The 85913-nt window shown below is 60.7% G+C and carries 85 protein-coding genes, 2 tRNA genes, 1 pseudogene and 1 riboswitch (1 of these 89 cut by a window edge); of the genes and pseudogenes, 38 read left to right on the top strand and 50 right to left on the bottom strand.

Going from position 1 to position 85913, the window contains the following annotated elements:
• The 14 genes and pseudogenes from ACFIQF_RS13030 to ACFIQF_RS12965 form a co-directional block, all read left to right on the top strand.
• A pseudogene (locus tag ACFIQF_RS13030) lies at positions 1-312 on the top strand (hypothetical protein); the annotation flags it as partial.
• A 36-nt stretch (positions 313-348) separates the two neighbouring features.
• Complete coding sequence (locus ACFIQF_RS13025; RefSeq protein WP_393943409.1) at positions 349-1059, top strand: HNH endonuclease signature motif containing protein; 711 nt, start codon at positions 349-351, stop codon at positions 1057-1059.
• Complete coding sequence (locus ACFIQF_RS13020) at positions 1041-1418, top strand: hypothetical protein (RefSeq protein ID WP_393943407.1); 378 nt, start codon at positions 1041-1043, stop codon at positions 1416-1418. Before ACFIQF_RS13025 ends, ACFIQF_RS13020 begins: the two co-directional genes overlap by 19 nt.
• 582 nt (positions 1419-2000) lie before the next feature.
• The gene (locus ACFIQF_RS13015; RefSeq protein WP_393943405.1) at positions 2001-2405 is read left to right on the top strand and encodes a FaeA/PapI family transcriptional regulator; all 405 of its coding nucleotides are present in this window, start codon (positions 2001-2003) and stop codon (positions 2403-2405) included.
• Positions 2406-2449: 44 nt separating this feature from the next.
• On the top strand, positions 2450-3715 hold the full coding sequence (locus tag ACFIQF_RS13010) for a hypothetical protein (RefSeq protein ID WP_393943403.1): 1266 nt from the start codon (positions 2450-2452) through the stop codon (positions 3713-3715).
• Positions 3712-4137, top strand: a complete 426-nt coding sequence (locus ACFIQF_RS13005) for a hypothetical protein (RefSeq protein WP_393943401.1) — start codon at positions 3712-3714, stop codon at positions 4135-4137. The genes ACFIQF_RS13010 and ACFIQF_RS13005 overlap by 4 nt, the downstream gene beginning before the upstream one ends.
• Positions 4137-4304 (top strand): hypothetical protein, encoded by a 168-nt coding sequence (locus ACFIQF_RS13000; protein ID WP_393943399.1) that lies wholly within the window; start codon positions 4137-4139, stop codon positions 4302-4304. Before ACFIQF_RS13005 ends, ACFIQF_RS13000 begins: the two co-directional genes overlap by 1 nt.
• The gene (locus ACFIQF_RS12995; protein WP_393943397.1) at positions 4301-4501 is read left to right on the top strand and encodes a hypothetical protein; all 201 of its coding nucleotides are present in this window, start codon (positions 4301-4303) and stop codon (positions 4499-4501) included. Before ACFIQF_RS13000 ends, ACFIQF_RS12995 begins: the two co-directional genes overlap by 4 nt.
• A gap of 4 nt (positions 4502-4505) precedes the next feature.
• A complete protein-coding gene (locus ACFIQF_RS12990; protein WP_393943395.1) occupies positions 4506-4856 on the top strand; it encodes a hypothetical protein in 351 nt (116 codons plus the stop codon).
• Positions 4853-5053 carry a hypothetical protein gene (locus ACFIQF_RS12985; RefSeq protein ID WP_393943394.1) on the top strand — a complete coding sequence of 67 codons (201 nt, stop codon included), beginning with the start codon at positions 4853-4855 and terminating at the stop codon, positions 5051-5053. Before ACFIQF_RS12990 ends, ACFIQF_RS12985 begins: the two co-directional genes overlap by 4 nt.
• Positions 5050-5772 (top strand): hypothetical protein, encoded by a 723-nt coding sequence (locus ACFIQF_RS12980; protein ID WP_393943392.1) that lies wholly within the window; start codon positions 5050-5052, stop codon positions 5770-5772. Before ACFIQF_RS12985 ends, ACFIQF_RS12980 begins: the two co-directional genes overlap by 4 nt.
• An 89-nt stretch (positions 5773-5861) precedes the next feature.
• Complete coding sequence (locus ACFIQF_RS12975; RefSeq protein WP_393943390.1) at positions 5862-6293, top strand: hypothetical protein; 432 nt, start codon at positions 5862-5864, stop codon at positions 6291-6293.
• A gap of 51 nt (positions 6294-6344) precedes the next feature.
• Complete coding sequence (locus ACFIQF_RS12970; protein WP_393943388.1) at positions 6345-6551, top strand: DUF4224 domain-containing protein; 207 nt, start codon at positions 6345-6347, stop codon at positions 6549-6551.
• A gap of 8 nt (positions 6552-6559) precedes the next feature.
• Positions 6560-7585, top strand: coding sequence for an integrase (locus ACFIQF_RS12965; RefSeq protein ID WP_393943386.1), 1026 nt, complete (start codon positions 6560-6562; stop codon positions 7583-7585).
• 342 nt (positions 7586-7927) lie between these two features.
• On the opposite strand, the gene ACFIQF_RS12960 is transcribed toward ACFIQF_RS12965, so the two are convergent.
• Positions 7928-8293, bottom strand: coding sequence for a MarR family winged helix-turn-helix transcriptional regulator (locus ACFIQF_RS12960; RefSeq protein WP_393943385.1), 366 nt, complete (start codon positions 8291-8293; stop codon positions 7928-7930).
• Between the two features lie 782 nt (positions 8294-9075).
• On the opposite strand from ACFIQF_RS12960, the gene ACFIQF_RS12955 reads away from it, so the two are divergent.
• Both ACFIQF_RS12955 and ACFIQF_RS12950 read left to right on the top strand, forming a co-directional pair.
• A complete protein-coding gene (locus tag ACFIQF_RS12955) occupies positions 9076-10425 on the top strand; it encodes a tyrosine-type recombinase/integrase (protein WP_393943383.1) in 1350 nt (449 codons plus the stop codon).
• Between the two features lie 528 nt (positions 10426-10953).
• Positions 10954-11625, top strand: coding sequence for a hypothetical protein (locus ACFIQF_RS12950; RefSeq protein ID WP_393943382.1), 672 nt, complete (start codon positions 10954-10956; stop codon positions 11623-11625).
• A 7-nt stretch (positions 11626-11632) separates the two neighbouring features.
• Here ACFIQF_RS12950 and ACFIQF_RS12945 read toward each other — a convergent pair whose 3' ends face one another.
• Positions 11633-11845, bottom strand: a complete 213-nt coding sequence (locus ACFIQF_RS12945; protein ID WP_393943381.1) for a hypothetical protein — start codon at positions 11843-11845, stop codon at positions 11633-11635.
• Between the two features lie 59 nt (positions 11846-11904).
• On the opposite strand from ACFIQF_RS12945, the gene ACFIQF_RS12940 reads away from it, so the two are divergent.
• The gene (locus ACFIQF_RS12940) at positions 11905-12465 is read left to right on the top strand and encodes a DUF4124 domain-containing protein (RefSeq protein WP_393943379.1); all 561 of its coding nucleotides are present in this window, start codon (positions 11905-11907) and stop codon (positions 12463-12465) included.
• A 101-nt stretch (positions 12466-12566) separates the two neighbouring features.
• Here the strand turns inward: ACFIQF_RS12940 and ACFIQF_RS12935 are convergent, their stop codons facing one another.
• From ACFIQF_RS12935 to ACFIQF_RS12910, 6 genes are all read right to left on the bottom strand, one after another.
• A complete protein-coding gene (locus ACFIQF_RS12935; RefSeq protein WP_393943378.1) occupies positions 12567-14405 on the bottom strand; it encodes a DUF927 domain-containing protein in 1839 nt (612 codons plus the stop codon).
• Positions 14406-14511: 106 nt separating this feature from the next.
• A complete protein-coding gene (locus ACFIQF_RS12930; protein ID WP_393943376.1) occupies positions 14512-15447 on the bottom strand; it encodes a toprim domain-containing protein in 936 nt (311 codons plus the stop codon).
• Entirely contained in the window at positions 15437-15853 is a 417-nt protein-coding gene (locus ACFIQF_RS12925; RefSeq protein ID WP_393943375.1) for a hypothetical protein, read from the bottom strand. Before ACFIQF_RS12925 ends, ACFIQF_RS12930 begins: the two co-directional genes overlap by 11 nt.
• A gap of 2 nt (positions 15854-15855) precedes the next feature.
• Positions 15856-16485: a hypothetical protein gene (locus ACFIQF_RS12920; protein ID WP_393943373.1), complete on the bottom strand. Its 630-nt coding sequence runs from the start codon at positions 16483-16485 to the stop codon at positions 15856-15858.
• On the bottom strand, positions 16469-16750 hold the full coding sequence (locus ACFIQF_RS12915) for a helix-turn-helix domain-containing protein (protein ID WP_393943371.1): 282 nt from the start codon (positions 16748-16750) through the stop codon (positions 16469-16471). The genes ACFIQF_RS12920 and ACFIQF_RS12915 overlap by 17 nt, the downstream gene beginning before the upstream one ends.
• On the bottom strand, positions 16743-17573 hold the full coding sequence (locus tag ACFIQF_RS12910) for a phage antirepressor KilAC domain-containing protein (protein WP_393943369.1): 831 nt from the start codon (positions 17571-17573) through the stop codon (positions 16743-16745). The genes ACFIQF_RS12915 and ACFIQF_RS12910 overlap by 8 nt, the downstream gene beginning before the upstream one ends.
• A gap of 763 nt (positions 17574-18336) precedes the next feature.
• Here ACFIQF_RS12910 and ACFIQF_RS12905 point away from each other — a divergent pair.
• From ACFIQF_RS12905 to ACFIQF_RS12885, 5 genes are read left to right on the top strand one after another with little or no spacing between them, the layout of a single operon-like run.
• On the top strand, positions 18337-18543 hold the full coding sequence (locus tag ACFIQF_RS12905) for a helix-turn-helix transcriptional regulator (RefSeq protein ID WP_393943368.1): 207 nt from the start codon (positions 18337-18339) through the stop codon (positions 18541-18543).
• A gap of 1 nt (position 18544) precedes the next feature.
• Complete coding sequence (locus tag ACFIQF_RS12900; protein WP_393943367.1) at positions 18545-19087, top strand: hypothetical protein; 543 nt, start codon at positions 18545-18547, stop codon at positions 19085-19087.
• On the top strand, positions 19087-20496 hold the full coding sequence (locus tag ACFIQF_RS12895) for a hypothetical protein (RefSeq protein WP_393943365.1): 1410 nt from the start codon (positions 19087-19089) through the stop codon (positions 20494-20496). Before ACFIQF_RS12900 ends, ACFIQF_RS12895 begins: the two co-directional genes overlap by 1 nt.
• A complete protein-coding gene (locus ACFIQF_RS12890) occupies positions 20486-22615 on the top strand; it encodes a hypothetical protein (RefSeq protein ID WP_393943364.1) in 2130 nt (709 codons plus the stop codon). Before ACFIQF_RS12895 ends, ACFIQF_RS12890 begins: the two co-directional genes overlap by 11 nt.
• 2 nt (positions 22616-22617) lie before the next feature.
• Positions 22618-23106, top strand: coding sequence for a hypothetical protein (locus tag ACFIQF_RS12885; protein ID WP_393943363.1), 489 nt, complete (start codon positions 22618-22620; stop codon positions 23104-23106).
• Here ACFIQF_RS12885 and ACFIQF_RS12880 read toward each other — a convergent pair.
• From ACFIQF_RS12880 to ACFIQF_RS12845, 8 genes are all read right to left on the bottom strand, one after another.
• Positions 23103-23372, bottom strand: coding sequence for a hypothetical protein (locus tag ACFIQF_RS12880; RefSeq protein ID WP_393943362.1), 270 nt, complete (start codon positions 23370-23372; stop codon positions 23103-23105). The two genes, ACFIQF_RS12885 and ACFIQF_RS12880, sit on opposite strands and share 4 nt — an antisense overlap.
• Before the next feature lie 272 nt (positions 23373-23644).
• Positions 23645-23720, bottom strand: a tRNA-His gene (locus ACFIQF_RS12875).
• A 62-nt stretch (positions 23721-23782) separates the two neighbouring features.
• Entirely contained in the window at positions 23783-25696 is a 1914-nt protein-coding gene (locus ACFIQF_RS12870; RefSeq protein ID WP_393943361.1) for a SurA N-terminal domain-containing protein, read from the bottom strand.
• A 481-nt stretch (positions 25697-26177) separates the two neighbouring features.
• Positions 26178-26253 (bottom strand) — tRNA-Val (locus tag ACFIQF_RS12865).
• Positions 26254-26268: 15 nt separating this feature from the next.
• A complete protein-coding gene (locus tag ACFIQF_RS12860; protein WP_021026954.1) occupies positions 26269-26541 on the bottom strand; it encodes an HU family DNA-binding protein in 273 nt (90 codons plus the stop codon).
• A gap of 305 nt (positions 26542-26846) precedes the next feature.
• Positions 26847-27413, bottom strand: a complete 567-nt coding sequence (gene pgsA / locus ACFIQF_RS12855) for a CDP-diacylglycerol--glycerol-3-phosphate 3-phosphatidyltransferase (RefSeq protein ID WP_393943358.1) — start codon at positions 27411-27413, stop codon at positions 26847-26849.
• A 145-nt stretch (positions 27414-27558) separates the two neighbouring features.
• Positions 27559-29541, bottom strand: a complete 1983-nt coding sequence (uvrC, locus tag ACFIQF_RS12850) for an excinuclease ABC subunit UvrC (protein WP_393943356.1) — start codon at positions 29539-29541, stop codon at positions 27559-27561.
• 100 nt (positions 29542-29641) lie between these two features.
• A complete protein-coding gene (locus ACFIQF_RS12845) occupies positions 29642-30856 on the bottom strand; it encodes a CaiB/BaiF CoA transferase family protein (RefSeq protein ID WP_393943355.1) in 1215 nt (404 codons plus the stop codon).
• 115 nt (positions 30857-30971) lie between these two features.
• Between ACFIQF_RS12845 and earP the strand changes: the two genes are divergently transcribed.
• From earP to ACFIQF_RS12820, 5 genes are all read left to right on the top strand, one after another.
• The gene (gene earP, locus ACFIQF_RS12840) at positions 30972-32111 is read left to right on the top strand and encodes an elongation factor P maturation arginine rhamnosyltransferase EarP (protein WP_393943354.1); all 1140 of its coding nucleotides are present in this window, start codon (positions 30972-30974) and stop codon (positions 32109-32111) included.
• Between the two features lie 169 nt (positions 32112-32280).
• A complete protein-coding gene (gene efp, locus ACFIQF_RS12835; RefSeq protein ID WP_393943353.1) occupies positions 32281-32835 on the top strand; it encodes an elongation factor P in 555 nt (184 codons plus the stop codon).
• 228 nt (positions 32836-33063) lie between these two features.
• A complete protein-coding gene (locus ACFIQF_RS12830) occupies positions 33064-33687 on the top strand; it encodes a DUF2239 family protein (RefSeq protein ID WP_393943352.1) in 624 nt (207 codons plus the stop codon).
• A 135-nt stretch (positions 33688-33822) separates the two neighbouring features.
• A complete protein-coding gene (locus tag ACFIQF_RS12825; protein ID WP_393943350.1) occupies positions 33823-35265 on the top strand; it encodes an MATE family efflux transporter in 1443 nt (480 codons plus the stop codon).
• Positions 35266-35374: 109 nt separating this feature from the next.
• The gene (locus tag ACFIQF_RS12820; RefSeq protein ID WP_393943415.1) at positions 35375-36196 is read left to right on the top strand and encodes a PPK2 family polyphosphate kinase; all 822 of its coding nucleotides are present in this window, start codon (positions 35375-35377) and stop codon (positions 36194-36196) included.
• 87 nt (positions 36197-36283) lie between these two features.
• Here the strand turns inward: ACFIQF_RS12820 and rimO are convergent, their stop codons facing one another.
• Together rimO and phaR are read right to left on the bottom strand one after the other, a co-directional pair.
• Entirely contained in the window at positions 36284-37699 is a 1416-nt protein-coding gene (gene rimO, locus ACFIQF_RS12815; RefSeq protein WP_393943348.1) for a 30S ribosomal protein S12 methylthiotransferase RimO, read from the bottom strand.
• 170 nt (positions 37700-37869) lie between these two features.
• On the bottom strand, positions 37870-38424 hold the full coding sequence (gene phaR, locus ACFIQF_RS12810; protein ID WP_393943347.1) for a polyhydroxyalkanoate synthesis repressor PhaR: 555 nt from the start codon (positions 38422-38424) through the stop codon (positions 37870-37872).
• A gap of 521 nt (positions 38425-38945) precedes the next feature.
• On the opposite strand from phaR, the gene ACFIQF_RS12805 reads away from it, so the two are divergent.
• Positions 38946-41096, top strand: coding sequence for a putative bifunctional diguanylate cyclase/phosphodiesterase (locus tag ACFIQF_RS12805; protein ID WP_393943345.1), 2151 nt, complete (start codon positions 38946-38948; stop codon positions 41094-41096).
• Between the two features lie 16 nt (positions 41097-41112).
• Here the strand turns inward: ACFIQF_RS12805 and ACFIQF_RS12800 are convergent, their stop codons facing one another.
• The 8 genes from ACFIQF_RS12800 to ACFIQF_RS12765 form a co-directional block, all read right to left on the bottom strand.
• Entirely contained in the window at positions 41113-41517 is a 405-nt protein-coding gene (locus ACFIQF_RS12800; RefSeq protein WP_393943344.1) for a DUF4124 domain-containing protein, read from the bottom strand.
• Between the two features lie 49 nt (positions 41518-41566).
• The gene (locus ACFIQF_RS12795; protein WP_393943342.1) at positions 41567-41998 is read right to left on the bottom strand and encodes a type IV pilin protein; all 432 of its coding nucleotides are present in this window, start codon (positions 41996-41998) and stop codon (positions 41567-41569) included.
• A 13-nt stretch (positions 41999-42011) separates the two neighbouring features.
• Positions 42012-45566, bottom strand: a complete 3555-nt coding sequence (locus tag ACFIQF_RS12790; protein ID WP_393943340.1) for a pilus assembly protein — start codon at positions 45564-45566, stop codon at positions 42012-42014.
• A 108-nt stretch (positions 45567-45674) separates the two neighbouring features.
• A complete protein-coding gene (locus ACFIQF_RS12785) occupies positions 45675-46466 on the bottom strand; it encodes a pilus assembly PilX family protein (RefSeq protein WP_393943339.1) in 792 nt (263 codons plus the stop codon).
• Entirely contained in the window at positions 46463-47326 is an 864-nt protein-coding gene (locus tag ACFIQF_RS12780; protein WP_393943337.1) for a PilW family protein, read from the bottom strand. The genes ACFIQF_RS12785 and ACFIQF_RS12780 overlap by 4 nt, the downstream gene beginning before the upstream one ends.
• A gap of 37 nt (positions 47327-47363) precedes the next feature.
• Positions 47364-48074 (bottom strand): type IV pilus modification protein PilV, encoded by a 711-nt coding sequence (gene pilV, locus ACFIQF_RS12775; protein ID WP_393943335.1) that lies wholly within the window; start codon positions 48072-48074, stop codon positions 47364-47366.
• 18 nt (positions 48075-48092) lie between these two features.
• A complete protein-coding gene (locus tag ACFIQF_RS12770) occupies positions 48093-48656 on the bottom strand; it encodes a GspH/FimT family pseudopilin (protein ID WP_393943334.1) in 564 nt (187 codons plus the stop codon).
• A gap of 351 nt (positions 48657-49007) precedes the next feature.
• Positions 49008-49670: a LysE/ArgO family amino acid transporter gene (locus tag ACFIQF_RS12765; protein WP_393943332.1), complete on the bottom strand. Its 663-nt coding sequence runs from the start codon at positions 49668-49670 to the stop codon at positions 49008-49010.
• A 71-nt stretch (positions 49671-49741) separates the two neighbouring features.
• Here ACFIQF_RS12765 and ACFIQF_RS12760 point away from each other — a divergent pair, with 71 nt between their 5' ends.
• The 5 genes from ACFIQF_RS12760 to ACFIQF_RS12740 all read left to right on the top strand — a co-directional run bounded on the left by ACFIQF_RS12760 (position 49742) and on the right by ACFIQF_RS12740 (position 55936).
• Complete coding sequence (locus ACFIQF_RS12760) at positions 49742-50644, top strand: HTH-type transcriptional regulator ArgP (RefSeq protein ID WP_393943329.1); 903 nt, start codon at positions 49742-49744, stop codon at positions 50642-50644.
• Positions 50645-50738: 94 nt separating this feature from the next.
• Positions 50739-51905 (top strand): M28 family peptidase, encoded by a 1167-nt coding sequence (locus tag ACFIQF_RS12755; protein WP_393943327.1) that lies wholly within the window; start codon positions 50739-50741, stop codon positions 51903-51905.
• A 70-nt stretch (positions 51906-51975) separates the two neighbouring features.
• Positions 51976-52968 carry an ABC transporter ATP-binding protein gene (locus ACFIQF_RS12750; protein ID WP_393943325.1) on the top strand — a complete coding sequence of 331 codons (993 nt, stop codon included), beginning with the start codon at positions 51976-51978 and terminating at the stop codon, positions 52966-52968.
• Complete coding sequence (locus ACFIQF_RS12745) at positions 52965-54323, top strand: ABC transporter permease (protein WP_393943324.1); 1359 nt, start codon at positions 52965-52967, stop codon at positions 54321-54323. Before ACFIQF_RS12750 ends, ACFIQF_RS12745 begins: the two co-directional genes overlap by 4 nt.
• Positions 54324-54423: 100 nt before the next feature.
• A riboswitch (glycine riboswitch) is annotated at positions 54424-54520 on the top strand.
• Between the two features lie 159 nt (positions 54521-54679).
• Positions 54680-55936: a D-amino acid dehydrogenase gene (locus ACFIQF_RS12740; RefSeq protein WP_393943323.1), complete on the top strand. Its 1257-nt coding sequence runs from the start codon at positions 54680-54682 to the stop codon at positions 55934-55936.
• A gap of 73 nt (positions 55937-56009) precedes the next feature.
• Here the strand turns inward: ACFIQF_RS12740 and ACFIQF_RS12735 are convergent, their stop codons facing one another.
• Complete coding sequence (locus ACFIQF_RS12735; RefSeq protein WP_393943321.1) at positions 56010-56729, bottom strand: LrgB family protein; 720 nt, start codon at positions 56727-56729, stop codon at positions 56010-56012.
• Entirely contained in the window at positions 56729-57238 is a 510-nt protein-coding gene (locus ACFIQF_RS12730) for a CidA/LrgA family protein (protein ID WP_393943319.1), read from the bottom strand. Before ACFIQF_RS12730 ends, ACFIQF_RS12735 begins: the two co-directional genes overlap by 1 nt.
• A 161-nt stretch (positions 57239-57399) precedes the next feature.
• On the opposite strand from ACFIQF_RS12730, the gene ACFIQF_RS12725 reads away from it, so the two are divergent.
• Positions 57400-58323, top strand: a complete 924-nt coding sequence (locus ACFIQF_RS12725) for a LysR substrate-binding domain-containing protein (protein ID WP_393943317.1) — start codon at positions 57400-57402, stop codon at positions 58321-58323.
• A gap of 27 nt (positions 58324-58350) precedes the next feature.
• Here the strand turns inward: ACFIQF_RS12725 and ACFIQF_RS12720 are convergent, their stop codons facing one another.
• A complete protein-coding gene (locus ACFIQF_RS12720; protein WP_393943315.1) occupies positions 58351-58905 on the bottom strand; it encodes a DUF2721 domain-containing protein in 555 nt (184 codons plus the stop codon).
• 52 nt (positions 58906-58957) lie between these two features.
• On the opposite strand from ACFIQF_RS12720, the gene ACFIQF_RS12715 reads away from it, so the two are divergent.
• Positions 58958-59131 carry a hypothetical protein gene (locus tag ACFIQF_RS12715; protein ID WP_393943313.1) on the top strand — a complete coding sequence of 58 codons (174 nt, stop codon included), beginning with the start codon at positions 58958-58960 and terminating at the stop codon, positions 59129-59131.
• Positions 59132-59259: 128 nt separating this feature from the next.
• Entirely contained in the window at positions 59260-60663 is a 1404-nt protein-coding gene (locus ACFIQF_RS12710; RefSeq protein WP_393943311.1) for an RtcB family protein, read from the top strand.
• Between the two features lie 65 nt (positions 60664-60728).
• Here the strand turns inward: ACFIQF_RS12710 and ACFIQF_RS12705 are convergent, their stop codons facing one another.
• The 8 genes from ACFIQF_RS12705 to ACFIQF_RS12670 form a co-directional block, all read right to left on the bottom strand.
• The gene (locus ACFIQF_RS12705) at positions 60729-62201 is read right to left on the bottom strand and encodes an aldehyde dehydrogenase (RefSeq protein WP_393943413.1); all 1473 of its coding nucleotides are present in this window, start codon (positions 62199-62201) and stop codon (positions 60729-60731) included.
• 50 nt (positions 62202-62251) lie between these two features.
• A complete protein-coding gene (locus tag ACFIQF_RS12700) occupies positions 62252-63745 on the bottom strand; it encodes a sugar ABC transporter ATP-binding protein (protein WP_393943309.1) in 1494 nt (497 codons plus the stop codon).
• Positions 63742-64797: a strictosidine synthase gene (locus tag ACFIQF_RS12695; protein ID WP_393943307.1), complete on the bottom strand. Its 1056-nt coding sequence runs from the start codon at positions 64795-64797 to the stop codon at positions 63742-63744. Before ACFIQF_RS12695 ends, ACFIQF_RS12700 begins: the two co-directional genes overlap by 4 nt.
• Positions 64794-66908 carry an ABC transporter permease gene (locus ACFIQF_RS12690; RefSeq protein WP_393943306.1) on the bottom strand — a complete coding sequence of 705 codons (2115 nt, stop codon included), beginning with the start codon at positions 66906-66908 and terminating at the stop codon, positions 64794-64796. Before ACFIQF_RS12690 ends, ACFIQF_RS12695 begins: the two co-directional genes overlap by 4 nt.
• 113 nt (positions 66909-67021) lie before the next feature.
• Positions 67022-68050: a sugar ABC transporter substrate-binding protein gene (locus ACFIQF_RS12685; RefSeq protein ID WP_393943304.1), complete on the bottom strand. Its 1029-nt coding sequence runs from the start codon at positions 68048-68050 to the stop codon at positions 67022-67024.
• 52 nt (positions 68051-68102) lie between these two features.
• On the bottom strand, positions 68103-69110 hold the full coding sequence (locus tag ACFIQF_RS12680) for an ABC transporter permease (RefSeq protein ID WP_393943302.1): 1008 nt from the start codon (positions 69108-69110) through the stop codon (positions 68103-68105).
• A gap of 329 nt (positions 69111-69439) precedes the next feature.
• Positions 69440-69661: a SlyX family protein gene (locus ACFIQF_RS12675; RefSeq protein WP_393943300.1), complete on the bottom strand. Its 222-nt coding sequence runs from the start codon at positions 69659-69661 to the stop codon at positions 69440-69442.
• 106 nt (positions 69662-69767) lie between these two features.
• Positions 69768-70964 carry an aminotransferase-like domain-containing protein gene (locus ACFIQF_RS12670; protein WP_393943298.1) on the bottom strand — a complete coding sequence of 399 codons (1197 nt, stop codon included), beginning with the start codon at positions 70962-70964 and terminating at the stop codon, positions 69768-69770.
• Between the two features lie 220 nt (positions 70965-71184).
• Between ACFIQF_RS12670 and ACFIQF_RS12665 the strand changes: the two genes are divergently transcribed.
• On the top strand, positions 71185-72201 hold the full coding sequence (locus ACFIQF_RS12665; protein WP_393943296.1) for an Lnb N-terminal periplasmic domain-containing protein: 1017 nt from the start codon (positions 71185-71187) through the stop codon (positions 72199-72201).
• 16 nt (positions 72202-72217) lie between these two features.
• Here ACFIQF_RS12665 and ACFIQF_RS12660 read toward each other — a convergent pair whose 3' ends face one another.
• Entirely contained in the window at positions 72218-73666 is a 1449-nt protein-coding gene (locus tag ACFIQF_RS12660; RefSeq protein WP_393943294.1) for an amidase, read from the bottom strand.
• Positions 73667-73785: 119 nt separating this feature from the next.
• Here ACFIQF_RS12660 and nth point away from each other — a divergent pair, with 119 nt between their 5' ends.
• Positions 73786-74439 (top strand): endonuclease III, encoded by a 654-nt coding sequence (nth, locus tag ACFIQF_RS12655; RefSeq protein ID WP_393943292.1) that lies wholly within the window; start codon positions 73786-73788, stop codon positions 74437-74439.
• Positions 74440-74461: 22 nt separating this feature from the next.
• Here the strand turns inward: nth and cobT are convergent, their stop codons facing one another.
• The 12 genes from cobT to ACFIQF_RS12595 form a co-directional block, all read right to left on the bottom strand.
• Positions 74462-75577 carry a nicotinate-nucleotide--dimethylbenzimidazole phosphoribosyltransferase gene (gene cobT / locus ACFIQF_RS12650; RefSeq protein WP_393943291.1) on the bottom strand — a complete coding sequence of 372 codons (1116 nt, stop codon included), beginning with the start codon at positions 75575-75577 and terminating at the stop codon, positions 74462-74464.
• A gap of 549 nt (positions 75578-76126) precedes the next feature.
• Entirely contained in the window at positions 76127-76561 is a 435-nt protein-coding gene (locus ACFIQF_RS12645) for a hypothetical protein (protein WP_393943290.1), read from the bottom strand.
• Between the two features lie 154 nt (positions 76562-76715).
• Entirely contained in the window at positions 76716-78224 is a 1509-nt protein-coding gene (locus tag ACFIQF_RS12640) for a cobyric acid synthase (RefSeq protein WP_393943288.1), read from the bottom strand.
• Positions 78225-78227: 3 nt separating this feature from the next.
• Positions 78228-79271, bottom strand: a complete 1044-nt coding sequence (locus ACFIQF_RS12635) for an aminotransferase class I/II-fold pyridoxal phosphate-dependent enzyme (protein ID WP_393943286.1) — start codon at positions 79269-79271, stop codon at positions 78228-78230.
• On the bottom strand, positions 79264-80349 hold the full coding sequence (cbiB, locus tag ACFIQF_RS12630) for an adenosylcobinamide-phosphate synthase CbiB (RefSeq protein ID WP_393943285.1): 1086 nt from the start codon (positions 80347-80349) through the stop codon (positions 79264-79266). The genes ACFIQF_RS12635 and cbiB overlap by 8 nt, the downstream gene beginning before the upstream one ends.
• Complete coding sequence (gene bluB / locus ACFIQF_RS12625; RefSeq protein ID WP_393943283.1) at positions 80346-81056, bottom strand: 5,6-dimethylbenzimidazole synthase; 711 nt, start codon at positions 81054-81056, stop codon at positions 80346-80348. Before bluB ends, cbiB begins: the two co-directional genes overlap by 4 nt.
• A gap of 70 nt (positions 81057-81126) precedes the next feature.
• Positions 81127-82056: a hypothetical protein gene (locus ACFIQF_RS12620; RefSeq protein ID WP_393943281.1), complete on the bottom strand. Its 930-nt coding sequence runs from the start codon at positions 82054-82056 to the stop codon at positions 81127-81129.
• Entirely contained in the window at positions 82053-82907 is an 855-nt protein-coding gene (locus ACFIQF_RS12615) for a hypothetical protein (RefSeq protein WP_393943280.1), read from the bottom strand. The genes ACFIQF_RS12620 and ACFIQF_RS12615 overlap by 4 nt, the downstream gene beginning before the upstream one ends.
• Positions 82904-83806: an ATP-binding cassette domain-containing protein gene (locus ACFIQF_RS12610; protein WP_393943278.1), complete on the bottom strand. Its 903-nt coding sequence runs from the start codon at positions 83804-83806 to the stop codon at positions 82904-82906. The genes ACFIQF_RS12615 and ACFIQF_RS12610 overlap by 4 nt, the downstream gene beginning before the upstream one ends.
• 235 nt (positions 83807-84041) lie before the next feature.
• A complete protein-coding gene (locus ACFIQF_RS12605; RefSeq protein WP_393943276.1) occupies positions 84042-84524 on the bottom strand; it encodes a hypothetical protein in 483 nt (160 codons plus the stop codon).
• A 126-nt stretch (positions 84525-84650) separates the two neighbouring features.
• Positions 84651-85220, bottom strand: a complete 570-nt coding sequence (cobO, locus tag ACFIQF_RS12600; RefSeq protein ID WP_393943274.1) for a cob(I)yrinic acid a,c-diamide adenosyltransferase — start codon at positions 85218-85220, stop codon at positions 84651-84653.
• A gap of 35 nt (positions 85221-85255) precedes the next feature.
• Positions 85256-85913, bottom strand: the 3' portion of a protein-coding gene (locus ACFIQF_RS12595) for an ABC transporter ATP-binding protein (protein WP_393943272.1). The gene runs 161 nt beyond the window's last position; the window shows 658 of its 819 coding nt (coding positions 162-819); the start codon falls outside the window, past its right edge — the gene reads right to left on this strand; the stop codon is at positions 85256-85258.

The following is an 85913-nucleotide window of genomic DNA, read 5'->3' as shown; positions in this document are numbered from 1 at the left end:
AAGCAGGCGGAATCGCTCGCGCCACATCTGACAAAGGGCAAGCAAGTCTCGTTGATCGTCCGCGATCTGCACATTGCGACGTTCGCCAAGAGCGATGGCAGCGAGGGATACTCGCTTGAAGGTGTTGCGGACTTTGATGACTTTGCACGCAGTCCACGCCAGGACGATGCCCCTCAGGCGCGCACTGCTCCAGCACCCCGCCCAGCACCGGCACCAGCGCCGCGCCAGGGTGGCGGCGGGTTTGAGGACTTAAGTGATGACATTCCGTTCATCGACCCCATGAAGCGCCAAGGCTTCCACGCAGTGATCTAACCCCAAGACCGCCCTAGAGGCGGTTTTCTTTTGCCCATGTCACGACTCTGGACCGAAACACAGATTGCCCAACTTGTGGCCCTATACCCTGATATGACTGCCGCAAATGTCGCGGTGAAGATCGGTCGATCCGAGCGATCTGTACACCAAAAGGCTGGTGCGCTTGGATTATCGAAGTCTCAAGCCTTCCTTGATAGCAGCCGCTCGGGGCGAATCCTGCAAGGCAAGAAAGACCCGCGACTGAAGGCCACCCAGTTTAAAAGTGGCGCAGCCCCATGGAACAAAGGAATTCCGGGATCAACTGGCCTTCACGAAAACTGTCGCAAGTCGCAATTCAAGAAGGGGCAAATGGCCGGAGCGGCCCAGGCCAAATACGTTCCGATTGGCTCGCTACGGGTCACGCGTGATGGGATTTTGGAGCGCAAGGTGACCGATGACCCGAGCCTTGTTCCTACCCGCAGATGGGTTGCTGTTCATAGGCTTGTCTGGATCAGGGAAATGGGACCAATCCCAGAGGGTCACATCGTCATCTTCAAGCCTGGTTGCAAAACCACGGCAGAGGGAGAAATCACAGCAGACCGACTTGAATGCATTTCGCGAGCAGAGAACGCCAAGCGAAACCATCCGATCAATAAATCACCAGAGCTTGCAAAGCTGACACAGCTTAAGGGCGCGATCACCCGACAAGTTAACCGCATCAGCAAAGAGGCCAAAGAAAGAGAGATGGCATGCACTGGGAAAAGTTAGATGCACTGCCGCAAGGCTGGAGGATTGACAAAACCGTCGGCAGCCCATTGCACGGGTACGTGTTTGCCACCAACGGAAAAAGTGTAGTCAACGGTCAGCAGCGCGCCCTAGTACGAGCGCACCCAGCCCCCATCGCAGATCCTGCGCCACCGTTCCATTTTGAACCGCCAGCGCCTAAGCCAACCGATCGCGCAGAGTTTCCGGCCAAGACCTTAAATGAACTCGCCAGAAAGCGGCTCGAGCTTCGCCTGATGGCAGACATTCGTTTTGATATGGCGGTCTGCGACATAGAAGGCTGGCCAAAGGATGAATACCTAAAAGAACTGCTCGAACTAATCAAAACACTCACCACCAAGTAATCAAAAAGATGACATCACCACACATTACAGACGTTCGCCAACACCTTTTAGCCACGCTCGCTGACCTACGCAGCCGCGATAACCCAATGGATGTAGAGCGTGCCCGAGCAGTCTCACAAGTGGCGGCAGTGCTTGTTGAGAGCGCAAAAGTAGAAGTTGATTACATCAAGGCAGTAAAGGCGGATCACAGTGGATTCTTGGAGCCAGCTCCACAAGACCCCAGATTGCCACTGCCCTCATCTGAACCAACTGCCCACAATCCTTTTCCGGCATCAGTACGGCATGTCTGCCAATAGCCTATGCCAGCAGACAACACCATCAACCAAGCGCCCAGCGCTAAGCATAGCAACGGGGATGCGCCCTACCCGTGCAAGGACGCTAAGCAAGCGCCTGGTGCTACCTGGGCCATCTCCTACGGCTACTGCCGCCACTCGCTTGACCAGCTTGCAGGGGTCAACGACAAGCGCTGTCCAGCTGATTGCCAGCACAAAGCGCCGTTACCTGTGGCGCACCAATTCTTGAAGATTTACAACGCAAGCGGCAATGCACAGGCCGCAGCGTACAGCCGGAGGGCAAGAGAGGATGCGGACAAGAACAACCTTCAAGCCCAATCCTGATTCCATTCTCTCAAAGCTACGCGCCCACATTAACGATCTTGGATCGCGGAGATTTAGTACAGCGCAGATTGCTAAAGCGATGGGCTTGCAACTCTCTACTGCACGCTATTACCTGTGGATGCTGCACAAGAAGAAGCTGATTCACGTAGCGAGCTGGAAGAAGCCCAGCCCCAGCGGCGGCGCAAGACAGCCAATCTACAAATCAGGCCAAGGCGAGGATGCCAAGCGCCCGCCGCCAGACCCAGACAGACAGCGAGAAACGCGGCGCTTACGAATGCTCATGAAGCGGGAAGCCGCGAAGAAATCCAAAGAGCGGGCGTCAATCCGGCGTATTCCGGTTTCAGTTTTCGATCTAGCCCAACACCTCTAACCAAGCCCCGCAATGCGGGGTTTTCTATTTCCTGGAGTCCACCCATGGCTGACAACAACTCACCACCACCCCTCATGACAGATAAAGAGCTGCTGATGGAAGGTGGCGCATACAGCGAGATCATGGCCGCCGCATTCGAGTATGCAGACGCTTACTGCTCATCGGGAGATGAACCACGTCGATATAAAGCTGCCATAGACAACCTGCGTAAGACAGTTCGCGCAGAGATAGCGCGGTTTTCTCGCGGAAATTACAAAGCACCACAGCCCCAGGTGGAGCCAGCGAGTCATGTGATCAATGACGACGTGCTCAACCTCGTTAGTCTGGCGCTGCGCAAAGCATGGCAACTCGGTCAAACCTATTGGCAACAAGCCGATAGTGAATTCATCAGTCAGCAGAATAAGTCTGATGCAACACGGGCCAAGTTTCAAGCGTTGATTGATGAAACCCGAGCAGCCCTTGCCACCACCCAGCCAGCGGCAACAGTCAACCAACAGTTGACAGCTGACCGGACAGCCCCTGCGGGGGAGTATCCAGCGCTGCCATTGGCGGAGTACAAAAGCTGGGCTAATGGTGGGTTGTTACGCAATGACGGCTACACAGCCGAGCAAATGCGCGCCTACGCAGACGCCACCCACGCCATGCGGGCGGGGGAGCAAGAGCCGGTGGTTTGGCCCAAAGATGCGAATGATGTACGCGCATTCTTTAGCTCCGATTTCATCGCTGCCCAATTCGCATCTGAGGATCAAGCGCCCTGCGATGAAGACAGATACACCATAAGCGCACACGACTTCTTGAGCGCAGTGAACTGGTGGGCAGACTTTCCGCATGTTCCGCGAGACACCTCCCATGTAGCCACGTCCGAGCATCAAAAGCCGCTGTTCTACACAGCTTTTGGCAGCAACGGCATGGCACTGCCCAGCTATGCGGGCTACTCTGAATTCGTGGTTATTGCCAACGTCCTGGCCGTCGCCAAAAACGAAGGCTTCAAGGGTACTGGCAAAGAGCGCATGAAAGAGTTGGGCTGGACTGTTCGCCCTGTATTCGCATCCCCTGTAGCCACACAGGGGGAGCAGGCCATCCGCGATGCAGCGTTTGAAGCCGTGCGCAAGAAGCTCTGCAAGCTTCAACGCTACTCCTTTCACCTTGATGCCTGCGGAAATATTCGCAGAGTCTCCGAGTTCACTGGTAACTGGATCGAGTTCGACGCCGCGCATGCGCTGTTTGATCCGGTTGCTGTTGACGCAGCCATCGACGCCGCCCTATCCGCCACCACGCCACCAGTGGCGACTACCAAGGATGACGAATGAGCCAGTACCTTATCGCCCACATTGGGCACACCACCAAATACTGCGAGCACATCACCTGGTGGAAGCCGGATAGCCAAGGCTACTGCTTCGGCCTGGAGAAAGCTGGCATATACAGCGAAGCCGAGGCGCGAGGCATTTGCGACAGGAGCGGCCTTTGCATCGCAGTTCCGCCGGCAGAAGCACGCCGACTGTCCCGGTCCACTCCTTTCTATCGCGGCCCTGGCGGGATGCTCGCGCCACTCTATGACGGCATGCCACTGGAGGTTGTGCCCAACAGCCCTGCTGCTTGGCGAGCGCTGGCTATGGCCGCCCTGCAATGTGAAGGCAAGCCGGACAAGCCGACGCCAATCACTGCTGCGCGCTCACGGGCCATCTACTTGCCAGCTGACCTGATCGCGCCACCAGTGGCGAAGGAGGGGTGATGCGCCAGTTCGCTGAATTTATCGGGTGGGCCTTTCTGGTCCTGCTGGCTATGGGGGCCTTGCTCCCCGGCTTCGCTGTTCACTTGTTTGCAGGCAGCGAAGGCAAGGCACTGGAGTGGCATAAGGAAGCAGCCGCAGCCATCCAAGAAGCCAAGGAGGCCCCATGACCGACAAGACAGCATACGAAAAATGGACCGAAGCCTGTGCCGCACGATTCATCGAATGTGGCATTGACGCTCCTTTTGCCAAAGAAATCTCTGAAACCTTGGCAGAGACGCAAAAGGAATGGAACGGGGATGACTTGGCCGAGTGGGATGCACCAAGAGAGGCGGCCAACGACGAAATGAGCTACTGGGGGGACTGAAAGCATGACAACCAAAACAACCGGCGCAGAATTTCTGCGCTTCTATAACGATTCCGAGTTCTGGCCCGATGGAGTCTGGCACGAGGATGAAGTAGTCACAGTGGATGGCGCTGAGTGGCTGCGCGAACTCAGCGCGATACCCGATGGTGCTGTCGTCGCCGTCTCCCACGGGGCCGTGTTCAGCGATGGCGACTCAGCTGCGCCATGGGGCGATGGTGATGGCCCGAGTTTCGAGACGCATTTCAAGCGCTGGCGAAAGAAGCAAGCGACCGCAGTCGGCACATTCGAATGCCCGAAGGACAAGCTGCAAGCAGTCAAAGCGGCGATCAAAGCCGCAGGAGGAAAGCCAGCATGACCCAAGAAAACGACATTGTTCAAGTTAACCCTGAGCGCGAGGTCTTCGGCGGCTGCATGGTCGTCGTCACCGAGGTTAAGTCGTGGGGCATACAGGGCTACGTCCAGTCAGCGGGAGTCCCTGGGCAGCAATTTGTCCGGCTCAAGAGCGATGAGTATGAGCCTACGGGCGGAAAGGCAGTATGGGTGCGAGCATGACCACACCAGACAACGCAATGATTGACCCCATGCCAGAGCTAGACATAGACACAGCGGGCCATACTGGAATACGCATCCGAGGTTATTCCGTGGAGCGAGTGAAGGCCCTACTCGACCGCATCGCCTCCCTAGAGGCTGAGCTGATCTCCCAAACCAACCGCGCCGCAGCAGCTGAGCAGCAAGTCACCGACCTCACCCAGCGCCTGGACACAGCCAACTCCCTGAATACTGAGGCGCGCAACCAGTTGGCTGAGCTGACAGCAACATATGAAGCCAAGTTCAATGGTCTACAGGAGGCCATGAATAACCTTGATACGGTTTCATCGGGTCGCACAGAATTGAATCAGCGGCTGGCCCAGCTATCAGCGCGGCAGGCTGTGCCGGATGGGTGGCGCCTGGTGCCAGTGGAGCCGTCGGAGAAGATGATCAAAGCAGGCAACACAAAAACATGGGTGCTTCCCTGCAATGACTGCTGGTCGGAAATGCTCTCAGCCGCCCCTCCCCCACCTGAGCGGGAGCCGCTGAGCGCTGACGATTTGCGAGAGCCGAAAAACGGTAAAGCGTGGCGTGTCGAGTGGTGGAATGAATCACTGCGAATGATGCTGCCATCACAAATGCGGCTTGATCGCGTACAGGCATTCAAGACTGGAACGCTGGTGCTCACACTAAAAAAGAGCGTAAATGCCCACGGAATAGGAGCCACCAATGAGACCAACTAGGCGTCAAATCCGCCGCGCCAAGAAAGAACGCGAGCAAGACAAATGGAACCAGCCCCGCAATAGCGGGGTTTCTCATTTTGGAGATTGATATGAAAGTTCAAGCACAGATCACCTGCGACTTCGATGTCGCCGCCATTAAGGTTTCAGCCAAAGTTCGCTATTGGGAAGACGCGAAAGTTGGTGATGCTCAAGATGAAGACGGAACAAAGATCCCACTTCGTAACGGCGACTACTGGGAGCCCATCATCGATTTGGACACAGGCCGAATTCGCAATTGGCCAGAGGGCGTGGAGGCCGATGTTCACTACAAGGTCTGCGATGCTGGCTACTACGAATTACTGGACTCACAAGGACGGTCTGTAGCATTCATCGACGGCTACGTCCCCTACATCCTCTCGCCCGCCGGTTCTGGCTATGGCGACTACATCATCATGGAGATTGGCGGAGATGGCGTGATAGCCGATTGGCGCGCCGACATTGAACCAGATGAATGGAAATGGCAAACAGCCAACATCGACTGAGACACGCCAGCCCCGCTCTTGATGCGGGGTTCTTTTTTTGGAGGAGTGGAGATGGCTGGATACCTGACAGCCAAGGAGCTGCGAGAACTGACGGACTACAGAAACCGTCAGCCGCAGATGGACTGGCTGAAAAGCAAGGGCTTGCCTTTCAGATTTGATGATGGCAGGCTGATTGTTATGCGCGAGCATATCGAGCAATGGATTCTGGGCAAGCGACCCGGCAAAGCCGGTGGCGTCAATCTAGGGGCCATCAAATAGGAGCAACGATGCCAATACGAACCAAATTCCCGCGATTGCACGCGCTCTCCCGGAAGAACAAGAACGGGAAGGTTCGCGTGTACTACTACTATTACCGCCGCGACCTGGGCAAACCTGACATTGCTCTTGGCTCAGATTATGAGGTTGCCCTTGCAAAGTGGCGAGAAATCGGAGACACGGGAGAGATTCGAACGGGAATGATTGGTGAGGCCATCAACCGCTGGGAAGAGACGGAGCTGCCCAAGTACGACAGCCAAGAGACGCGCAAAGGTTATGCAAAAAACCTTCGGCAGTTACGGCCTGTATTTGAGCAGGCGGCGTGGGATGAAGTGGATTTACCCACTCTGCGGAGATACCTTGATCTGCGCACCGCGAAGACTCAGGGGAACCGGGAAATGTCCCTGCTGTCCATCATCTGGCACAAGGCGCTTTTGTGGGGCATGACCAAGTCCCCGTGGCCCGCAGAAGGAGTGAAAAACTGGAAGAACGAGGAAAGTGCTCGAGAGTTTGAAGTGACGCCCGAGCTATTCCAGGCGGTCTACAGCCTTGGCGACCAAGTGTTGCAGGATGCAATGGATATTGCTTCCGCCACAGGGCTCCGGCTGACGGATGTGTGTTATATCCGCATGCCTGCGAACGGGATGCTAACGAATCGCGCAAGCAAGACCACTAAAGGCGGGCAGTTTGCAGTTGCCGATTCAGCGGTATTGAGTCGCATCAACGAGCGCAGATCGTCGTACCCGTCGCAGTGTGTCATGTTCTTGGCGACACCACAGGGCATGCCTGTGTCACTCAGAATGCTGCGCGATAGATGGGATGAGGCCCGGGAAAGCGCAGCACTTGTAGCTGAAAAAAGCGGCAACCCAGACTTCGCGGCAGCCATCCGGGCGATGTATTTGCGCGACATGCGGAGCTTCGCAAGCAACCTTGCTGACACCCTGGAAGATGCGACAAAGCTCCTGCAACACAGTAGCCCTAAGGTGACAAAACGGCACTACCGCACGCGGCCAGATCAGCTAAAAGCGGTGCGCTAAAAACGTTCGGGGAAAACTCAGGCTCTCTGTAGAGATTTTGCAATTTTCCACGAACGAATCGCCTTGAAACCCGCATGAATACTGAATTCGTGATGGGACTCAAAATCCCCCGCCGCAAGGCGTGCCGGTTCGATTCCGGCCCCGGGCACCAACCTGAAAGCCGTTAAGTTTAAACAACTTAGCGGCTTTTTCTTTGGCCAGATGGATGCCGGAGAACTGCAGAAATTCCATACCAGAGGGGCTTGCGCACTACTAAAAACTATAGCAAGTACCATTTTAGCGGCGGGCAAAGCCCTTGCTTGCCTTGCAGCCGAGCGCGATCACGGCCTGGCGCCGCAGCCATCAGTCCCCATGCCGCGCCAGCCCCATCAAATTGCGCTTGACCTTGTGCAAAAGGGCTTCCAGGTGTTGGCGCTCCTCGGGCGCCAGGCCGGCCAGAATGCGTTCGCTCATGGCGTGGCTATGGGCTTGCATTTGTTCTACCCGCAGCGCCCCGGCGCTGGTCAGGTACACACGCTTGGCGCGGCGGTCTTGCCGGTCGGCCGCTCGGCGCACCCAGGCTGCTTCTTCCAAATGGTCCAGCAAAGCGCCTAGCGCGGCCTTGCCCAGTTTCAGCGCATGCGCCAGATCGCTTTGAATCAGACCGTCGTGCTTGGCCACATAAGCCAGCACCGACCATTGCGAGCGCGTGATGTGCAGCGGACGCATATATTCATCAAACACCGTCCGCCGCATGCGCGATACATCGTGCAGCAAAAAGCCCAAGCGCTCGTCTCAATTCACTGGCTCTGCAGGGCCAGCCGCAGCCCGTGCTTCGCACTTCTCAACCGGCCCTTGGCTGGCCAGCATTACATACATTTCTGCCTCTTCGACCCGGATAGTCATCGATCGGTTTGCTCCTACCGCGCCTTGCCTTGCGCAAGCTCTACCGCCATTGTCTGCACGGCCTGGGCCACACAAAAAAGTTGAAAGCCAGGCTGTTATTCATTCCTACAGATTGCTTATCGGCGCATATTATCGACTGTAGAAGAGCAGCGTTTGATCTGGATCGCAAGAGCACCAGTCAAAGCCATGGCCGCCGGGCAACATACCCCCCCCCCCCCCCCCGCCCGCGGAGAACGCCGCCACAAGGCGCCTGAGAACCACCCGGGGCGGCGCTCCTGCCACCCATATCTGAATCAGCAAGCTCCGCACTTTGCACCGCAGCCTGCAAAAAGCGCGCAGGATTTGACAAAAGAAAAACCCCACCGTCTTGCGACAGCGGGGTTTTCTGATTTTATTTGGGGTGGCTGATGGGGCTCGAACCCACGACAACAGGAATCACAATCCTGTCAAATTAGTGTTTGCCTTTGTAGACTTCAGTAGATACAATCCATATAAATCAACACACTATATTAAATTTACCTGGGCAAAATAGTACCCGTGTGTTGATAGATATTTCACAAAATATCGCTTCTCAGTCTGTAAAAAGTCTGTAAATCAACATCCATATGGCACGCCCTAGTAAAACTGCACTCATCGACTACTCCAAGTCGCACGCACTAACCCATGGCCTGCTCGAACGGGCCGCATGCCCACCTGATCGACCTTTTGTTTTGGTAAAGGATGCCGAAAACAAAGGTCTACGCTTGCGCGTCACCAAAGCTGGCGGCAAGCACTGGCAGTTTGAAACCCGCATGAAAGGCAGCCTGATTACCAAGGCACTTGGGGAGTGGCCAGCAGTTGGAATTGCCAATGCACAAGCGGCCGCCCGCACACTACGCAACCAAACAGAACAAGGGATCGATCCGCGCGAAGTCCAGCGCCAGCAAGATGCGGAAAAAGCTGCAACTCTGGCCCTAGCCGCTGCCCAAGAGGTCACAGTGGGCGAAGCATGGAGCGCCTATATAGCTGACAGGCGTCCGTACTGGGGAGAGCTACACCTGCGGGACCATCTCGAAATGGTTTCGCCGGGCGGCGAACCCAAAAAGCGCGGCAAAGGACTCACTGAGCCTGGGCCACTGGCGCACTTTTGCCCACTCAGGTTGGTGGATGTGACTGCCGAGCACATTCAAGCCTGGGCAGATGACGAATCGAATGCGCGACCAACGCGCGCGCGACTTGCATTGCGTCTGTTCCATGCATTTTTGAACTGGTGCAAGGAGCATCAACAGTTCCAAGCCATTACGCCGGAGAAGAACCCAGCAGCCAATCGCCGCGCCCGCGAAAAGCTGGGTACACCAGAGGCAAAGAAGGACGCATTGCTCAAAGAACAGCTAGCAGCCTGGTTTGTCGCCGTGCAAGGGTTGCAGAGCCAAGTCATTGCAGCCTACCTGCAGGTCCTGCTCCTAACCGGCGCCCGGCCAAATGAATTACTGATTTTGCAGTGGCCAGATATCAACACACAGTGGCGCGGCCTGACGCTGCGAGATAAGGACGAAAGCAAAGGCGGGAAAGATGGAATGCGGACAATCCCGCTTACACCGTACGTTGAATATCTACTTCTAAGTCTCCCTCGCCGCAACAGGTGGGTGTTCAGCAGCGATGTGACCGACTTGCCGATCAGCCCGCCGAATCGCCGCTTGGCCGACGCTTGCGCCGTTTGCGGAATTGGGCATATCACCCTCCATGGCCTGCGCCGTAGCTTTGGCTCGTTATCCGAATGGCTCGAATTGCCTGCTGGCGCAATTGCACAAATCCAAGGGCACAAACCCAGTGGCACCGCTGAAAAGCACTATCGCGTGCGCCCACTCGACCTTTTGCGACTCCACCATGAGCGCCTGGAAGCATGGATCTTGGAGCAGGCAGGTATTCAGTTCGACTCCAACGATGCGCCGAGTCAGCTGAGGGCGGTGAAGTAAAACAGGAATGCTAGAGACCACTCAAGAATCAATACGTAGGCGACTAGTATTTTGAGGTGTAGCAGGTGTTATTGTGTAGCACGCCAAGCAATTCATTGATTTCAAATGATTTTTCTATGCGAGCATCTGTTACACCAAGAATATGAGAGGTGTATCAGGTGTAACGCCTTATGTTCCCTCGCATTGTCGCTTTTAAATTTATAGCAAATACGGTTTGCAATTGCTGTACCGATATGAGGTTTTGTGAGGTTTCAGGGGCGCCACACGACCTAAGGTTTCATTAGGTTGCTACGCCGTGCAACGGAGGTGCGCCTTCAATTCCGTTGCTTCTTAGTGCCGTAAGCCAGCGCTGGCGGACAAGGCAACTGCCTCGACCCATGCTCGGTGATGTTGTCGATGACGTAAGCAGCCTTGCTATATTCCGTCAGCTCTCAATGTGCAAGCCGTTTATCATCGACGCGCAGAGTTGCAAAAATAGCCAATCTCTCTCTGTATGCAAAAATCTCCAGATATAAGGGAGAAAGAGACATGAGGGTTTTTGCTAAAGCTGCGCTGCTCGCTTGCCTGCTTGCCGCCTCGCAAGCCCAGGCCGCGAACTATGGTACCTGCCTGATCGACAACCTGAAAGGCGTGAAGAACGCCCAAGCCACCAATGCTGCACTCAAGATGTGCAAGCAGAAATACCCCGACCAGTATTACGAGGTACAGCGCGGATCGGAGCGCAGCACCTTCGGGTACTCCACCCCTGAGCAGTGCGTGCTCGGCTCAGCCCGTGACATTACCTCAACTCAGGCTGCGAACCTTGTGCGCCAGGCATGCGACTGCCTCTACACGCCGCCCCGCGATAAGTACGACATGTGCCAGCGCTTCCAGCTGCCGGCCGATCTGGCATCGCTCTACGACCTGCGCACGCCTCAGATGCAACTCAAGGTAGAAACGCACTACCGCAAATTGTTCGCTATCCATCCCAATGCCTACGACATCATGAGCAGCGAAGTATTCTGGCCGTGGGTACAAGCCAGTCAGGACCGCGCTCGCACCTTGCTGCAAGGCGACGTTGAGCAAGTATCAACCCTGTTCGACCAATACAAGCAAGAGCGCGTGAAGGCGGGGCTGCTCTTTACGTCCAACGAGAGCGCAAGAGGCCCCGGCAATTTCGACCCATCACGCGCAGTGCCGGTAGAGTCGTTCAAGCGATGATTGAGGCTTATGCCGCTGACCAGCCGGTGCCGTTCCAGGTGCGATGCTTGCCGCTTTGCGGGTCAACATAAACCTGCCCCTTGACGAACTGCTGCGGCTTGGCCTGCGCTTGCTGCTGCCCACCCAGATACTGCTGCGTGACGGTATCGAACACCTGAGTAGGCTCGCGCACGGTCTGCCCATCCACCACCGAAGAGCCACCACCCACGCCTATGTGCAAACCGCATTTCCAAGCAATGCTGTACCATTGAATGAAACATTTTGATACAGGAGGCTGCCATGCGTGCATTGCTGATTGCGTTTTCGATACTGGCTGGTGGACTGTCGAGTGCGAACGCTCAGATTTATCAGTGCAAAGACGAGAAAGGGCAGCTATTGCTTTCGGACCGCCCTTGTGCCTCGGGCAAGCTCCTGAGCCGCCAAAGAACAGCGGAAGAAAACATGCAAGACGACATTCGTGCCTACCAGGCCACCATAGAAAAGGAAGAAAGGCGCGCCAAGGAGAACGCCCGGAACATGGCTAGACAGGAGCAACAACAGCGCGAGATGCGGGCATATCGAGCACCGCAGGTGTCTGGGCTGGAGAATTACAAGGGCTATGAAGAGCGGCTCGCGGAGCGCAATGCCAGCGTTAAGCCAACCCTGACTCCTTATCACGAAGCAAAGCGGCAGAGGCGAATGCGCGATTCGTCTGGCGACGACACATTTATCACTCATTGCTCAGGGAATGTTTGTTTTGACCAAAGAGGCAACACGTTCACGCATGCAGGCGGAAACACCGTGGTTGGTCCGGATGGCCAAGTCTGCGCGGGGAGTGGCACAGCGTGGGGTTGCAACTAGCCGCTGCGAGCAGGCCCAAAAGAGAAACCCGCCAGTTGGCGGGTGCGGAGGTTGATGGCTCGATCAGCTACGGCGCTGGCGCCCCCTTACCGATCAATCAATCATTTTGGACTTTCGCTGGCGATGAGCGCCTCTGGCTTTACAACGTAGACGCGAACGTTGCGTCCCTGGACGCGCTTGGCATGCGCTGATTTGCCATCTCGTCCTGGTGGTGCCATGAGGCCAGATGCTTGCATCACTCGCACAGCGCGATGAAAGTCGAAGCCCTTGAGCGCATCACGCATGCCCTCTGTGGTGAACCAATACTCGATGCCTTCAGAAGTGCTATTCCACCATCCTGTACGGTCGCGCACCATGACCATGCGATGCTCGTCGAAAGGGCCGTTCACATCGGAAAAGCGGCTGTCGCCATGGCGGTCGATGAAGTCCAAAACAGCTTGCTCAATCTGGCTGCTCTCCGCATTGCCAGTGACATCGCCGCGCATAGACAGCCAAGCACCCAAACCGACAGCGGCGGCTTTGGTTGCCTCGCCTTCGTCCCAGCCAGTAATACCGTAGGCGGTTGCCAGCTCTCCGGCCAGCGCCAGCACGGCAAGGCGCGCTGCAGCTCGTGCCGGTTGGCCGTCGCCGGTGTGCATATTGGCCGTCAGATGGCTTTTCAGCTCTTCCAGGCGGGCGGTCAGGTCACTGGTGTCGCGGGTCAGCTTTTCCAGAAACTCACGGCCGGCAGTGCCATGGCTTTTGGCTGCAGAGCGCTTAATTGCATCGGAGAACGCTGGGCCGCTGGCGTGCTGGTGCAAGTTGTCCCATGCGCCGAACTTGCGCTGCACTGGGATGTCGAGAAGGCGCACGGACTGCCCAGCTTTGGGGCGCTGGCCGGCTTCTGCCATGGTCGAGGCAATGCTGCGTTCGCCGTTGCTAAGCAGGCTGGTCCGCCAGCGATAAACCGGGCGTGCTGCGCCTGCACGACTTGCACGTTGCTTGCCGCGGCCGTTGCCGACCATGTAGACGATTTGCCCAACATCTCGGGGATCGCACTCGCTGATTTCGTCCAATGCCAGCAAGCTGTCATTGAACATGGCAGCAGCGCCTTCCAAGCCGTTGCTGGTGGCGCGCCAGCTGCGCCGGAAGCTATCGCCACCCCAAACGCTGGCGCCAGCATGGAGCGCGGTGCTCTTGCCAGTCGAGCTATCACCGATCAGATGAATGCCGCCCGATTCGACGCCAACGCGAGCCAGGACCGGACCGGCGAAAGCGGCGCTGATGGCGAGGACCAACACGGGGTTGCCAATGGCCAGTGAGGCGATGCCTTCACGCCAGGTATCGAGAGTGCCACGCTGCGTGTATTCGTCTGCCGCGAAGCCTTCGCTTTGGTAGACCACACGAGACGCATTCGGCCCAATCACGCAGTCTGGCAGTGCATAGGCGTTGAATTGCCCTCCAACCCAACCTGTTTGCAAAACCGCCTCCATCTTGCGCTTTGGTACTTCGCTTTGCAGATATGTGGCCAGCAGGTGGCGGCCTGCATAGCCTGGGTCGATATGTACACCTTGAGCAAGCAGTACGCCTCGCAGATCAGCTGCATCGCTTTTGAGCATGGACATGGGCATAGACCAGGTGCGCCAGCTGCCCAAGGTATTGCGAAAGCGCAGCAGGCGACCAAAGTTGCCTTCTGAGCTATCGAAGGTGATGGCATCAACGTGCAACGGGCTGCTCACCCATTGCTGCGTCAGCGTTGGCGATGCGTCACCGCGGCCAGGCTTCACACTGAAGAACCACACGCCCTCGCGGTACTTACTGCCATCCGGCGCTTGATACGGGTCATCCAGTACTACAAAGCGCGGGCGCTCAGTCTCACCGGGGATCGGGTTATTGGTGTTAGGCATGTTAAGTTTTGTTATGGTTCCGAGCGGGTTCTCGGGCTTGCGACGCACCAGCACACGACTGCCCACGCGCTCCCACAGCTCTGCGAGCGTCTGGGCTACATTCACCTGGTCTTGATCGAGCTGGACTGCGGCCGCAGCAGCTACGGCAGTGGCCTCTTGGTTACTGGTCTTCATGGTTCAAGCCCTCCAAAACCTCGGCAAAGCACGCGCGCACCGCGCCAGCGCCAGCCAGAGAATGCAAATCGTTGAAGTCGGTCGCCTTGCGTGGGCGCTCGGCCGGGAACTGCGGGGCAACCACCTGCGCACCAACAGACAAGGCAGCCGCACGGGCAGCAGTCAGGCCGGGATTGCCCTCGACGCGGTAGTCATCGTCTGCAGCCAGCACCAGCGCGGCGCCGGGACACTTGCGGTGCAAGGCTTGGACCACTGGCAGCAAATTGCCTGCGAAAAAGGCAACTGCCACGGGCAACCCGGTTGCCTCATGGATGGAGGAACCGGTTGCCCAGCCCTCACAGATGGCAATCGCCGATGCCTGGGTAAAGTCCCCAATCGGGCAAAAGCTGCCCTGCAAGCGGCCGCCAGGCAGAAAGCGCTTAACGCCATCTTGAGCAATGGTTTGCAGGCTGGTCAATTGGCCGTCAGCGCCGTAGGCGGGCACCATCAACCAACCCAGATCGGCACGCAAGCCATACGGCTTCACGCCTTTGGACAACAGGTAGCTGTGCGTTGAGCTTGCAGGCTTTCCCGCATTCCACATTGCACTCGCGGTAGCTGCGGCGCGCTGCTGGCGCATGCGCAGATCAGCATCGCGCTGGGCCTTGGCGTCTTTGATGCGCTGGCGCATCGTTTCGCGCTCGGCCTGGCTGAGTGCATTTGCGTGCTTGTCAGTCCAGGTTTGGACCAGTCCCGTGCGCCAGCAGCCAAACACACCCGCCGGAAAGTTGTCGCCGTGGAGGCAATACCAGCCCGCATTGTCAGAGCGCCGGCCAGTAGGCGAGAAACGGTGCAGTTGGCCGTCTGCGTGGATGGTGTCAGGCGGCACGACACCAGCAGCCTCCATCGCAGCAGCGAAGCGGTCAAAAATGCTAGTGCTCATTGCTACCTCCTACGATCTGCTGCAGGACTACCAGATCTTCGCCATCGTCCAAAACGCCGCCCATTGCGGCTGTGTTCAAAGCTGCGATGCGACGCAGCAGCGTGTGAACTGCGCAGTTTTCCGGCTGGTTAGGCACCAGCTTCAGCAGTGTTTCTGCCAGCGTTTCAACCTGCATAAGTGCTTGCATCACCACCTGATGGCGTTGTGCTTGGTCGTTGTTTGGCCTGGGAAGGCAGGGCTTTTCTTCTTCGGGGCAAGCTTGGCAAGCCATGCGGCGAGCGGTGTAGCCCGCGATAACCTGCTGGTCGAAGTAGTCTTCAGCCTTTGGCAGCGGGAAGTTATCACGGCAGTTTTGGCAAGGCTTCGCCTGCATTGCCATGCGGGCAATGTTCTTTTGGCTATTCATGATTACGCCTCCAGGCTGATGGAAAGACGACGAAGTGCAGACAGCGCTTGCACAGCTTTGCGCCGGGCCGCAGCGGTGTTGGGCTGAGGCTGGCGCAGATAGAACACGGCCATATTCAGCGCGTTATGCGCATCGGCGTGCAGTTGGATGAGAGCGGCTTCGCTCGTTGTGGGCTGAGGTTGCGCGGCCTGGCGGCTGGCCTGCTGGGTGATAGCGGTCATGGTCTTGGCTCCTGCTGGAGAATCAAGGAAATCCACCGTTTGCCTTACGACGGGCAGCGGGTGGGTGGGATGTTCGTAACACGCCAGCAGACGTGCGGCAGTCTTTACAGATATGCCCATCCCACCCGAAACCATGAAGAGCGATGCGAGCGGAAGCATCAACTCCAAGAATTTGGGCGTGACAAAACCCCGCTTGTAGGTGGGGGCTGCGACCTCTGCTGGTTTGGTGTTACGACACACCGGGCCTTTCGGCTTGCCGGCATTATGCAATGGGACCGCAGCGTAAAGCAAGCCCAGTAGGCATGCCAATGCGCCTGCAACAGCCATTGCGATAGAATAAAAACCAGAGCCGCAAAGCGCTTTGGTGTTCGCCCCCGCGACCCAAGGCGTTTTTTTATTCGTGGTCAGCATGAGATGCCTCCTTTACTGGTGCGGCGACCAGGGTGTACATAGCGATGCCCTTGTGTGGATAGCCATCTGCATCGGTGATTTGGACAAGGGAAGTCGCGATTTCGTAGCCGCGGCGGCGCAGTTCCAAAATGCGGGCGGGCGCTTGGTAGAGGCCGATGCGGCGCAGATCGTAAGAAGTCTTAGGGCCGGTCATCAATGCAGCGATGGCGCGCGCACGCTGAGCCTCGGCAACAGTGGACTTGAGGTGGAGCTGCTTTTTAGACATAGCCCACCTCCTTGTTCTGCGCCAGCAATGCCTGGTGCTTGCCCCACTCGCCGGCAATCCAGGTTACGCCTGCAGCGGTGAATTTGGCTTGGTTAAAGGCGTGGGACGTTTCGCCGTGATCTGCCACGCCAGCCTTGATGTCAAAGCGGCCAGCATCGAGGTGGCATGCATACGGCACCCACTCGCCGTTAAGCACGTACATCACGCGTGCGTCTTCGAGGAACCGGCGGAAGATGCGCTCCTTGACCTTCAGCAGCTTGCAGACCTCGCGGAAGCCCTTGCTGCCAGTGCTGGCCTGCACGTACTTGTCCACAAAGTCCAACTTGGGCGCCGCGAGTGCCAGCGCCTCGGCCTGCGCTTTGTTCACCAGTGCCAGTTGCTCGCGCTGCTCGAATTGCTCAGCCCATGCGCGCGCAGCGACAGCCGGGTTGGAGAAGTCCGGCAACGCTGGCACGGCTTGGGGCAACTGTTGCTCCATTTCCGTCAGGTGATCGTAGATCCGGGACTGCACGAAATAGCCGAAGGTCATGGCCAGCAAAACGGCTTCACGCTTCGGGAAGCGGTAGCCGGGGGACTGGCGCTTTGCGCCGTTGCCGACCGGGGTATCGAACATGCAGGAGAATTTCCCGGCATGCTCCTTGCCCAGTACTTCGGGCACTTTCTTCAGAAAGTCGTAGTGCTCCAGCTTGGCAAACCCTGGCGACGGGAAGCGGGCGCCTGCAGCGTGAGCGCGCTCTTGGCGGCAAGCGTTGACAAAGCCAACCAGCTCCAGGCTGGACATGGTCATTTCGCCGATGTGGACGGTGCTGTTGAGGGCAAGCATTAGGCCGTCTCCACACCCAGCAGGCGCTTGATTTCGGCAACAGGCCAGGCGAGGCGACCATTTACGCGAATGGGGCGGATCGGGCCGTCCTCACGGCAAGCCCAGGCCCTCATTGTTTGCTCTGCACGATTCACATAGAAAGCAGCTTGGCCTGTGTCTACATGAGTGCGAACCACTTGTGCGAGTGGCGGATAGTGCTTGGCTGACATCTAAGTCTCTCCAAATAGAGAGGGGGCCAAGCTGCGCCGAAGAAACGAAAAAGCGCAGGACTTTGCACCCCTCGAACGTCATACGTTTCGGAAGGTTGCAAAGCACTCCTGCGCTAAGCTGAATCAAGAATAGCACCGCGAAATAGAAGCAGCGCATCGCCTAAAAAAAAATGTGTTTCCTCGTGTTAATCGAAGCTGTGTTAATTACCAGTCACCACGCGTTTATCTCATTCACTGGTGCATTTGCCAGCTGACAGCCGTCGACGAATATCGGCGTCACCTTCGGGCTGGTAATGGCGCCAGCGCGTAACGAAACCATTGCGTCCGCAGATTGGACACTGGCGCGAGCAATGTGTGCGCGTGAAAGGCGCGTACGCACGCGTGCATGGCGGAACGGGCGAGCAGCGAATCTACCCGAGAAGTAGGCGCGACCTCCAGGCCGCGCGCCGATACCGCTCTGCCAAGAGACGGCCGTACCAGGAGCGCCGCTAGCGCCAGCGCACTCCCCCCCATAGGGTTAAGACAGTTCCGGCCAGTTGCAGACACTTGTAGCCATGAAGTCACCACCCGCTACGCTGCTGCGCACATCGGCTGTCTCGCAGCGCTACAGCCTCTCGCCGCGCACGATTTATCGCTACACGCGCGTGGAGGCCGAATTTCCTCAGCCCATCCGCGTCAACTCTCGCACGTTGCTTTATAGCGCCGCCGAACTCGACGCATTTTTTCAGGCGCGCCGCGCCACAACCCACGGAGAAAAATAGCATGAACGATTACTCTTATCCTCTCGGAATTTCGTCAGGCGTCGCCATTGTCGAGCCCAGGCCAAAGCCCGTCTCCGACTTGGCAAGCCGCTTCTTTAATTGGACCACGGCAGAGTTTGATCAAATCCAGAGCGTTCCGACCTCTGCAGTTAGCGCCTCGCCCGACATTCAACGCATCAAGCGCCAGATTCAAAGCCGGAAGATTGAATTGCGACGCGAAGCCGAAGACGAGCTCAAAGCCTTGCTGAGCCGCCTGCAGAAAGAGGCTAAAGCACTTAAGGACGGTGCAGTTGGGCAGTTGCTTAAGGGCGCGGTGTCCAAACACGGTGGCTTGTCTGCTGCAAATGAATCTATCGCCCGCTTGCGCGAAATCGAGAGTCTTGAGCAATTGGTTGTTGCAGCTCTCGAAGCCCTACCTGAAGAAATTGAGGCTTGCGAAAGTTTTGATTCGGGCCTTTATAGCCTGTGTGACTCGATGGCTAACGCTGTCCTTTTGGGCAAAGCCCGATACTTGGACAATCAGCGCAATGAAGGGGGTGCCTAATGTCCTCTCTCGATCCGCGCGACCCTCTGGCCTCTTCAGCTTCTAATCCGCTGGTTAACTGGGACCGCACCGGCATGACCAATGCCGATGTGGCCAAGGCCAACCCCAATGGCCGTGTCACCATGCAGCGCCAAGCCGATGGCACCATGTCTTTCAGCGGCGGCAATGTGTCCGGCCCCGTCTCCTATGCTGATGCCTCTGGCAAGGCAGCACCTGGTGCCGGTATCAATGGCCAAGGGTTTAGCAAGGTGCTCACTGCGCCAGCCGGCAACATGGTGGCCACCGATGGCAATGGCAGCTTTGCCTTTTCCAACGAGCTGGTCAACGGTCGCTCTGGCGCTGCTGGCCAGCCTGCCGACACGGCCGCTGCTGCCGGTCAGGCCCGCGCTACTGCCGCTGGCTCGCCTGCACCGCAAGCAGGCTGGAGCGGTGTTATCGGTGGCAGTGCTCTGGGCTTTGACCCTGCGGCGCGCAATGCTGAGTTTGAGCGCAACAAACTGATGGCGGCCATCATGGACAAAGGCACCAAGCGCTCGCAGCGCCAAGCACTGACCAACATGGCGCAGATCGCCTCGGCCGATGCCAACAGCGCAGCACGCCTGGCGTCCGAAGAAGCACGCGCCACCGCGGCCAATGAGACGGCACTGCAGGCCACTGGCATGCGCGAACGGGGCGAGGACTCCCGCCTTGCCGCGCGCAATGCAATTGCCGCCAGTGTGTTTGCAGTTCAGTCTGCTCACAAGGAAACTGAGTTCGATATTGAACGAAAGCGCCTACAGATTGAGGCGTCGAAGGCCGGAAACGTGGGCATCCCATCGGGGTATCGCGCGACGGCTGACGGCAACTTGGCCTATATCGCTGGCGGACCAGCCGACCCTAATGCGCCGAAGTCTTCGACGTTGAACGACACACAGTCCAAAGCTTTGATGTTTGGCACTCGTATGCAGCAGTCCGGGCAAGCAATGGACAAGCTTGCGGCTGGTGGCGTTAGCCAGCCAGGCTACATCAAACGCCTGGCCGATACCGTGGGGGCTGGCGCTTTGGCCAACTGGACGCAATCGCCCGAGCAGCAACAGGTTGAGCAGTCTCAGCGCGATTTTGTTAATGCCGTACTGCGCCGCGAATCTGGTGCTGCGATCAGTGCATCTGAGTTTGACAACGCTCGCAAGCAGTATTTCACACAGCCCGGTGACTCGCCGCAGGTGAGCGAACAAAAGCGCAAAAACCGCGAACTGGCTACCCGAGGCATGTTGGCCGAAGTCCCCAATCAACAGGCTCGGGTGAGCCAGGTGCTTTCTGCTGCCGGTGCTGGCGCCCAACCCAAGGAGCGCACCGTGACACGCACAGGAACTATCAATGGCCGCAAGGTCAACCAATACGACGATGGGAGTATCGACTATGCCAATTGATGCCAGCCAAGTGAAATGGGACATTCCCGCCGCAGCTAGCAACGGCCCTTCCATCGACCCTGCTAGCGTCGCGTGGGACACATCTTCGGCGCCGCCATCGGGCCCAGTTAACAGCCTGGTTACCAACTCGGTTAACACGGAAAGTTCGCCTGGCCTCACTCAGCAACTTACTGAGGGCGGCAAAGCGATTGCACGCCAAGCTGGCTTGACTCTGCGCCATGGCGCCGAGGGTGTTGCGCAGGCGGCCGAAGTGGTGACTGAGCCTCTGCGCCATCTGGTGACTGATCCAGTGATGCGCGCTGCGGGCCTGCCTGAGGGGCAGCCAATCAGCAAAGCAGTTGGCCTGATGGGCGATAGTTTGGGTTTGCCCAAGCCGGCCAATGAGACCGAGCGGGTTGTGGGGGAAGCCGCCAAATTCATGGCAGGTAGCGCAGGTATGGTTGGCGCGGCTGGCCGAGTAGCCCAAGCTGCAGCCCCTGGCATTACCCAATCTGCTGCTCAAATTATGGCGAACAACCCCGGCGCTCAGATCGCTGCTGGAGGTGGTGCCGGCGCTGGCGCTGGTCTGGCTAAAGAAAACGGTGGCAATGAGTGGATGCAGTTGGGCGCAGGTTTGGCCGGCGGTCTCGGTGTTGGCGGCATGGTTCAGGCAGCCAGCTCGGGTATTCGTTCCGCAAGCCGTGTAATTCCAATTCGCACTGAAAAGATGGAGCAACAAATTCAGGGCGCGTTGAGCAAGGCTGGAGTAGATTGGCAAGAAGTACCAGAGGGCATCCGCCAAGGGCTGCGCGCAGAAGCCCAGCGAGCGTTGCAAAATGGTGATTCGCTTGATGCTGCTGCAGTCTCGCGGCTGCTGGACTTTAAGCGGGTTGGTGCAACGCCAACGGGCGGCATGCTGACCCTTGACCCCGTGCAAATTACGCGCGAACAGAACCTTGCACGTATGGGGGCGAACTCCGGCGACACAGGTCTGCAGGGGTTGGCGAAGGTACACAACGAGAATAACCGTGCGTTGATCGAGTCATTGAATCGCCTGGGCGCCGCTCAAGCAGATGACGCATTTGCAGCTGGAAACCGTGCCATGGGCACATTGCAGCGTGGCTTGGATAACGACAAGGCTGGAATCAATGCGCTCTACAGCCAGGCGCGTGATAGCGCTGGACGCAGTGTTTCCCTAGACGGTCACACATTCACCAGCCAAGCCAGCAAGCTGCTGGACGATAACTTGCTGGGCGGCGCTCTGCCACCCAGCGTGCAGACGCACCTGAACCGTATTGCCATAGGCGAAGTTCCGTTTGATGTGAACTATGCCGAACAGCTCAAGACCGCTATCGGTAAGCTGCAGCGTGCTAGCAATGATGGGCAGCAGCGCATGGCGCTTGGTGTTGTCCGTCAGGCATTGGATGACACCCCCATACTCAGTAGCCAGCCTGGGCAAGCTGCAAGCATTGGCGAGCAAGCCATGCAGGCGTTTGACCGTGCACGACTAGCAAACCGAGGCATGATGCAGCGCGTTGAAAAGATTCCTGGCTTGCGCGCTGTGTATGAGGGCAAAGCCGCGCCAGACGACTTCGTTCAGCAATTCGTAATCAGCCGCAGTGCCAAAGCTTCTGACACGGGTCGCCTCGCGGCAGAACTCAATCGCGTGGACGCACAGGCGATGGAGGTGGTGCGAGGCAGTATTGCGCAGCACCTCAAGACCGCGGCCATTGGTGCTGCATCAGACGAAACCGGCAAGTTCAGCGCCAGCGGGTACAACCGCGCGCTGTTGGCCCTGGGCCAACGGAAGCTGGCGCAGTTCTTTAGCAAAGACGAGATTGAGCAGCTCCGAGCGCTGGGGCGGGTGTCGCAATACACAACAGTGCAACCAGTCGGCAGCGCGGTGAACAACAGTAACTCCGGCGCCCTACTTGCCGGCCGGGGCGTGGATCTGCTAAACGGTCTGGCCGACAAGCTGCCACTGATGGGCATTGGTCCAACGGTCTCAGGGCTGACGCGGAATGTCCAGCAGCGACAGGCGCTTGATATTGGGCGTGCGCTTAGCCGGAAAACATCGCAAGAGGGCGCCAAGCGGGCGCCAGCAGTCACTTTTGGCGCCTTGATGGCAGCGGAGGAATAAGCATGTTGGCATCTGAAGCAACCAGCACCGAGCGTGTCTACGATGCAATCGTAGAGTTGTATAACCTTGGGCAGCGTTCGACACGCCACACGGTACAAGAGTTGACGGGCCTGCCGTTGACCAAGGTCGATGACCGCATCAAAGCCCTTGCTGAGCGCGAGCGAATCAAGCGCTTCCTCAAGGGCGAATATGTACCGGTCGAGGTGCACCCGCCAGCCCGAGCCATTAGCAAGACGATTTTGGCTGGCGGCCTGGTAAAGGTCGAAATTGGGGACGAAGTCCTGACGCTGACGCCAACCGAAGATCGCATGCTGGCCACTCTTATGGCTGGCGCCGCAACGCAAGCCGGCCAGATTGAGACCAATCGCGCAGTTAGTGAGATGGCATCCACGATGCTCGCCAAAGTAGAGGCCCTGGAGAAGCGTCTCCTGACAGCACCTTCTGGCATCAAAGCTGCTTGCGGCCAAGGTTACAGGGAAGGTTACGGCTAAAGGTAGCGCTTGAGCTGCGACCTTAGCTCCCAGTCGATGATCTCGGTCAGCATCCATTTGCCATCATTGCCAGGGCGCGGCATGGTGTGATCTCGTGCCAAGAAGGCGGCCAGCGTGTTGCGGTGAATGCCCAGGCGGTCAGCAAACTGCTGACGGTTCAGGCGCCCGCCATGTTGCACGCTAAGCGCTTTGACAGCGTGGGTGAGGATGTCCAGCTGTTCCCTCAATTCGGCGAGCAGCTTGGCTATGGAGTCATCGTCAGGCATGGGCACACCTCCAGGTGTTACACCATAGGCGTGTGGTGTGGCACGGTGTATCACCGTAACACACTGACTTTAAAAGGAATTACACCTGCCACACCCGTAACACCTGAAAAAAGCAAAGTCTGGACAAATATGCTGGAGCGACCGTTCCCCAGCAGACTGGAAACGGCCCAATCGATCACAAAACTTTGTACCGCAGTCTGCAAACAGTCTGTAAGAGCTGAAAAACAAAAAACCCCGCTATCTTTTAAATAGCAGGGTTTCTTTATTTTATATGGGGTGGCTGATGGGGCTCGAACCCACGACAACAGGAATCACAATCCTGGACTCTACCAACTGAGCTACAGCCACCGTGTTGGTGAAGCCATGATTATAGCTACAAATTTACAGGCTCTTGGTTAATTCGCCTATTTTTATGAAGTTTGTCCTGCTTGGGGGCGGGACACCTTCATCTGGACCTTGAAACGCTCCTTGAGCAAATCGTAGTAGGCCATGGTTTCGGCGTAGGTTTGCAGGCGTTCCAGCTCTTGCTTTTGGGCCAGGCGGGCTTCTGCCGTATCTTCGGCACGCGGCACCAGCTTGTTGATACGCACCACGGCGTAGCCGTCCTTGCCCAGGTCGACCCCGGTCCAGCTGGCGGCGTCACCCACCTTGGCCTGCATGGCAGCGTTGATCAGAGCAGCAGGCTGACCCTTCACATCCTGACGCGAGACCACGATGGGTGCGGCCAAGCTGGCACCCGCAGCGTCCGCCTTCCAGGCTGCCAGCTTGGCTTCGCCTTCTTTGCGTGCCAGTTCGGCAGATTGCTGTGCGATGTAGAGTTCGCTGGCCTTGGCTTTAACTTCTTCGAAAGGCAGGATACGCGCATCCTGGTGGGTCACGACGCGGCCCGACACCAGGGTGCTGGGCGCCACTTCGATGGATTCGGTGTTGCGCTTGTTTTGCAATGCATCGCTGGAGAACAGGGCTTCCAGGAAAGTCTGGTTGGCCAGGGCACCGGTGGCGCCAGCTGCCGGCTTGCGGGTGATGTGCTCGGCCTTCTGGATCTTCAGGCCCAGCTTGTCCGCCACGGGTTGCAGGCTGTCGGATTGCTCGAACACCATGTTCGAGAAGGTTTCAGCGGCTTCAGCGTACTTTTTCTGCACTTGTTGCGAGCGTACTTCTTCTTCGATCTTGGCGCGCAGTTCTTCAAACGTCGGGGTGCGGGGGGTTTTGACTTCGCCCATCTTGATGATGTGGTAGCCGTATTCGGTGGTGACCAAGCCACTGATTTCACCGGACTTCAAAGCAAAGGCGGCTTCTTCGAAAGGCTGAACCATGTCGCCCTTTTTGAACAGCGGCAACTCGCCGCCGTTGACTGCCGAGCTGGTGTCTTGCGAATTCTTCTTGGCGATCTCGGCAAACTGCGCCGGGTTGGCCTTGACTTCGGCCAGCAGCGCTTCGGCACGTTGCTTGGCTTTTTCACGATCGGCCGCCGACATGGACTGTGGCGCGTTGATCAGGATGTGGCTGGCACGGCGCTGCTCCTGGTCCATGAAGCGGTTCAGGTTCTCTTTGTAGTAGGTGCGCAGGTCTTCTTCGTTCGGCTGGATCATGCCTTTGACAGCATCGGCATTGAGCACGACGTATTCGATGCTCGATTGCTCTTGCTGGCGGAACATTTCCTGGTTGGCCTTGTAGAAGGTTTCCAGATCGGCATCGCTGGGCTTGACCTGGGCCACAAAGCTCTTGGCATCAAACTTGGCAACCTGGATTTCGCGCTGTTGGTAGAGCGCGTTCATGGCCGATTGGGCTTGGCCATCGGTAACAAACGATGTATTGGCCACTCCACCCAGCACTTGGCGCACGGCCAAGTCACGGCGCAGGCCGGCTTCAAAGCCTTCGGGCGTCATGTTCTGCGCACCCACCAGAGCGCGGTAGGCTTCGACGTCCAGGCTGCCATCGGGCTTTTTCAGCGCAGCGATTTGCGGAATGTCCAGCAAAGCGCGGCTCAGCGTAGCGTTGTCCACCGTCAAATGCATTTTCTTGGTGGCTGCATCGAGCACGCGGTCACGCACCATGCGCTCCAAGGTGGCGTAGCGTGCATCAGCGCCATCCATCCACTTGGCATCCATATTGGGGTTTTGCTGGCGCATGCGATCGGTTTCCAAGCGGTGCGCATTGTCCCAATCCATTTGGGTGATCTCGGTGCCGGCCACCTTGGCTACAACCGGGCTTTTTTCGGTGAAGTAGTTCTGGTTCACCCCCACCAAAACAAAAGACAGAATGATCAGCAAGAACAGCGGATACATCAGCACCTTGGAGTACTTGCGGATGGTTTCAAACATCGTCTAACTTTCTGGACATGAAATAAGAAAAGGCGAACTGTCGTTCGCCCTTGTACGTTGATAGTTGGATATGGATGGTGGCCAACCGCCGACCTGCAACCGGCAAGGGCACCCCTTGCTGCATCCAAGACCTGCGACCCCCAGCCAACACCTCGCTCCAACCCAACCGCAACAAGGCGTAGATTGTTCGTTTTTATACCTGCACTCGCGCGCGGGAAACGTGCAGTTTACCCCGAAAGCGCTTTAGCCCCCATTAGTACCCAGGGCAAACGCCCGGTCTGTTGGCGCGCCGCATCTCATTGCGGGTATGTCACTGCAGGCAAAGGAGCATCGAACAGATCGAATTTGTCAGCACCTGCTTGCTGCCCCGCTTCGCCACTAGCACTTGGCAGAAAAGTCATCAAGCCTTAGCCATGCCACAGGAACGGGGCACAAAAGAAAAATCCCCTTGGATTGCTCCAAGGGGATTTCTGGGTGGTGGTGGTGGGTGCTAACGGGGTCGAACCGCTGACCTACGCCTTGTAAGGGCGCCGCTCTACCAACTGAGCTAAGCACCCCACCTAAAACCGGAATTAGTTCAGTGCATCCTTCAGGGCCTTGCCTGGACGGAATTTAGGCACCTTGGCAGCCTTGATCTTGATCGCTGCGCCGGTGCGGGGGTTACGACCCGTACGAGCTGCACGCTTACCAACAGCAAAGGTACCAAAACCTACCAAAGAGACTGTGCCACCTTTTTTCAAGGTCTTCTTCACTGCGTCAATGGTGGACTCCAGTGCGCGAGCAGCAGCAGCCTTGGAGATGTCAGCATTATTAGCAATGTGCTCAATGAGTTCAGTTTTATTCACAAGCAGCCTCTATATATCAAGAGAGTTAAGGAAGTGTGTCCTTTGAAATTATCAGCAGTACGGACAAAACTCGTAAAGCCTCAAATCGCAAAAAACAACACCGCTGGAGAAACATTTGTTGCGTCACCAGCGCCTCGGTGTGGAAAGGATTCTAGACGGAAATTTCTGGGTGCCCGCGAAAAAAATCACTTTTTTTCGCCTGTCTCCGTGGCCTGCAGCCACTGGCAGGCCAAGCCCAGCCAGCCTTGCCAGCCACTTTGGCCGCCCAGACGCGATGAAGTCTAGCGCAAACCGGCGCGCTTGTACTACGAATCAACCCTAGCCTTGATTTCTGGCAACGCCTTTTGCAGGTAGTACACCATCGACCAAACGGTGAGCACCGCTGCCAGCCAGATCAGCCAGGTGCCCCAGACGCCGGTGTCGACCGGGCCGATCTTGCCGTCGTAGAGCAAAAAGGGAATCGCCACCATCTGCACCGTCGTCTTGACCTTGCCGATCATGTGCACCGCCACGCTCTTGCTGGCACCGATACGCGCCATCCATTCGCGCAGCGCCGAGATGGCGATTTCGCGGCCGATGATGATCAGCGCCACAAACACGTCGGCACGCTGCAGATACACCAGCACCAGCAGCGAGGCACAGACCAGAAACTTGTCCGCCACCGGATCGAGAAAAGCCCCGAAGGACGAGGTCTGGTTGAGCTTGCGCGCCAGAAATCCGTCGAGCCAGTCGGTGAAGGCAAACACCACAAACAAGATGCTGGCCCACAGATTTTTCGTGGCCATGTCCAGCGGCGAGTAGTACAGGCCGACGATGAGCGGAATCGCGACAATGCGCGTCCACGTCATGATGGTGGGGATGGTGAAAAACATGGGGCGTATTGTGGCACGCAATGCTGTAACAAGGCTGCGGCCAGCGTCGCGGAGCGGCGACTTGCGGCGCCGGCCGACACGCCGATGCACCAACCGAAAGAATCGATCAGTGCAGCAACATGGAGCACCGCGCCATCGGATGCTTTCAATGCAGCGCCTGGTAGATGGCCTCGGCCAGTGTTTCCGAGATGCCTTCCACCGTCATCAGGTCTTGCACACTGGCGTCTTGCACGCCGCGCACGCCGCCAAAGCGCTGCAGCAGGCGGGCACGTTTTTTGGGGCCGACGCCGGGAATTTCCTCCAGGCTGCTGCCGCCCACACGCACCTTGGCCCGCGCAGCGCGCATGCCGGTGATGGCAAAGCGGTGGGCCTCGTCGCGGATCTGCGCCACCAGCATCAGCGCCGCCGAATCCTTGCCCAGATAGACTTTGTCGCGGCCGTCGCAGAAGACCAACTCTTCCAAACCCACCTTGCGGCCTTCGCCTTTTTCCACGCCGACAATGCGCGACAAATCCAGACCCAGTTCGGTGAACACTTCGCGTGCCACGCCCACCTGCCCTTTGCCGCCGTCGATCAGCACAATGTCGGGCAGCCGCGCACTGCCGGTGGCCACCTCGGCACCGCCAGCATCGCGCTGCGCCTCGGCCACTTTGCTGTAGCGCCGCGTCAAGACCTGGCGCATGGCAGCGTAGTCGTCACCGCCGGTGATGCCGTCGATTTTGTAGCGCCGGTATTCGCTGCTTTGCATCTTGTGGTGGTGGAAGACCACGCACGAGGCCTGCGTGTTCTCGCCCCCGGTGTGAGAGATGTCGAAGCATTCGATGATGAGTTGGTCGATATCGTCTTGCGGCAAATCCAGCGCCTCCACCAGCGCCCGCGTGCGTGCTTGCTGCGAGCCCTCTTCCGCCAGCAAACGCGCCAATTGCAGTTGCGCATTTTTCTGCGCCATTTCCAGCCAGACGCGGCGCTCCTCGCGCGGCTGCGAAACCGCTGCTATGCGTGCGCCGGTTTGCTCCGACAAGGCTTGCAGCAGGCCCGCATCCACAGGCTCACTCACCACCAGCACCGGCGGCGGCGCCACTTGCAAATAGTGCTGGGCAATGAAGGCCTCCAGCACTTCGGCCTCGACCGATTTCTTGGCCAACGGCTCGCCATTGGGTTGCAGCTGTGCAGCTTGGTTTTCTTCCAGATCGGCCTGGGTGATGACGCTGTTGTCGTCCACATGCACCGGAAAGTAAGCGCGATCGCCCAGATGGCGGCCGCCGCGCACCATGGCCAGGTTGACGCAGGCTTTGCCGCCTTGCACTTGCACGGCCAGGATGTCGACATCGCGGTCGTCCGTGGTTTCCACGCTTTGCTGGTGCAGCACGCTGGCCAGCGCCTTGATCTGGTTGCGAATCTCGGCCGCCTGCTCGAACTCCAGCTTGTCGGAGTGCGCCAGCATGCGCGCCTCCATCGATTTGAGCAGCGCATCGGTCTCGCCGCGCAGCATGGCTGCTGCGTTGGCTACGTCGGCGGCGTATGCCTCGGGCGCAATATGGTCCACACAAGGCCCACTGCAACGCTTGATCTGGTAGAGCAAGCAAGGCCGTGTGCGATTGGCAAAAACACTGTCTTCGCAAGTACGCAAGCGGAAGACTTTTTGCAGCAGCAAGATGGTTTCTTTGACCGCCCAGGCATTGGGGTAAGGGCCAAAGTAGCGGTGTTTTTTGTCGGTAGCGCCACGGTAATAGGCCACGCGCGGGTAGCACTGGCTGGGCGGCGCTTTCACGTCACCATCGCTGAAAGTCTGGCCGGTGATTTTCAGATAGGGGTAGCTTTTGTCGTCCCGGAACAAGATGTTGTACTTGGGGTGCAGCGTCTTGATCAGGTTGTTTTCCAGCAGCAGCGCCTCCGCCTCGGAGCGCACCACTGTGGTTTCCATGCGCACGATCTTGCTGACCATGTGGCCGATGCGCGTGCCGCCATGGTCTTTGTGGAAGTAGCTGGAGACGCGGCGCTTGAGGTTGATGGCCTTGCCCACGTAGAGCAGCGCGTCGCTCGCGTCGAAATAGCGGTACACGCCCGGCATGGCGGGCAGTGCGGCAACCTGGGCGAGAAGTTCGGGAGAATGCGCGGGACTGGGCATGGCGCTATTGTGCAATGCCCAGCCTGCGGCTATTGCCTGCTTGGCAATTTCTCTGGTGCACACACGCGCCCAGCCCCAGGCAACCCGGCACTTTAAAGATTTATTGAACGATGCCGCGCTCGCGCAATGCGGCAATCTGCTGTGCATTCAACCCCATGCCGGACAGAACCGCATCGGTGTCATCCCCCAGGTGCGGCGCACTGCTGCGCACGGTGCCAGGCGTGCCGCTGAGCTTGGGCACAATGCCGGGGACCTCGAGCGTGTGGCCGTCGCGCGTTTGTTGCTGCAAGAGCATTTGGCGCGCGCGGTAATGCGGGTCCTCCGCAATGTCTTTGGCGGTGTAGACCTTGCCGGCGGGCACGCGGGCGGCGGCCAGTGCATCCATCACCTCGGCAATCTGGCGCTCGCTGGTCCAGGCACCAATGGCAGCGTCAATCTCTTGCACCCGTGCCACGCGGCCGGCGTTGCCGGCCAAATCGGGCGCCTGGCCCAGGTCGGAACGGCCGATGGTGTCCATCAGCCGTTTGAAGATGCTGTCGCCATTGCCTGCCACCAGCACCCAACCGTCTTGGCAAGGGTAAGCGTTGGATGGCGCAATGCCCGGCAGCGCGCTGCCAGCGGCCTCGCGCACCACGCCAAAGGCGCTGTATTCGGGGATCAGGCTTTCCATCACATTGAAGACGGCTTCGTGCAAAGCCACGTCGATCACCTGGCCCGCGCCTCCATTCACTTTGCGGTGGTAGAGCGCCATCATCACACCGATAACGCCATGCAGCGCTGCCAGCGTGTCGCCAATCGAGACGCCCACGCGCACCGGCACGCGGCCGGGCTCGGCGGTCAGGTGGCGCAGGCCGCCCATGGCCTCGCCAATCACGCCAAAGCCGGGCAGATCGCGGTACGGCCCTGTCTGGCCGTAGCCGGAGATGCGCAGCATCACCAGGCCCGGGTTGAGCGCATGCAACTCCTCGGGCGACATGCCCCAGGCTTCGAGCGTGCCGGGGCGAAAGTTCTCCACCAGCACATCGGCCTCGGCAATCAGGCGGCGTGCAATGTCTTGCGCCTCGGGCTGGCGCAAATCGAGCGCCACCGATTTTTTGTTGCGCGACTGCACCTGCCACCATACCGAGGTGCCGTCTTGCAGCAAACGCCAGTTGCGCAGCGGGTCGCCCGTGCCGGTGGCTTCGATCTTGACCACCTCGGCACCAAACTCCCCCAAAGTTTTGCCGCAAAACGGCCCGGCAATCAGCTGGCCCATCTCGACCACCTTGACGCCTTGCAAGGCCATCGGGCTGGGTTGGGCGGTGCTTGTCTCCATATTGCTTTCTCCTGCTTGCTTTATTCCATCTTCGATGGGGATATTGTGGCGCAGTGCAACTGGCGCAGTGCATCGGCGCTGCACTGTTCGAGACTGCTCTATCATCGCCGTCCTGATGACCGATACGCCAAGCCCCACAGCCCATCCGCGCCCAATCTGGGATATTTTTTGCCAAGTCATAGACAACTTTGGCGACATCGGTGTGTGCTGGCGCCTGGCTTGCAACCTGGCTGCGCGTGGTCAGCAAGTGCGGCTGCGCGTGGACGATGCCAGTGCGCTGCAGTGGATGGCGCCAGCGGGTGCCGAGCACATCAGCGTTCTGCCCTGGCCGCAGCAGCTCAGCCCGCAGGAACAAACACAATTGCAAAACGAGCCGCCCCAAGTGGTGGTGGAAGCGTTCGGCTGCTATCCGCCGGAGGCTTATATCGCAGCGCTGGCCCGGCAAGTGGGCACTGGCAAGCCGCCGGTCTGGATCAATCTGGAATACCTGTCGGCCGAAGACTATGTGGCGCGCATGCACCGCCTGCCCTCACCCATCAGCTTCGGGCCGGCTGCGGGCTGGACGCGCTGGTTCTTTTACCCCGGCTTCACGGCAAACACCGGCGGCCTGCTGCGCGAGACTGATTTGACAGAGCGCCAACAGCACTTTGACCGCCAGCACTGGCGTGCAGCGCGCCATGTGCAAGCCGAGCAAACGCTGGTTTCGCTGTTTTGCTACGAGCCGCCTGGCCTGGCCAGCTGGTGGGCCGCCTTGCAACAATCGCCATTGGCAACGCAAACCAGCGTGGCCGTTACGCCGGGCCGGGCAGAACGAGCCATGCAACAGCTGCCAGGCAACGGCGATCTGGTTCAGCGCATCCCGCTGACCGCCACCGACCAAGCTGGCTTTGACGAATTGCTGTGGGCCAGCGACCTGAACATGGTGCGCGGCGAAGATTCGCTGGTTCGCGCCCTGTGGGCTGGCCAGCCGCTGGTATGGCACATCTACCCGCAAGAAGACGATGCCCATCACGACAAGCTGCGCGCTTTTCTGGATTGGTTGCAAGCCCCCGACAGCTTGCGCCAGTGGCATGCGCTGTGGAACGGGGTGCCCGCCGCAGCGCTGGGCCTAAAAACCCAGTCTGCAACATGGCCGCTGCTCAGCCCTCGCTTGCTGCAGGAATGGCGTGCCTGCGTGCTGGCTGCCCGCTCGCAACTGCAAGCGCAGGCCAGTCTTGCCGATCAGCTGATAGCGTTTGCGGCCGAAAAAGGTTAGAATCTTAGTCTTTGCGCATATTTGCGGCCGTCCAAGTACCTCGGTATAAGCTGCGGCAAGCGAAGATGCGCACCACGCCGCGGAACTAGCTACGGCGCAGCACAGCCAGTCGACGAGACACTTGCCGCCCTTAGCAGTTTGAGCGGCTCCAACACAGGCAAACACTGTTATGAAAATCGCTCAAGAAATCCGCGCTGGCAACGTGATCATGTTCGGCAAAGACCCCATGATTGTTCTGAAGACCGAATACGCTCGTGGCGGCCGTGGTGCAGCTACCGTGCGCATGAAGCTCAAGAGCCTGATTGGCAACTTCGGCACGGAAAACGTGTTCAAGGCCGACGACAAGATCGACAACGTGATCCTGGACAAGAAGGATTGCACCTATTCGTACTTCGCCGACCCCATGTACGTGTGGATGGACGCCGACTACAACCAGTACGAAGTGGAAGCCGAAAACATGGCTGACGCCCTGAACTACCTGGAAGACGGCATGACCGCCGAAGTGGTGTTCTACGACGGCAAGGCCATTTCGGTCGAACTGCCCACCACCATCGTGCGCGAAATCACCTGGACCGAACCCGCCGTCAAGGGCGACACCTCGGGCAAGGTGCTCAAGCCTGCCAAGATCGCTACCGGTTTTGAAGTCTCCGTGCCTTTGTTCGTGGGCCAGGAAGACAAGATCGAAATCGACACCCGCACCGGCGAATACCGCAAGCGCGTGTAATGCCCCGCTGGCCCCACGGCCAGCAGCACGGCAGAAAAACCTCCCAGCCTTTGGCTTGGAGGTTTTTTTATGCCTGCCTGGCGGGCAAAGCACTCCCCGGCCCGGGCCTGACACACAGATCAGCGCTTGGCTGACAGGCGCGATACATATTTTTACCCATTTAAAATAAATCCGCGGTTTTGCCCCGGTAGAATCCGGCGCCAACCCTGCATTTCTCGATCGCCTGTCATGAGCCCAGATTCCGCCACCGCCGCACGTTTGACCATTTTTCAAGGACCGCACCGCATGCTACAGGCCGACCGCCTGAGCGTGCTGCGCTACCTGCAAAACCATGACGAACTGCATCCTGCCGGCAGCGGCCAGGCGCTGTGGGTGTTTGACGACAGCACCGGCCTGCGCCTGGACTTGAACTGGCGCGCCGAACTCGCCCAACTGGCACAACAAGCCGCCCAGCCCAGCCCGGCGCCCATTGCTGCAGCGGCCGCCTCCGACCGCCCCGCCCGCGCCGTGGGCCGGCCCAAACTGGGCGTGGTCTCGCGCGAAGTCACCTTGCTGCCGCGCCACTGGGAATGGCTCAACCACCAACCCGGCGGCGCCTCCGCAGCCTTGCGCCGGCTGATTGACGACGCCCGCAACGCGCATGCGGCCCAGGATGCGCAGCGCGCTGCCTCCGAGGCAACTTACCGCTTCATGCAAGAGATGGCGGGCGACCAGCCCGGCTTTGAAGAAGCCTGCCGCGCGCTGTTCGCCAAAAAGGAAGCAGCCTTCCAGCTGCAAACACAAACCTGGCCGGATGATGTGCAAGCCTACCTGCACCAGCTCAGCCGCCCGGTCTGGCCCAGCAAGGACTGAGCGCCACCAGCAAGCCAGCCCACACTGCTGCTGCAGCAACAAACACACAGTTGCCACCGGCCCGCTGCCGTTCGGCGGCGCAATGCTCCACCAAGCGCCTCCAGCTTCGCTTTAGCAGCCAAAATGGAGAAATCCATGTCTGCTCCCAACCCCGCCTCTTCGAGCCCTGCCGGCACACCGCCAGCAGCGGCCAGCCCAAGCACCACCACCCGCCGCTCGCCTGACGGGCTGGGTGCGCGCCGCCCACTGTGGCGCCTGTTCCTGGTCTTTCTGGGGCCGATGATTCTGTCGAACATCCTGCAGTCGCTCTCGGGCACGCTCAACACCATGTTCCTGGGCCAGATGATGGGCGTCAAAGCCCTGGCAGCGGTGGCCTCGTTCTTCCCGGTGATGTTTGTTTTCATCGCCTTCATCATTGGCCTGGGTGCCGGTGGCTCGGTGCTGATCGGCCAGGCCTGGGGTGCGGGCCAAATCCAAAAAGTGCGCGCCATTGCCGGCACTACCTTGCTGATGGGCCTGCTGTTTGGTGCCGTGGTGGCGCTGTTTGGCGGCCTGTTTACGCGCCCCATCATGCAGTTGCTGGGCACGCCGGCCGACATTCTGGAACAAGCCACCACTTACTCGCGTATCGTGCTGCTGGGCATGCCCGGGCTGTTCGTGTTTTTGCTGGCCACTTCGCTACTGCGCGGCGTGGGCGATACGCTGTCGCCCATGTGGTCGCTGATTCTGTCCACCGCCATCGGCCTGGTCAGCACGCCGGCGCTGATTGCCGGCTGGTGGGGCTTGCCGCAACTGGGCGTTACCAGCGCAGCGGTGTCGATGATTCTGGGCTTCTCGGTATCGCTGCTCTGGCTGGGCGTGCACCTGTACCGCCAAGGCAGCGTGCTGGCGCCCAACCGGGCTTTGCTCAAAGCCTTGCGCATAGACCGCGAGCTGCTCAAAGGCGTGTTGCATGTGGGCGTGCCCACGGGCGTGCTGATGATCGCCACCTCGCTGGCCGGCTTGGTGGTGATGGCGCTGGTCAACGGCTTTGGCTCCGATGCCACCGCCGCATTTGGCGCAGTCAACCAGATCAATTCCTTCGCGCAGTTTCCGCTGATCTCGGTGGCGATTACCTCGTCCATCCTGGCCGCCCAATCCATCGGCGCGGACGACAATGCCCGCCTGCCCGCCATAGCACGCACGGCCATGCTCTTTACCGTGCTGCTGGGCAGTGCCACAGCCTTGCTGGGCTCCATCTTTGCACGGCCCTTGCTGGGTATTTTCATCACCAACGCCGAAGTGCTGCACACGGCCGTAGAGCTGCTTTACATCGTGCTGTGGAGCGGCCTGCTGTTCGGCGCCTTTGCCTCGCTGTCGTCGCTGATGCGCGCCAGCGGCGATGTGGTGATGCCGACCGCCATCACCATTGGCGTGCTGGCCGTGCTGGAGCTGCCACTGGCCTGGCTGCTGAGCCAGCGCTTCGGGCTGGTCGGCATCTGGCTGGCGTTCCCGCTGTCTTACGGCATCACCCTGGGTTTGCAAGCCTGGTACTACCACGCAGTGTGGAAAAAGCGCCCCATCCGCAAGCTGGTCTGAGCAAGATTCGCGCACGGTGTGAGCATTTGTTAGCCCGTGGCGCTTTTGCCGCGCCCGGCGGTGACAGCGGGCACAAAAACTGAAATCATCGGCAGCTGCAACCGACTCACTGCACACCATGGCCGATCTCAGCAACTTCCGCATTCCCAGCAAAGGCAAGGTCAAGCTTGCCAACTACAACCCTGCCAGCACGCCGTTTGCGCATGGCAGCAGCAAAGACCAGGAAAAAGACCTGAAGACGCTGAACCAGCAGCTCGCCCAGCTCATCCAGCCCTTGCAGGCCGAGCGCCAGCGCTCCATCTTGCTAGTGCTGCAAGGCATGGACGCTGCCGGCAAAGACGGCACGGTGCGCGGCGTGTTCAAACACACCAGCCCAATGGGTGTGCGCCTGGCCACCTTCAAAACGCCCACCAAGGACGAGTTGGCGCACGACTATTTGTGGCGCTGCCATGCAGTGGTGCCTGCCAAAGGTGAGATCGGCGTGTGGAACCGCAGCCACTACGAAGACGTGCTGGTGCCCGGCGTCAATGGCTGGATCAACAAGCAAACGCTGCAGCAGCGCTACACGCAGATCAACGATTTTGAGCGCCTGTTGACCGAGAACGGCACCACCGTGCTCAAGTGCATGCTGCACATCAGCAAGGACGAGCAACGCCGCCGCTTGCAAGAGCGCATAGACGAACCCGAGAAACGCTGGAAATTCAGCCTCGGCGATCTCGATGTGCGCAAACAATGGGACGCTTACCAAAAAGCCTATGAAGACCTGCTGGAGGCCACCTCCACCGCGCATGCGCCCTGGTATGTGATCCCGGCGGACGACAAACTGCACCGCAACCTGATGATCAACACCTTGCTCAACCACACTTTGCTGGACATGAAGCCGCAGTACCCGGAGGATTTTCCAGAGCTCGTGGGTTTGAAGGTGGAGTGAGCTCGCGCTGCATTGCCAAATCCTCAAGAAAAAACTGCCAGCGCTGGCAACAGCGGCTGGCAGTTTTTTTGAGCGGAGCGCCTGGGCTTATACAGGCTGGCCCACCAGATCGTGGCCTTGGGTGCGCACGATGCGCACGCTGATCAGATCACCCACCTTGTAGGTCTTGCTGGCTTTTTCGGGCGGCAGAATGTGCACCACGCCATCAATCTCGGGCGCATCGGCGTAAGTGCGGCCCACGCCGCCTTTCTTGCCCATGCTCACCGCCTTGTCCACCAGCACCTTCATGACCTGGCCCACACGGCGTTGCAAGCGCTGGGTGGACACTTCCTCGGCCACTTCCATGAAGCGGGCGCGGCGGGCCTCGCGCACTTCCTCGGGCAGCATGCCGGGCAGCTCGTTGGCGGTAGCGCCTTCGACCGGGCTGTAGGCAAAGCAGCCAGCGCGGTCAATCTCGGCCTCACGGATGAAATCGAGCAGGTGCTCAAATTCTTCTTCGGTTTCGCCAGGGAAACCCGCGATAAAGGTGGAGCGGATCACCAGCTCAGGGCAAATCTTGCGCCATTCGCGGATGCGGTCCAGGTTTTTCTCGCCAGAGGCGGGGCGCTTCATGCGCTTCAAAACATCGGGGTGGCTGTGCTGCAGCGGCACATCGAGGTACGGCAAGATCTTGCCTTCAGCCATCAGCGGCAGAATATTGTCAACCGTCGGGTACGGGTAGACATAGTGCAGGCGCACCCAGGCACCGTGCTGCGCGGCCAGCTTGCCCAGCTCTTCGGTCAGCTCCAGCATGCGGGTTTTGACAGGCTTGCCGTCCCAGAAACCGGTGCGGTACTTCACATCCACGCCATAGGCGGACGTATCCTGGCTGATCACCAGCAGCTCTTTGACGCCGCCTTCAAACAGCGCCTTGGCTTCCTTGAGCACATCGCCAATCGGGCGCGAAACCAGATCGCCACGCATGCTGGGGATGATGCAGAAGGTGCAGCGGTGGTTGCAGCCTTCGGATATCTTCAAATACGCATAGTGCTTGGGCGTGAGCTTGATGCCGGCATCACCAAAGCTGCCCGGCACCAGATCGACAAACGGATCGTGCGGCTTGGGCAAGTGCGTGTGCACCGCATCCATCACCTCTTGCGTGGCATGCGGGCCGGTCACGGCCAGCACACTCGGGTGCACCTCAGCCACCATCGAGGAGCCGCCTTCCTTGCCCGCCTTGGCGCCCAGGCAACCGGTCACGATCACCTTGCCATTGGCCGCCAGCGCTTCGCCAATGGTGTCGAGGCTCTCCTTGACAGCATCGTCGATAAAACCGCAGGTGTTGACGATCACCAGATCCGCGCCCTCGAAAGTCTTCGAGGTCTGGTAGCCCTCGGCGCTGAGCTGCGTGAGGATCAACTCGCTGTCGGTCAGCGCCTTGGGGCACCCGAGCGAGACGAAGCCCACTTTCGGGGTCTTGGCCGTCTCGGGGGCAGAAATCGTGGAGGTCGTGGTGTCGGTCATAGGGGCGGTATTTTCGCAGTTTTGCCAAGCAGGCGACAGCGCTAGGGTTTGTCCGGGTGTTGGTACTGCCGCTGCGAGCGCTCAGCGCCCAAAACGAAACAGCTGCCAACGCTTGCAGCCAAGCGTTGGCAGCTATCAATTAGTGAGCGGCTGGTACTAGCCGCGCCGCATCAAGGCCGCTTCATGCCAAAAGCGGCCAGCATTTGCTCGGTCTGCTTTTGCATTTGCTCTTGCATCTGCTGGAAGAACTGCTGCGACTGCGCCTGGTAGTTGCCAGCGGCGGCCGACATATCGGGCATGCCTTGCATGGCGGGCATCTGCAGGCCCATGAAATTGCGCCACACATCGGGCGAAGCGCCCTTCATCTGCTCGGCAAAGCGCGACTGCATTTCGGTGAACAGCTGCACATTGCGCTCCAGGTACGAGCCCATGAAGCCTTGCATGGCATGGCCATAGAAGCGAATGATGTTGGCCAGCATGGCCTCGGTGAACATGGGCGCGCCGCCCGCTTCTTCTTCCAGAATGATCTGCAGCAGAATGCTGCGCGTCAGGTCTTCACCGGTCTTGGCATCCTTGACCACGATGGGCTCGCTTTGCATCACCAGGCCCTTGACCTCGGCGAGCGTGATGTAGGCCGAAGTTTGCGTATCGTACAGACGGCGGTTGGGGTATTTCTTGATGACGCGCTCGGAAGCGGCGGTGGTTCCTGGGGTGTTTTCCGACACGCGGATCTCCTATCTCTGGCCTGAAGTGTCTGCTTAGCGAAGGACGCGGATGCCTGCTGACGAGGCAACCAGTCGGCTTGATTGTAGTGAGCCGGGGACGCTATTGCGCCGCAGCATTTACCCTGATAGTGCGGCGCCGGCTGCCACCGCATTCCCCAAAAAACAGCAAATGCAACTTTTTCTTACAAGCACGCCACCGCAAACCAACAACCATGTTGCTACTCGGCGGCCATGAAAAGTTTGCGCATCATCAATACATGCTGAAATAGACAAAACAAATTAACCAATAGAGTTAGTTTATTTTCATCATTGTTAAATTATTTCATAAAATTTATGATACCGATATCAAATTTGCTATCAATACCGCGTATTCCCGCCTTTTCTCTTATAAATCCATTCACAAACAGCAGCAATTAGGCTTTGTATGCAAAGGCCAAGTCAGGCCAGAGTGGTTATACTCTTTTTAACAAAATCAAAGCCGTAGCTGGCATTGCCCGCGCTACCCACAAAAAAACGTGTCCATGGACGTCCATTATTTGCGCCGCCGCCAGCAGCCCGCCGCTGCTGTTGCCCCGGTACGCCTGGACGAATCCAGCACCGCCACCCCCCCTGGGCCGGGCTTGGCGCAACTGCAAATCTTGATCCAGCACATGCCCCAGCTGGCCTGGTTGCCAGGCAGCGCCACCGACACCGCCTATTGGAGCCAGTCTTGGCAAGACTGGGCTGGTGCCGACCAATTGCTGGCCGCAGGCCCTGACTGGACCTGCCAACTGCACCCCGACGATTCGCTCGTTATCCACACCTTGTGGCAACAGACCCGCAGCAGTGAGCAAAGTGAGCCGGCTTTTGCTTGCGATGTGCGCCTGCGCCACCACAGCGGCCAGTACCGCTGGTGCCGCGTGCAAGCGCGCAGCATGCGTGTCATGGACGAGGAGCAGCCCGTGTGGCTGCTGAGCGCAGTCGACATCCACGACCGGGTGGACCACGAGCACAGCCTGCAAGAGAGCATGCTGGCGCAAACACGCATGCTCGATGTCAGTGTGGATTGCATCAAGATCATCCGGCCCGACGGCTCGCTCTCCCACATGAACCGTTCAGGCTGCCTGGCGCTGGGCGTGGCACCCGATTCCGGCTTTGGCATGCAGTGGCTGAACCTGTTACCGCCCGAGATTCGTCAGCGTGGCAAACGTGCCCTGCGCTTGGCGGTGGGCGGCAAAAACGCACGCTTCGACGGCATGAGCGTGATTCCTGGTCAAAAGCCCCAATACTGGGACAACATTCTCACACCCATCAAAACGGCGGACGGCAGCACCAGCGGCATTCTCTGCGTCTCGCGCGACATTACCTTGCAGCGCTCGGCCGAGCTGCAGATGCGCGACGCCAGCGAGCTTGACGACCTGACCGGCCTGCCCAACCGACGCGCCTTCAAAGGCAAGGTCAAACAAATCATCAAGCATTCACGCGAAAACCATCTGCAGTTTGGCGTGATGCTGCTTGACCTGGACCATTTCAAGCACATCAATGACACGCTGGGCCATGTGGCAGGCGACCATTTGTTGCGCGTGCTCTCACGCCGCCTGGCCAGCCTGCTGCCGGCCAGCTCGGTACTGGCGCGCCTGGGTGGTGACGAGTTTGCGATTGCCATTCGCCATATCGCCGATGAGACCGATCTGCTGAACCTGGCTGAAATCGTGCGCCAGCAGATCAACGCCCCCATCACCTATGCCGGCAAACCGATCAATGGCGGCATGAGCATCGGCTGCGCCCTCTTCCCGCGCGATGCCCGCGACACCTCGGGCCTGCTCAAGTGCGCGGACACGGCCTTGAACGACATGAAAGCCACCGGCCGCGGCGGCGTGCGCATGTTCAGCTCCGAGATGCATGCGGCCGCCATGCGTGCCGCCTCGCAGGTCAACCAAGCACGCGAGATTGTGCGCGACCGCCTGGTCATTCCCTACTACCAGCCCAAGGTGAACATCGACAGCGGAAAGATCGTCGGCTTCGAAGCCCTGCTGCGCTGGCAGGCCGAAGACGGCAGCATCCAAAGCCCGTATACGGTGGCCGAGGCTTTCAAAGATTACGAACTGGCCACCCGCATCAGCGACGCCATGCAGACCAAGGTGTTTGCCGATATTGCGCGCTGGCTGGCGCAAGGCCTGACGGTGCGCCCGATCTCGATCAATGCGGCGCCGGTGGAGTTTTTGCGCGACGACTTTGCCGAGCGCATGCTCAGGCGTCTGCAGCATTTCCACATTCCCATGCACCTGGTCGAGCTGGAGATCACCGAATACATCCTCGGCGATCGTGGCTCGGAGCTCGTGGCACGTGCGCTGACCATGCTCAAACAAGCGGGGGTGCGCATTGCGCTGGACGACTTTGGCACCGGCCATTCGTCCTTCACCGATCTGCGCGACTACCCGGTCGATTGCCTGAAGATCGACAAAAGCTTTGTCCAGCGCATGACGCACGAGCGCGCCATCCTGGCCATCGTCAAAGCCATGTGCCAACTGGGCACCGACCTGTCACTGGACATCGTGGCAGAAGGCATAGAAACCCAGGAGCAGCGCGCCGTGCTGATGACGGCCGGCTGCCGCATTGGCCAAGGCTACTTATTTGGCCGCGCCATGCCCGAGCAGACCATAGCCAGCTTGCTCAGCCAGCCCGATCGCTGAGTCTGCCGTCCCAGGCTCACTGACAGCGGGCCTTGAGCGCCTCGAACTCCTGGCGGTTCTGGTTGCGGATGGGCAGCGGCAGCGCAATTGATTCGGCCTGCACTTGCAGCTTTTGCATTTCCTCGGGCGAGGGACAATCAGCCGGCCTTTCTACCTTGGCTTGCGACGCTGGTGCACTGGCGGCCGCGCTGGGCGCTGGCTTGCGTTGCGCGGGCCGCGGCGCACTGCCTTGGGTAGGCGTAATGCCTTTGCTGCTGGGAGTCAGGTCGACCTCTTTGGACGTTTGCTCAGGGGCACATGGCGCATCCTGAAAGCTGACTTTGCCATCCGGCCCCACACATTGGTTGATGGCCCAGGCACCGCCATGGGTCAGCAATGCACACAGCCCCCAAGCCAGTGCCCACTGTCGTTTGCTTGGCATAAGCCCTCCTCGTCACGCATCGATAACGGCATTATGCGCGAGGCCTGCCTCAGTGGCCCCAGCAGTCTTTGCTGCTCGTGCCCGACGCCAAATTGGTATTGCTTTGCTCTCCGTTGTAGCTGAGCCGGAAGGTGCCACAGCGGTCGTTGGCCTGTGCGCCGCCAGCCTTAGGCACGGCCTGCAAGGTATAGCTGGTGGTGCTATTGCCACTGACAAAGCTGATGGTATAGCGCTTGCTCGTATCGCTGCTCCAGGTCAGCGCTTGCGGCAATGCCGTGGGATAGTTACCGTTAGCGGTGGCTGCCCGCTCCAGCCACTGCGCGGCTTGCAGCAGGCCCGCTTGGGCGTCGGACCGGTGGCTGCGGAACACATATTCCTTGTAGGTGGGCAAGGCTATGGCCGTCAAAATAGCCAAGATGGCCACCACGATCATCACCTCGACGAGCGTGAAACCCCGGTTGGTTTGGCGTTTTACTGGCATGGGGAGCGCTCCGTCACTTGGGCTGGCGCCAGGTGGGGCGCAATGATTTTTCTGGGAAATCGGCGTTCAAGGTGTCATCAATCTGAATCTTGGCACTGCCGTCTGCTCCATCGATCTTGAGCATGCTTTGCGGACCGGCGCTCACACTCATGCGCGAGGCGCCCAAGTCGCCAGACAGGCTAAATACACCATCGTTGTTGGTGTCAAAAACCTGGATGCTGGGCCGCTTGCCATCCATGATGTTCAGCAAGGTCAGGTACTGGCGTGCCGCTGTCGGACTGCCCGATTCGCAGCTTTCCACCGTCACGTCAGCGCGCGAGCCACGTGCCGGCACCCGGCTGAACACGGCCAGCATATTGCTGCCGCTGTAAAAGTCCATGGGGTTCAGCAAGCGCTCGCCCAGCTCGGGTAAATCCAGGTACCAGCCCTGGTAGGTGTTCCAGTCCATGGTCCAGCTGGGTTCGCCCGCTGCAGGGGCTGGTGCATCTACCGTCCAGAAATCTCGCTTGTCGGCGGTACGGCTGTAGACCGCCGTGCTGCTGATGCGGTGCTGCACCAAGGGCCCCGGCCCATTGAGCGTGGTGCTGACAGCCCGGGGCAAATCAGCACTGGTTTTAACAACGCTGCTGCATTCCGAATCCGAGGTCGATGCGCACACTTGCACACGGTCTTTGTTGGAACCCACCAATTTGTAGCGGGTGTTGTCGAGCACAGAATAAATGCTCTGCACATTGTTGTCGTCCGGGTCGGTGGTGCTCACATTGCGGCCAGTGCCAAAGGCCACCATCAACCCGCCGACGCTGACAGTTTTTTGGACACCGGCCTCAGTCACCTTCTTGGTGCGCTCGTTGGAACGCACGGTGGGCGCGGCAGTGATGGGCTGAGCCAAGGTCCGCACCGAGGGCGAACCAGTTGTGCCGCCCTTGGCCGTGTACAGCGGCGTACCCGTCGTCGTCAGGTTGCTGGTGCTGGCTGCCTGTGTCCCCCACTGGGCAACACCCCATTGGGCCGAGTTGTCCGAGCTCAGCAGAAACTTCCACATATTGCCTTTGTTGTCGCCCGCGTAGGCCACATCAGGACGGCCATCACCGTTGATATCTACCAGGCGGGGCGCTGACAAACCGTTGTCCGTGATATTGGCACAGCTGCCGCCATTCAGCACATTGCTACTGCAATTGGCTTTGGTGGTGGCGCCGGTGGCCACCAGGCGCAAGGTTTCCTTGGCACCGTCCAGGTATTGGATCAACAACACCGGCCGGCCATTGGCGCTGTTGTAGCCATTGCCCAGCACCACCGCCCAGCGGTTGTTGTTGAGCTGCGTAATCTGTGTGGCTCGCAGCATATTGGTGTCGTCGCGCACCGGTTGCGCAGTGATGTGGCCCATGTCGGCATCGGTTTCGCAAGCTGTTTTCAGCGCTCCCGCCAGTGCTGCGCAATTGGCTTGGCCTTCGCTGGCGTGTAAGCTCTTGTCCATCACCACCACCTGGTTGGCTTTGCTTTCGGCAAAGCCGCTCGCCGGGTCGGTGACGTCCAGCACAAAATACCCCTTGCCACCCGCACCCAGGGTGCCCACCAGCAAGGTGCGCCAGTTGGCAGAGCCCGCCGAGCCCAGGTTCACATCGCCGGTCATCGGCGAGCCATCGACAAAATAGCGGTGGTTGTTGTCGTAGCCAAGGTCGCTCAAGCGGCTCAGGTTGGGGATGACGCCGCGCGGAACATAGGCGAATTTTTCGCTGCCATCGTCTGCGGCAAAGCCATGCAGCATGCCGTCGTTACCGCCCACATACAACATGGGCATGCGGTTGCTCTGGGCGCTGACAAAGCTCAAATAGCTGTTTTCAGCGTAGTTGCTGGAAGGCTTGCCCACATACCAGATCTCGGAATTGACAATGTCTCCCTGAACTGAGACGCGATTGCGCAAAGTGCCGCCATTGCTCTGCTCTTTGCTGCGGTCGCCCCGGATATAGCTGAGCCGCTCCTGCCCCTTGGCCACGGCCTCCACACTTCCCGTCGTATTGGTTTGCAAGGCAGCTTTTTGCGCGGTGCTCAGATTGATTTCGTCGGCGGCCCAGCGGAAAGGCACTCCGCGTTTGACGGTATCGCCCCAGGTCAGAATTGCCCGCGAGTTGGAGCCTCGCGCATCCAACAATGTCGACGTTCCCCGCCCATTCCAGACCGCGTTCTGCTGGCCATTGCTACTCACCTGGTAAGCTTTGACCGAGCCCAGCCAGCCGTCTTTGGGCTCGTAGCTGGCGGTAAAAACCCCCACTGCATTTTGCGTGGAATTGGCACCGCTGACCGCGCCAGTGCTGAGGCTGGGCTCGGTCTGGGTGTTGATCTGGCCAATGATGTCGCGGAAGGCTTTTTCCAGATCCTGCCCGGTCATCACCGAATAAAAGCGCCCGCGGCCGTTGAGCGCTGCGTGCCACAGATCCAGGGCACGGACTTTCTCATTGTTCATCACAGGCCAGGTTTTATGGCCCGTCACCAGATCCTGGAAACTGCCGTCATAGCCAAATGGCACTTTTTCTGTGGGCGCGATGATGCTGGGTGCAGAGGGCCAGGTCGTTGCATCGTTGCTGATACCGATGGTGTAGGTCACCATGTGCGGCCAGGTGGCCGGGTTGTATTTGGGGTTCCAGTAGCGCTGCAAAATTGCGTCTCGATTCACGCTGTCTTTGCCAAAATTCTCGCTGGCTGGCGCCCCGACGTATGCGGCATCTGGCTGCATTTCCCCCGTCAGCCCGGACGACTGCAAACGGGTAGACCAGCTGTAAAAAGCCCAATCCGCCAAGGTATCAGCGTAGCTATCGCTGTAGAGCCGGTTCCTGGCCTGGTCTGCTGCATTGGTGCTGCCGTACGCCGTGCCGTCCGGCAAAACAAAGTTCACCTTGTTGTTATCGCGCGATCCACCAGATACGGCACCGTTCCAGCGCCCGTCGGTAAACACAATGTGGTAGTTGCGCCGACATGCCAGATAGGGCGTGCTCTGTTTGCCCGGAATCGAAGCCCAAGGACTGTTGACGCTGAGCGAGCGGCGCATGTACTCATCGGCTTGCTTGAGCATCAGGTGCGTGGGAGTACCACCGTTTGGCCGGATATTTTTGACGAACTTCAAAAAATTGGCGCGGTGTGTACTGTCCAGCGGACGCATGGAATTCTCTTGCATGCTCGCACTGTTGACATTCTTGGCGCCCGCCGAGCCCGCATTGTTGTGCATGGCCTGCCAAGCCAAGCGGATCTTGTTGTCGGGCAACAGCGTGGTATCACTGAACACCTGGTCAAGCGCATATTTGAGAATGTTTACCCGTGCTGCCCGGTTGTTCCACACACCGTTTGCTCCGGGTTCGGTGATATTTTGCTGACCTTGGCTGGTGTTCGTGATCTGGAAGTTCATGCTGCCCGAATCGTCGATCGAGACAATCACATTGGGCGCCACATAGGGCACCACCGTCCCCGGCGGAGCAGTGGCCAGATCCAGCGACCATGCGGCTCGTGGCACCAGTGCAGCGCAGGCGGCCAGGGCTATCCAGGTTTTGCGGTAGCCAAGTGGCAAAGTGGTGGGCATGGTGGTTTCCTCTCTACTCTATGCTTAGGGTTTTGAGCCAACGCTCTGCACAGTGCTCAGGCAACGGGCCTGATGCAACTGCGCGCTGGCATGCTCAGAGACCTTGGCTCAGTCTTTTTCCATGGGACGGGCATAGCTCTCTTCCAGCACCACCAACGTGCCCGGCTTGCGCCCATAGGCGATGGCGGTGATACGGAACACCGCATGCGGCGCCAAGCCTGTCAGCTCCAGTTGATTGCTGGCCGCATTGGTGATCAGGCCCGCTTTGCTATCCACATAGGGCAGAACTTCAACCCAGTACCAGCCCCCTGTCGTAGCTGCACTGCGGTCTTGCAAAATGGGGTTGGCGGGCGAACTGGTATCACCGATTTGTGCGCCGGTGTACTGGCCGTAACGTGCGCCAATGCCATTGGCTGCCAATTCGCTCAAGCGCTTTTCGCCCGTTTGCATGCTGCTGGGCACGGTGGCTGTGGTGTTCCAGAAATCCTGACGCCCGACACGCTTGGCACACAGGCCATCCACGCAACGCGCAGGTTTGCTGCTGAGCATGGCCAAAAATGCCGGCAGATCTGCGGTTTCAACCGGGATCTTGGTGGTGGTACCACGGCGGCATACATCGTTGCTTGCGCCGCTGGGCAGCGCCAGCGCGCAGGCTTTGCCGTCAGCCCGCTTGCCACGAATATCCATTTCCGCATCCAGTACCAAGGCCTGAGCTGCCTCGTAGGCACGCTGGTAATCCACGTCGTTGCCCACGACCAATTCGCTGTACATGGCGGTGCGCGAAGCCCACAAGGCCAGCAACATGGACAGCAGCACAAACACCACCACCACGATCAAGGTGATGCCTTTTTGCCGCGCCGAGCGACACGAACCCATGACAAGGTGCGACTTCTGGCTCATAGCACCCCCTGGCTGCGCAATTGGTAGGTATTGCGAAACACCATGTGCATGCGCTTGGTGCGCGGCGCGGGCAAGGAGGTCATGTTGATCTCGCTGCCATCACAATCCAGGTAGGTACTGCTGCCTACACCGGTTGCTGGCGTTGTAGGCATGTCTATCACTTCATTGCCATACAGCACCAGACAAACCTCCACCCCGGTGATGCGGGACCAATCAGCCTGGGCCGCACTAGCATCAACGTACTGAATCTTGGGGCTGCCGGTGTTTTGCCCGCTGACTTGCAGATAGCGCAGCTGAAAATTGGCCACGTTCCCGGCGATAGGTTGCGTGGTGGCGTTGCCGGTGCAGCGCAAATCGCTGCCGCTGGTGGCAAATACATTGACAAATTTTTGGTCGCTGGCGGAAACAGCAGGCCCCCCCAAACAGTTGCGGGCCAATGTCTGCGCCGTGCTATGGGTAAACACCGCTTCCTTGAAGCGACGGTAGCCCACGGTCAACTGGCTATCGGTGCCAGACAAGCTGTCGGTTTTCGGCGTATAGCTGTTTCCCCCGCCGTCAGCTGCGGCTGTGGTTTCAAATGCTACTGGCGTGGTGGCTACGCTCTGGCTGCTGGAGGCGCCCGGCTGCTGCAAATTGAGGTACAGGCTGCCAGCGGGGCGCACCTGCTGGCCGATGACACGGAAGATATAGCTCGCCTGCTGCTGCAGCAAGCTGACATCGCTGACCGTGCCGGACAAACTGCGCGACGCGATCAGGCCCACCATGGCCACCGCGATCACCACCAGACCGATGGCCATGCCCACCATCAGCTCCAACAAGCTGATGCCGCGCTGGCGCATGCCCATCCGTAACGCGATCACGGGGGGAGAACTGCTTGTTCGGGTGTTTATCTTCATCTCAACTCCCGGGGCAGTAATACTGCGGGCCACCTGTGCCCAAATAAGTGGCGCAGCGTGCACGCACCGGCAGGTATTGCAAGTGGCAGGTGTATTGCGGACCACTGGCACTGCTGTTGCACTGGACTGCTGAGCCACTGAGGTTTGTGACTGTGCGTGCACCCGCGCTGTTCACATCAATTTGCTTGGTCAGATCGATTTCTTCCTTGTACTGTGCCGAATCAGAGGCATCGGCAATATGGCGCTCGTTTTCGCGCCAGCGAATCATCACGCCCAGTTGCCGCCGGTTGGCTGCGACCGTTTCGCCCGGGGCCACAAACACGTTCACATCCCCGCCGGGCAAGCTGCTCTCCACCAACCGTTTCCACTCCCGAATGTCGTACTTGGCCAACTCTGCTGCCGTGCAAGTGCTGCTGTGGCACAGCTTGCTGGCCCGAGGCGTGCGCGGCGGGTTACCGACTGCCGTTCCCCAGCCAATGACGTAGTCATCCATGTTGTCCTGCGCATTGGGGTTGACTGTCATGCGCTCGCTCAGATCGTCGATCAGGCGGATGGCTTGGGTACGCCGCACACTGTTTTGCGTATCGTTCAGGGTGCGCAATTGCACACCCACAATCCCCAACAAGCCGGCAGCCGCTATCACAATGGCGATCAATGACTCCAGCAAAGTGATTCCGCGTTGCGCAGCACTGGAAGAGAACAAAAACTTCATGGTTTCTCTGCTCCGCACTCAAGAACAAGAGGCGCTGTCGGTGGAACGCAATCGCCCGCCCGAGCTCATGCACAATCCACGGTTCGATGCATCGCTGCTACTGGTACCCTCGGTGAAAGCACTGAATCCGAACGAGGCGTTGGGCATGCCCCAGCGGTCAAAAATAATGGCGCCGCTCGCAGCGCTTCTCTGCACTTCGGTTTTGCTGGCAATGGCAAACTGGCGCAGAACCGGATCGTTGTTGCCGCAGGCGTTATCGCTATTGGTATCGACACAAACCAGCCAACCACAGCCCCATTGGTTGGTAGCCGATGCCAAACTGCAGACGCCATCGGTATTGGGCAACTTTTGCAGCACCACAGCACCACCGCGCTTGATAGCCTCCGAGCGCGCAAAGTAGATGGCCGCTTGCAATGCCTCGACCGACTGCCGCACACGCCAACGCCCGATCATTCCGCTGAAGTTGGGTGCCGCCACCGCCGCCAATATGGCAACGATGGCAACAACGACCATCAGCTCCACGGCGGTAAAGCCACGGGCTGAATTTCTGATAAATCTAGGTATGCTGTTTTGGTGCTGCATATGCGCCTTAACAAACAGCGGTGCTCCATGCATCGGTTACGTACGCCGGGCAGCGAAAAAGGAATTCACTCATGGAAAAAAACGAGAGAACAAAAGCCGCGCTATAAAAAGAAAAATTCAACAGCAAGCACTCACACTGCTTATTGCTTGATTAGATTTTTGATATTCGACTAGCATTGAATTCGCCAACTTGATCGACATCAATTGACAAGAGCTAATGAAGTAACAATTCAATAGATATCGTCACTAATAGTTAGTTTTTCGTAAATGCATCCACCCCAGACGCAAAAAAACGGGCCGAAGCCCGTTTTCCAAGTCCATGGCAGCCTCGCTGCCGCGCCCCCTTGCGCCTTACTCCACCAAAGCATCCAGCCCGCTGTACACCCACCAAGCCAAGGTGAGCATCATCACGCCGGTCAAGCCATCCAAAATGCGCCAGGCCATAGGGTTGGCAAACAGCTTTTGCATACGCTTGCCGGCGCTGGCCAGGGTGACAAACCAAGCCAGGCTAGCGCAGGCGGCGCCCAGCACAAAAATCCACTTCAGCATGCCGTCCTGGCGCGCGCCGATGGAGCCCACCAGCACCACCGTGTCCAAATACACATGCGGGTTGAACAAGGTGATAACAACCAAGGCACCCAGCACGCTCCACAGGCTGCGCCGTGCGGCTGCAGATTTGGCAGTGCCACCCTCGCCCGTAGCCAGCGCAGCATCAGGCGCAGTCAGCATGCGCCACAGCGCCATCAAGCCATAGGCCAGCAAAAAGATCGCGCCGCCCAAAGTCAGGTAGTACGCCAGTGTGGGCGAATTGCCCAGCACTTGCGCCATGCCGGCCACGCCAATGGCAACCAGCATGGCGTCGCTGAAAACACACCAGGCCACGCAGGCGCGCACATGCTGGCCGTTCACGGCCTGGCGCAGCACATACAGGTTTTGCGCGCCGATAGATACGATGAGTGACAGGCAGACGGTAAAGCCGGCCAGCCAGGTTGAAGTCATATTGCTAGTCCACATGGAGGTGGATTGTGCGTTGCGGCATAAATTAAGTAAAATTAATTTATCTACATCATATTAAGCAATACTAAATGCTGGACTACCTGGGACTCGCGGCTTTGGCCGCCGTGGTGCGCGAAGGCAGTTTTGAGCGCGCTGCCAAAAAGCTGCATGTCACGCCGTCAGCCGTGTCGCAGCGTGTCAAACAGCTCGAAGAGCGCAGCGGCCAGGTGCTGGTGCAGCGCGGCAACCCTTGCACCGGCACCGAAGCGGGTCGGCGCCTGTGCCTGCACCTGGAGCAGGTGGCTTTGCTGGAGAACGAGCTGCGGCGCAGCAACCCCGATCTGCTACCCGAGGCGCCGGTGGCGCCCACCATCAAGCTGGCGGTGAATGCCGATTCGCTGTCCACCTGGTTCATGGATGCGATGGCGGCTTTCACCGCAGGCGGCAACGAGCTGCTGGATTTGCGCATTGACGACCAGGACCACACCGCCCAGGCCTTGCGCGAAGGCGCGGTGATTGGCGCAGTCACCGCCACCAGCACCAATATCCCCGGCTGCAACAGCTGGCCCTTGGGCACCATGCGCTATGTGGCGGCGGCCAGCCCGGGTTTTGTGGCGCGCTATTTGGCCAATGGCGTCAGCGCAGCCGCCTTGGCAAAAGCGCCGATCATGACTTTCGATCGCAAGGACCGCTTACAAGACCAGTGGATGCAGGCCAACGGCCTCGCCTCGCGGCAAAGCGGGCCACGGCATTTTCTGCCGTCCAACTACGGCTATGTGCGCGCTTGCGAGATCGGCATGGGCTGGGGCATGCACCCTACCGTGCTGATTGCCGAGCAATTGCAAAGCGGCCGCCTCGTACCCTTGATCGCCAACACGCCGTTGGATGTGCCGCTGTACTGGGCGCTGCCGCGCAGCGCGCAAAGCAGCCTGGAACGCCTGACCCGGTGCGTGATGAACGCCGCCCGCGACTGGCTCAGCCCCGAAGCCTGAAGCGCCAACCATCCAGCAACCCAACGGTGCTGCCTTGCAACAAATCACTGGTTGCCCCACCGCGCAGCACCTATGATTGCCCGCAACCATGTTGATGAAACGACCGACACAACTTTCTGCTGCTGCACGCCACCTGCAACGGGGCGGCATTCTCCCGCTGGCCCTGGTGCTGGCAGCGCTGCTGGGCTTGGGCGCTGGTGCGGGCCTGATGGTGCAACCCGGCGTAGAGGCACAGCCCGCGCCGCTGGTCTTGCTGGAAGCGCCTCAACTGCGCGCATCGCCCGAGCGCCTGCAAGCCCATGTGCGCGCACTGAGCGAAGACATTCCGGGCCGCAGTTTCGACCAGCCCGCGCAGCTGCAAAAAGCGGCCGACTATATTTATGAGCAGTTCCAAGCGCTGGGCGTGCAACCCCAACGCCAGCCCGTTTTGTTTGACGGCAAACCGCTGTTCCAGAACATCGTGCTGCGCATCGGCCCCACGGCTGGCCAGCCCGGCGGCGATGCCCCGCTGCTGGTGATTGGTGCGCACTTCGACACCATCCGCACCAATGGCGTCAGCCCAGGCGGCAAGCCCGATGCCAACAGCCACACGCCCGGCGCCGACGACAACGCCAGCGGCGTGGCCGGCCTGCTGGAGCTGGCGCGTTTGCTGACGGAGCTGCCGCCCAAGCAACCGATTGAGCTGGTGGCCTATACGCTAGAAGAGCCGCCGCAGTTCCGCACGCCGCTGATGGGCAGCTTTGTCCATGCCTCGCAATTGGCGCAGCAAGGCGTGCCACTGCGGTTGATGCTCTCGCTGGAGATGATTGGGTATTTTGACGACAAGCCCGGCAGCCAGCACTACCCGGTGCCCGGCATGACGGCCGTCTACCCGGACACGGGCAACTTTCTGGCTCTGATCGGCCAGATGCGCCACTTTGGCAGCATGCGCGACACCAAGGCGCAAATGCTGGGCGCGGCCGATCTGAACCCGGTGGGCCGGCCGGCACTGCCGATTTACACCTTCAACGCGCCCACGGCTTTGCGCGGCATTGACTACTCCGACCACCAGAACTACTGGTGGTTTGGCTTCCCGGCCATCATGGTGACGGACACCTCCTTCATGCGCAACCCGCACTACCACCGCAGCACCGACACCTGGGACAAGCTCGATTACCAGCGCATGGCGCAGGTGGTGAACGCCGTGCTCACCGTAGCCCATGCAGCACCCGCCAGCGCTGCCAGCGGGGTAGTGGCCGAGCACCACAACAAACCAGAGTGACTGGCACACAGTCCCAATACCTTTTCAATCCAAGCGCCCACAGCGAGCGGCGCAACCTCCGGAGCCTTGCATGATTGAGGTACAGAACCTGATCGTTGACTACCCCGGCCACCGCGCCCTGCACGGTATCAGCCTGCACATTGAGGCAGGCACCGTCACCGCCCTGGTAGGGCCCAATGGGGCGGGAAAATCCACACTGCTGCGCTGCATGACGGGGCTGGAATCACCGCTGACCGGCAGCGTGCATGTGGCTGGCGTGGATGTGCAGGAAGATCCGCGCCGCGCCCACCAGCATATGGGCTATCTGTCTGATTTTTTTGGTCTGTACGAAACCCTCACCGTGGCCCAATGCCTGCAATACGCGGCCGAAAGCCAAGGCCTGAGCCGCCAGGCCGCCAGCCAGCGCGTGCACGCCGTGGCCGAGCAGCTGGCGCTCAGCAACAAACTGGGCAACGCCACCCGCAACCTCTCGCGCGGCCAGCGCCAGCGCGTGGCCATTGGCCAGGCCATCATCCACCAACCGCAGGTGTTGTTGCTGGACGAGCCTGCCAGCGGGCTCGACCCCGAGGCGCGCAGCAGCCTCTCCGCCCTTTTCCGCCAGCTGCACGCGCAAGGCATGACCTTGGTCGTCTCCAGCCACATTCTGAGCGAGCTGGATGAGTACTGCACCCACATTCTCTCGATCCGCGAAGGCCGCATCAGCAGCCATGAAGCCCTGAACGCCGCACCCCACGCCACGGGCACCGGCGCACAAGCGGGCGAGTTGGTGATGCAGATCGAGCTGGCGGCGCCGCTGGCCGATGCTGCTACAGCCCTGGCGGGCTACCGCCTGGTGGACATGCGCGCCCACGGCAGCGCCAGCCATGCGCTGTGGGTAGCGCTGCCGGCCAACAACGCGGCAGCACGCGTGCAACTGCTGCAGCAACTGGTAGCCCACGGCGCACCCGTGTTGAGCTACCAGGAGGCGCGTACCAGCTTGCAAGAACGCTACCAACAAAGCTTGCAAGCCGTGCCGCAGGCGCCGGCAATGCCCGTCGATATTTTTGCCAAGGAGCAGGCATGAACCCCGAATTCCGCCGCCAGCTCACGCTGGAGCTGACCCCTTCGCGTCTGGTGCTGATGCCCTCCATTCTGGTGCTGCTGGGCGCCTGCGCCTATCTGCTGGAAACCCATGTGCCGCTGAAAAACCTGCACGATGGCGCGCTGCTCATCATGGGTTTGCTGGGCGCTGGCGTAGGCGCGTTTACGGCGCTGGGCAGCATCAACGACGAAATCAACGAACGCACCTGGGACCAGCAACGCATGAGTGCGCTCGGCCCCTGGCCCATGGCCTGGGGCAAGCTGCTCGGCGGCCCCAGCTATGCCTGGTACGGCGTGCTGCTGTGCGCCGTGGTGGCGCTGGTCAGCAGCTTTTTGCTCGGGCATGCCGGCCGCAGCAGCAAGCTGGTGGTGCTGGGTTTGCTGGGCATTGCCACCCTGCACTGCGGCCTGATGGCCAGCCGCCTGTTCGGCATGAATCCCAGCAAACCCAGCAGCACGCGCAGCACTTGGGGTCTGGTGATTCTGTTGCTGTTTTTGGTGCAGATGCTGAGCGGCGTCTTCTTTGGCTTGGAAGGCATGTTCCAGCCCCAGCAGCAGATGCGCTGGTGGGGTTGGGGCTTGCCGCCCACGCCGCTGATGCTGGTGTTTGCCGTGCTTTTTTTGCTGCTGGGTCTGCTGGCGCTGTGGCGCGCCATGGCCATGCAGTTGTCGGTGCCCACCACGCCCTGGGCCTGGGTTTTGGGCAATGCAGCCCTGTGCATTTTGCTGGCCGGGCTGCTGCCAGACGCCACCGCCCGCGTGCTGGCGATTCTGTTTTTGTTGATGCTGGCCACTTGCTACGCCGCCGTCATCGAAAACCAGGTAGCCCAACGCTGGCGCACCGTGCTTTACAGCGTGCGCCACGGCCAGTGGCGGCGCTTCTGGCAAAACCTGCCGCTGTGGCCCATCAGCTGGTGCATGGCTTTTGTGGTGTTGCTGCCCGCCTACATTCTGTGGAACGCCGACCCGCTGGCCGCGCGCGACCAGCTCGGCCCCTTCATGCTGATGGTGCTGCTGCACGTGCTGCGCGACTGCGGCGTCTACCTGTTCTTCGCACTGCGCAACAACGCCCGCTCACCGCTGGGCATGACCGTGCTCGTGCTGTTTGTGCTGGGCGCCATCCTGCCCGCCATGTTCTGGTCAGCCGGCCTGGCCCCGCTGTTTGAGCCGCTGTTCGGCATCTTCAGCGGCAAGCTGTATGCCAGCATGCGCAACGTACCTGCCCTGGGCTGGCTCGCCTGGGTCGGCATGCTGCTGCAACTGGCGGCGCTGGCTGCTGCGCTGGTATGGCGCTTTCGGCAACTCATGCCCAGCAACGATTCGCGCAGCTGGCCTTGAGGCCGGGCTGCCGGGCGGGAAAACGCGGTAGCGGCAAAGTGCCAACCCCGCCCCATATCGGCTACCATAGCGGCCATTGAGACATATCTCGGCACACATGCCGATCTGGTCGGGAGAGACTGCTGGTGCTTGCCACCTGCGGCGCCGAAGGAGCAACTGCCCCGGAAACTCTCAGGCAAAAGGACCGGCCAGGTCACCACACTCTGAAGAGTCAGCGGGTTCGTCATCTGCTGCACCGAAGGAGCAAGCGCCAGCCATCGCGGCCAGCGTGAATCTCTCAGGTTCCGAACAGAGGGGGCGGGCGGTATCGACCGCGCTCGCCGCTCTCCACCTCTGACGTTCGGAGCCTGACAGATATGAAATCCATAGCCATCATTGGCGGCGGTATCACCGGTGTGACCTCCGCCTACGCCCTTGCCCGCCGCGGCTTTGCCGTGACCTTGTTCGAGAAACACCGCTACCCGGCGATGGAAACCTCGTTCGCCAACGGCGGCCAACTCTCCGCCTCCAACGCCGAAGTCTGGACGCACAGCTCCACCATCTTCAAAGGCCTCAAGTGGATGCTCAAGGCCGATGCGCCGCTGCTCGTGAACCCCAAACCGGGCTGGCACAAACTCTCTTGGTTTTCCGAGTTCATCGCCAACATGGCGCATTACCGCGACAACACCGTCAGCACTGCGCGCATGGCAGTCGCCGCACGCGAACACATGTTTGCCTGGGCAAAAGCCGAGAACATCGATTTCAATCTGGAGCAGCGCGGCATCTTGCACATCTACCGCAACAAGCAAGGCTTTGAGCACGCGGCCGAAGTGAGCAAGCTGCTGGCCGCTGGCGGCCTGGAGCGCCGGGCGGTCACGCCGGCAGAAATGAAGCAGATCGAGCCCACCTTGGCGGGCGATTACTACGGCGGCTTTTTCACCGAGAGCGATTCCACCGGCGACATCCACAAGTTCACCGTCGGCCTGGCAGCTGCCGCCGAGCGCCTGGGCATGCGCTGCATGCTGGGCTGCGATGTGCAGCGCGTGCGCAGCGACGGCCAGCGCGCAACGCTGGAAGTGGTAAACGCCGAGGGCAGCGAAACGCTGAGCTTTGACGCCGTACTGGTGTGCGCCGGCGTAGCCAGCCGCGGCGTTGCTGCGCAACTGGGCGATCGCGTCAACATTTACCCAGTCAAGGGCTATTCCATCACCGTCAACCTGCTCGACGAGGCTAGCCAACAAGCCGCGCCCATGGTGAGTTTGCTCGACGACGAAACCAAGCTGGTCACCAGCCGCCTGGGCACCGACCGCTTCCGCGTGGCGGGCACGGCCGAGTTCAATGGCAGCAACAAAGACATCCGCGCCGACCGCATTCAGCCGCTGGTGAACTGGGTGAACCAGTGCTTCCCTGGCGTCAACACGCGCCAGGTGGTGCCCTGGGCCGGCCTGCGCCCGATGATGCCCGACATGATGCCGCGCGTAGGCCGTGGCGAGCTGCCCAACGTGTTCTACAACACCGGCCACGGTCACTTGGGCTGGACCTTGTCCGCCGGCACCGCCGATATGGTGGCCGCCTTGATGCAGGCCGCTTTGCAACCAAAGAAGGCGCTGTCAGCAGAAGCTGTTCTGGCCTGAAGCCTTACTCCTGAAGCCTTGCCGTCGCCGTGCTGCAGAAAAGCGCACGGCCTTACTGCTTGGGTGCCGGGCTTCAGTGGAACAACCAGGCGCCAATCCAAGGCGCGGCAATCACGTTCAGCGTGCCGGCAATCATCATCACCAGCGAGGCGGCCACGCCTTGCTGCGGGCCGGCCATATTGGCTTTGGCCACGCCCGATCCGTGGGCCGAGCCACCCAGCATGGCACCCAAGGCAACGCGGCTGTGCAAGCGTGGCAGCAGGCGCAAAACCGTGCCGCCCACGATCATGCCGGTCACGCCGGTCAGCAGCACAAACAGCACGGCCAGATCCATCGAGCCGCCCAAGGCGCGCTCAGCCTCCACAGCCAAAGGCGTAGTGATGGAGCGCACGGCCAGGCCTTTTTGCAGCGCTGGCGACAAGCCCAGCCAACGGGCAAACCAGACCGAGGTCATGATCGACACCGCACTGGCCACAAACACGCCGGTAAAAATGGAGAGCCAGTGTTTGCGCACCATCTCGCGGTACTCGAACAAGGGCAGCGCAAAAGCCACGGTGGTAGGGCCCAGCAACCACACCAGCCAATGCGTATGGGTGCTGTAGTCGTCGTAACCGATGCCCAGCAACAGCATTACTGCAATCAGCACCAGCGGCGTGCTGATGATGGGCATCAGCAATGTGTGCGGATGGCTTTTGTAAACGCGCTTGTTGGCGTAATAGCAAGCCAGGGTCAGCACCATCGACAGCAGTGCCGCGCTGGTATGGCCCAGCGGCAAGAGAGAAAAACCGCTCATCACAGCACCTCCTTGGCGTTGTTCAGAGCACGTTGTTCCGTGCGTTTGCGCTGCGCCAAGCGCAGCTCCAGGCGATAAACCGCATCCACCACCACGGCGGTAGCAGCCATCACGCAAACGGTGCTGAGCACAATCACCAGCAAAATGCGCAAGCCCTGGTTGCGCACCAGGTCGCCATAGTTCACCACCACCAGCAAGCCGGGGATGAAGAACAGCAACATGTCGGACAGCAGCCAGCGCGTGCCGCTGGCGAACCAGCGCGTCTTGATGATGCGGCTGAACAGGCCCACGGCCAGCACGGCAAAGCCGATCAGGCCGGCAGGCATCTTCCAGCCCATGTGGCTGCGCAAAGCTTCGGCAGCCAGCCAGATGGCGCAGAGCAACAGCACTTGCAAAGCTGTGGCGGTAATGCGCTGCAGGCTTTCGCCAGCGGGGCTGGTTTCGGATTTTTCAGCAGGGGCAACAGCTGCAGCGGGTGCATGGGCCGCTGCGCGAGATTCGGTTTTCATCGTTATAGGGCTTGCTCTGCCTTCTTAGGGCACAAGCCGGGGCGCAGTGCCAGGCCGACCGGCCGGGCTTGCTGCACCGCACAAAACCGAATTGTAGAAAGCCATGAATCATTCGTAAAATGACTTATTTTTATAAATTCAATTCCAAATAGGAATTCACCATGGACATTCGCGCCCTGCGCTACTTTGTCGAAGTGGTGCGCAGCAACAGCTTTACCCGTGCGGCCGAAAAGCTCTACGTCACGCAGCCCACCATCAGCAAGATGGTCAAAAGCCTGGAAGACGAGCTCGGCGGCCCGCTGCTGTTGCGCGAAGGCCGCAGCGTGCGCCTGACCGACGCCGGCCGCGTGGTCTTTGAGCGCGGCCAGCAACTGCTGCAAGACGCCGAGCGCCTGCGCCTGGAGGTGGCCGAGGTCGACGGCATCGCCCGTGGCGATCTGGCCGTGGGCATCTCACCCACCACCGGCCACTACATGGCGCCCATCATTGCGCAATACCGCCAGCGCTATCCGGGCGTGCATCTGCATCTGCGCGAGCTGGGCGCCCGCGCTCTGGAGCAAGCCGTGGCCGATGGCGAGATTGATCTGGCCATGGGCCTGCTCAGCGCTGGCAGCAACACCTGCCACCCGCTCACCAGCCTGTGCATCAAAACCCATACCACGCTGGCCGTCTTCCCCAAAGCGCGTGCGCCGCAGGGCGTGAGCAGCGTGCGCTGGCGCGATCTGGCCGCCCTGCCCTTTGTGCTGTATGAGAGCGATTTTGCGCTCTACGAAGGCGTGCGCGCCTGCTGCGAGCAAGCCGGTTTCGAGCCGCAGATTGCGCTGCAAAGCCGTTATTGGGACTTTATTGGCGACCTGGTGGCCGCCGACGTGGGCATTGCCATCATGTTTGAGCATGTGGCCGCCCGCTACGACCCGGCCCTGGTCACCTGTCTGCCGGTGGTGCAGCCCAGCCTGAGCCACGATTTTGGCCTGAGCTGGCGCGCCGATCTGCTCTCGCGCGCCGGGCGCGCCTGGGTCGATCTGTGCACCGCCCAATACCCAGAAACCGCGCCTGCGCCCAAACCCAAAAAGCCACGGGCCTAGCAGCGCTGCCGAACACCTGGGCTGGCTTCAACCAGCGCGCACAGCGGCTGTGAGCGGGCTGGTTTTAGGCGCAGTGCCAGCAGATGGCGCCGGCTCACCAGCAACCGCTGCAGGCATCGGAGCTGGCTGGCGCAGCGGGTGGAAGTTGAGCAGCTGCGTCGCCATCATCGTCTCCACCATAAAGCAGCACAGCGCCGCCACAAAGCTGACCACGCCCAGGCCAAAACTGCTCATGGCCGCCAGCGACCAGCTGCTGGCATCGATCTCGGCCTTGGCCGTCTGGCCGATGAAAAGCAGGATGATGGTCAGCGCAATCAGCGCGCCGCAGCCTGTCAGCAGCCCGATACAGACATTGGCCAGCCGCCCGCGCCGGCGCAAAAAGCCCAGCTCCAGCATCGAGCGCTGAATGTACTCCGGGTCTTTCGAGGCGCTCATGCGGTCTTCCAGCACGCGGCCGCGGTCGATGATGCGCGCCAGCCGCCCGGCCACCGCGCCAATCATGCCGGCCACGCCGGTCAAAAAGAAAACGGGAGCCACAGCCAGTTGGATGCTGTGGGTGATGTTGCTGACGTCGATGGCCATGGTGTGCTTGCTTTCCTGTTGCAGCGCTGCATTTCCGGTATAGCCGCTGCTGATGACAGGAGCATTGCAAGTTCCAGGCCAGGACAAAATGCACCAAATCGGTGCAACAGAACAATCCAATGAAATGGCTGCAGCGCGACGCCTGCGCCGGGCGCTGATCCAAAATGCGGGCCGCTGGCTGGATCGGCGCATGCATGGGGTATCGCAGCAGATTTACAACGACTGACTGGCAGATCGAGGGCAAGCTCGTTAAGATCCAACGCTCACACCCTTCTTGAAGCTGCTGCTCGAAGGTACCTGGCTTCCCGCTTTGAGCGGAAGGCCGCATTTGCGTACCTCCAGCATTTCAGCATCATGTCCACTGTTTCCGGGAAACTTTCCCGACTGCAAAAAGCCCTCGCCCGCGAAGGCATCCAGGTTTCATACCAAGACCATATCTACCAAATCCATAACGAGCAGGCCGCTGCCAGCATTTTGCTGCCCGACAGCCTGCCGCTGGAGCACAAGGCTGTGCGCCAGTTATTGGACTTTGCCTCGGTCGCTGACCCCGGCGGCCACGGCATGGTCTGCAAGGCCTGCGCCACGCCCGACTTTCACCCCGGCTCGATTGCGCCGGTGGGTTCGGTGGTGGCGACATCGCCAGATTTTGTGATTCCCGCCGCCATTGGCACTGACATCAACTGCGGCATACGCTTGATGACCACGGGCCTGAACCAAGCGCAGGCGGAACTGCACAAAAACACCATCGTCGCTCGCCTCACCCAGGCCATCCTCAAAAATGGCCGCGACGTACCAGTGCGCACCGCCGGTTTCAAAGCGCTGTTTGACGAAGGGCCTTCGGCCTTTATCGACGAGCTGCCTGATCTGGGCCTGTGGCAGGGCGTGGACCGCGATCGTCTGCAAGACGAACTGGCCGCCTGCGTAGGGCTGCAAGGCTTTGCGGGACAGAGCCGCTATGCGCCTGAGGCATTGTTGCAGGCACGCGAAATGGTGCGTCCGCCCTCCGCTGCCGATCTGGGCAGTGGCAACCACTTTCTGGAGTTCTGTGCGGTCGACGAAGTCTACGACCGCCATGCAGCCTATGCGGCGGGGCTCAAGAAAGGCGATGTCACCGTGATGATCCACACCGGCTCGCGCGACGTTGGCTTTTACGTAGGCCGTCGCTGGATGGACCTGGCCAAGCAGCAATGGCCACAAGGACTCAAGCACCCGCAGCATGGCCTGTATGGCTTGAGCGGCGCGCTGGCGCAGGACTATCTGCAGGCCATGGGCGTGGCCGCACGTTACGCCTGGTTCAACCGCATGGCGCTGGCCGAGCTGGTGCGCCAGCAGCTCGCTGGCCTGGCACCGCCCGATGCATCGCAACTGGTTGTGGACGTGCCCCATAACGTGGTGATGAGCGAAGGCGAGTTCCACGTGCACCGCAAAGGCTCGACGCCTGCACATGATGGCCAGTGGGCGCTGATTCCCGGCTCCATGGGCGATTACTCGTTTCTGGTCCAAGGGCTGGGGAACGAAGACTGGTTGCAATCGTGCAGCCACGGCGCAGGCCGCCAAGTACGCCGGCAGGACACGCGGCGCATGAAGCAGCCGCTGGTGGAGTCCGTCTGGGAGTGCATCACGCTGCGCGAAGAGCGCCTGATCGAAGAAGCCCCCAGCGCCTACAAGCCAGTGGGGCCGGTACTGCGAGCACAGGAGCAAGCGGGCTTGATTCGTGCCAGCGTGCGGCTCAAACCCTGGCTCACCTTCAAGGCCTGAAGCTGATCGGGTGCCTGGTCCGGCAACGCGGCGGGAGCACCACCTGCAGAGGGCTTCGCAGCCCTCTAGCGCAGCACAAACGGATTGGCCTGTTCCAAGCCGTAGTCGATCCAGATGGCCTTGGTTTCCAGGTATTCGTGGATGGCTTGCTGGCCACTTTCGCGGCCCATGCCCGAGGCTTTGAAGCCGCCAAACGGCGACAGGTAGCTGACGGTGCGGTAGCAGTTGGTCCAGATCATGCCGGCGCGCAAGTGCTTGGCGGCGGCAAACATGCGGCGCTGGTCTTGCGTCCATACGCCAGCGGCCAGCCCGTAAGGCGTGTCGTTGGCCAGCTGCCAGGCTTCTTCGTCGCGCTGGAATTTCATGACCGAGAGTACCGGGCCGAAGACCTCGGTCTGGGCAATGCCCATGTCGGCACGCACGTTGGTGAATACGGTGGGTTCGATGAAGCGGCTTTGCTCAAAGCCGGCAGCCTGTTTGCCGCCCATGACGCAGGTTGCGCCGTCCTTGTGCGCCATGGCAATGCAGTCGAGAATGCGGCGAAACTGCGGCGCCGTGGTGACCGGCCCCACCTGCGTGGCCGGGTCCAGCGGGTCGCCAAGCCGCGCTGTGGAGGCCAGTGCCACGAACTTTTCGACAAACTCGTCGTGCACACTCTCGTGCACGATGACCCGCGAGCCGGCAATGCAGGTTTGGCCCGAAGCGGCAAAGATGCCCGAGACAACGCCGCGCACCGCATTGTCCAGCTTGGCATCGTCAAACACCACTTGCGCCGATTTGCCGCCCAGCTCCAGCGTCAGGCGCTTGAAGGTGTCGGCCGCCGTTTTGGCAATGGTGCGGCCCGATGCTTCGCCGCCGGTGAAGGCGATTTTGTCCACGCCCGGGTGCGAGGTCAGCGCTGCGCCCACTTCCGCACCAAAGCCGGTCACCACGTTCACCACGCCCGGCGGTATGCCCGCCTCTTGCACGAGCTTCATCAATTCCAGCGTCGATGCCGAGGTGAATTCGGACGGTTTGATGACCATGGTGCAACCGGCGGCCAAGGCCGGCGCCATCTTCCAAGCCAGCAAGAGCAAGGGCGAGTTCCAGGGCGTGATGGCGGCCACCACGCCCACCGGTTCGTGCCGCGTGTAGGTGAACATGTCGGGCTTGTCGATGGGCAGGACCGCGCCTTCTATCTTGTCGGCCAGGCCGCCAAAGTAATGGAACCACTGCGGTATATAGCCGCACTGGCCGCGCATTTCGGCCCAGAGCTTGCCGTTGTCGCGCACCTCGGCCAGGGCCAGGAGGTCGGCGTCGCGGGCAATCAGCTCGCCCAGGCGTCGCAGGCATTGGCCGCGCTGCGTGGGGTGCATGCTGCCCCAGGGGCCGCTGTCCAAAGCCGCCCGCGCTGCCGCAACGGCGGCATCCACATCGTCTGCAGAGCAACGGGGAATGCGCGCCCAGGTAGCGCCGGTGAAGGGGTCGTCGCTCTCGAACACGGCGCCCGAGGCCGCATCGCGCCACTCGCCGTTGATAAAGACCTGGTAGTTGTGAATCTGCGTGTCGCGCACTGGCATGGCTGCTCTCCTTGGCTGCGCCTGCACCGTCAGTGCACGGCGGCGTACATGATCTTTTCTTCGGAGGCTTCTTCGATGTCGAACTCTTCCACCACGCGCCCTTGCCGGGCCACCAGCACGCGGTCGGCCAGGTTCATGATTTCGGGCAGGTAAGACGAGATCACCACCACCGCGATGCCGCTGTTCGCCAGCTCGTTGATGACGGCGTGAATCTCGGCAATCGCGCCTACATCCACCCCGCGCGTGGGCTCGTCCAGAATCACCAGCTTGGGCTTTTGCACCAGGGCTTTGGCCACCACCACTTTTTGCTGGTTGCCGCCCGAGAGCTCGATCACCTTGGCATTGCCGTCGATGGCGCGGATGTTCAGGCGCTGCGTCCAGAAAGCCGACAGCTCCATCATCTCGGCATGCGAGACGATGGGCGCGCGGTTCAGATCGGCGCCCAACAAGCCGGTGTAGATATTCTCGGCGATGGATTTGGTTTCAAAAAAGCCTTCGAGCTTGCGGTCTTCGGTGACGTAGACAATGCCGTCCTGCACCGCCGGCCGGGGCGTGCGGTAGCGCACCGAGCGCTCGCCCAGCCGCACTTCGCCGCCATGCAGAAAATCGCGCTTCACCACGCCGGCAATGATTTTGGCGGTTTCGGTGCGGCCCGAGCCAATGAGCCCGAAGATGCCGGTGATCTGGCCGCCGTAGACCGAGAACGAGGTGTTGCGCACCATGCGGCCCATCGACAGGTTTTCCACGCTGAGCACCTTGGCGCCGTAGGCGCGGGCGCTGCGGCCTTTCTTCTGGTACAGGTCTTCGGTCAGCGTGCGGCCCACCATGTGCGAGATGATGCTGTCGCGCGTGAAAGCGCGGGCCTGGTCGGTGATGACATGCTGGCCGTCGCGCAGGATGGTGATCCGGTCGGAGATGGCGAGCGCTTCTTCCAGCGCGTGGCTGATGAAGATGATCGACACGCCGTCGGCCTTGAGCCGCTCCACCAGGCCGAAGAAATGGTGTTTCTCTTCGGGCGTCAAGGTGGCGGTAGGCTCGTCAAAAATAATGACGCGGGCCTTGTGGTGTACAGCGCGGGCAATTTCCACCATCTGTTTTTGCGCCGCGCCGAGTTGGCTGACGTATTTGGTGGGATCGACATTGAAGTTGAGCGATTGCAAAAACTGCTGCGCCGAGATGTAAATGCCACGCAGCCGGTTGAAAAAGCGCTCGTTGCCCAGGTAAATGTTCTGCGCCACCGTGAGCGAAGGCACCAGCGATGTCTCCTGAAAAACCATGGCAATGCCGTGGCGCAGCGCATCCACCGGGTTGGCGAGGCTGAGCTTGTCGCCATTGAAGAACACCTCGCCCTGCGTGGGGCTGTGCACGCCGGCGATGATCTTGGTCAGCGTCGATTTTCCGGCCCCGTTTTCGCCCAGCAAGGCATGCACTTCGCCGGGCAGCAGCTCAAAGCTGACATCGCGCAGCGCGGGCACGCCGTGGAAAGCCTTGGTGACTTTGCGCAACTCGACAATCGGGCTCATCGGCCACCTCCTTCGCTGCTGCGCAGGCGCAGTACTTCGTGGCCACCGGCGCTGGCCGCCCACAGCTGCTGGCCGTGCTCCAGCACAGATGTGATGCCGTGCCGCTTGCCACCAGCGCGGCTGTGCAAGCTTTGCAGCGGTATGAAATCGGGCGACAAATGCAGCACCAGGCCATAAGACAGGCTGGGCGCCCAGGGCTTGAGAATGCCCATCTGCTTGAGCGCCCCGCCCTGCATGGGCTCCAGGAAAGACTGGCCGGAGCGCAGCGCGGGCGCAATCCAGTAACGCGGATCAACCTCGGCCATCATGGCGTGGCGGTATTCGGGCTCACGCAGCACCAGCTCCAGCAAGGGATTGCAGGGCGCAAACACCGCCAACCAATAACCGCCGCCAGCGGCAGCGGACAAGCCGGCCGGGTAGCCGGGCAGGTTGTCGATGACGGTGCTGCGCTTGCCGTTGCGGTCAATGCAAACCAGCCGCCGCTGCCAGCTTTCGCTCACAACCACGCCTTGTGCCGTGGGCAGCAGCCCGAAAGGGAAAGCCAGGCGCTCGGCCAAGGTGCTGAGTTGCTGCGTGCCCAGGTCATAGCGCAGGAGCTGGCCGCTGCGGCGCATTTCCAGAAAATCTCGCGACCAGGCGCTGAACGGGTTCTGCGTGGAGCCGATGGCAATCCAGAGCGTTGCCTCGCCTTCAAAAGCCAAGGCTGTGACACAAGCCAACTGCGCCAAGGCGGGAACACTCGCACCATCAAGCGTAATGCCGTGCCCTTCGGCCGCCAGCGCAACAGCGCCAGCGGGCGACACAGCCAGCGCGGTAATGCGGCCTGCGGCGGTGGCTACAACACCAGCCTCCGACCGCAGTTGCTGGCCTTCGGCCCAAAGCACCTGGCCGTCTTTGACAGCCAGCGCCAGCGGCTCCTGCGCGGCAATACCGGCAGCCGCTTCTTCCAGCCGGTTGTTGGGCTTGAGTGCGCCGTCCATCGGCGGCACGGTCAGCGCAGCGCTGCCGCGGCCCAGCAAGCGGTCGGTGAAGGTTTTGAGTGCGGCCATCATGCCTGCTTCCCCCAGTAATCGGACCAGGCCGTCCAGTGGGGATCGGCGTTGGGCAGCCGGATGCGGCCGATGCGGTTGTTGGTGATGCCGCCCAGGTAGAGCCAGCCCTTGTGCTCGCGCATCGAGGTGATCATCGGGTGGTTTTTAGCGCCTTGGTCCCAGAGCGATTCGAGCACCTCGCCCTGGTCGTTGAAGCGAATCACACAGCCGATATTGAGGTTGGGGTAGAGCCACTGGTCAAACGCGATGCGGCGCGACATGCGCTTGCGGAAACCCGGCATGCGCAGCGCCACATCGAGCGCGGGCGAGCGCATGCCCATGATGGCGCACCAGTAACTGCCGTCAGAAGCGCGGTTGATGTTGTCCGGGTAGCCGGGCAAGCGGTCCACCACCACCTCGACCTGGCCGGCCTTGGGGCCGCTGATCCAGAGCCGGCTGATGCGGCAGGCCCAGCTTTCGGCAAACAGCATCGATTGCCCGTCTTGCGCTGTGCACACGCCATTGGGGAAGACCAGTTTGCGCACTGCGGTGTTGGTTTTGCCGGTGGCCGGGTCGTGGCAGATGATGCGGCCATTGCCCCGGCTCTCCAGCGCATCCACCGGCCAATCGTGCATTTCGTAGCGCACCGTGGCTTCGGAGAAATAGACTTTTCCGTCAGGCGCAATATCGCAGTCGTCGGCCAGGCGCAGGCGGCTGTCGTCCACCACCGAGAGCTTGGAGCGGTTGGTTTCGTCCGTCATCTTGCTCACTGCGCCTTGCGGCGAAACCTTGTACAGGCCCATGCCGCCTACACACACCAGCAGGTTGTGCTCGCGGTCAAAAGTCATGCCCAGAGGCGAGCCGCCGATATGCGCGAACACCTCGTGCTCGGTGTAGTTGGGCGGCAAAAAGCGCACGATATCGCCGTGGCGCGTGCCGCAATAAAGGCGGTCTTGCTCGTCCAGAATCACGTCTTCCGGGCTTTCGACCTGGCCCAGGCCGATGATCTCGACCTCGGCCAACCGGTCGTTCAAGGCCAGTGGTCCGTCGGCCGTGCTGCGCGGCTGCGGCAGCTCCATCAGCGTGGGCGAGACATAGACTTTGTTGAGCAGCTTGTCGCGGTTCTTGAGCCAGCGCACGTCGATGAACACCGCCAGCAACAGCGTCAGGCCCAGCACCATGGGGCCGGAGCCGGAGTTCAAACCCAGGCGCAGCACGCCATTGGTCAAGGTGAAAACAATCACCGCGCCAATCAGTGCCTTGACGACCGAGCCGCGCCCGCCGCCCAGCGAGTTGCCACCAATGATGGCCGCCGTCAGCGCCATGATCTCCAGACCCATGCCCGTGTCCGAGCCCGCGCCGGAAAGCCGCGCCGCATACAGCACGCCGGCCAGCCCGCACAGCAGGCCCGAGATGGTGTAGGCGCTGCACACAATGGCCCGCACCGGCAGGCCGATGTTGTGCGCCGAGCGGCGCGAACCGCCTACCGCCATGGCGCGCCAGCCAGGCCGCGTGCGGGTGATGAGCAAATGCCCGATCAGCGCCACCACCATCAGCAGCACAAACGAGAACGGCATGCCGAGCACTTCGCCCATGCCGATCAGATCCCAGGTCGGGTCGCTGAAAAAGCTCATCGACATGGCTTGCACGTATTTGAGCAGCAGCATGTCGACAATCGCACGCACGATGATCAGCGTGACCAGCGTCGTCAAAAACGCCCGCAGCCGCAGGTAGCCGATCAGCAAGCCGTTGATCAAACCCACCGCGCCGCACACCAACACAGCGCCAATGACGGCGGCCCACAGCGGCCATTGCGCCAGGTTGAGCAGCGCCAGCGCGGTGAAGTTGCCCAGCGCAAAGTTGGAGCCCACCGACAAATCGATACCGCCCACCACGATCACCACCATCATGGCCAGGCAGATCAGCGCAAACTCGCCGAGCTCGCGCGACATGGTGGAGAAGTTACTGGCCGTGAAGAAGTTCGGCAACAAGCTGCCAAACACGGCCACCACGGCCAGCAGCACCAGGAAAGGGATGGCGTTGTCGATCCACTTTTTCGACAGAATCTCGCCGATCACATGGTCAGGAATAAAGCGGTATCTCAGCTTGCGGAGGGTGCTGGCCTGCGTCACATCTCACCTCGTTCGAATGGATTCCCGACCCGGACGCCAGCGCCCGGGCCCGTGCACAGCGCAGCCGGTGCAGGCACGCTGCACCGCTGGTACTGCTGTGGCGAAGCGCCGCCTCAGCGCAGGATCTTGGCGTACTCTTCGGGGTTGAAGCAGGTGCCGTCCTTGACGTCTTCCTTGGTCATGTAACGGTAGGGCGAATACATTTGCGTCTTGATGGCGCCGCCGCCCTTTTTATTTTGCAAGGCCACCATGATGGCGGTCCAGGCGTCGCGCCCCATGCCTACGGCGTCGTAGTTGTAGGCGGCCGAGAAGGTGCCGTCCTTGAGCTTGTCGCACATGGATTGCGCACCGCCGCCCGAGGTGATGAAGAACACCTTGTCGGTCAGCTTGGCCTGCTTGATGGCTGCGCCCGTGCCCACGCCCTGGCCGTCCCACACGTCAATCACGGCGCACATGTCCGGGTTTTGCTGCAAGGCGGTTTCGGTGATGGCGCGGGCCTTGGTGGCGTCCCAGTCCGCCGCCTGGCTGGAGACCAGCTTGATCTCGGGGTGCTGCGCAAACACCTTCTTGATGCCTTGCACCTGGTAGAAGCTCACGCCGCCCGTCAGCACGCCCTGCACCAAGGCCACCTTGTGCGAGGTGTTGGTTTTGGCACCGCATTTCTCGATCACCTTGTTGGCAATGGCTTCCCCCATGCCGATGAAATCGGGCGCCACCACCGCATCGGTCTGCACCGCGCCAGCCATGTTCATCTGTACCACCACAATGCCCTGCTGGTTGGCCTGCTTCATCAGGCGTGCCAGCGATTGCATGTCGGGGTTTTGCGTCAGGATCACATCGGGCTTGGAGGCCAGCAAGGCAGTGAAGCCCTGCACCATGGCGCCGGTGTTCCAGTTCGGGTCTTGCGAGGTGAACTTCATGCCGTACACCTGGGCCTGCTGCTTGACCACGCCGCCCCAAGCCTGGGCCAGGTCAAAGCCGATGGAGATCGGCAGATAGGCAATGGTCTTGCCTTTCAAGGCCGACAGCGCCGGGTCGCGGAACGGGTCGTTCATCACATCCTGCGCACAGGCGCTGCCCACGCCCATCGCCAACACAGTACCCGCTGCCAGCGACAGCCCCAACCGTTTGAATGCTTGCATGTCTACCTCCTGTGGTTCCCCAACGCAGTTGAAAATCAGCTTGAAAAATCTGTCAGATATCGCCTTGTTGCCCCGTTTGTTCGTCACGCGGATTCAGAATGCTGTCCGCAATAATGGCCGCCAGCAAGATCAGGCTCTTGATGACGTTTTGCACGGTGTATTGCACGTCCATGATCGTCATGCCGTTCACCAACACGCCAATCAGCAAAGTCCCCACCAGAACATTGCGCACATTGCCGCGCCCGCCAGACAGGCCCACGCCGCCCAGCACCACGACCAGAATCACGTCGTAAATCATGTTGGAGTTGACCACCCGCGTATTCATGGCGGCCACCGAAGTAGCGGTGACCACGCCGGCCAGGAACGCGATCACACCCGACATCACATATTGCAAAACCAGGATGGGGCGCACCGGAATGGCGCTGATGCGGGCGGCCGCCGCGTTGTCGCCAATGGCGTAGATGAAACGGCCCGGCTTGGTGTAGTAGAGAAAAGCCCAGGCCAGCAAGGCCACCACCAAGGCAATGATGACCGGCGCCGGTATACCCAGGAAAACGCCCTGGCCGAGCGCCTTGATCCAGCCGATGTCTTCGGGCATGTAGACCACATCGGTGCCAGCAATCAGCTTGGCGCGGCCAAAGCCGTACACCACGGTAGCCATGGCCAGGGTGGCGAACAAAGGCGGGATTTCGGCGTAGGCGATCAAGAGGCCGCTGATCAAACTCATCAGCACCGCAAAGCCCAAACCCAGCAACAGCGCCACGCCCAATGAGCTGCCCGTGTTTTTGAGCTGCAGCGCCCAGGCCACCGAGATAGCCATGATGGCCACCATCGACAGATCAATGCCGCGCCCCAGCACCACCACCAGCATGCCTACACCCAAAATACCGAGCACGGCCACGCTGCGCAGCAGCGCCAGCATATTGGGGGCCGAGAGAAATTTGGGCAGTACCAAAGCGAACACCGCAAACAGCAGCACGGTCATGAACAGGACGATGCGTTCCTGGTTCAGGTGACGGCTGAGGCCCGCTTGCGCGCCTGCAGATTTCACAGCATGCACACCTTGTCTCCTGGTTATTTCTGTTTTATGACTGTATGGACCAAGACCCTTGACCAACCGACAGACCAACACGCAGAAAAAGACAAAAACAGGGTTTATGCAGCAGCCATGAAAAACAGGATTCTTCTTACTTTTTGCAACGAAAACGCTAGCGATGGGAGCGCGTAAAAACAAGCTAGCTGGAGAGTTCGCCACACTGTGCATGAGGCGAAAAAATTTACCTATTCTGAATTGGCGAACGCGATCTTTATAAACAATTAACTAGGTCAAACCCAATGCGGGAATACCCGCCAAGCCTTTGCGACTGAGCAATAAACCCCATTAGATTTTCAATAATGCGGCGGCAATTCGTCGCGCAAATTGCGCACGCTGGCACCGCCACCTTGCTCGGGCATGCGTTGCTGCAGGTCGCGCAGCAGGGTGATCAGGCGGTCGATCTGTTGCTGCTGTTTGTAGATGGTGAGGTTCAGCTCTTCGAGCAGATCGTCGGCGTAAGCGGCTTTGATCTCTAGCGCTTCGATGCGCTGCTGCAGGGCTTCGGTGGTGGACATGGTGTTTCCTTGGGGGCTGCGTGCGCGCAGGCACGGCAAAAAGCATAACGCCGGCGTGTGACACACACGCCGGCGCGCAAAGACTAAAGACAGTCAGAGGCAGGCTTTAGAACGCCTTGGCCAGGCGGGCAATGCCTTCTTCGATCTTGGGAATGTCTGCCGTAGCGAACGACAGGCGGAAGGTGGAGCGGTCCGTGGTTTGCGCAAAGAAAGGAGCGCCCGGCACAAAGGCCACGCCCTGCTCAATGGCGCGCTTGGCCAGCGCATCGCCGTCCTTCTCTTGGCCGTTGGCGCCCGTCAAATGCACCCAGATGAACATGCCGCCTTGGGGTTGCACAAAGCGCACGGCATCGCCGAGCTGGCTGCGCAAGGCGTCGCCCATGGCTTTGCTGCGGGCGGCATAGGTGGTGCGCACACGGTCCAGGGTGGCGGGCATGCGGCCGGCCTTCAGGTACTGGGCGGCGGTGGCTTGGGTGAAGGTGCTGGTGTGCGCATCGCTGAACTGCTTGCACATCACGCACTTGGCCAGCAGCTCGGCCGGGGCGATCAACCAACCCAGCCGCAGGCCGGGGCTGAGCACCTTGCTCATGCTGCCGCAGTGGGCCAAATAGTCGCGGCTGCCGGGCACCAGGTGCGATTGCGCCAGCAGGCTGGGAGGCGGAGGCGCGTCAAAGTACAGATCGCCATAGGGATCGTCTTCGACGATCAGGGTCTGGTGGCGCACGGCCATCTCCAGCACCTGCTTGCGGCGCTCCTGGCTCAGCAGCACGCCACTGGGGTTGCCAAAGGTGGGGATCAGGTACACCAGCTTGGGCTGGTGCTCGGCGATCAGCTTGTCCAGCTCTTCGGTGATGACACCGTTGTCGTCGATCGGCGCGCTGATGACTTCTGCGCCGTACAGGCGGAAACACTGGATGGTGGCCAGGAAGGTGGGGCCTTCGACAATCACCTTGTCGCCGGGCGAGATCATGGTTTTGGCCAGCAGATCCAGCGCTTGCTGGCTGCCGGTAGTGGTGATCAGCTGCTCTGGCGCCAGGTTTTGCACGCCCTTGCCAGCCATGAAGCTGGCGATCTGCTCACGAAAAGGCATATAGCCTTCGGTGGCACCGTATTGCAGCGCGGCACCGGGCTCTTCCTTCAAGGCAGCGTTCGCGGCTTGCTGCACGCCGTCCACGTCAAACATGGCCGCGTCAGGAAAGCCCCCGGCAAAGCTGATGATGCCGGGCTTGCCCAGCAGCTTGAACAGTTCACGGATGGCGGACGTCTCGACGTTGTCGAGGCGAGAGGCGAAACGCAGTGTCATAAGGCTTTCTCAGGATCTAAAAATACAGCCGCGCCGACCGGGGCCCGGGCGCGGCAACCTCGGCCATTTTGCAACTTTTTACCATCCACACACGTCGCTATGGCATCCCCCACGGGATTTGCGCGTTTATTCCTCGTCTATGCTTGGTGCACTGAAAACAGATTGCCCGGAGGGGCAATTCAAAAGACCAATAAGCACTATGCGTATCGCTGGATTTTTCTTGGGCATCGTCAAACTGATCGCTTCGCTGCTGATGCTGGGCGCCGTGGTCTGGGCCTGTGGCGCCCTGTGGTACCAGCTGGCCGGCAGTGTGACATCCGCTTCAGCACGCGGGCTGATTCTGGGCGTCTGGGTGGGCGTGGGCCTGTACTGCATTTTTTTACTCTGGCAACACCGCGTGCCCAAGGCCTTGCTAGTTTTTGGCGTGCTGCTGGCGGCGATTTTGCTGTGGTGGAACACCATCCAGCCCTCGAACACCCGGCGCTGGGCACCGGATGTAGCACAGCAGCTGTCGGGCAGCGTGCAAGGCGATATCGTGCAACTGCACAATGTGCGCAATTTCGACTGGCAAAGCGAGAACAAGGCCACGCCACGCTGGGAGAACCGCAGCTACGACCTGCGCCAGCTCGCCTCGGTAGACATGGCCACTTCGTACTGGATGGGACCGGCCATCGCCCACACGCTGGTGAGTTTTGGTTTTGACGACGGCAAGGGCCCGCGCCGCTACTTGACTTTCTCGGTCGAGATCCGCAAAGAGGCGCACGAGAGCTTCTCGGCCATTGGTGGCTTTTTCAAGCAGTTCGAGCTGAGCCTGGTGGCCGCCGAGGAGCGCGATATTCTGCGTGTGCGCAGCAATTTGCGCGGCGAAGACGTGTATCTGTACAGCGTGAAAATGCCGCATGCGGCCATGCGCTCGCTCTTCATCGCCTACGTCGACAAAGCCAACAAGCTGGTGGAGCAACCGCAGTTCTACCACACGGTTTTTGCCAACTGCACCACCATCGTGTTCGACATGGTCAAAGCCATCGTGCCCGGCCTGCCGCTCGACTGGCGCCTGCTGGCCAGCGGCTACCTGCCGCAGTATGTGGACAGCGTAGGCGCCCTGGCCCGCGAGCACGATTTTGCGGCCATCCAGGCAGCGGCGCTTATCAACGCCCGCGCCAAATCTACCCAACCGAGTGACGATTTCTCTGCCGCCATCCGCAAGGGTGTGCCGCAGGCGCCGGTGTTGCCTTGAGGGGCAGCGCTGGTACTTAAGCCAGCAACGGACTGCGCAGCTGGCTGTAGCCACTGGCCGCGTCATAAGCCTGGCCGAGCTGCAGCACGGCCATGTCGGCACGCAAGCCACCCACAATCTGAATGCCGGCGGGCAAGCCTTCGGCACTGATGCCGGCAGGCACAGCCAGCGCTGGCAGGCCGGCCATGGTGGCGGCGATCACCACTTCCATCCAGCGGTGGTAGGTGTCCATTTCGCGTGCGCCAATGGTGTGCGGCCAGTCCAGCTCCACCGCAAAAGGGTAGACCTGGGTGCTGGGCATCACCAGGTAGTCAAAGCGCTCCAGCAGGCCGCGCAGCTGCTGGTACCAGGCGCTGCGCACCTTGGCGGCTTCGTAGATGCGGATGCCCGAGAGGCGCATGCCGCGCTCTATCTCCCACACGGCTTCGGGCTTGAGCAAAGCGCGCTTGGCCGGGTCGGTGTAGAGCGCCAGGTTGTTGCCGGCCACCTGCAGGCTGCGCAGATCAAGCCAGGCCTCCCACAGCTGCTCCAGATCGAAATCGAGCACGGCGGGTTCGACACTGGCGCCCAGGCTGCGGAAGTGCTCCAAAGCAGCTTCTTGCTGCGCGAGCAAGCCCTCCTCCATGGCTAGGTGGCCGCCCCAATCGCCCAGCCAGCCAATACGGGTGCCGGTAAAACTGCGCTCCAAGCCAGCCACGGCAAAAGCGTCGGCCGGCCATTCGCGGGCCAGCGGCGTGCGCGTGTCGGCGCCCACCATCACTTGCATTTGCAAGGCCAGATCGGGGACGTTGCGCGCCATCGGGCCGCAGGTGCTGTACTGCTGCAGGAACACTTCTTCGGCCGGGCCATAGGGCAGCGCGCCGAGCGATGGCCGAAAGCCAAACACGTTGTTGAAAGCCGCCGGCGTGCGCAGCGAGCCCATCATGTCCGAGCCGTCGGCAAACGGCAGCATGTGCAAAGCAGTTGCCACGGCTGCGCCTCCCGAGCTGCCACCGGCTGAGCGCGTGGGCACCCAGGCATTGCGCGTGGCGCCATACACCGGGTTGTAGGTGTGGCCGCCCAGGCCGAATTCGGGCGAGTTGGTGCGGCCCACAAACACTGCGCCGCTGGCGCGCAGGCGCTCAAAATGGATGGCATCGACCTGTGACACCTGGCCGGCAAACACGGGCGAGCCTTTGGTGGTGACCATGCCTTGCACCGGCATGATGTCCTTGGGCGCCTGCGGTATGCCGTGCATCAGCCCGCGCGAGCTGCCTTGCGCCAGCTCCATGTCCAGGCGCTGCGCCTGGGTGTGCAGGGTTTCAGGGTCTTGCGCAGCCACGATGGCGTTGACCTGCGGATTGAGCGCATCGATCTGCGCCAGATAAGCCTGCAGCACTTCCACACAAGAGAGCTGGCGCGCATGGATGGCAGCCGAGAGCGCAACCCCGCTCAATTCGGTGATCTGGGTGGGCGAATGGGACATGGCAACTCCTTGGTGAAACTCTCCCCATCCTAACCAGTGCCTGTGAAGCGGCTGCACTGCGGCTGTCGCCTCGGCTCGGCTGACCCATAATGGCTGGCAAATTGCATGAAGCCACCACGATGAAAACCGCTGTTATCGAACCGTTTTTTGCCACGCTCAAGGCCGCCAACCCTTCACCACAAACCGAGCTGGAATACACCTCCGTCTTTGAGCTGCTGACCGCCGTGCTGCTCTCGGCCCAGGCAACCGATGTGGGCGTGAACAAAGCCACACGCAAGCTCTTCCCGGTGGCCAATACGCCGCAGGCGATTCTGGATCTGGGCCTCGAAGGGCTGGAGAGCCATATCAAGACCATCGGCCTGTACCGCAGCAAGGCCAAGCACCTGATGGAGACTTGCCGCATTCTGGTCGAGCAGTACAAGGGCCAGGTGCCCGGCACACGCGAGCAGCTCGAAGGCCTGCCTGGCGTAGGCCGCAAAACCGCGAATGTGGTGCTGAACGTGGCCTTCGGCCAGCCGACCATGGCGGTCGATACGCACATTTTCCGCGTGAGCAACCGCACCGGCCTGGCGCCGGGCAAGAACCCGCTGGAAGTGGAAAAGCAGCTGATGCAGCGCGTGCCCGCCGAATACGCCGTGGATTCGCACCACTGGCTGATTCTGCTGGGCCGCTATGTCTGCCAGGCGCGCAAGCCGCGCTGCTGGGAATGCATTGTGGCGCCGTACTGCGACTTTGCGCCCAAGACGCCAGCACCGGCTGCCGGCAAATCCTGATGACTTAGCGCATGCTATCGGCTCACGCCGATTGCGTGCTGACGCCCGCCGAGGCAAAGCTGGCCATATCGCGCAACATGGTGCAAGCCGATTGCAGCAAAGGCCAGGCCAGCGCAGCGCCCGAGCCTTCGCCCAGACGCAGTTGCCAATCGAGCAGCGGCTGCGCTTGCAAATGCGCCAGCATGCGCGTGTGACCAGGCTCGCCCGAGCGGTGCGCGTACACACAGCGCTGCAACACATGGGGCTGCAGGCGGCTGGCTACCAGCACGGCGGCCGTAGTGATAAAGCCATCGACCACAATCACGCGCCGCTCGGCAGCAGCTTGCAGCACTGCGCCCACCATGGTGGCGATTTCCAAGCCGCCCATGGCGCACAGTACGGCCAGTGGCTCTTGCGCGCCAGCATGCAAAGCCAGCACACGGCGCAGCACTTCGATCTTGCGCGCCAGACCTTCTGCGTTCAGGCCCGTGCCCGCGCCGGTGACAGCCTCGATCGGCTCGTTGCACAAACGCGCCAGCAGCAGCGATGCGGCCGAGGTATTGCCAATACCCATTTCGCCCAACAGCAAGGCGTTGCCCGGCAACTGCTGCACCAAGGCCATACCGTTGCGCAGCGCAATCGCGCATTGCTCGGCCGACATGGCCGCGCCCTGGCTGCAATCGGCCGAACCATATGCAATTTTGCGGCGCCACAGGCGCGGTTCGCCTGCTGGCGGCAGTTTGTGCTCCGGGTCTTGCTCGCGCGGCGCAAAGTCTTTGGCCACGCCGCAATCGACCACATTCAAAGCAATGCCGTTCTGCCGCGCCAACACGCTGACAGCTGCACCGCCCGCCAGAAAGTTCTCCACCATCTGCCAGGTCACATCCACCGGGTACGCCGACACGCCTTGCGCGGCCAGCCCGTGGTCGGCCGCAAACACCAGCATTTGCGGCTCTTGCAGCACCGGCTCTTCGCTGCCCAATATGCAAGCCAGGCGCAAGGCCACCTGCTCCAACACGCCGAGCGAGCCAAGCGGTTTGGTCTTGTGGTCGATGCGCTGCTGCACCCGCTGGGCGAAAGGCGCGTCGTCAATGGCAGCAATGGAAGGAATCAGAGCGGCAAGTGAAGCAATGGCAGAAGAAGCAGAGCTGGCAGACATGGTTCAACGCGCAGCATCGCGCGCACAAAAGACGAAACCACCAAGTATCGCGCAGCAGGGCTTTGTCAGCAGCCACTGCGCCAGAGGCCTACAGTGGCAAAGGGGCGTCGGCTTGGTGGCCCAAACGATCTTCTTGAGATACCGACGAAGGACAGAGCTCCATAGCCGGTATTCCAACAGCACCATTTGGCAGTGAAGCGGGCGTAGGAATTACTCGCCCCAATGGAGAGATGGACCCGTAGGCTAGGCGTCTGGGGCGCCGACAGTACCTGGGTACGGCAAGGCAGGATGGCCTGCCCCGCCGCAACAACGCATACGGGTTCATATCTCCACCCAAAAACGAAGACTCTCAATATTGCCATTGAGGCCAGCTTCGCCACCGCACTTGCACTCAACCGAAAACCCACCGTGCGCGCAAAAGAAAAACCCAGGTCTTGCGACCTGGGCGGAAAGTCAGTTGGCGCACCCTGTGCTTTGTCCAAACTGAAAGGGGACTGGTAGGCCCGGCGCCCTGGCTCATTGACCAGGGCCGGGCCGGCCGGCGCAAGCTCAGGGCTTGGCAGGCACGGTGTAGGTGAATTCGCGCAGCACACCGCCGCCTTCGACGGAACCGCTGACATTGCCCTTGGCAACGCGGTCGAGGCAGGCGCGCTTGTCTTCTTCTACCTTAAAGACACCGCAGCGGGCTACTGCATTGGCCTGGTACTGGTCACCGCCCTGGGTGCTGAGCTGGCCTTGGCGATCGGCCTGGCGGGCGGCAGCGGCTTCGCGCTCGCTGGAGCTGCCGGCGCCTACATCGCGCGGGCCAGCGTCACGGGGGCCGCGATCACCGTGCTTTTTATGGCCTTTTTTGTGCTCGTGCTTGTGGTGCTTGGGCGGTGGTGGCGGTGCATCGCCCTTGGGCGCGGGCTGGGCCATAGCAAAGCCGGCGGCACCTACAGCCAAAGCAGCAACGGTAGCTTGCAAGGAACGGAGAACAGTCATTTTCATTGTGAACATCCCAACAGTGTTGTTAAGCCATGTGCGTAATTTGCGCGAACTTGTGCGCAAGCCTTATCAGCACAGCGCTCCAGACTATGCAAGTCTGGGCCTACAGGCAAGCCCGATACGTAACAATTGCTCCGACTCTTGCGCTCGTTCAAGTGCGCTGCTGGCCGCTTTGCGGGCCAAACCACTGCGCCACGCCCTGCGCCAGGCGCGCAAACACCTGCTCCAGGCTGGGCGCTGACTGGCCGAACAAAGCGTGGATGACCGCTGCATTTTCAAACAAACCATGCAGATAAGTGCCGATCACGCCCGGTTGCCCGCCTTGCCACAGCATGCCGGGTAACAGCTCCCAAGCCTGCTGGGATGCCGCGGCCTGCATGTCGGCACGCAATTCGGTCTGGCCGTGGTGGATTTCGTAGCCCCGCACCGGCACGCCGCTCAGCGCCTGCCACGGTGCTTGCAGCGCCGGCAAATGGATGCTGGTGGGCTGCACGGTTTTCTCAGCGGCAAACAAGGTGGCCAAAGGCAGCAAACCCAGTCCGGCGGCGTTGCCGTCCACGCCATGCAGATCGATCAGCGCTTCGCCCAAAATTTGCAAGCCGCCGCAGATGCCCAGCACGCGCTTGCCCGCATTGGCATGGGCTACCACGGCCGCGTCCAGCGCCTGGCTGCGCATCCAGGCCAGGTCTGCCGCCGTCGCCTTGCTGCCAGGCAGGATGACCCAGTCTGCATCCGCAATCTGCGCAGGCGAACGCGCCCAGACCACACGCACGCCTGGCACCTGCAGCAGCGGCTGGAATTCGTCGAGGTTGCTGATGCGCGGGTAAGCCACGATGGCAATCGTGGTGTGCAAGGCCTGGCCAGCGCCCGTGCTGCCGCGGTCGTCAAAAACGCCGTCTTCCTCGGGCAGGCCATGGGCAAACTGCATGGGGATGCAGGCGACCGTGGGCACGCCGGTTTTCTCTTGCAGCATTTGCGGCGCAGGTGCCAGCAGCGAAGCATCGCCACGAAACTTGTTCAGCACAAAGCCTTGGATCAATTGCTGCTCGTCTTCCGGCAACAAAGCCCAGGTGCCGTACAGGTGGGCGAAAGCGCCGCCACGGTCAATATCGGCCACCAACAAGCAGTGCGCATTGCAGTGCTTGGCCACGCGCATGTTCACCACATCGCTGGCGTGCAGGTTGATCTCGGCGGGCGAGCCTGCGCCTTCGATCACCACCACATCGTTCTCGGCCCGCAGCTCGTCGAGCGCCTGCGCAATCTGCGGCCACACTTTCAGGCTACGGCCACGCCAGGGCATGGCGCTGAGCTCGTCACTGACCTGGCCGAACAGCACCACCTGGCTGCGCGTATCGGCCTCAGGCTTGAGCAGCAAAGGGTTCATGCGCACATCGGGCGTGCAACCGGCGGCCAGCGCCTGCAGGTATTGCGCCGTGCCAATCTCGCCCCATTGGCCTGCGGGCGTAGCCACCACGCGGGCGTTGTTGCTCATGTTCTGCGCCTTGAACGGCGCTACCTTGTAACCTTGCGCGCGGTACCAGGCGCATAGCGCCGTGGCCACCCAGCTTTTGCCCGCGCCGCTGCTGGTGCCCAGCACCATCACGCACAAGGCGGGGCGCTGGCCGGGAGTGGGCTGGGGGAGTTGAATAGGTTCGTTCATGCTTCAGTTCTCGATCTCGATCCGGCCTGCTCCAGATGGGTTCCAGGCTTGCTCCAGCGCAGCTTGCGATGCCGGCGGCAGCACGCCCAGCCTCACATGACCGGGCAAACCGAAGCTGCGGCAATCGCGCAGTTTGATGCCTTGTGTGCGCAACGTTTGCAGGCGTGCATCCCAAGTGCCCGCTGCTACCGGAACCTGAGCCACAAAATAGTTGGCCTGGTGGCCAGGTACAACTTGCCAGCCCAGGCGCTCGCACATGGCCAGTTGCTGCGCTTTCCACTCGCGCAAGGTCTGCAGGCTTTGCGCCAACCAGTGCTGGACTTCGGCAGTCACCCAGGCTTGCAACATGGCGACGCCGTGCGCGCCCACCACCCAAGAAGGCGCCAGCTCGCACAGCGCCTGCAGCTCTTGGGCGCTGGCATGCAGCGGCGCAATGGCGTAGGCCGCGCGCACGCCTGTCATGCCCAAGGCTTTGTTTGGCGTCCACAGCTGCCAGAGCGCATCGAGCCCGCGTTGGGGTGCAGCGCCTTCCAACCACAAAGGGCGGTAGGCGCAATCGAGTACCCGCCATTCGCTGGCCAGCGCTGGCAGCGATTGCGAATCCGCCGGCCAATAATCTTCCAGCAAGCCCAGCGGGCTCGATGGCTCGCAAGCCCAGTGCAAGGCCGGCTGATTCTTCACGACTGATCGCGTTTGCACCGCCAAGCCCCACACCTGGGCCGCATGCAGGTAATCGCCATAGTGGTGCTGCGGCAGCGTGATGTATTGCGCACCGTTGCGCAGCGCGTGCTGTGTCAAACGGTGGATCAACTCGCTGCTGCTGCCGCCAATGACAATGCGCTCCAGCGCCACGCCATGAAAAGCAGCCAACTGCGCCCGCAGCGCGGTGTAGTGTGGATCAGGGTATTGCGCCAAATGGGCGGCTTGCAAGGCAGCCACCGCCACCGGGCAAGGCCCGCAGGCGTTGCGGTTGGTAGAGAAATCGTGCGCTGGCACACCAAGTGCATCGGTGCCACCATGCATCAGCTGCGGCTTGTTTTTATCCATGGGCAAGCTCCTTCCACCACCAAATTACCAGGGCCGCCATGGCGAGCAGGGCACACACCGCCTGCGCCAGCACTACTTGCGCCGCCAAGCGCACAGAGCGCTGCAGATCGGCTGCTTCAGGCGCCCTGCCCTGCGGGTTGAGTTGGTAGACGCCAGGCTTGGACAAATGCACGCCCAGCGCTTGCGCCATGGTGCCCATGGGCCAGCCGCCGTTGGGCGAAGGCGTCACTGAGGCATCACGACGCAGCGCTTGCCAGCCAACACCGCCCGCCAGCAAAGCCAGCCAGGCGGCAGTCAGCCGCGCGGGAATCCAGTTGAGCACATCGTCGGCCCGCGCTGCCCATTTGCCCGCCCACTGCCAGTGGCGGCGCTGCTCGCCCTTGCCGCGCCAGCCGGGGTAGCCCCACATGGCGTCGGCCGTGTTGGCAAAACGGTAGAGCGCTGCGCCGGGCAAACCGGCCACGACAAACCAGAACAGCGGCGCGATCACCGAATCGTTCAAATTCTCGGCCAGGGTTTCGATGGCGCTTTCGCGCACCGTGGCCGCATCGAGCTGCGAGGTGTCGCGGCTGACGAGCCAGGTCAGGCGCTCACGGCCTGCAGGCAGCGATTGCTGCAGCGCCGCCTCTACCGCCAGCACTTCGTCCTGCAACATGCGCCACGACAACAAAGGCTTGAGCAACACGCCCAGCGCCACGCCAGGCAACCACCAAGGCCGCAACGGCAAGAGCACTTGCAGCAGCCAGTACAGCATGAAAACCAGGGCCGCCATGGCGCACCAGGCCAGCGCGGCCAGCATAAAACGCAACCAGTCTTTCTCTACCTCAGCGCGTGGTGCCAGCGCTTGCCCCACCGCGCCCAACAGCTTGCCCATATAGACCACAGGGTGCAGCCAGGCGGGCGGCTCACCCCACAGCTTGTCCAGCAGCAGCGCCACCAACACAGCAATCAGCACGCACAACACGGTTTGCAACCAGGCGATCTGACTGCCCGCATCGGCAGCCACAACAACCCGCCACAGCCAGACCAAGGGGCTGAAGGAGGCGATGAACAAGTCCCAAAGCGAAAGCGCCGTCATGCGCCAGCGGCACTGCCAGGGCCGGGGGTGCCGTCCCAGCAGTCATCCATCAACATGTCTTGCAGCGGGGCACGGCTGGCCCATTTTTCTTGCTGCAGCATGGGTTCGGCGTAATAGGCATCGACCGGGCCGAGGCAGAGCACGCCCAGCGGGTGCGCGCCTTCGGGCATTTTGAGCAAATGGGCCAGCGCCACCGGGTCGAAGATCGAGACCCAGCCCATGCCCAGGCCTTCAGCGCGCGCCGCCAGCCACAGGTTCTGAATGGCGCAGGCGCTGCTGGCAATATCCATCTCGGGCAAGGTGCGGCGGCCAAAAATATGCGCCTCCCGCCCTGGCGGCATGGCCACCACCAGCACCTCGGCCGCGTCCAGCACGCCTTGCACCTTGAGTTTCATGAAGTCTTCTTCGCGCTCGCCCAATGCGTGGGCGGTACGCACGCGTTCGTCCTCGACCAGCACATGGATGCTGGCGCGCATGGCGCGGTCCTTCACCCGGATAAAGCGCCAAGGCTGCATGAAGCCGACGCTGGGCGCGTGGTGCGCCGCCCGCAGCAAGCGCAGCAGTACTTCTTCGCTGACCTCGCCGCCAGCAAAATGCCGCATGTCGCGGCGCTCGTAAATGGCACGGTAGACCGCCGCGCGCTCCGCCTCGGTAAAAGGCGTGGCGGGAATGGTGGCCGGCGGCTGGCTGGGCGTGGTATCAGACATGGGCGCTATTTTCCGTCACAAGCAGTGCCTGCTGCAGCGCCTCAGTTAAGCATTTCGACGGTGGTCCCGTTTACTGGTCACAATTGCCGTCCGCCTTGGGTTCCCGCTCCGGCACCGCCGACCGCGCTTGCAACTGCGCCTTGGCTTCCGGCGACAAGTTCTGCACAGCGATGCTCGACAAGAAGCCATACTCTTTCAGCGCCAAGCCGGTTTTGGGGCTGATAAAGAGCTGCGGCTTCAAGCCTGGCTCCAGCGCATCGAAGCGTACTGAGCCGCCATAGGCAAACACCTGCAGCTCGCCAAAAAAGCCGCCTTGGTACGTCACCTGGCCCGACTGCAGACGCGCTACGCTCGCTGCGCTGGCGCAGTTGCTGGGCGCCAGCATGCTGTAGACCACCAGGCGTTGCAAACGGCCGGGAACGCCATCGTTTTTTTCCGTTTGCCGCACCAAGGGGTCGTTGGCATAGCGGCTATCTTGGCCACCTATCAGCACCCGATTGGAGCGCAGCGTGAAGCGCGGCAAAGTACCTACCGAGTTTTGCGCCACCAGCAAGTGCACATTCGGCCAGACCAGCTCTTCCACGCCAGCGGGCAGCGTGAGGGTTTGCGGCTGCGAGAGATAGCGGCTGTAGTCACGCGCATAACGGCGGCCGCGCTGCTCGGCGGGCACCGGCGTTTTGGCCGCCTGCCCACGGACAAACACGGTATCGCCTTCGCGCTCCAGCACCAGCGAAGCGCGGGTCTCGTCCAACCCCGCTCCGCTCATGCGCATATCGCCTTGCCAGGCCACATACACCATGGTGGAGGTGCCGCTTTCCACCTCAAATTGCTGGTAATCGACATCCCAGACCACGCGACGCACGCCTTGCAGATCAGCGGCCGAGCGCGTCACCAGATCGGGAGCGCGCGGCAAAGGCTTGATGCTTTGCGCCAGCATCAGGCCGCCCCAGCAGACCAGCACGGCCGCAGCAAACCACCAGTTGGCCAGACGCGCTCTCATGCCAGATCCTTTTCACGCCAGGCCCAGAAACTGGCCAGCCACAGCAGCAGCGGGCAGACCAACCAGAACAAGCACTGCGCCAGCCAGGCGTCCCAGCCATTGCGGCGCAACACCGCAGGTTTCCCCCACTCAAACAGCACCGAAGGCTCCGAGCTGCTGACCAGCAGGAGCAACAAAGTACACAACAACAGCACCACGGCCAACCCCAGCGCCTTGAGCGCAGCCGCACGCTGAAACTTCACCAGGCTGTAGGCACCAAAGCCGGCCAGCACGACCGTCAACCAAAGATACATCGCCTGCGCCATGGCCATGCCTTGGGAGTCGTTGCCCAGCAAAGGCACGAACCACTGAAAACCGACCGGCTTGTTGAAAGACTTTTGCCCTTCTGCAGCCAGTTTGGCGTAGTGCGTGGCTTCAGCTTGGGCTGCCAGCGCGTTGGCGCCGAGGTAGAGCAACTCAAAAATCAGCGTGTAAGCCAGCGGCATGGCCACCAACAGCATGAGCACCGCATGCAGCCATTTCTCCAGGCTCGAAGCCGGCCGCACCAAGGTCAGCAACGCTGACCCCTGGCGCTGCAAAGGCGCAAACAGCACACAGCAAAACGCCGCAAGAAAGACCAGCAGCAAGCTGTAGTAAAGCGTCATCAGCGTTTCTTTTTCGAGCGGCCTGATGGCTGGCGCGCCTGCGGCTATCAGACCCAGAAACAGCACATGCACGACCAGCACCACGGCCGCCAATGCGTAGTAGCTGCGTTTGCGCTCAGCCCAATCCACACGCAGCAAGGCCAGAAAACGGGAAGCCACAAATGCGCGTGCAGGCTGTGGCGCAGCCAAAGGTGTGGACTGGCTCATGGCTGCTCCTCGGCAACAGCAGGACGCAGCGCAGCCAGCATGGCCTGCGGTTGCAAACTGAGCGCTTTGTAGACCAGCTCCAGCTGCACGCCGCGCGGTGATTGCTCTTGCAAGTTTTGCGGCAGCAGGCGGCGCTGCGCAACCCAGGCGGTTTGCGCTCCCAAGGCTTCGCTGTAAAGCAGCGCCTCGGCAGGTGGCAGCTCGGCCGGCGTGGCAGCAATGCCCAGCGCCAGCTGCTCGGCCAATGCCGCCATGCTGGCTTGCAGGCGCAACTGGCCGTCGTCGATAAACCAGACATCGCTGAGCAGGCTTTCCAGATCGTGCGCCTGGTGTGTGCTGATGAGCACCAGCCGCTCCGCGTGCTCGGGCCGCGCCATGAGCTGCTTGAACTGGGCGCGGCTGACAATATCGAGCCCGTTGGTGGGTTCGTCCATCAGCAGCACGGGCGTCAAGGTGGCCAGCGCAAAAGCGATGGTGGCTTTCTTTTTCTGCCCCAGGCTCATTTGCGAGAAACGCTGCTGCGCCGGCACTTCCAGCACTTGCAGGTAGTTGTGGAACAGCGCCGCATCAAAGCGCGGGTAAAAAACGCCTTGCAGCGCCACCAGGGCAGCGGGCTGCAGATCGGGCAGATGAAACTCTTCGGGCAGCAAATAGATTTGCGCCAGGTATTCGGCCGCCCGCGCACGCGGCGTATAGCCCAACACCTGAATCTGGCCAGCCTGCGGCGTGAGCAAACCGGCCAGCAGTTTGAGCAAGGTGGATTTGCCGGTGCCGTTGCGGCCGAACACGCCAATCGTGGCCGGGCCGCGCACTTGCACCTCAAAGCCGCGGTACAGCAGGTTGCTGTAACCAAAGTGCAGATCACGGATCTGCAACCAGTCCAATGCACTTGCGTTCATGCTCTGCCCTGGCTGGCGCGTGCAGGAGCCAGTGCCCAGCGCAATGCGGGCACGGCTTGCGCCGGGTTGTTTTTCTGCGGCATCTCCACTCCCTGTTTGGCATCTGATCTTTATCGATGGGCCTGCCGCTCCAGCACTAGCCGTGAGCAAGCAGACACTTTGGCAGCGAGCTTAGCCGATGTGGGCGCGCTGCGGTTTGCAGCGTTGCGCCCGCGCCAATCCCAAGCGCCCAGACTCAACCGCCCAGATGCATGGTGAAGCGGGCGCCGTTGTCCAGCTCGCACTGGCCGGTGCCCAAGGTGGCGGAGTTCATCTGGTAGCTGCAGCGCATCCAGCCGCCGCGGCTGCCAGCGCCGTTGGCAATGCCGCTGCGCGCTCTGCTGGCATCGCGCGTGGCTTCGCCGCTGTAGGTTTCGCCCAGGATATTGGCGCTGAAGATGCCGCGGCCGTGCAGATCGTTGGTCACCGTACCTTGCACGGTACCGTATTTGGCCGCCAGCTCATTGGCCGGGTACATGCGGGCGTTGAAGGTAACGGGCGCATTCGCCGCTGGTGCCACGCTGCTGGCTGCAGCGGCTGGCGATTGCACCGGGCCGCCGGGCACGGGCTGCATGGGGACGACGTAGCACGCGCTCAGCAACAAGCTGGATGCGGCCACCACCGCCACTTGCGCAGCACGACGAGCAATACGGGAGACCAGAGCGTTACGGGTTTGCATATGTTTCGAACCAAGCCCAGGCACATGCCTGTGAGCGCAGTCTCGGCCAACCGCGCAGCAAACCCGCATGCTTTTGCACCAAGTGCCAGCACTTGGCGCAAAAAGTAGCGTGCAGCGATACCTGCGTCAGTCTTCGATGCCGCGCTGCGCCGGAACACCAGCCTGGAAAGCGTGCTTGATCAGCTTCATCTCGGTCACGGTGTCGGCCAGGTCGATGATTTCCTGCGGGCAGCGGCGGCCGGTCAGGCACACATGCACGTCTTTGGGGCGCGCCTTGAGCGTGTCGATCACCTCGTCGAGCGGCAACCAGCCGTAGATCAGCGGGTAGGTGATTTCGTCGAGCACCACCAGAAAGTACTCGCCCGAGAGGATGTCGGCCTTGGCCTTTTGCCAGCCGTCACGCGCGAGCTGGCCCGATTGATCGAGGTCCTTGCTCTTCCAGCTGAAACCGTCGCCCAAGCCTTCAATCGGCAGACCTACCTTGTCGGCCAGGCGGTGTTCGCCAAAGCGGGCGGTCGGCACTTTCATGAACTGGTAGACCTTGACCGCCTTGCCCCGGCCGGTGGCGCGGAAAGCCAGGCCAAAAGCGGCCGTGCTTTTGCCTTTGCCGTCGCCGGTGTTGACGATGACCAGGCCGCGGCGCTCGCCCTCGGGCTTTTCGTAAGGTTTTTCGGTAGGCGGGGTTTCGATCTGCATGCGCGTCTTTCGCTAAAGGGTTGGGAGGTACGGATTCAGCCCTTGTGGGCACGGCTGGGCTGCGTTCTGGGCAAAGCCAGCCACATGCCGTCGATCTGGCGGATCTGGATGCGGTGCTCAAACACCGCTTCCAGCGCGGCGTGGGTGGCAGCGTCATTGCTGGCGCCGTGGTGCACTACGCGACCGGCGTCCATCACCAGCGTGTCGTCGGCTAGCAAGGCAAACGACAGCTCGTGCAAAACGCTGACCACGGTGGTGCCCTGTGCCACCAGGGCGCGCACGGCTTCCATCCAGTCGGTCTGGTGCGGCGGGTCCAGGTTGGCAAGCGGCTCGTCCATCAGCAGCACCTGCGCCTGCACCGCCATGGCGCGGGCCAGCAGCACGCGCTGGCGCTCGCCGCCGGACAGCTCGGCCACCGGGCGGTGGCGCCATTCCCAGGCCTGGGTCTGGCGCAGGCAGCGCTCGACGATGGCATGGTCTTTCGCGCTGGGCGATGCCAGCCAAGGCTGGTGCGGCAAACGGCCCAGCAAGGCGACATCGAGCACGGTCAAATCTTCGGTCACCACTTCGCCCTGACCCAGCCAGGCCAGCGCCTGGGCGCGCTGCTTGCGCGGCCAGTTCTGCACGGGCTTGCCAAGCAGGCTCACCTGGCCTTGCATGCTGTTCGCCGGCCACAGGCCGCACAGTGCCTTG

It is taken from the genome of Comamonas trifloxystrobinivorans (assembly GCF_043359985.1).
GTDB classification, from domain to species: Bacteria; Pseudomonadota; Gammaproteobacteria; order Burkholderiales; family Burkholderiaceae_C; genus Comamonas; species Comamonas trifloxystrobinivorans.
Note: the sequence above shows the minus strand (reverse complement) of the source record. Positions and strands in the feature narration are given on the sequence as shown.

Coding starts and splice junctions, on each gene's coding strand:
- ACFIQF_RS13025 (WP_393943409.1), top strand. CDS start 349: ATGTCACGACTCTGGACCGAAACACAGATTGCCCAACTTGTGGCCCTA.
- ACFIQF_RS13020 (WP_393943407.1), top strand. CDS start 1,041: ATGCACTGGGAAAAGTTAGATGCACTGCCGCAAGGCTGGAGGATTGAC.
- ACFIQF_RS13015 (WP_393943405.1), top strand. CDS start 2,001: ATGCGGACAAGAACAACCTTCAAGCCCAATCCTGATTCCATTCTCTCA.
- ACFIQF_RS13010 (WP_393943403.1), top strand. CDS start 2,450: ATGGCTGACAACAACTCACCACCACCCCTCATGACAGATAAAGAGCTG.
- ACFIQF_RS13005 (WP_393943401.1), top strand. CDS start 3,712: ATGAGCCAGTACCTTATCGCCCACATTGGGCACACCACCAAATACTGC.
- ACFIQF_RS13000 (WP_393943399.1), top strand. CDS start 4,137: ATGCGCCAGTTCGCTGAATTTATCGGGTGGGCCTTTCTGGTCCTGCTG.
- ACFIQF_RS12995 (WP_393943397.1), top strand. CDS start 4,301: ATGACCGACAAGACAGCATACGAAAAATGGACCGAAGCCTGTGCCGCA.
- ACFIQF_RS12990 (WP_393943395.1), top strand. CDS start 4,506: ATGACAACCAAAACAACCGGCGCAGAATTTCTGCGCTTCTATAACGAT.
- ACFIQF_RS12985 (WP_393943394.1), top strand. CDS start 4,853: ATGACCCAAGAAAACGACATTGTTCAAGTTAACCCTGAGCGCGAGGTC.
- ACFIQF_RS12980 (WP_393943392.1), top strand. CDS start 5,050: ATGACCACACCAGACAACGCAATGATTGACCCCATGCCAGAGCTAGAC.
- ACFIQF_RS12975 (WP_393943390.1), top strand. CDS start 5,862: ATGAAAGTTCAAGCACAGATCACCTGCGACTTCGATGTCGCCGCCATT.
- ACFIQF_RS12970 (WP_393943388.1), top strand. CDS start 6,345: ATGGCTGGATACCTGACAGCCAAGGAGCTGCGAGAACTGACGGACTAC.
- ACFIQF_RS12965 (WP_393943386.1), top strand. CDS start 6,560: ATGCCAATACGAACCAAATTCCCGCGATTGCACGCGCTCTCCCGGAAG.
- ACFIQF_RS12960 (WP_393943385.1), bottom strand. CDS start 8,293: ATGCGTCCGCTGCACATCACGCGCTCGCAATGGTCGGTGCTGGCTTAT.
- ACFIQF_RS12955 (WP_393943383.1), top strand. CDS start 9,076: ATGGCACGCCCTAGTAAAACTGCACTCATCGACTACTCCAAGTCGCAC.
- ACFIQF_RS12950 (WP_393943382.1), top strand. CDS start 10,954: ATGAGGGTTTTTGCTAAAGCTGCGCTGCTCGCTTGCCTGCTTGCCGCC.
- ACFIQF_RS12940 (WP_393943379.1), top strand. CDS start 11,905: ATGCGTGCATTGCTGATTGCGTTTTCGATACTGGCTGGTGGACTGTCG.
- ACFIQF_RS12930 (WP_393943376.1), bottom strand. CDS start 15,447: ATGAGCACTAGCATTTTTGACCGCTTCGCTGCTGCGATGGAGGCTGCT.
- ACFIQF_RS12925 (WP_393943375.1), bottom strand. CDS start 15,853: ATGAATAGCCAAAAGAACATTGCCCGCATGGCAATGCAGGCGAAGCCT.
- ACFIQF_RS12920 (WP_393943373.1), bottom strand. CDS start 16,485: ATGCTGACCACGAATAAAAAAACGCCTTGGGTCGCGGGGGCGAACACC.
- ACFIQF_RS12915 (WP_393943371.1), bottom strand. CDS start 16,750: ATGTCTAAAAAGCAGCTCCACCTCAAGTCCACTGTTGCCGAGGCTCAG.
- ACFIQF_RS12910 (WP_393943369.1), bottom strand. CDS start 17,573: ATGCTTGCCCTCAACAGCACCGTCCACATCGGCGAAATGACCATGTCC.
- ACFIQF_RS12905 (WP_393943368.1), top strand. CDS start 18,337: ATGAAGTCACCACCCGCTACGCTGCTGCGCACATCGGCTGTCTCGCAG.
- ACFIQF_RS12900 (WP_393943367.1), top strand. CDS start 18,545: ATGAACGATTACTCTTATCCTCTCGGAATTTCGTCAGGCGTCGCCATT.
- ACFIQF_RS12895 (WP_393943365.1), top strand. CDS start 19,087: ATGTCCTCTCTCGATCCGCGCGACCCTCTGGCCTCTTCAGCTTCTAAT.
- ACFIQF_RS12890 (WP_393943364.1), top strand. CDS start 20,486: ATGCCAATTGATGCCAGCCAAGTGAAATGGGACATTCCCGCCGCAGCT.
- ACFIQF_RS12885 (WP_393943363.1), top strand. CDS start 22,618: ATGTTGGCATCTGAAGCAACCAGCACCGAGCGTGTCTACGATGCAATC.
- ACFIQF_RS12880 (WP_393943362.1), bottom strand. CDS start 23,372: ATGCCTGACGATGACTCCATAGCCAAGCTGCTCGCCGAATTGAGGGAA.
- ACFIQF_RS12870 (WP_393943361.1), bottom strand. CDS start 25,696: ATGTTTGAAACCATCCGCAAGTACTCCAAGGTGCTGATGTATCCGCTG.
- pgsA (WP_393943358.1), bottom strand. CDS start 27,413: ATGTTTTTCACCATCCCCACCATCATGACGTGGACGCGCATTGTCGCG.
- uvrC (WP_393943356.1), bottom strand. CDS start 29,541: ATGCCCAGTCCCGCGCATTCTCCCGAACTTCTCGCCCAGGTTGCCGCA.
- ACFIQF_RS12845 (WP_393943355.1), bottom strand. CDS start 30,856: ATGGAGACAAGCACCGCCCAACCCAGCCCGATGGCCTTGCAAGGCGTC.
- earP (WP_393943354.1), top strand. CDS start 30,972: ATGACCGATACGCCAAGCCCCACAGCCCATCCGCGCCCAATCTGGGAT.
- efp (WP_393943353.1), top strand. CDS start 32,281: ATGAAAATCGCTCAAGAAATCCGCGCTGGCAACGTGATCATGTTCGGC.
- ACFIQF_RS12830 (WP_393943352.1), top strand. CDS start 33,064: ATGAGCCCAGATTCCGCCACCGCCGCACGTTTGACCATTTTTCAAGGA.
- ACFIQF_RS12825 (WP_393943350.1), top strand. CDS start 33,823: ATGTCTGCTCCCAACCCCGCCTCTTCGAGCCCTGCCGGCACACCGCCA.
- rimO (WP_393943348.1), bottom strand. CDS start 37,699: ATGACCGACACCACGACCTCCACGATTTCTGCCCCCGAGACGGCCAAG.
- ACFIQF_RS12805 (WP_393943345.1), top strand. CDS start 38,946: ATGGACGTCCATTATTTGCGCCGCCGCCAGCAGCCCGCCGCTGCTGTT.
- ACFIQF_RS12800 (WP_393943344.1), bottom strand. CDS start 41,517: ATGCCAAGCAAACGACAGTGGGCACTGGCTTGGGGGCTGTGTGCATTG.
- ACFIQF_RS12795 (WP_393943342.1), bottom strand. CDS start 41,998: ATGCCAGTAAAACGCCAAACCAACCGGGGTTTCACGCTCGTCGAGGTG.
- ACFIQF_RS12790 (WP_393943340.1), bottom strand. CDS start 45,566: ATGCCCACCACTTTGCCACTTGGCTACCGCAAAACCTGGATAGCCCTG.
- ACFIQF_RS12785 (WP_393943339.1), bottom strand. CDS start 46,466: ATGAGCCAGAAGTCGCACCTTGTCATGGGTTCGTGTCGCTCGGCGCGG.
- pilV (WP_393943335.1), bottom strand. CDS start 48,074: ATGAAGTTTTTGTTCTCTTCCAGTGCTGCGCAACGCGGAATCACTTTG.
- ACFIQF_RS12770 (WP_393943334.1), bottom strand. CDS start 48,656: ATGCAGCACCAAAACAGCATACCTAGATTTATCAGAAATTCAGCCCGT.
- ACFIQF_RS12765 (WP_393943332.1), bottom strand. CDS start 49,670: ATGTGGACTAGCAATATGACTTCAACCTGGCTGGCCGGCTTTACCGTC.
- ACFIQF_RS12760 (WP_393943329.1), top strand. CDS start 49,742: ATGCTGGACTACCTGGGACTCGCGGCTTTGGCCGCCGTGGTGCGCGAA.
- ACFIQF_RS12755 (WP_393943327.1), top strand. CDS start 50,739: ATGAAACGACCGACACAACTTTCTGCTGCTGCACGCCACCTGCAACGG.
- ACFIQF_RS12750 (WP_393943325.1), top strand. CDS start 51,976: ATGATTGAGGTACAGAACCTGATCGTTGACTACCCCGGCCACCGCGCC.
- ACFIQF_RS12745 (WP_393943324.1), top strand. CDS start 52,965: ATGAACCCCGAATTCCGCCGCCAGCTCACGCTGGAGCTGACCCCTTCG.
- ACFIQF_RS12740 (WP_393943323.1), top strand. CDS start 54,680: ATGAAATCCATAGCCATCATTGGCGGCGGTATCACCGGTGTGACCTCC.
- ACFIQF_RS12735 (WP_393943321.1), bottom strand. CDS start 56,729: ATGAGCGGTTTTTCTCTCTTGCCGCTGGGCCATACCAGCGCGGCACTG.
- ACFIQF_RS12730 (WP_393943319.1), bottom strand. CDS start 57,238: ATGAAAACCGAATCTCGCGCAGCGGCCCATGCACCCGCTGCAGCTGTT.
- ACFIQF_RS12725 (WP_393943317.1), top strand. CDS start 57,400: ATGGACATTCGCGCCCTGCGCTACTTTGTCGAAGTGGTGCGCAGCAAC.
- ACFIQF_RS12720 (WP_393943315.1), bottom strand. CDS start 58,905: ATGGCCATCGACGTCAGCAACATCACCCACAGCATCCAACTGGCTGTG.
- ACFIQF_RS12715 (WP_393943313.1), top strand. CDS start 58,958: ATGACAGGAGCATTGCAAGTTCCAGGCCAGGACAAAATGCACCAAATC.
- ACFIQF_RS12710 (WP_393943311.1), top strand. CDS start 59,260: ATGTCCACTGTTTCCGGGAAACTTTCCCGACTGCAAAAAGCCCTCGCC.
- ACFIQF_RS12700 (WP_393943309.1), bottom strand. CDS start 63,745: ATGAGCCCGATTGTCGAGTTGCGCAAAGTCACCAAGGCTTTCCACGGC.
- ACFIQF_RS12695 (WP_393943307.1), bottom strand. CDS start 64,797: ATGATGGCCGCACTCAAAACCTTCACCGACCGCTTGCTGGGCCGCGGC.
- ACFIQF_RS12685 (WP_393943304.1), bottom strand. CDS start 68,050: ATGCAAGCATTCAAACGGTTGGGGCTGTCGCTGGCAGCGGGTACTGTG.
- ACFIQF_RS12675 (WP_393943300.1), bottom strand. CDS start 69,661: ATGTCCACCACCGAAGCCCTGCAGCAGCGCATCGAAGCGCTAGAGATC.
- ACFIQF_RS12670 (WP_393943298.1), bottom strand. CDS start 70,964: ATGACACTGCGTTTCGCCTCTCGCCTCGACAACGTCGAGACGTCCGCC.
- ACFIQF_RS12660 (WP_393943294.1), bottom strand. CDS start 73,666: ATGTCCCATTCGCCCACCCAGATCACCGAATTGAGCGGGGTTGCGCTC.
- nth (WP_393943292.1), top strand. CDS start 73,786: ATGAAAACCGCTGTTATCGAACCGTTTTTTGCCACGCTCAAGGCCGCC.
- cobT (WP_393943291.1), bottom strand. CDS start 75,577: ATGTCTGCCAGCTCTGCTTCTTCTGCCATTGCTTCACTTGCCGCTCTG.
- ACFIQF_RS12645 (WP_393943290.1), bottom strand. CDS start 76,561: ATGACTGTTCTCCGTTCCTTGCAAGCTACCGTTGCTGCTTTGGCTGTA.
- ACFIQF_RS12640 (WP_393943288.1), bottom strand. CDS start 78,224: ATGAACGAACCTATTCAACTCCCCCAGCCCACTCCCGGCCAGCGCCCC.
- ACFIQF_RS12635 (WP_393943286.1), bottom strand. CDS start 79,271: ATGGATAAAAACAAGCCGCAGCTGATGCATGGTGGCACCGATGCACTT.
- cbiB (WP_393943285.1), bottom strand. CDS start 80,349: ATGACGGCGCTTTCGCTTTGGGACTTGTTCATCGCCTCCTTCAGCCCC.
- bluB (WP_393943283.1), bottom strand. CDS start 81,056: ATGTCTGATACCACGCCCAGCCAGCCGCCGGCCACCATTCCCGCCACG.
- ACFIQF_RS12620 (WP_393943281.1), bottom strand. CDS start 82,056: ATGAGAGCGCGTCTGGCCAACTGGTGGTTTGCTGCGGCCGTGCTGGTC.
- ACFIQF_RS12615 (WP_393943280.1), bottom strand. CDS start 82,907: ATGAGCCAGTCCACACCTTTGGCTGCGCCACAGCCTGCACGCGCATTT.
- ACFIQF_RS12610 (WP_393943278.1), bottom strand. CDS start 83,806: ATGAACGCAAGTGCATTGGACTGGTTGCAGATCCGTGATCTGCACTTT.
- ACFIQF_RS12605 (WP_393943276.1), bottom strand. CDS start 84,524: ATGCAAACCCGTAACGCTCTGGTCTCCCGTATTGCTCGTCGTGCTGCG.
- cobO (WP_393943274.1), bottom strand. CDS start 85,220: ATGCAGATCGAAACCCCGCCTACCGAAAAACCTTACGAAAAGCCCGAG.